This is a genomic window from Litchfieldia alkalitelluris (genome assembly GCF_002153425.1).
Taxonomy (GTDB): Bacteria; Bacillota; Bacilli; order Bacillales; family Salisediminibacteriaceae; genus Evansella; species Evansella alkalicola.
Window position 1 is genome coordinate 1,285,103 of sequence record NZ_KZ119600.1, and the last position, 115,343, is coordinate 1,400,445.

A 115,343-nucleotide genomic window follows, 5' to 3' on the forward strand; every position below is an offset into this window, starting at 1 on the left:
ACGGAAAAACGTGGATATCAAATGCCTTTGGCGTTCATGCATGTCGCCAATTTTACAAAGTAAAATATATTAGATTACCAGAATTACTCGATGAATTAGCTATAGCAAAATATGAAGCAGATGGCAGTTTTCGCAAGTTAATTCAAAAATACAAAAAAATTGATTTATTGATACTGGATGAATGGTTATTAACAGAACTCTCAGAGGAGAATGTACTTCATGTGTTAGAAATTATTGAAGCAAGGTTAAAGAAAGCATCGACTATTTTCTGTTCTCAATTTTCGCCAGAAGGATGGCATTCAAAACTTGGACAAGCACAAATAGCAGATGCGATTCTTGACCGAATCGTTCACGATTCATATAAGATTCTAGTTGATGGCGAAGTTTCAATGAGAGAACGTCATGGATTGGCGGTATCTAAATGATTCCAGAAGAAGTTGAAAATCGTATAGCTAGGTATTTTTTGCATATGTATTTACCCGATGAAGTGAGGATGGCAGTAGAAGAAAGACTATTACCCTCCTGCATATGGAATGAGGAAGAGGATTTAGATCAGGATGAGCTCGTTCGTCTGGCAATTGAGATTATTGATAAGCAATTAGAAGATAAAAAATTTAGATAATACAAACAGCCATTGGAACAAGTTTTGTTCCAATGGCTAATCTATACTTTGATAACATTGGCTCTTTCCCCGCACTTACTGGCTCAGATGTCCGCAAACAGTGGATCAAAACTCCGCACTCCTGGCTCATTCTGTCCGCAATAATCAAGAATATTAGAGTACTTTATAGAGAAGGCAGAAGACGAAAAAGCTAAGGATATGATGACCAATTTGCATGATGAGCTAGAGCCATTTGTTGCAAAAATAATTGAAATTTATGAACAAGAAGGTGCTGTTATTCCTGTTGGATACACGGCACAAGATATAAACAAAGGAGTTCCTAATCTCTACGATAATGGTTTTGATATCATGTTTGTTCGTCTATTACAGCAAATCAGTATGGGGCTACATTCACTTAATATCACAATGACTTTTCGAGAAGATATTAATAAACTTTTTGAGGAACTTACAGCTATAACCCAAAAGTATTATAGAATTTCTTCACAATTTTTACTCGAAAAGGGGTTACTTGTTAGATCGCCTTATGTATCTATGCCAAAATCAGTTGAATTTGTCACAGACAATAGCTATTTAGGTGGAGGGGTGATTAATCCCTTTAGTGAGAAAAGGACATTAAATACGGTTGAAGTATCTCACCTTTATAAAGCAATTGAATCGAATCTTACAGGAGTGCAGTTGATTTTAGGGTTTGCCCAGTGCGCAAATGATGCTGAGGTTAAGAAGTATTTTAATGAAGGCGCTGAACTTGCTAAAGGTATTATTAAGGAGTTAAGCGAAATTATGATTCAAGAAAACATACCAATTCCTCAAACAGCAGGTGGAAATACAACTCGTTCAACGGTGGCTCCTTTTTCTGATAAGTTAATGATGTACTGTACAAGTATTTTTTGCAGTTTTTCTATGGGGAGTAACTCCCTCGGGACTGCATTTAGTTTAAGAAATGACTTATCTGCCAAAATGACAATTTTTATGAAAGATATATTTGAGTATGCCCATAAGGGTGCGAAGATCATGATTAAAAATGGTTGGATGGAAGAACCGCCTCAAATGGTAGACCGTAAACAAAATATTTAGGTTTAAAGTGGAGCCCCCCAGTACGGGATATATTTCACGTACTAAGGGTAGGTTCCTTTTTAAGTTTGACATGAAACCAAAAGGTGTTATATTATTGGGTGAAATAAAACCCAATCATTTTATTATATTTTTCGTAAAAAAGGAGTAATGAAAATGGAAACATTACAAGATATTAAGCAAACAGTAATTTTTGAAGCACCTATACAAAAAGTATGGGATAAGGTATCAACTGCTGAAGGTATTGAATCATGGTTTATGCCCAATAATTTTGAACCTAAAGTTGGACATGAATTCCATGTGCAATCACCCTTTGGTCCATCTCCATGTAAAGTTTTAGAAGTGGATGAACCGAACAAAATCTCATTTTCATGGGATACTGATGGTTGGATCGTTTCTTTTCTACTAAAAGACTTGGGTGAAAAAACTGAGTTTACACTTATACATAGTGGCTGGAAAGAGCCAGATACTGTCCTGCCAAAAGCAAACGAGAAGAGTTCTGTTGTTCGTGAGAGAATGGATCATGGTTGGGTTGGGATTGTTAATGAAGGTCTTCGAAAGGTAGTTGAAGAATAAGTGACAGCAGCAAAGCATGATGTTTTCCAAGCTATTGCTGACCCAACAAGAAGAGAGGTCCTGCGCTTACTTGCCAACAACGACTTAGCAATATCGGAAATAACATCACATTTTTCAATAAGCCGTACAGCCGTCGCAAAACACCTTCATATACTTTCTGAAGCAAATCTAGTTAGTGGGAAAAAAGTAGGTAGGGAAAAGATTTATCATTTGCAACCGGAACCGTTAACAGAAGTAAAACAATGGCTTGCTTATTATGAACAGTTTTGGAATAACAAGTTGTCCATACTTAAACATGTCGTTGAAAATGATAATGAGGGTCGTTTTGAAGATAGAAAAACCGATCATCTGAAGTAAGGGAACAGTAATTGTTTTAAAAATAGGAGGTCAGTATTTATGAGTGATTATGGAAGACTCCTTGAAAAAGATGGTAGATCTGTCTTAGTTTTTGAACGCAAATATCCATTTAGTCCTAAAGAAGTTTTTCGTTATATTACCGATCCTCATTATTTCACTCAGTGGTATCCATTCGCAACTGGAGATATGGATATTCGTGTTGGTGGAAAGATAAAGTTCGATGATGGTGAAGGGTCAGTCTATGAGGCGGTTATTACCGAATTAAATCCTCCATATTCCTTTTGTTTTAAGGAAGTTGATGATTTGTTAGAGATAAGGATTCATGAAGCAGAACATGGGTGCACCTTGACGTTTAGCCATACGTTTGACGATCGGGCAATGGTAATATATACAGCTGCAGGCTGGCATAGATGCTTGGATGTCCTTGGTCAATTAATCCATGGTCGCACAACAGAATGGGAAGATAATGCACTTGAATTACGTGAATACTATAAAAACAAGTTTGTTTAAGCACTCTTAAAATGACATGAATGCCTCAAAAGTTTTCCTACATAAATGTTAGCGAGACTGCACAATAACAAATAAACGACCTACTATTGATGGTCGTTTATTTGTTGTTGGTTTCCGCAAGCTTAAGATCAGCAAACTTTTTAATTGTTTACTCTGTGCTTCCTTCCTCCACCTGTTTAATATCTCCAATCCATTTTTTATATACTGGTCCTAAACAGACAACGATAATATCAATAATTATAATTGGGATAGTTGACTTTATTTTTATCAGGTTACCCTTTCTTAAAGCGTAATCGAACACACTTTTACCAATGACCACCAACACTTTGGCTTTTATGCTTCTTGTATAAGTGACCCACGTTTTTAAAATGGACATGAAAGTGGAATAGGAAGTTTCCATTTTATGCTGTTCCATTAGAGAGTGATGTTTTCCTCTACCAAAACTTAATAAGTGTAGCATTTCTAAAGCGACCAAAAAGTTAATACACGTAAACTGCATCATATTATAAAGGGTTAACTTTTGAATAAATGAGTTCCCTTTTTTTAAGAAGCGAAGCCACTGGTCACTTATGTGGAAATAAAGATAAGTTAGTACTAATGTGTACCTTGTTTTCCAGCGACGTTTTTTAAATATCCCCATCATGATAAAAAGTTTCTCAATGAATGCGAAGTAAAACGCAAATCCTAATTTTACAACCCAATTTAGCCTAAAGGCAGTAATAAAGAGAGCGGTAAATGGAACGTAAACCGCTTGAGATAAAATCGCTCCTGAAATTTCATCTAAAAAGTTTTTTTTGAAAAATTTCGGTTTATACCTATATAAATGAAGGAACGACAAGACCATGTATTCAAATAGATAAGCTATTCCCATGTTTGATAGCAATAAAACAATTAGGGACTTTCTATTCTGAGCCTTTGCAAAAGTGAACAGAAGTAGCAGCGTATGAAGAATTAACAATATTATATATGGGTATCTGTTAGATTTTCCAAAAAACATATAAGCCCTCCATAGTTATACTAATGGTTAATATTCGCGAAAAAAGGTTTTGTTATAACACTAATTAAAGGGGCCTGTTCCCCAGTACGCTGAAACTTTATCGTGCTGGGAGTCAGGCTCCTTTTTGGTTATTCTTTCATGGATATACTCTGTGTTTAAAACTAACAATAAAACAAAATGATGGTTGGGGACGGTGGATTTCGAGGAACGAAAATATACAATATAATCCCTCCCATGAATCCCAATTAATGAAGGATTGGTGAGGTTTTATGCGAAAACGAAGAATAAATCGGGTATCATTTATAAGCCTTCTTGGAGTACATGTCCTTCTTGTCCTCATTACTCTCTATAAGAAAAAGGACCGAAGCGGTTTATTAGCGTTGTTAGCATCTAATGTTGGTTTAGCATATCTGCTCGAGTATTTCCTCCTTTATTACAGTGGGTATCGATACAAGCCTAAAATCTTAAAGCATAATTATATGGATAATGTGTTAGGCGGAGTTTTATCTCAATTTATTTACGTCCCCTTTACTGCTGTCTTCATTACGGCTTTCAATATCGGTTGGGTTGGGAAAACTTTATTTGCCAGTTATTTTGTTTTAGTGGAAGAATTGTTTGTAAAGTTAAAGATTTACAAGCAAAAATGGTGGCGAACAACATACACAGGGTTATTGATTCCATTCTTTTTCTATATCAGTGATTATTGGTATGGCTTAATCAAGAGAAAAAAGACTGCTGTACTCCACCTATCTTTTTTCCACATGGTCATGGTTATTTACTTAAACATAATGTTTTATATAGCTGTAGCCAAGAAATTTCGGCTTGGATTTAGCATTTATCATAATTGGAAAAAACATTTCTTTGTCGCTCCTGCCTACGCGGCAGTAGCTACTTGGATATTGTTGCAGCGATTTAAGTTTAATAATATATGGACAGGGACAATGGTGACTAGCCTTCTTCAAACTACACTTGATATCTTTTTGAAAAATATCGGTTTTTTACGAACATCATTTCCGGTTGGGCTTTCGATTCTATTTCACCTTTTCATGCATTATGTTGCTTCTAAATGTAAAAATATATTTGAGAATATATCAAAAACACAGTACAGAAACGATAGAACTATTTTTACAAAAACATCAACCGAGGGAAAATAATCATGAAGCATATCTTGTTGATCCTTATTTTAATTCTCTTCAATCATAAAAGGGGCAGCTTACCAAAATTGAAATATCATTCTCACATCGTAGGATATGTTTCTTTTATGAATGTTGTCTATTACGTATTTTGTCACCGGAAACTCGTGTGGGATTTTCTTGATCCGCATTTTAGCAAAACGTTTATTCGAACGATAAATGTGGCCATCACGACTCCACTCATGGTTCTCGCGTTTGTTTCGAGGATGCCAAGGGATAAAATGAAAGCAGTCACTTATATTGTTAAATGGGCTACACTTTCAACCTTATTAGAATGGGTCGCATTGAAAGTAAACATGATTATTTATCGATATGGTTGGACGATTTATTGGACATGGTTGCTTTATTTAAAAATGTATTTGTACAGCTACCTCTACTCTAAAAACAAAGGTCTCGTCTGGGTACTAACTATTTTTTCAACATTATTTTTTGGGAGTGTATTTAATATACCATTTTTTGAGCGATTGAAAGCGAAGTCCTTACGCTTAGCTGGTAACTTTGCACACGTGCAATATTAAAGAAACGGCTATATATCAACGTTTATTGCAATTGGTGTAGTAGGAAGATGCTCAGTTACCTGGTAACTGACCTGTAACTGACCTGGTAATTGAGCAGGGTAATTTGGACGGTTTGAAATGGGAGTGTAGATAATATGAACGAGGAAGAACGAAAGCAAAAATGGTTAGATAGGGCAGAGAAGTTAGATAAAGTTGGTAGGGGAATGCAGCAAACTGGCGTTAAGATGATGGGTTGTGGCTGCTTATTAACTTTACTTATAACGATACCAATTATTTTAATATTGTTATTCCTATAAGAAGCCCATAAACGGCTTTTTTTATATAAGAAAGGTGTTTCATTGAAGCTGAAGCTGTCACAACAATGCTGGTAAGGTGGGGAACGTGACATAACTGACTAAAGGAATAATGTCCACTTTTTCGGAGAGTATAGGGGAAAAGAGGAGGTTTGGAAAATGAGTACATTGTTTTTCATCTTGTTTCTATTGTCATTAATCGCTATTCCCGTCGCTTTAATTAAACCTGGTTTAGTTAGGGCAAGCTCTAGACCAAAAGCATTACTCGTGACTGTAGTATCTACGCTTGTTTTTTTAATCCTTTTTGCAATTACTGCACCTGAACCTGTAGGAGAACTAGCGGAGGAAGAACAGGAAGAAAATGAAGTAGAAGAAAATGTAGAAATAGAAGATGAGGTTGAGGAAGTAGAAGAAGCTGAAGAAGAAGAGGAAATAGAAGAGCCGGCAGAGGAAGAAGCGCCAGCAGAAGAACAAGAAGAGGTTGTGGAAGAAACAGAAAGTGAAACGTTATCACAACAAAATGCAGTAGCGATGGCTAGAGACTATTTAGCTTATACAGCTTTTTCTAAAAGCGGTCTCATAGATCAGTTAAAGTTTGAAGGTTTTGATGATGATGATGCTACTTATGCAGTCAATCAGATAAATGTTGATTGGCGAGAGCAAGCGGTAATTATGGCTCAAGATTACTTAGACTACACGAGTTTTTCAAGAAGCGGTCTAATCCAGCAGCTAGAATTTGAAGGGTTTAGCACGGAAGACGCTACTTATGCAGTTGATGAAATAGGGCTTTAAATGTAGGCGCGTGATTAACAAAGTCATCCTAATGGATGGCTTTTTTTATTGGAACCGGTCCAGCTTGCCCCAATTCTATCTCTTTTAGATTCGATGAAGGATTATAGATTTAATTAGTCGAAATTTAATACAATATCATTCCAATAACTAAAGCGTTTCTGCTAGTTTTTTTGTAAAAAAACGGTACTTAAATCAAAAAGAAATGAATCTGAAAAGGGAGCGATAGTGATGAATCAAATTAGAATAGGAACATTAGTAGGTGGGAATACAGCAGTACAAGTCATACCGCAGATCGTTTCACATGGATTTGAATCATTTAGTTTAACCTTTTGGCAGACAACGGGGAATGCAGACCTAGAAGAAATAGCAAAAAAAATTAAAGCGTTAAAAGAGGAGCATGGGTTTGTTATCTCTAATCTTGGTATATTTGGGAACCCGTTAACAGGACACGGAGACAATGCAGATACGTTAGCAAGCTGGGAAAGGTTAATTGATCATGCTCATTTATTTGAAACAGATATCGTTTCTGGATTTACTGGAAGAATTACCGATGCCCCGATAGATGAATCCATTCCTAAATTTAAGGAAGTGTTTGGTGAATTATCGAAAAGAGCCGAGGATCGCGGACTAAAAATAGCTTTTGAGAATTGTGATATGGACGGCACTTGGGAAAAAGGGGATTGGAACATCGCACATAATCCAACAGCATGGGAAATGATGTTCAATGCATTGCCTTCAGAAAACATTGGTCTACAATGGGAACCATGCCATCAAATGGTCAGCTTAATTGACCCTATTCCACAGCTTAGAAAATGGGCACCGAAAATATTTAATGTGCATGGAAAAGATGCAACAATAGCCTGGGATATAGTGAAAGAGTATGGGATACATGGCCCGAGGGAATTTGTATGGCACCGTACCCCTGGATTTGGGGATACGAATTGGACCGACATCATCACCATTTTAAGACAGAATAACTATACAGGAACAATTGATATTGAGGGGTGGCATGATCCAGTGTACCATGGGGAATTGGAAATGACTGGTCAGGTGCATGCATTAAACTATTTAAAGCAGTGCAGAGGCGGAGATTTCGTCCCTAACCCTAAGGAGGATTAAGATGGCGAGATATAGAGTATTATTAGCAGGCTGTGGCAGTATGGCAAATACGTGGGTAGATTATGCATTAAAGCATTCTGACATTGACATTGTTGGTTTAGTTGATATCAATGAGGCAAATGCGAAAGCCTTCTCCAATGAGCATCAGCTGAAAGTACCGATATTTAGAGAAGTAAAGGAAGGGGCATCTGCAACGGAAGCAAATGTAGTATTTGATACAACAATCCCTGATGCCCATAAGGAGATTGCCATATCCTCCTTTGAGGCAGGCTGTGACCTAATGGCTGAAAAGCCAATGGCGTCATCAATAGAAGATGCGAGACAGCTCGTAGCAGCTGCGGAGGCATCTAACCGTTTTTATGCTGTGATGCAAAACCGCCGTTACATCAACCAAATACGTGCTCTCCGTCGAGTTATCAGGGATGATGTAATTGGAAAAACTAGTTTTGTAAGCGCTGACTTTTTTATGGCACCTCACTTTGGCGGTTTTAGAGATGCAATGGAAAGTCCATTAATCCTAGATATGGCAATTCATACTTTCGATCAAGCACGTTTTATAATAGGGGCAGATCCAGTATCTGTTTATTGCCATGAATTTAACCCTGAAGGATCATGGTATAAAGGAAATGCTGCTGCCATCTGTATTTTTGAAATGTCTGATGGTTCAGTATTTAATTATAGGGGATCATGGTGTGCGGAAGGGGTGCCAACCTCTTGGGAATCTACCTGGCGGGTGAATGGCACGAAAGGTACGGCTATCTGGGACGGGGTTCACTCACCTTTCTATGAAACTGTAAAACCAACATCAGAAAAAGTATTTTTAAATGAGTTTACTAGAGAACAAATTGAAGTGCCAGAAAAGATACGAGAAGGACACTTCGGCTGTCTAGACGAAATGTTCACGGCCTTGTCTGAGGGACGACAAGCAGAAACGGACTGCAGAGATAATATTAAAAGTATGGAAATGGTATTCGGTGCTTTAGAAAGCGCAGCAAAAGGAGAAAAGATTCTTTTAGGTTAATGATTGTTTATAGTGCCTGACCCCCAGTACGATGAAACTTTACCGTGCTGGGGGTCAGGTATTCTTTTTTAATCGAACGACGCTTGATCAGGTATGAAAAAGAGGAAATTCCAAATCTCATACCAGATCGAGGCTTGATCAGGTATGAAAAAGAGGAAATCGCAAATCTCATACCAGATCGAGGCTTGATCTGGTACCTTTATGCGCTTGACTTCCCTCCCATCGCCACTGATAATGACTTTAGGTGATAAGATGACGAACATGGTGAAAATCTCAGTGAGAAATTTAGTAGAATATGTGTATCGAAGTGGCAGTATTGAATCTGGCTTCCGCACTTCTTCGACGATGACAGAAGGAACAAGAATCCATCAGTTAATCCAAAAAGGCTATCGCGAACAGGATGAAAAGGAAGTATATGTAGAAGCAGATATTCCTTATCAAGATTTTGTTGTTCGAGTGGACGGTCGGTGTGATGGATTGCTGAAAGATGAGGATTCTGTGACCATTGATGAAATCAAGTCTACGGTACATTCTTTAGATGATGTTGAGGAAGACACACATCCAGTCCACTGGGCACAGGCTATTTTTTACGGATATATTTATGCTGGTGACCATCAATTATCAGAGATGACGATTCAACTTACATATGTGCAGGGGAAAACGATGGAGCGGAAGCAATTTCGTCGTGTGATGACTTATGAAGAAATGAAATCATTCGTTAATGATGTAATGGAGGAATATGCTAGTTTTTTAAAAGTGAAGATTAATCATAAAAATGAGCGGAATAAGACAAGTAAAGCGCTGGCGTTTCCGTTTGAAACATATCGCGAAGGGCAACGTAAACTTGCAGGTGCTGTATATAAAACAATTGATGACAAAAAAACAATCTTCGCAAGTGCTGCGACTGGGATAGGGAAAACAATATCTACTATCTTTCCAGCTGTCAAAGCGATTGGTGAAGGAAAACTGGAGAAAATGTTTTATTTAACTGCGAAAACAATTACAAGAACAGCGGCAGAAGAAGCATTCCAGTTATTGATTGATCACGGTCTCGATTTGAAAGTGCTGACAATTACCGCCAAAGACAAAATTTGTTTTCAAGAGGAAACGATTTGTACGAGTGAAAAATGTCCATTTGCAGCTGGCTTTTATGACCGTATAAACGAGGCGATTATTGATATCTTAAAGCAGGAAAATCTTATAAATCGAGGCATTATTGAACAGTACGCTCGAAAGCATCAGGTTTGTCCATTTGAATTTTCCATCGAACTTGCTTATGCAGTAGATGCCGTCATTTGTGACTATAATTATATTTTTGACCCAAGAGTTTCATTAAAGCGGTTGATGGAAGATCAGAAAAAGAAAACGGCCATCCTAGTAGATGAAGCGCATAACTTAGTGGATCGTGGGAGGGAAATGTATTCTGCTACAATTCAAAAATCCAACTTTTTGCAGCTGAAAAGGGATTTCAATAAAAGCCCCCTTGCTGCAGAGGCTAAAGCGATCAATGACTATTTATTGCAAGTGAAGAAGTCTGAGGACTATTTACGAAAGGATTTAGATGAAGATCTTGTAGCATTACTGGAAGCATTCGTTATGGAAGCGGAGCTAGAGCTAGTAAAGAATGATCATGAATTGTTGCTAGAGACGTATTTTGCCGCACAAAACTTTGTGAAAATTGCTAAACTCTACAATGAGCAATTCATTACTTATATTGACGTTCATAAAAGTGAAGTGAAACTGAAATTATTTTGCCTTGATCCATCCCAACAAATTTTTAAAATGGGGAAAGGGTTTCGGGCGAGGGTGTTCTTTTCAGCAACGTTAATACCTGCCGATTATTATCGAGAGTTACTTGGTGGACAATCGGAGGATTATGTTATCTCGATTCCCTCCCCTTTTGCGAGAGAAAACTCGGAGGTCATCATTCAACCATTATCGACGAGATATCGGGATAGGGAAAAAACAATGGCGCCGATGGTACACTTTATCAAAGATGTGATAGATAAGAAGGAAGGAAATTTCTTAATCTTTTTCCCGTCCTATCAATATATGAGAGACGCATATGAGCAATTTACGGAGTATTATCCAAGTGTGTCTACGATTATTCAAGATGTGGGAATGGCCGAAGTAGAAAGGGAAGATTTTTTGGCACAGTTTACATCTGAACGTGCCGAGAGATTGGTAGGTTTTGCTGTACTAGGAGGAATCTTTTCTGAAGGAGTGGACTTAAAAGGTGACCGACTGAAAGGTGTGATCGTCGTTGGGGTCGGCATGCCACAGATTGGTTTTGAACGGGATATAATCAAGGACCATTTCCAATCGGTTGGAAAGAATGGCTTTGATTACGCATATGTTTATCCTGGAATGAATAAAGTACTGCAAGCAGGCGGACGTCTGATTCGCTCTGATTCGGATACTGGTGTGATTGCCTTAATTGATGATCGATTTTTACAGAAGAAGTACCAGGCGTTACTCCCTTATGAATGGCAGGATTATAGGGTGGGAGGCGGAGAAGGGTGTCAATGGGGACGGTTCTGATTTGCGAGGATTTAAAGTGCAAGACCCCCAGTGCGGTGAAAATTTACAGTAGTGAGGGACAGGCATCTTTTTCAAAACTATCGGAGAGCTTTACCACTACACCAATGGTTTGAAGTAATCCAAAATGGTATAATTAGATAAAATATTCATGAAAGAGGTGATGAACATCATGAATACTGCTAAAGAACGATTACTAAAGATTATTGATGAAATTCCAGAGCAAGAAGTCGATAAAATTTTGGACTTTGCTGAGTATTTAAAGGTGAAAAGAGAAAAAAAATTATCAGAGGATTTAACAAAAGCGAGCGAAAGTAGCATTGATTTTTGGGAAAATGATATAGATGATGAGGTTTGGAATGATGTATGAACAAGGTGACATTGTTTTAATTCCAGTACCGTTCAGTGACTTATCAAATAGAAAACAACGCCCTGTTCTGATCATATCAAACGATGATTATAATCAGATGACTGATGATGTTCTTGTAGTTGCTATTACATCACAATTAAAAGAACTTGATTATTCGGTCGTGATTGAGCAAGAAGACTTAAGTGAAGGTGCTCTTAAAGTTACATCAGCAGTGAGAGCAGACAAAGTTTATACACTTTCAAAAGAAATTATTAGAAAAAGATTTGGCAAAGTAAACACAGAAGTATTAAATAGTGTACGAATTAAGATAGAACACTTAATAAAATAGTAGTTAAAACTTGTTTATAACTTAAAAAAATGGTACGAAGAATCAATTCTTCGTGCCATTTTAATTTGCAAATTATACGGTCAATGGAGACGGTTCTGATTTGCGAGGGATATTGCCGAACTATTTCTCGCGATTCAGGATATGACCAATTACAATACATATCAATATTAACCCAATAAATAAACCAGAATCAGTAGGGTTTACATTAAAAAATGTAGGCATTACAAAATAATTTATTATAAAAATAATGATTGCCATATATAACAATATCCTATAAATCATTCAAAATCTCCCTTCTTGAAAGACTTGTTTTCGCTTTTAAAATAAACCATTGATAAAACGTAAAAATTTCATTTTTTCATTAAATTGGCCATCTCTAGTTAAAAGTTATTTAGTTATTTGCTTTTATAAAAGATAATTAACATATATAATCGTATACGATAAAAATACGAAAATCAGGCACCCATAAAATATCAGTCTTAATTCTTTATTCTGTTCCTTTTTAAATTGCTGCCTCCCTAAAATAAATAAGGTTAGTAGAAATAATGAAACTATTAACAATTCTAGCGTTTTATTATTATTCCCCAAAAAAATTAAGTAGAGAAGTAATATTGGAGATAAAAATGCCGATGTTATACGAATGATTCTATTCAAATATGTCTCCCCCTTCGTGCTAAAATATTTCTAGTTATATATCTATTATTGAATAAAAACTGGAAAATGAACAGTTAATTGGTAAAAATAAGAATAAAATACTATTTTTAAGGAAGGGGGTTTGGTATGCATGAATAGATCAGGGAATGAAATGCAGCTTATCATTCCAAAAGGATGTGATAATGCTCCAAGGAAACAAATAGTAATTGACTTCACATTAGCTTTATTAGGGCAACCGAATGATATAAACGAGTATGTACACGAATCTATCGTCTGGCATCAATTGAAAGAGAATATAAAAATAGAAGGGGAATGTTCATTCATTACTACTTTGCAGAATGGAAACAAAGATATCGTAGACTGTCTGGAAATATACCAGGTTATAACACACGGTAAATTTGCCTCAATAAATGGTGTGATTTCATTAGAAAATGGATCAAAAATTGATTTCTGTGATGTATACATGTTTAGTAACTCTTCAAAGTCTGGAAAGGTAAAGGAAATAAAATCATATGTAATTTAAAGCACCTGACCCCCAGTGCGGTGAAACTTCACTGGGCTGGGGGTCAGGATTTTTTTCAGAAGTTCTTGACATTATAGAGCATAGTGTGTAACCTTGTTTTAACAAAAACTGTAATATTTCAAATTTGATGACGAGATCGAGTAGGTATGTAATCTGATCTACAGAGAGTTGACGTTTGGTGCAAGTCAATGTTCAGACCATATTGAATATCCTCTCCGAAAAGCAAAGCTGAAAGTATTTTTAAGCTTTGACGGGATTCCGCCGTTAAAAGGAACGCGTATGTTTGTACGTTGAATGAGTGCTATGAATGTAACCGATGAAGTTTATTTATAGAATCAGGGTGGTATCGCGGGTTAAAACTCGTCCCTAACTAACATTAGTTAGGGACGAGTTTTTTATTTTATTAAAACAAAGGAGTGATGAAAATGCGAAAGGTTAATGTAAACGAAAGGGCAATAGAAAGGGAAAAGCGAATTCAAGGTTATTGGGAATCGGATAATATTTTTCAAAGATCTATAGCAAATCGTGAAGGGAAAAAAACATTTGTATTTTATGAAGGACCACCAACTGCGAATGGGTTGCCTCATGCTGGGCATGTATTAGGTCGTGTGATAAAAGACTTTGTAGCAAGATATCAAACAATGCGTGGTCATCAAGTACTAAGGAAAGCAGGCTGGGATACACATGGCCTACCAGTTGAATTAGGTGTCGAAAAGAAAATTGGGGTTTCTGGTAAACAACAAATTGAGGAGTATGGGGTTGAAAAGTTTATAGCTGAATGTAAAAAAAGTGTCTTCGATTATGAGAAACAGTGGCGCAAGTTTACAGAGGCTATTGGATACTGGGTGGACATGGATGACCCATATGTGACACTCAATAATGATTATATTGAAAGTGTTTGGTATATTCTTTCCAAGATTCATGAGAAAGGATTATTGTATCGTGGGCACCGTGTTACTCCTTATTGCCCTAGCTGTCAAACTTCCCTTAGTTCCCATGAGGTAGCACAAGGGTATAAAGATGTGAAAGATTTATCTGCAACAGTAAAATTTAGGGTTGCAGGAAAAGAAAATGAATACTTTTTAGGTTGGACGACAACACCGTGGACACTTCCGTCAAATGTTGCTCTGGCTGTACATGATGAGTTAGATTATGTGAAAGCGGAGCATGATGGCGAGATTTATATCCTTGCTAAAAACCTTGTAAAAGATACTTTAGGAGAGAATTGTAAAGTAATAAGTGAACATAAAGGACCCGAGTTAGTTGGGATTACGTATCAACCGCCTTTTAACTACCTTTCTTTAGAACGTGGCCATGAAGTTATCTCAGCTAAATTCGTAACAAAAGATAGTGGGACTGGTATTGTTCATCTAGCTCCAGCACATGGGGAGGATGATTACAATTCGATTAAAGAAAATGGATTGGATTTTGTAAATGTTGTAGATGAAAAAGGGTGTTACATGGATGATATAAAGCCTCTTGCGGGGGAGTTTACGAAAGATTGCGATGTTAAAATCATAAAGTTACTTGCAGACCAAGGCCTTCTTTTTTCAAAAAAGAAGTATGAACATAGCTATCCACACTGCTGGCGTTGTGATTCACCACTTATTTACTATGCAATGGAAGGCTGGTTTATAAAAACGACGGAAATCAAAGAGACTATCTTAAAAAACAACCAAACAGTAGAATGGTATCCAGATCATATGAAAGATGGACGTTTTGGTAAGTTTCTAGAAAATATGGTTGATTGGAACTTAGGAAGAAATCGTTACTGGGGGACACCATTAAATGTATGGATCTGCGAGGAATGTAATCATCAGTATGTACCTGGGAGTATTCAAGAGTTGAAAGGAAAGGCAAAGCGTGGAATGGTGGAGAATCTTGAACTACACAAGCCATATGTTGATGAAGTTATCGTGGAATGTCCTTCTTGTTCAAATGAAATGAGAAGGACGAAAGAAGTGATTGATGTTTGGTTTGATAGTGGTTCAATGCCATTCGCACAGTATCATTACCCTTTTAAAAATAAAGAGTTGTTTAATAAACAATTCCCAGCAGATGTCATTGCTGAAGGAGTAGATCAAACGAGAGGGTGGTTCTATAGTTTGTTAACAGTATCCTCTCTTTTCACAAGTAAAGCACCTTATAAACGGGTCTTATCACTAGGGCACATCCTAGATGAAAATGGGCGTAAAATGTCTAAAAGTAAAGGAAATGTCATAGACCCAATAGACTTGGTTGAAAAATACGGTGCGGATGCTTTACGTTGGGCATTGCTTTCAGATAGTGCACCGTGGAATAATAAACGCTTTTCCGAAAACATAGTCAGTCAGGCAAAATCAAAGTTAGTCGATACTTTGAATCATGTGCATTCCTTTTACACGCTTTATGCAGAGATAGATGGCTTTGACCCTACAAAGCACGAACAAGGAGAACGGTCACTCCTGGATAAGTGGGTGTTATCTCGATTAAATACTGTAACAAAAAACGTTGTTGAGCATTTAGATAACTACGATTTTACAGCTGGAGCAAGAGAAATAGGTGTATTAGTTGATCAAGTTAGTAATTGGTATATCCGCAGATCCCGTGACCGTTTCTGGAGTGAAGGGCTACATGAGGATAAATTAGCAGCTTACCATACTTTATTTAAGGTGCTAGTAAGAATGAGCCGATTACTTGCTCCTTTTACGCCATTTATCGCAGAGGATATTCATTTGAATTTAACCAGTGAGAGTGTACACCTATCTGATTACACGAATGCAAATGAAGAAGAGATTAATCCAATATTAGAACTGGAGATGGATAGGGTATTACAAGTTATAGAACTCGCTCGTTCCATTCGTAATATGGCAAATATAAAGACAAAGCAACCACTATCTCTGCTTACTGTAGTAGGAACTAAAAGTGATACGGAACTACTTCAAAAGTATGAATATATCATTAAAGATGAAATTAATGTAAAAAGTGTACAGTTGAAAGACCATGCCGGAGATTCTGTACAATATGAATTGAAGTTGAACTTTCCAACTGCAGGTCCAAAGCTCGGCAAGCTAGTGAGTATTGTGCAAAAGGAGCTACAAACTCTAACAGCTGAAGAAGCAAGAAAGGTTGTTGAACGAGGTTATTTTGAAACTGATACTCCTAATGGTGAAAAGGTTCAGGTGGAAAAAGCTGATTTAATTGTTAATCAAAAAACACATCAAGGGTTAGAAATGGCTTCAAATTCAACTTTTAGTGTTTTCTTAAATACAACGATTACGGACGACTTACGTAAAGAAGGGATAGTAAGAGAACTGATTCGTTCCTTTCAACAATATAGAAAAGAATTGAATCTCCCAGTAGAACAACGAGTGAACCTTGTCTTTGATACTGATGAATCAATGAAAGAAGTAATAGAAGATTTTAAAGAGCTCTTACAAAGCAACCTCCTTTTAAAAAGTTTGGAGTACAATAAAAAAGATGATATGAAGGTAATCGAACTTGATGGAGGCAAAGTAGGAATTCATGTGGATTAAAAGAGGGATGGGATGTTTTTGATTTAAAGCACCTGACCCCCAGTGTGGTGAAACATTACCGTGCTGGGGGTCAGGTGCTTTTTTGGTGCTATTTTTTGCACAACTTTTTAAGGTGTTTCCTACATTGGTGAGGGACAGTTGTACTTGTTTTTGTCGATAGTGACGGTTGTACGTCTATATTTTTCATAATAAACTAAATATTAATATAAATAAGGTAGATATGAAGGAGAGACTAATATCATGGGAACGAAACCGTTTGACGATCCTAGATTAACGAATGACTTTGTTGCAGATAAGCCAGAAACTTTTTATACGGCACATGAGGAATTCAAGGAGTTAAGGGGGAAGTGCCCTGTGGCTCATAGTCATTCCTATAATGGATTTTGGTCAGTACTTAAATATGATGATGTTGTAAATACCGTTAAAAACCATGAACTTTTTACCACATCGGTTCAGAATACAGTACCTAAATTTGCTTTTACAGGACGTAGGCCACCTTTACACTTTGATCCACCAGAGCATACTGCTTATCGAAGAGTAATCAACCAATTTTTCAGCAAAGAAAAGATGGATGCTATGGAAGCAGGCATTCGAAGGGATGCTATTTCATTACTAGACCCTCTAATAGCAAGTGGGGAAGGGGATTTTGCAGACGAATACGCGTTTAAATTCCCACCATTTGTGTTCGCAGATTTTTTCAATGTCCCAAAAGAACTTTCTTTGCAAATTAAAGATGTTAGTGCTAGATATGTGCGGGAAATCCAATTTATGAATCATCCAGAGGTAAAAAGGCTAAGTTTGAAGTTATATGATATCGCAAGAGACATTATTCAAGAGCGGAAGGAAAGGCCAATGGATGTGAAGGAGGATTTAACTAGTGCCTTATTAGTTACAGAGTATGAAGGAGAACCATTACCAGATGAATATGTTTTAGGGTGTGTCCGACAACTATTGGTGACAGGAATGGTCGCACCGAGCGTGATGCTAAGTAGCATTTTTGCCTATATGGCTATGCATAAAGATATTCAACAGCAGTTAAGACAGAGTCCGACGCTCATTCCAGCAGGGGTGGAGGAGTTTTTGCGCCTCTTAGTACCGTATCGTGGAATGGCAAGGACACCGAAGAAAGACGTAGTTATTCGTGGCAGATTAATTAAAAAAGATGAACCTATTGCTGTCGCGTATGCTTCTGCGAACCGTGATGAGGATGTATTCCCAGAGGGGGATAAATTCATTTTGAATCGTCCAAACATCGACCAACATATTGGTTTTGGTGAGGGGCCGCATAAATGTCCAGGCTCTCCCCTTGCTCGACGCCTCCTGCGTATAACCTTAGAAGAGGCATTGAAGCGAACGAAGGATTTTGAATTGAACGGAGAAATTAAGATGACACCTGGTGCAGAATGGGGTGCACTAACCGTTCCGCTGAAATATACGCCTGCCTAAATATGATATAGAATAGGAAGACTAAAATCATATAATTTTTATAGAAACACTATCAAAAGAAGGAGGGTGTCCATATAGGAGTTCCCCCTTCTTTTTTCCATCAAAAGGAACGATTAACGCACCATATTTTCCTACGTGGTGACTGTGATTTAATTAATTTCTGACTTTTATAATGAATGTAAAGATGAAAGTGTTAGGTGAAGATATTGGGTGGACAAGGAACAAAGCAATATGAGATTATCCAAATAACTTTGAAAAGGAGTTTATATTTTTATGGAGAAACTATTAAATAAATTATCGTTTTTAAGAGGTTCATGGTCAGGCGAAGGATTTGTGATCGATTTTACGGAACCTGTTTATAACATGATGTTTGGAAGCATGCAAAAAGCAAATGAGGTGGGAGAAGTTGTCCATTGGGAAACCTACCGATTTGAAGAAAGGGATAACCATGTGTTTCTGTACCCTTCTCAAATGGGGGAAGAAAGCGGAGTCTATGTTATGACCCAATCAGATTCGACTGATACTGGCTTTGTTTTCGAGGCATTTATTAATAAGCAAACCCCCATACAAGCGATTTACTTCCAACCAATAGACAGCAACAATGGAGAATTACTGTTCGGATTAAAAGGGGAGATGGAAGGGCGTACCTTTGAGAAAGAGTGGTCTCTTCATAGAAGGACAGCATCTTTCCATATCGGATGATTTACTAGTTTTTTCTTATATAAGTGAATTAAATTGGCTATGTAAAGGCTCATGGTCTTCTACACCATGAATGGTTAGAAGTTTAGTAATTCCTTCTTAGTGAACGTTTATTCGAGTTAATACTATTAATATAATGGTTATAAGATAAACGTTCTGAAGAAGAAGGGGTTGATAGGGATATTGTTCCAATGCTGGCCTGGATCGGCCAAACAATCAAATGGTAGTTTGAAAAATAGGTGAGTTTTATTTTGACTGAAAATGGTGGTAGGAATTATCCACTTTAAGTATTTTTAATATTCAAAATGTAAGCGTTGTCAGATTGTAAATTGACCTTTTCTTGGTTAGGACGAGATTTACGAAATTACTAGAATGCGGCTGGATCGTTGTTTTCTGGTTAATTACAGATAAGGGGTGAAAAGTATGGTTAGTAAATTGAACAAGAAGAGATTTTTAATTGTAGGAATCTTAATAGCTACGTTAGTGGTTTTCAGTGCTTGTAATGGTGAAAATGAAGACATTGTTTTCGGCTCATCAACAGAAGGCTCTTATGGATATATTGTTTTTGAAGCATTTAGTAGTGTATTAAATGATCATGTGGAGGATGCTAGGTATTCAGCTGTTGCGACGGATGGAAATGTTGAGAACATTGTACTCATGTTCAACGGAGACATTGACGGAGGGCATACGAGTAACATTGCCATGATGGATGCTTGGGAAGGGAAAGGACCATTTGGGGAAGGTGAATATAATCCTGTACAGCTATTGTCTTATGGTTCGTTGACTCAAGCCATTGTTGTACCTGAGGATTCAGATATTCAAACTATACAAGATCTGGAAGGGAAAGATGTACAGTTTGGTACACCAGGTAGTGGGTTAGATTTATTCTGGTCGTTATACTTTGAACTTGCAGATATTGAAGTAAATCCTGTCTACTTGGATATTAGTGAACAAGGGGACGCATTTATTGGAGGAAGAACAGACACTGGAACACTCTTGTTTAGAAATGGAGAGCCATATCCATTAAACATGGAAGTGGAAGCAGCGATGGATATTAGATACATTCCATTAGATCCTGAAGTAAACAAGATGATGGAAGATGCTGGATTCCCAGCCGTAACGATTTCACCAGATGTATCAGAATACATGCACGATCCACTAGAACTAAATGGTGCTCCAATGGTTTTTGCAGTGAAGCCTGATATGTCAGAGGATCTGGCTTATACGATTACGAAAACATTGGTTGAAAACGTGGATGATCTCATGGCGATTACTCCTCACTTGGAAACTGTTTCTCCAGAGAATGTTACAAGTGGACTTATTGAAACTCTTCCTGTACACCCTGGTGCAGTCAAATATTTCAAAGAAGCGGGAATTTGGGAAGATCGCTTAATGGAATTAGAGTAATAGATTCAGGAGGGACACCGTCAACTATCGGTAATCGAGTAGCTGACGGTGCCTAAATAAACAGGAAAGGTAGGTGTGGATATCATGAACGACTTAACAAAGCAACAACGACATATTTCATTAGAGAAGGTAATATCTGTCGTAGCAGTAATCATGGCTGTCTCTCATTTATACATTGTCTTTTTTATGCCGATTGCCCAGGACATGTTCAAAAACCTTCATATAATGTTTGCTCTCGTCCTATTCTACCTGCTTCAGCTATTAAAAAAAGACTTAACTCTTTTATCAAAGGTTATCACAGTCATTCTATTAGTAATGTCGCTTGTCGTAACCGTTTATGTTCACTTTAATTTCCAGCAATTATATGGATTGATGGGCGTTATGACACTCCCGTTGACGATTATGGGTGCAATGTTGATGCTAGTTGTCTGGGAAGCGTCCCGAAGGTATTGGGGATGGATCATACCTATCTTTGTTTTATTAATGTTGTTGTATGCATATTTCGGCAATTATTTCCCTGGAGCACTTTATCATCGTGGTATTTCTGTGGAACGAATCATTGGATATTCCACGATGTTTATGGGAGGAATCTATGGTAGGTTAACGGCACTGAGTGCTACTCTCATTTTCCCTTTATTTATTTTTGCTGGGTTATTGTCTGTATTAGGTGGAAAGGATATGTTTTTGCGTTTAGGTTGGTTGCTTGCAGATAAATTCCGCTCAGGTCCTGCCCAAGCTGCAGTTTTAACGAGTATGTTTATGGGGTCTATCGTAGGAAGCACAACAGCAAATGTGGCTACTACAGGTTCCTTTACTATCCCTATGATGAAGTCAGCAGGATATCGACCACACTATGCAGCTGGAGTGGAGAGTGTCGCCTCCACAGGTGCGCAGATTATGCCACCGATTATGGGATCTGTTGCCTTTGTCATGGTTGGATTGACTAGCATACCGTACTTTTCCATTGCAATAGCAGCCCTTATTCCTGCCCTATTATTCTACTTTTATTTATCCGTATCGGTAGAGTTGAGAGCGAATAAGGAGAAGGTAACACCTATTGATAAAAAAGAGGATGAAAAAGAGGATTCCATCTGGAAGATACTAAAAGATCATTTTCATCTTTTAGTAGCTATCGGTATTCTTGTTTACTTGTTATCAACTGGGTATCCAGCAGGAATGTCAGTCGTCTGGACAATTATCTCCATGGTAGGATTTTCTTTTATTCGATATCTCATCAAGTATTCCTTCAAGTGGGAGGGAATGAAGCTTTTGGTGAAGGATATTTATACTGGCCTAGATCAATCAGGTAGAACAGGAGCTCCACTTTTCATATTTATGGCGTTAGTCGGAATTGCCATAGAGATGATGGTTACAACAGGACTCGCCCAAAAGTTCTCAAATATGTTAATTCAAATTTCCGGTGGACATTTCTTACCACTACTTCTATTAACTGCATTAGCATGTCTTATCTTCGGAATGGGTATGCCTAGTGTAAGTGCATATATACTCGTTGCACTATTAGGTGCTCCAGCATTGGTCGACGCTGGTTCTTCCCTCTTAAGTGCACATATGTTTGTCTTTTATGTTTCGATTCTAGCAGCGATTACTCCGCCGCTAGCAATTAACCCTATGGTAGCTTCGGGAATTGCCAAATGTGATTTCTGGCCGGCTGCAATGGCTTCCGTTCGTTTAGGGTTACCTGCGTTCATCTTACCTTTCTATTTTATGTATCGACCAGAATTGTTGATTCACGATTATAGTGTAACTTCTATTCTACTAGCCGTGTTCTTTGCTGTCATTGCTTTACTCGCCCTTTCCATTGCGTCAGAAGGGTATTTGTTTAGGAATTTGTCACGGGTGGAGAGAGTTGTTTTGGTTGCTTTAGGGATCTTACTCTTGCTGCCTAATACACTAACTTCTGTGGTAGGTGTTTTATTATTCGTTCCTGTTATTGCTTATATCTACAATTCTAATAAAAAGGTAGCTATGATGAAAGCATCCTAGTTTAATTGATGTATTCATTCCCCTATAAAAAGCAGGTTCTAGTTTGTGCTAGAATGCTGCTTTTTTTTTGCGGACAAGGGGAGAGGTATGGTCAATGGGGACGGTTCTGATTTGCGAGGGGTTTTCGCAAGTCAAGGAAATTAAAACCGCCCCACCTTGCTTAGTATTATAGGAAGCATAGGAACCAACTCTATGCTTCACCTTTCGTCCTTTTTTGAGTTATTAATCGTAGGCCATATTTTGGGCGGAGTGTAATCAAGGGTTGGGCTTTCATTTTCTGGGGCTCTTTTGGTGGGCTGAACTTAAACTGCTTGACTAAACAGGCAAGCACAAGAACTGCTTCCATAAAGGCAAAGTGGTTCCCGATACATACTCTTGGACCACCCCCAAATGGGAAATAAGCAAATTCAGGTATCGTTTTGATAAAGTTATTGTTAAATCGTTCAGGAATAAATGTATTAGGATCTTCATAGTATTTTGGATTTCTTTGCATCACATATTGGCTTATTAAAATCATGTCGCCTTTTTTAATGTGATATCCACTAATGTCTGTATCTTCGTCCGCCTGTCTGCCTATCACGTATGCAGGAGGATAAAGGCGTAATGATTCTGATATTACATTTTGTGTGTAGGTCATTTTGCTGAAATGTTCAGGTTTTACAGGGCCCTCCCCAGTAATGGAAGCAATTTCTTCGAATAGTGTATCTTGAATTTCTAGATGCTGAGAAAGGAGGTACAGTGTCCATGTTAATGCATTTGCTGTCGTTTCATGGCCAGCAAGGAAAATGGTCATCAATTCATCCCTCAGTTGATCATCCTCCATCCCCAATCCATTCGTTTCATCTTTAGCTCTCATTAAAACGCCGAGTAAATCTTCATGCTCCATTGCTGTTTCTTTTCTTTCCCCGATCAGACCAAAAAGGACTTTATCTAGCTCCTTAACAGCCTGCTTGTATTTGCGGTTTTTTTTCACGGGAATCCAAAGTGGAAGGGGGAAAATAGATCGCATTCTTCGGACTGCAGATTTCATAACTTCCTCCATGGGACCACCGATTACTGTGGCACCTTTATCAAATTCCATACTAAACATTGTTTTACTAATTATTCCGAGTGCAATATCCATCATATCGTCTGATACAAGGCGTTCTGTATTACTGCTCCAACTAGAAATATACTTGTCGGTTGTATCAATCATATCCTGAGCATACATGGTGATGTGTGTTTTTTTAAACGCTGGTTGTATGATTCTTCTTTGTTTGAGATGGAAACCTTTTTCACTGGTTAAAAGGCCATTTCCAACAATAGATTTTAAGGATTGAATATCTCTTGATTTTATAAAAGATTGTTGTTTAGTAACCAGTATTTCCTTTATTAAGTCTGTGTCGTTTACGAGGTAAACCCTTTGAAAAGGTCCTAATCGAAATTTGGAAACACTGCCGCATTTTTCTGTAAGTGAAGTAAGAAACTTGAGAGGATTAGATTGGAATGCGTGAAGGCTCCCAGTAAGGAATTTTTCTTTTGGACCCGGTGCTTGTTTGGAGTTATTGTGAATTGATTGCCTTGTGTTATGCAAGGGGATTTGCCTCCTTTTTAATGGTGCATGAGATTTAAAACTCCTAACAGGGAGTTCTAATGGTAGGACGTAGCGCTTTTCTTTTCTTAGTGTCAAGCTGTTTATATCCTATGGTGTTTTTGCCAATAAGCTTGTACTGTAGCGGAAGAGAAATGAAAAGAGGCGGCAGTATATACGGTGAGGGAAGAATCTCTTGTTCATACTGCCGCCTAGGAGGATTGATATGAAAGCTAGTTTATTGGTGAAGACCTTTCGTGGAGCCAGGTGATCAGAAATTGTGGAAGACTGCCCTTTACGGCAATTGTAACGTGACCGCCTCGGACTGTTTTGAACAGTTTGTCCTTACTGCTTGATTTCTCTATTAAGGGTTTGCTCATTTTAGGAGGAACTAATTCATCATCTAAAGCTGAGATGATGAGAAGGTTGGCGTGTATATTTGAAAGTTGTACTCTTTCACCTTCTATAAACAGCTGATCGTTGATTAATTTGTTATTAATATATAGGTCATAAATTATCTTTTTTAATACTGCCCCTGAGAAAGGGACATGATCATTTGACCAGTTGTTTATACTAGACCACTTTTTCACGTAAGTTTCATCGTCGGCACGTTTTAGTAGTGACAAGTAGGAGGAGGCTGTTACTGGTGCAGTAAATAGTTTCATGCATGACCTCACAGCACTTGTAGGGAAGAATTCATAGGCTTCAATAAATTCATCAACTTGCAACGTTTTATTTTGTAATGCTAGCTTCCACTCCTTCATGACAATACTATCTTCAAAATCTAATGGTGGAGCAAAAAGTACAACATTTTTCACTGGTTCTTCAGCAATAGCAGCATAAATTGTGGCTAATGTTCCACCTAAACAATAACCGAGAATGGTGATCTGGTCCGCTTTTGAGTGAAGTAAAGCTCTCCGAACCCCTTTTTGAATATGTTTCTTAATGTAATCATCAAGGGTGAGTTCTTTATCCTCATATCCTAGTACGCCAAAGTCTAGTAAATAAACATCATAGCCTTCTCTTGTAAAGGCATTTATCATACTCATTTCTTGAGAGAGATCGAGTATATACGGTTTATTTATTAGTGAGTAGATTAAGAACAAAGGGGTCTTATATTTCCTGTGTTTTGGCTGATAATGCCAGAGCGTAGATTTATTTTTTTTCCAAACGGGTTGTCTTTGTATTGTTTCTGTTTGATTCATGGTCTGAAAGGATCGTGGATGATTGTTTTTCAAGTGGTATTTCTTTGCCCTATCGCTCAATGTTATTCACCTTTCTGATGATTGATTTCGTCATGTCAGAAAGTTCAACCTCATGAAGATTAGCCGACTTTAGCATTGAATCCCTTTGGAGCTGTTTAAGGAGATCATTTAGTATCATTTGTTTTCTTTCCACTGATGTGGTGTTGCTAGTGGTACTATCTTGTGTAGCGTCTTCTGTTAGTTCATCCATTTCGGCTGTTTGATTTGGAACTTCAGGAGAATCTTGAAGTCTATCAGCAAGTATGGAGAATTTTTCTTCCAGTGAATCGATCTTTTCTTCTATCTGGATGTTTAATTTTGCTATATTGGCAACGTCATCTTTCGTTGGTAGGTTCAGGCGGAGAGCAATTATTTCACTGAAGTCTTTCATAAGTCTCATTCCTTGTGTTTGGTTTGACATCAATTTCTTCACAAGTGAGATCATTTTTTTGTCTTCTAAAATAGTATTCAATTTTTCTTTCATATTATTATCTAGTTCAAATTTTGGGAGGTTCATTGGATTCTTTAGACGAACCGATTTTTTTGCAGGCATCATTGTCACCCTTTCCTTTCTTCTTTGTGAAGGTTGTCTTGCTACAGTATATACTTTGTACAAGTTACAGTGATGAAAATGATTGTTTTGCCTTATCGGGGGACAATAGGGACGGGCAATGGGTCCACTCTTTTGTGGATGGTTGGGGGCGAATCATGCATAAGGAGTGGTTTATTATCAAACGGGAGAGTGTTAATGAAACAGTCCCCAATTGCCTGGAAAGGAAAATGGAGTATCATATTGACAACTTGATTTTGACTGAGTAAACTAAATGTGAAATAAGATATTTGTTGATCCTTATTGAAAAGTGGAACCGGCTAGCAGCTGGTGAAACTGGATTTTATTAAGAGGAGTATGTTTTATGAGTGCGAGTGTTCTTAACTAACCGTAGTTAAATACGGTCTTGAAATGCATGTGGAAAAATTAGCCTTTTTGGAGGCTTATTTCGTGTTGTTTCAAGATTTGTTAAGAACAAAAGCATCATAGCATATAAAGATACGATTTTGGCTATGGCATGTTTTGTCATAGCTTTTTTTTGGTCTTTTCAGGAGAAGTCTAATGTATTGGATTAGATTTGCACCATCCTGTTTTTGACTAATTAATAGGGGATCAACAAAATCCTTCAAATCTTTATGGCTGCAATGGCATTTGTTCATTGCGGCTTTTTGTGTATTCAAAAACCATTGACTAAATACTAAGGAGGATTATTAATCCAATGAAGAACCATACAATGAAGGTCCTGCAATACGATATGATTTTACAGGACGTTGCAAACCATGCCCTTACTAACCGTGGGAAAGAGACTATAAAACAATTAAGCCCGACAACAAATAAACAAATGATTGAAAGGTTGCTGAATGAAGTTACAGAGGCGGTAGGTGTATTAAATATTAGCGGAAGTGTTCCCATTCATAGTTTGGATGAGATAATTACTTACCTGGAACAGGCTAATAAAGGACTATTTTTGCGCCCAGATCAGTTAACCAGCATCATATCCTTTTTAGACCATTGTACTAAGCTAAAGCGATTTATGAAGGACAAAAGCTATGTAGCACCAACTATTAGCTTATACACGGAATCTATTGGAGAATTAAGTGACCTAGAGAGTGAAATTCAGCGATGTTTGAGGCATGGTAAAGTGGACGACTACGCCAGCCAGGAGTTAGCCCGTGTTCGAAAACAGATTAATATACTTGTAGGTCGATTGAAGGATAAGGCCAACCAAATGACCAAATCCAGGAAGTACAACCCGTATCTACAAGAACACCATATTTTTGAAAAAAATGGACATCTTGTTTTGGCAATAAAAAGGGAATTCCGCAATAAGGTAAATGGAACTGTAATTGAATCATCTGCGAGTGGTGCAACATTGTTTATAGAACCTAATGAGCTTAGTGAGCTCCAAGAGGAAATCCAGATGCTACGATATACAGAAGAGTATGAAGTGGAACAAGTTTTATATACGCTAACTGGAATGATCTTAGAAAAAGAAAGTGAGATTAAAGTTGCGGTGGACGTGATGCATCAATACGATGTTATTTTTGCAAAAGGGAAGTATAGCAGGCAGATTAACGGTTGTGCTCCAGAGTTAAATGAAGAGTATATGATCGATTTAAGGGAGGCTCGTCATCCAATGCTCGGGATGGAGGCTGTACCCCTAACACTTTGCTTTGGAGAGACAGACCGTGCACTAATTATTACTGGGCCTAATACAGGGGGAAAAACGGTCACATTAAAAACAATTGGGCTTCTCACGATGATGGCACAAACGGGTCTTCACATTCCAGCAGAAAAAGGGACAAATCTGCAAATTTTTCATCATATCTTTGTTGATATTGGGGATGGGCAAAGCATTGAACAGAATTTGAGTACGTTTAGCTCAAGGCTTGTAAATATTATTGAAATTCTTCAAGAAACAAATGAACAAAGTCTCGTTCTATTGGATGAACTTGGATCTGGAACGGATCCTGGGGAAGGGATGGGGCTGGCCATTGCGCTAATGGAACAGCTCTTCGAGAAGGGAGCAACCATGTTTGCTACAACTCACTACAGTGAAATGAAGGATTTTGCGAACGAGCGGGAAGGTTTCATGATTGGATCGATGGAATTCGATTTAGAAACATTGCGGCCAACTTATCGTCTTTTGTTGGGGGAGGGTGGTAAAAGTCAGGCTTTTGATATTGCATTAAAGCTTGGGCTTCATCCTAAGATTATTGAAAAAGCACATCAGATAACGTACAAACAGGATAAAAAGTTCGAGATTGAGCGTCCCGAGGTACTTAAGCAGTCCCGGTTTGAAAGGCAGATAGAAAGGAACAAGTATGCACGAAATGCTACAAAGAGCGTCATCAACAAGGTGGAGGATAAAGTAACGTTGTTTTCCCAAGGGGATAATGTCAGGCTTCCAGCAACGGGAGAGATGGGGATTGTCTACAAAGGACCTGATGAGATGGGGAATTATGTGGTGCAGGTCAAGGGGGAGAAACGGAAGGTAAATCATAAGCGTCTTTCGCTGTATGTCGCGGCTAGTCAGTTATACCCGGAAGATTATGATTTTGATATTGTGTTCAAATCCAAGGAGTACCGGAAGAAGAAGCATATGATGGATCGAAAGTTTGTAGAAGGACTTGTGATTGAGGAGGAATAAAGAGGAGTTAACAGGAAGCTATGTGTGATGTGGTGTAAACTTAAATGCTGAAATGCTGCCCCCTGTGAGGTAATTCCTACTCTACTTGGGGGCAGGTGCTTTTCTCAGTAAAAAACCCAGAAACTGAACCTGTACTGGTCCAATTAACGGGTTTACTTCAGAGGTGTAAACAAGCCATTCACAAGCAAAATCACATGTGATTTCACTGTGATTTGCTATGTGTATTCCATTGTGAAAAGGAAGGTTTTGTATATTTATGTTAAAATAAATGAAATGAATATATAGACTTTGTGAAGCAATGTACTTAAAGTAACGGGGGAGTTTACTAAATATGGTAATGTGAATAAACTATTATTAGGAGTAAGGTGGAAAAATGTATTAGGTATTATTACTTTAAAGGAAAGTACGTGTAGGTAAATAATTATATGGAGAGTATTATGTCTATAAATTTTGATGAATTTTTCAGAGACGAATTAACAATAAATGATATACAGGTTGCTATGGAGAATGAAGTAGTGACTACAAAAGAAATGGTTAAGTATTATTTACACAGGATTGCAAAGTATGACCAAGATGGTCCTAAAGTAAATTCTATACTGGAAATAAACCCTGATGCTATTTTCATAGCTGAAGCACTTGACTATGAAAGAAAGGTTTCGGGTGCTAGAGGACCTTTGCATGGTATTCCCGTATTTTTGAAAGACAATATCGAAACACATGATTCCATGCATACAAGTGCTGGCACTATTGCATTAGAAAATCATATTGCTAGCCAAGATGCGTTTCTTGTTGAAAGGCTGCGTGAAGCAGGTGCAGTCATTTTAGGAAAAACTAATATGACAGAATTAGCAAATGGAATGGCAAGTGAAATGTGGGCAGGTTATAGTTCAAGAGGTGGACAAGTTTTAAACCCGTATGGGGACCCTGACCTTTTTGTTGGTGGTTCTAGTTCAGGTTCGGCTGTTGCGGTTGCAACAAATTTCACTGTTATTTCTATTGGTACAGAGACTGATGCGTCTATACTTAGCCCGGCAATTCAAAATTCAGTAGTAGGTATTAAACCAACTGTTGGTTTAATAAGTCGTAGAGGAATTATTCCTTTTACTTATTCTCAAGATACGGCAGGACCGTTAGCAAGAACTGTAACAGATGCTACCTTGTTGTTAGAAGTTCTAACAGGTATTGATAAATGTGACCCAGCTACTTATAAACGTAAAGATATACCCCATCAAGAATATTCCAATTATTTAGATGCTGCGGGACTAAAAGGGGCAAGAATTGGAATTTTTATGGGTGCCTCAGAAGGCTTTCTTCAATCAGATGAGTACGATGATGGATTATATAAAAATGTCATTCAAACATTAAGTAATAAAGGTGCTATTCTCATAGAAGATGTTGATATTCCTTCTTTTAATAGAGAGTGGAGCTGGGGAGTATCTTTATACGAATTCAAACACAGTTTAGAAAACTATCTTTCACAGTTACCAGCGCAATTACCTGTTCATTCAATTACAGAGTTAATTAAGTTTAATAATGATATTGGAGATAGAGCATTAAAGTATGGACAGAATAAATTGGAGCTTAGAGCAGAGTTGCCGAATACATTAAGAAGTGCAGAATATTTGAACTCAAAGTTGGATGATTTGTATTTTTCTCAGGAACAGGGAATTGACTTTACTTTAAAAAAGTATAACCTTGATGCCATTCTTTTTCCTTCATATGTGGGTTCAACTATTTGTGCAAAAGCTGGATACCCAAGTATTGCAGTACCAGCTGGATATAAGAAAAATGGAAGACCTTTTGGAGTAACGTTTGCAGGGACAGCTTTCTCTGAAGGGGGTTTGATAAAAATAGCTTATGCGTATGAACAAGCTACTAATCATAGACGAACTCCAAAACTTAGAGTATAAAATCCCCCTCTAATTAAAGGAGGATTGATTTAGATTGTGAAAAAATACACTTAAACAAACGGAGGCGTCAGCATAAGATGCTGTCGCAACTCTTGTTCAAAAAACGGGAGCATGCTTTAAGTAAAATGAGACGGAGGGGGTTGTTTGTGTGACTGTCAATAATAATTTTACTAAAGTAACTGCATACATAACACGAATAAAAGAAGGAGAAATTCAATTACTTACAATGGTAGAGGAAGGTATGGAAGCGTATGGACATCAAGTTCCAGGTGGTACTTTGGAGTTAGGGGAAGAGTTAGAAGAATGCCTACTCAGAGAAGTTTATGAAGAAGCTGAACTCACCGAAGTAAAAATAAATACGTATCTTGGGGAACATAAATATTTTCTAGCCAAGAAAAATGCAGATATTACACGCCACTACTTTCATTTAACAATAGAAGATTGCGAGGATAGATTCACAGTTGTTGTTCGTAGTCAGGATGAAGATAATGGATGGATTTATCATTATAGATGGCTTAACTTAGATAACACAACCATCCCTAAACTCGGTGGCCATCTAGGATTGGGGCTAGAAAAATTGTATAAATCTATATTTAATTGAGTTAAAACTTCGTAATACTTTACACGTAACGGCGTGCAATACTTTAAGAAACTGCCAGGACTTTTATGGTGCTAACGGGGAGTTTACTTAAAGAACAGGAGCAGTCATCTTGGCTGCTCCTGTTCCTTTTATTTACCAGTAATGCAGTAATAAAACTTCAAGATTCTAGGGTGATAATGTGGAGTATTCTTGGAAAAGGTAATATGTATTATTTTTTGGTTAATAAGACATTCTAATACTGAAAGGTGGAATGTTTTGTGAAGGGAAAGCATTTTGGAGTAAGTTTTTTAATACTATCGATAATGATTGTTATTGGGGGTTTACCCATTATTCTTAGAAGGGGGCAAATAAGAGATTGGGCTTTAGTGTATTTATTTAATGCAGCTACGAACGTTTTTATTGACAAAATCGTTACAAAATATAAAGTAGTAAAATATCCAGTCCGTTTGCTTCCAAAAATTTTTAAAACAAATATTGCATTTGATTACTTTGTATATCCATTTATTACAATTTTGTATAATCAATTAACATATAAAGATAATTTATTGATGATTATTTACAAAGTTTTTTTAGTAGCATTTCCTATGTTACTTATCGAATTATGGGCAGAGAAAAAAACTTCTTTAATTAAGTGGGGGAAGGGTTGGAATTGGTACCACACTTATTTCAGTATTATAATAAAATCTCTTATTACAAGGTGGGTTATTAGAGAGATAAGAGAAATGGCAAAACGAGAGGATAAGGACCAGAAATATAATGAGAAGGTATCATTTGCACTTTAAATTGAGGGATTTCATATGAATAACTTTCAACCCACAAATAAAGAACGGAGATTCAAAGCCTATGTTAGTCCAATCGGTACAACACAACTGCATCTTCGAAATCCATACATCGTCGCTTGGTGGTCAGCTGCATTTCCTGGCTTTGGTCACCTTCTTTTATCAAAATATCTTAGGGGGTATGCCCTATTTCTTTGGGAAATTCTCGTTAATAACATGGCAAATATCAATCTTGCTATTGTTCATTCTTTTACTGGTAATATTGATATGGCAAAGGAAGTATTAGAACCCAGGTGGATGCTCCTCTATCTCCCCGTCTACTTTTTCGGGATATGGGATAGTTATCGCACTTCTGTTGATATGAACAAAGTGTTTATATTAGCAGAACGAGAAAATGCAGATTTTACCTCCTATACCATCGGTGCGTTGGAAATAAATTACCTAGACAAAAGAAGACCTATTATGGCAGTATTATGGTCACTCTTTACACCAGGGTTGGGGCAACTATATATTCATCGTGTTTTAACAGCAGCTTTCACTATGGCTTTTATGATTGCATTTGTGTACTTTTCAAATGTACTTGTTGCCATCCATTATCTTTTCATTGGAGAAATTGGACAAGCAACAGCAGCATTAGACCCTCAATGGTTTTTATTTATTCCTTCGCACTTCGGCTTTGCAGTTTATGATTCATATGTAAATACCGTTGAAAATAATAAACTGTATGAAAGTGAACAAAGGAAATTTCTAAGAAAAAAGTACCAGCACTATCGTGTAAAAATTCCTGTTAAAGTAGATGAGGTGAAATAATTTGCAAATTTTTTCAACGTTCGAACACTCATCGTATCTTGAATTAGCCATTACATCTTTAGAAAAAATCGGAGTAAAAAAAGAGCAGATTCTCGCAGTTCCACTTATAAACCGAGTAGAAGAAAGAAGATTGTTTGATACTCTCCATCGAGCAGATGGTATTAGCTTATTTGATAAGGGTGCTGCGATTGGAACTGCATTTTCTGTTATTGGAGCAAGTATTGGCTTTGTATTGGATTGGGGACCAATTTTTTGGGGGTTAATTGGTGGAGCAATTGGATTTCTTATAGGGTTTATAATCGATTACATCATTTTTAAAATAGTACATAAAAGAAAACGAGAAGCAAAAGGAAAGAAATCAGAAGTTGTATTAGTCATCGAGTGCCCAAGTGAACTTTTAGAGAAAGTAGAAGAGGTACTTTGGGAACACTTAGCATTAGGTGTTGCTAAAGTGGAGGGATAGTCTTTTGTTGTACAAACGGCGTGCGTTAGTACGATAAGCAAATATGAAAACAAAGGCACGAAGAACTTTCATGCCTTTTTAATCTGTGATGATACTGTGATTTCGGTTGTGAAAGTTGTGTGATTTATCTTGTGAATTTATCTGTGATTTGACGTTTTACACCTCGCAAAGAAAACCCAGAAACCGAACCTGTACTGGTCCGGTCTCTGGGTTTTACAATGGGCTTGCTAGATGTATCTTTGAGGTCACAATAAATATTGAACTGGTTATCGCAACCTTAGGTTATAACAGAAAGGCTTCTTCAAAAACTTAGCGGCTATGGTTTGCAAGCCATTCGAAGATAGTCTCGCCGTTTTCATCTTCTACAAGGTTGTTGTAAATATAGTTCCATGAGTCGTGCGCACCAAAATAATGTTCTCCGTCGAAAACAGGTCCCTCAGGATACATCTTCAGCTTGGCGTCAACTCCAGCGGCCACTAAGTTTTCATAAGAGGCAGGAAGGTTGTTGGCGGCTCCGTCCGATGTGTTACCAACTAGATACATAGGTATATCCTTGTCGGCTATTATCTCTGCCTGTGACGCACTGATGTTACCTGCTGCGGTGAGGATCGCTGCAGCGTAGTCGATCTTATTTTCGGTGGTAGACGTTATTAGCGGTGTTGTCATGGCAGTACCCATGGATAGTCCGCCAACATAAATTCTGTCGGTGTCCACATTATTTTCAGCCACAATTCTATTAATCAGTTCTTCCATATCATCTAGTCTATTTGCGCTCCACCCGTCAGTAGTTGATTGCGGTGCTAAAACATAGGCGCCGTCAAGTGCTTCTTGGAATTCCTCGTCTGCAAAGGAAAGTGCTCTATTGCCAATGAGGTTGCCACCAGGGTTATCACCATGATAACGCTCGCCTGTTCCATGGAACCAAATTAAAATAGGTCTTTTATTATCCTCGCTCGCATTTTCAGGTGAGTATAACGCGTATGTGCCACCACCAGGGGCATCTGAAATCTCAAATTGATCGAATAGAGGGTCATGCTTTGTTTCCCCCTGGACATAGGTCGCATATGCTATTCCTGGGATTTCCTTTTCCTGCGTAATGTCTAGTTCAATGTCCGCATAGGCAATGAATGTAGCCCATGGTGTATCGCCTGCAGTGTACCACGCTGCGCGAGTAGCAGGAACGTCGTATCGATCAGCGTTGCTTCCGCTTGGCTCAGTTCTAGTATTCCATTCAATATCGAATTTCACATAGTTACCCTTCTCAACCCTATTCCCATCTGCATCTGTAACATAGGCGTCAACAATATTCCACTTTGCCCAGCCATCTCCAAGTGCGTAACTCTCTTTTTCAGGATCCCAACCGAAATTTCCAAAGCTGCCCTGAACATCTCCGTTATGTTCGGTTACTCTAGCTTTTGCGAAGAAGGTGTCTTTATCTACGGATTCGGCGGTCAACGTAACGCCCATATCAATTAGCGCGCCGGAGAAGTAATATCCAGGGTTATTCGCAGTTCTCAACACGTCGAAGGAAATTGGACCTTCGTACAAAGCAGGAACAACAACCGTGGTGTTAAGCTCTTGGCCATTTACCTTTGTCAGTGTAAATACTACAGCTTGTTCCTCATTGGTCTGTTTAATGTTGATATCGAGCGCGCCTGCTCTCTGTTTGTTGTTCTCTACAGTGTACGGAGTGACCATGACTTCGCCCTCATTACCTGACCAGGACACATCGACTGAATTATTTCCGTTCCCGTTCCAGCCGACATTGATTTCTCCGCTATACCAGCCGTCTACTGCTTCAAAAGATCCTGCCTCAAAGACGTTTACGTTATTGCTGACAGAAATGTTTAATGCCATTGCCGGTACTGCTAAGCCAAAGGTTATGACCAACGCCATTGCAATAGTTAAGTATTTTTTCATAGTGAATCCCTCCCTAAATAAAATTTTTGCAGCCCCTTTTATTCTGAGGCTGAGATTCCTCAGTTACAGTTTTGTACTGAGGCGCAACATAGTTATGTGCCTTGATACAGGTGAGGTCCTTCATTATATGTCCCTTCAAAGACCACCTCCTTTCAGATGAGAGATCAATGAAACTATTACATTTTGAGGCTAACTAACAATCGAAACGCAGTTAGTGTTAGTAAAGCTCCCTCCTTCCATCAATTTGTAAGACTATAAGCTTATGAAAGGGCTTACATTCTGTTTTAAAAAAATTGTACGTACCTATCGCTTGAATTTAAAGTAATTATATCAACTGAAAATACAAGTTGAATACTGGACTAACTATGGATTTTTAGAGTAGTCTGAAAGTTATGATTTCGCGCTCTTTTACGTACAGGGTGGCAGATTTAATTATTCATAGTTCATTGCAACTACAAAACAACCAAAATATCACAGCGGAGTATTTAAAAATAAAGTATGATGTTCAATTTAATAGTGTTGTTTTTAAACGGAAGGAATTACTCTTGTGGATGTGGAATTAACTTTAATATATAGACAAAATTTTCCTAATTGGAGAGTATCTTGCCAAACAAGTAGTTGGGGGATATAGCCATGGTCTTATAGATAACTTAAGGGGAAAACTTCATTCGTCATATATGGGGAAATTGTACACGTGCGTTTTAAGCGTACTGGGAGGGAAAGTAATGGGAAAAGAAAAGCTAATTAAAAAGTATGATAATCAGGTAAAGATGTACGAAAGACATCGAAGAAATAAAGTGCTTGCTGACTGGAGAAATAAACTGATTAAACATGCGTCTGGAAGAGTACTGGAGGTTGGTGTCGGTGTTGGTGCCAATTTTCCTTACTATGATAGAGAACAAGTTGAGGTAACTGGTGTTGACTTCAGCCCTAATATGATTAAGAGTGCAAAGGAAGCTGCTTCCTTTTATCAAGTAAAAGCAAAGTTTATAGAAGAAGATGTTGAAGACTTGATATTTGAAGATAACTCTTTTGATACCATTGTTTCTACCCTTTCCCTCTGTAGCTATCCAAATCCCATTGCCATATTAAATCAATTTAATCGTTGGTGCCGAAAAGATGGTCTCGTATTGCTTATGGAACACGGACTCAGTTCCAATCGATTACTTTCTGTTACGCAAAAAATAATTGATCCCCTATACTCAAAGATTTCTGGGTGTCATTGTGATAGAGATGTAAGTATGATTTTGGATAAATCAAATCTTCAAGTGGTACATATAGAACGCTACCGGTCAGATATTTTCTATCTCATTCGAGCAAAGCCGAGCGGGACAAAGACGGGACATAGGGACAGGTAAGGTGTCCGAGTGATTTTTTATGATAAGGGAGGGGGGGAGAAATGTGGACCTATTAAAGCATCTAAATATCGGAATTCGTTTTCTATTAGAAATAATTGTTTTATTAGCATTTGTTAATTGGGGATTCACCATTGGTAAGAGTCTCATAATGAAACTGTTAGTAGGACTAGGATTTCCCTTATTCATAATCTTCATTTGGGGAATGTTCGGGTCTCCAGCTGCCCCTCACCAATTATCAGGTATATATCGACTGATACTAGAGGTTTCTATTTACGCATTAGCGTTTATGGCTATTTACTTTTCAGGCCATAGTAGGTTAGCTTGGTTGTTTTTGTGTGTTGTCTTAATAAATACTAGTTTCATGCATGTTTGGAAACAGTAGTACGGACATAGGGACAGGTAAGGTGTCCCAGTGATTTTTATCAATGGTGCCGGTATCAATAGGGACGGTTCTGATTTGCGTTCGTGATATCAATTTTATTGGAAATGTGTGTTATGATTATAGGGGTTTAATTATCTGATTTTTCTGTAAAAATCTAATGGGGATTCTACGACAAGATTGATTAAAATTTACTGGCACAAGAAAAATAGAACAACATTTAAGTTAAAAGGTGGTAGAAAAATTGGACTTATTGCTTTGGTTAACTATTGGTTTCATAATAATCGGATTTGTTGCTCTCATCTCTAAGAAAAAAAGTATGGAAAGTAAGGTTGATTTTATAAAAGCAAATATAGAATGCGAAGAAAGTTCAACTATAGCTAGATCCGTAGCTTGGTGGGTATGGTGTACGACCGTTTGGGCAATAGTAGGTATTTTTCTTGTTGTTTGGTGTTTTCATAATTACTTTGGATAACTGTTGGTTTCAAATGTATTTAAACACACGGAAAGCGTTATTTGAATGAAATTAACTTACTCTATTTGAACAGGGGAGAATCGTTCAAAAAGAAATAGCATTTCAAACCAGAGAAATGCTGGAATGACAGGATAAGGAAGTGATAAATTGGTGATTTTAAAAGCTGGATATGGTCTCGACCCTAATGGATTTATTGTAAGTGATGTTAGTGAAGATAAAATCGATGATGTCTATGTTCCTTGCATTAGACAATCTGTCGACAGTCTTAGAAAATTGTTTCCAAAAAAATTACACAGTGTTTATGTGTACGGTAGCGTAGCCAGAGGTGAAGCCATAGCTTTAAAATCAGATTTAGACCTAATTGCTCTGTTTGATGGCAAACTGAGTGCGGCTAATATGACTGAATTAAAGAACCAGGCTGGGGAAATGTCACAAAAGTATCGTTCTCTGGTTCGTGATGTTGGTATTGCTGTTGCATATTATGAATATATAGTAGACCCCTCAAATTACTACGAAAATGCATTTCTAAAGGAACTCTGTGTTTGTGTGTACGGAGAGGATTTAGGGGAACGATTTGGTCCTTACAAACTTACATCAGAAATAGCCGTTCGATTCAATGGAGATATTTGTGAGAGTCTTACTCGAACGTTAAATAAGTTAAAATCTGCTTCAAACGAGGATGTGAAAAAAATCTCACAAAGCTTTGCTCGTAAACTCATTCGAACATTCTATTCAATGGTGATGGTGCGTTCTCAGGTATGGTCGACACGACTTCACGAGCAATCAGAAGTCTTTATCTACCATTTTCCAGATAAAAAATCTATTATACTTACCCTGCTAGAGTGGATAGAGGAACCACCAACTGACCGTGAGACTGTATATGAATTGTTTAAAAAAGAGGGGGAATGGGCTTGTGTGAACTTTGCACATGAAGCAAATATTTCTTATTGAGATAACGGGAAGCGTTACTAAGATAGGGTTTACGACTTCATATGAGTAACTGAAAGTATAATAGATCAAGAACCTAAATATTATGGAGGTAAAATTGATGAACTTTATACTATCGAATGCGAATAGAATACTCATCATAACGATAAGTATTTTGCTAATTCTTTCGATTATATCGTTGGTAAAGGAACAATCTATTTGGAATATGGTATCTGTAATTATGCTAAGTATATCGTGGATTAGCTTTTTGCTATTTATTCTTATAGCACCAAAAAAGCTGAAAACCAGTAACTTAATATTTAACTAACGGTTGCGAATGCTGAAGAGAGCCTTCGCTTATTTTCGTTATAGGGCAGAAGAGTGCAACAAGAAGTCTTTTTATCTGGTAAACTAAAATAAATACAATAATTTGGAAAAGGGTGATGAGTTGAAATATAAATTGTTTAGCTTTAGACCTTGATGGCACATTATTAGATAGTAAAGGGAAATTTCCACCAAAACACATTGAAGGATTAAAGAAAGCCCAAGATGCTGGTGTTATTTTAGTTATAGCTACAGGTAGATATTTCATGCAAACAGAATGGATTATGAAGGAATTAGGATTTGAAGGGATATTAGTTTCTAATGATGGTGCGGTTACACTTAAATCAAATACAAAAGAGATTATCCACGAGTTTTCTTATTCTATTGAAGATATAGAACCTTTTATTTCTTTTTGTAGAAAAAATGATATTCATTTTTCTGTGTGTACGGCATTTGACTACTATGTAGAAATAATGGATAAACATCAATATGAAAATCATAAAAAATACGAAATTATTCATACTTTTCATGAAGATGTAATGCAATTAAAAGACAGAGTTATGAAGTTTACGGTTCAAGATGAGAAAAGAAAAGGTGGTTGGCAAAACATTGAAGTACCACCGTATTTAAAGAAAAAAGCAGATGGTGATTTTTTTAAAGAAATTGTTCATTCGGAATCAAGTAAAACAAGTGGGTTAATTAAAGTCCTTGAAATATTAAATAGATAAATCACAAATGATAGCTATTGGTGATTTTTATAATGATTTAGATATGCTTGAATATGCTGGATTAGGAATAGCAATGGGGAATGCACCAGAAGATGTTAAAAAGAAAGCAGACGTAGTAACATCATCTAACGACGAAAATGGTGTTTATCACGCAATTGAAAAATATATTTTAAGTTCCTAAGAAAATTATTATTCAAACGGGAGCGTTTGTAAAATTGTGAGTTGCAACGTTGTAGCTCTTTTTTTGTACCCAGTTCCACTGGAAACATCCCATTTTTTTATTAAACTATCGAGTTGATTTGCAAAAAAATGATAGATGGAGGAATGATGAATGGACGTACTTAGACAAAGGATTTTGCAAGCATTGTGTTTAACAGACGATTTTTACAATCATATAAATGACGGTTATTTAAGATTAAGAATATCAGACGTACCCTCAAATACAATTGGAGAACAAGCATATTGTATTATTGGAGCAAGAGAAAGCTACTTAAGTGCTTTGAAAATTGGCCAATGGGATGGGTTCAATTGTAGTCTAAAAGATAGTAATAATAAAACTTTAATAATTAGTAAATTGGAAGAAACTCATACAAACATAGAGATATTTTTACAACATGTTAGCATTGATGAAATTAACAGTAATTTACTATTTGATTTATTAGAACATGAAGTTCAACATCATGGTCAGTTAATACGCTATGCCTATGCTAATAAAATTAAGTTTCCAAAAAGCTGGAATACTCGTTATACCGTTTAGTTTATTTGTTCAACAAACGGAAGAGTTTAATAAGAAATTTTATTATTTGGAAATTCGGTTATTTTAGAGGGGGTGTTATTTATGCAGAAATGTGGCAAATGCGATACATCATTTAGTTGGAAAAAAATTATTAAATCATTTTTCTGGAGTTCTGATAAACCATTTCATTGTGATAACTGTGAAATGCAACATCGGATAAGTATAATAGGGAGATTCGCTTTTGTAGCTCTAACACTTGGACCTTTTATGGGATTTAGTGTGTTCCTTGCGCCATTCGATAACAGTTTTTTAAATTTGCTTGTAGGATTTTTAATTATGCAAATAGGCTTTATGATGACACCTTTTTTTGTGAAATATGAAGCAAATATGAGAGATTAAGTTGAGTTTACGGAGAGGATTCTTGAATAAGAAATTGAGGTGAAGTTATGGGAAATAATATGGAGGTTTGGAAACCTCTTACTGTAAATGAAGTAAAAGAATTATTTAATAAAATTCCTATCAACTGGTGGATTGCTGGAGGCTGGGCACTAGACATTTATTTAGGGAGAAAAACCAGAGAACATGATGATATAGACATTGTTATTTTAAGGGAAGACTACTTGATTCTACAAAGATATTTATATAATAACTGGGAAATGTATATTGCAACTAAAGGACAGTTAATTAAATGGGAAAAGGATGACAACTTAGACAGTCAATATGATAATATTTGGATTAAAAAGAAAGGTTCTTCAACATGGGATTTCCAAGTAATGCTTTTAGATACAGAAGATAATGTATGGTTGTATAAACGGAAAAATACTGTTAGAAAAACAATAAAAGATATTGGATATAAATCTTCTATGGGAGTTCCTTATTTAAGACCAGAGATTCAATTACTTTATAAAGGTGGTAGTTCACTGTTAAGGGATAAAGATAGTATTGATTTAGAAAACGTGATTCCAAAACTTAAGATGGACGATTTAAAGTGGTTAAGGGACTCTCTAGCTGAACAATTCCCAAATGGGCACCGATGGATTACATATCTTAATAGAATGATTATCAGTAAGAAGACATCAAAAACATTATAAAACCAATTTTTTCACTAACGGGTAGCGAAACAAGCTGGTGCTGCTGTTGTGGTGCTAACGGGGAGGATTCTTTAATAAGCGATGTTGTGTTATGCTTTTTAAGGACTAACTATTATAGAGGAGATTTGGATTATGATAGACCAACAGTTTTTTCACGGTTATGCAACTTTAATTCTTATTATTTATGTAATCTACGACCTCATTCGTAATAGAAAGAAGGAACGTTCGCTACTACGGCGGTTTGTATTTTACAGCTTTATTTATTACATGATTAACGTAATAAAATTAACATTACTTCCCATAATGTTTATACCATTTACAGTTTCAGTTCAATTAGTTCCCTTTTATTTTGTTATTGATTCACTTAATAGTGGCTATATCGCGACGGCTTATTTGCAAAATATCATATTACTCTTACCCCTAGGAGTGTATTTACCTTTATTATTTCAACGTTTACGTAATCTGAAATTAACAATTTTTGTAGCATTTTTAACAAGCACTTCAATAGAGACTATACAATTAATAAAAGGTTTAACTATTGGTTCACATAGAACTTTTAACGTAGATGACATTATATTAAATACATTTGGAGCTATATTAGGCTATTTTATTTTCAAAATAATATTTGTTATTTTAAAGAAGTTTAACCTTTCTAGTTTAGACAAGTTTGATGTTAGAACATAGGGAATTATTATTCAAGTAACTGAGTGCGATAGATTTATAGTCTGTTGCCGCCAATTGTGATGCTGCTGGGGAGTTTAGTTTAGAAGTAACATTATAAAAAAATAGAAAGAGGTGAGGTGTTAATGAAACGACTATTCCTTTTGTTATTATTTTCAATTCTTTTCACAGGTTGTCAAAGCAATGAAACACTGTCCTGGGGTGAAACTTATACAACTGAGAATTTAAAAATCACCCCAATAGACCTTCAGGTGATTACTGACAGTGAGTTTCTCACCGAATATGGACAAGAAGTCGTGGTGGATATTGAACTAAAGAACACATCCGATACAGATTTAACTATAGACAGAGGTTTTTACTACAACTCGTTAGGTGTGTTACATACAGAAGAAATGGATGGAGAAAAAGAAATTATCAGCAGAATGGATTTGGAAGCATTCCCATTTGATGTGTATACATGTGAGCTTGAGGAAGGACAATCAGTTGAAACTCAATTAATAATGATCACTGGTCTTGGCGAAGTTTTAGAATTAGTATTTGACGGAGATGGCGGTCTGGAAAAGGATAATTATGAAGTAAGCTGGCAGCTAAACTAATATGTTACTGTACTAACGGGTGTAATAGTACAACAAGAAATAACTACGTTTCTGTGGTAAATGAGGTCATTTGTATTACAAAAAAAGGACAGGTAAAGCAGTTGCAGCCATTAATGCTTTTCTATCCTTTTTGTTTCAACCTTTATAATGGTGACATTTTATGAAAAAACTACAAAACAATTTTTTTAGTAATCCACTTGACGTTTAGTAAAATAATAGCTACCTGATTTTTGAATAAATACAAGTATTTCTAAGCTCGTTACCATCTACAGAAACATCATCATGTTCTAAAATAACATCAAGTGTAAACCCTAATCTTTCTGCTACAGCACGACTTTTGATATTCTTTTCATCACAACATATCTCTACACGTCTTGCTTTTAGTTCTTCAAAGGCAAATTCTGCAATACGTCCTGCTGCTTCCGTGATATACCCTTTCCCACTTTGACGAGTATCAATCCAGTAGCCAATTTCAAATTTAGGAACATCCCAATCTATTCTATGTAAACCGGAAGATGCAATATAGTCTCCTGTTTCTTTATGAAAAACTAGTAGTCTTAAATCCTCTCGAGTTAAAAATTTTGCATGTGCCTCGCGAATATTCTGCTCGACTTCTTCTTCAGTTTGCTCTTTTTGGGCAAATGGCATCCATGGTTTTAGTTCCTTCATCGAAGCTATCATTGCTTCATACACTACCTTCCCATCACCTGGTCTCGGCATGCGGATGATTAATCTCTCTGTATAAAACTCGGTTGGAAAATCTAATAAAATCGGCTTCACATCCTTCATCCTCCCTCTAGATATTAAAGAGTATTCTATCATCAAATACTCATAATTGCTTCAGTTTTATAAAAATTATGCAAAGATAACCTAGGGCGGTTCCAGAAAGTGATAGCACAAGAAGTGTAGTTACTGTTGTATCAATACGGGAAGCATTATTTGAAGAAGGAATGTCATTTTGCTTCGTAGAATAAAGTAAAGAATCATTGCAATGGAGGGGAACAGATGGATATTAGAGAAGCTAAAATAAATGATGTTCCTGATTTGGTGTTATTAATGGAACAACTTGGTTATCCAACCTCGGTTGATAATTTTAAAAATAGGTTTAATACTATTGTAGCCAATCCAGGCTATCATACATTAGTAGCTGAATTGGATGGAAAAATCGTAGGAATGGCAGGATTATGTTCAAGTTTGTTTTATGAATACGATGGTTCTTATGTAAGAATTGTAGCATTTATTGTGGACACTAATCATCGTAGAAAAGGGATAGGTAAAAAACTATTACAAGAGGCAGAAAGTTGGGCTAAAGAACAAGGCGCTATGGCGATCGGATTAAATAGTGGGAACCGAGAAGAAAGAAAAAATGCACATCAGTTCTATCTTAAAATGGGTTATAAGATAAAAGGTATTGGATTTTCAAAGAGCGTTGTTTAAGTAAGGGTTGTGATGTTGCACAGCCTTCGCTTTCGATATGGTGCTAACGGGGAGATAAGTGGAAGTAATAAACATATACTAAAAGGATTTGCTTACCTATATATGGAATATTACTATCATAGTTTTTATGAGAAAGGAAGAATACGTTATGTTTATTTCAGTTACTAGGTTGCATTTAAAAGGTAAGCGAAAGTTACATAGCTTTTTTATTCATACATTTAAATCAATTATTCAGTTAAAAAAAGCAGAAGGATTAAAATTTTCTTCTTTTAACAAAGAAGGGTGGGACACATACTGGACTCTGACAGTATGGGAAAGCAAGGAACATATGAAGGACTTTCGAAATAATGGAAATCATTTAAAAGCAATGAAAATATCACGAAATATTGCAGATAAATTAGAATTAATTAATTGGGAAGCAAAAACTATTCCAACTTGGAATGAATGTAAAGACAGATTACATCAGAAGTTTGGCAGAATTGAGTGAAGTTCAATTTTCTTAAACGCATGGGTGTCCCACTTTAAGGTACCATAGCCTGTTCTTAATTGGACTAACGAAGCACACTGTGAAAATTTGTACTTAAAGTAACGGAGAGCGAGAGCTTAATAATCTGTTGCTTCAATTGTGATTCTGAACGGGGAGGAAAATTCAATAAAGAGGTTTAATATCCTTTATTGAAAAAGAAAGAAAATACATATATTGGAGGAGATATTAGTGTTTTTTGAAATGACTACACAAGTTCGTGTATCTAATATTGAAGAAGGGCATAAGTGGTATGAAACATTATTAAATAAAAAAGCAGATTTCCTTCCACATGACGGCTTTGTGGAGTGGGAACTTATACCTGGTTGTTGGTTACAGGTAGCAGAAGGTAATTTAACAGAGGGAAATGGCCCCTTACGATTAGGTGTAACAAACATTGAAGCAGAGAGAGAAAGACTTATTAAAGAACTAACTATTGATAGTTTTGAAATACATTTAAGACCAGAAGTACCCGTTAAATGGGGGACATTTACTGACCCTTGGGGAAATCGTCTTGGATTTTTTGAATACTTAGATAAGACCGAAGAACAAGAGCGAGTAAAAACTATTCTAGGAAAAGATGAAGTTTAATTTAATTGTGCTAGGTAGCGATAGCATAATAATCTGTTGCACAATTGTGATTCTAACGAGGAGATTAGTTAAAAAAAGGAAAACAAATACCTATGCCGAATTAACAATAAATTAGATTAAAAGGAGAGGTTTTAATTATGCTCCAATTACAAAATCGCTTATATGAATTTACCAAAATACATGATGAATTTATCAGTGACTGGAACCATGCAATGAGTTCAGGTGATACCTCCTCACTAGATAGAATGACAGAAGATTATTATGTAGCCTTTTTTAATAGTGGAAATGAAAAACCTACTATTTTTACCAAACAAGAGGCATTAAGTGGTATGGAACAATCGGTTAGACAACTTATAGGTGCCAAGAAGAGGTTTGAAAATAGAGTTATTCGACTAAGGAATACAGAAAGTGCTGTAGTGTTTTATGAACTATTGATTGTAAAAGATGAGGATGTATTAGCAAGGTTATTTACCATTGAAAATTGGAGATTAATTAACGAAAAATGGATGATTATAAGGGAAACAGAAGAACCTATTAGTTAATTTTTTTGTTCAAGAGCGTTAGATTAATAAACTTAGGCTTAATTAATGTTACTCTATCCCACCTAGTATGTAAAACAACAGACAATGGGCATTTAATGCTTACTACAATTTAGAATGCTTATTGACTAACACCTTATGTTGGTCTTTTTTTATAGCTATAGTAGTGTCATCAACGCAACGTATACAAGTTACATAGATAAGAGGTTTGGGGAAGATTGGAAAGTTAAAATCGGACCATTTGATCGGGTATCAGTAAAGGCCAAATTTGCGGACCTATAAACCATTTTATTGGAAAAGTGTGTTAAGGTTATAGTGGGTTTAATTGTCTGAGTTTTCCGCAAATATTTCTAACGAGGAGTTTTGCTCAATAAGAATTTACAAAAAGAGTGTTTATTTACCGTTAAATATAATTTTTGGTGGTTGAGAGGATTTAGTTGCATTAGGAAAAAATGTGAATGGAATTTTTATTATGTGAAGGGGGCTATACATTTTATTTTAGTTATTTACTAGACTTCGAGTAACTGGAAGGCGTTAGTTGAATATTCGTTGCTCCTATTTCGCACAATAGGATAGGTTTCTTGAACAAATTTTTTTCTATCATTCGGAGGTATCATATTGAGTAAAAAAACGAAAACAATTTTCAGAATTTCTATAGTATTAAATATACTATTCGTTGGTATAGTAGCTGGGGGATTTTTCAAAATGAACCATGTAACGGAGCGTGTACTTATATATAATGTTGCTGGAAATTTATTGACATTATACGTTTTAATCACTGAACAAACAGAGAATAATTGGACAAACCCAGGTTTAGTCACAATGAAAATGGAAGATTTGGCAATGGGAGTTTCGTTAAGTGGTAATGTAGGTGCAGAGTCCAAAATTCTTTCAAAGGAAGAACTGAATACGTTAATGGATTTACAGGTTTATTTAGGAGGAAGATTCAACCTGTTTGTGAAGGATTTACCTGAGCGTTATAGCGACATATCTGAGAAAGAAAAAGAAGAGTATGAGAAAATAGCGAAAATCCTTTCAGATATTTTTGAGGATGATACTAATGAGGATATCAGTACAGACTCTGTTATGAAGCTAGTTGAAGATTTGGTAGAGAATCTTGATTGACTGTGATTGAATTAAGAGAGGTTTCGGGGGGAATGCATGTGTTTGAAATTAGATATTTAGCAGAAAATGAAAAGGACTTTTTATTAAAAATGCTATACGAATCCATTCACATAGAGAAGGAAAAAAAGCCTTCAATTAACCAACTTCTTAATACTTATGAATTGAAAAAATATCACAAAAACTGGGGTAGAGAAGGAGATGTAGCGTTTATTGCAGTTGATAATAGTGAAGTTCCAGTAGGTGCAGTATGGCATAGGTTATTTAACGATGAGGAACGTGGGTACGGATATGTGAATGACAATACACCAGAGTTAGGGATTGCTGTTAGTAAAGAAGTAAGAGGAAAAGGCCTTGGAACTAAACTAATGAATAAAATTATTGAAGATTCAATAAAAAATGGCTATCACTCTTTATCACTAAGTGTAGATGTTGATAATACTAATGCCATTCATTTATATCACAAGTTTGGTTTTGCAGAGGTTAATAGAAAAGGAAACTCAATTACTATGCTTCTAAAAAATCGGTTAGATGTGATTGAATGAACTGATTCTTATCAATTCTAAGGGGGATTTAGAATAATTAGAGAAGGGAGATTAAATGTGGAAATTAAAATACTTGAACCAAAAGATGCAGTAATTTATAGAGAAGTAAGATTAGCGGCATTAAAAGCAAATCCTGAAGCATTTAGTTCCAGTTATGAAGAGGAAAAGGAATATACTCTTGAAAACTTTGAAAAACGATTGAAATATAACCATTTCTTTACATTTGGAGCTTTTGTTGAAAACAAACTGCAGGGGTTGTAACTTTGATTTTAGAAACAAAATCAAAGACGAACCATAGAGCAAACATTGTTGCTATGTATGTTTATCCAGAATATCGTAAATCTGGGATTGGAAGAAAGTTAATGACTGCGGCTATCACAAAGGCTAAAGAATTAAAAAATGTTGAACAAATTTATTTAACAGTAACCTCAGGTAATGAGCCCGCTAAAAATTTATATTATTCATTTGGCTTTAAAACCTATGGGATTGATAAAAACGGATTAAAAGTTAAAGGTACATACTTCGACGATGAACTAATGGTTTTAATAATATAATTCTTACAAAAACAAACGGGCAAGTCTGAATCGTCTCTATTTGCACCACGAGATACTAAAGGAACTTAAAAGGATAAATGAGAAACTTGATAAGTTAGAGAATCATGAGGAGGTATTTGATTGGAAACGGAAATCAAGTTTAGAATGGCTACCGAAAATGATTTAGATAGTATTGTTGCAATGCTTGCTGATGACGTTTTAGGAAGTGAGCGTGAGCGTTATGAAAATCCACTTCCTCTTAGTTATATAAAAGCATTTAAGGCTATAACATCTGATCCTAATAATGAGCTAATAGTAGCTTATGCAGGAAATGAAGTTGTTGGAGTACAACAAATTACTTTTACCCCTTATATAACACATCAAGGTGGGTGGAGAGCGACTATCGAAGGAGTAAGAACGTCAACTTCAGTAAGGGGAAAGGGTGTAGGAACGGAACTTATAAAGTGGGCAATTCAACGTGCAGAAGAACGTGGGTGTCATTTAGTGCAATTGACAACTGACAAAAAAAGAACAGATGCATTAAGGTTTTATGAACGGTTAGGCTTTAAAGCCACGCATGAAGGTTTAAAGCTGAAACTATAATAATTTGCATCAACCAGTTAGTGCTATTTATACTTATAACCCCTCCAAAAACTGAAGAAGAGTAGTTAAGTGGTGGGAAGTTCAAGGCTAGTCAGAACCGTCCCTATTTGATGTAAAGAGTTCCCAAAGCTCTCAGAATTTGATGAATTACTTTTCTAATCAAAACAACACCAAAATCGAAATCAAGAATTATTGAAGCTCCCGCAAGTGAGAACGATCCGGGACAAGTGAAACAACTGCTTGAGCCCCAGTGCTGCACAGCTCTATGTATCGGCTGTAAGGAGCCATTTTTAGTAACGTTCGAAAAAAAGACACAAAGTCATTGTTTTTCGGGAGGAAACAACCCTGATAATTGTCGAATTCCCATGAGAATAAATCATGAGAGGTTGGTGCTTATGGGAATGAAGAGAGAAGATGAAAGAGTAGTAGATTTCACCCAAAGGGAAAAGAATGACAAAGTCTTTCGCCACGAATATGCTGTTTCGAAAGAGGTTCAGAAAGTAATGATTAATGAAGTAACAAACAAATTTAGGAATTATGTTTTTGGAGAATTTTATTCTACATTTGTTCCGGTCCTAGAGGAATACTTGGATGGTCATGAGATAAGGGAGGAAAAACATCGCTCTATGCTTTTAAACCTTTTTTGGTGTCGTCTATTGTATGAGTCAAGCTTAAAAGACCCGATAAGTATTGTAGAGGAGTTTATTGATGAAAACTATTTTCTGATGAAAAAGAAGCCCATATTACTGCCCTGGTTAAGGGAATGGGAAAAAGCGGTTCCTAAATTTTATTTTGTAGGTCATATTTTTCACAATGGCTATTTTATGGTAGTAGATATTTTAACGAGAGAGTCAATAGAAGTATTGATGTTAGACCCGGAAGCTACCCCACCTAGAAAAGGGGAAATTGTTTTTGGAACGTTGATTCCCTTAGGTAATGGAGAATACTTTCCAATTGTTGATTTTTATCATTTTGATTATGAAGCAAGAGAAGCAATGGCTTCTTGTATGCTGCATCACTTCGATCGCCACTTAAAACATGAAACCATGCACGAAGCATTTATCCACGTTCTTTCCATCATGCTACAGATAGAAAGAAAAATCTTCTTAGGCAATCACCAAAAATAAATCTTCAAGTAAAACCATTTCATTAGCAAAGGTCCCATAAAATTAGAAATGACAATAAGCGAGAGGAAGGTAACTTTGGAAATTAAGAAAGCAATAGAAGTTGTCACACTTTTAGCAGATGGTATTGATCCGCACACTGGAGAAGTTTTTCCTCATGTTAGTCCATTCCAAGATCCTGATACTGTAAGAGCGTTATTTTTAGCGATAAAAGGGTTAGAGCAATTGGAGAAGAATGAAAAACGGCGGAAACAGTTGCCGGATAATGCAGGAAAAGGGTGGGAGGAACAAGAGGAATATTTACTGGCAAATGGATTTGATAGCGGCAAAACTATCAATGAACTTGCTGAAATACACCAAAGAACCAATGGTGCAATAAGGTCTAGGTTAGTTAAATTAAGAAAAATAGAAGAATAATGGAAGTTGAGGTATAATACCAAAAAGTGCCACTTAAAAAGCAGAGAGAATATTTCTGGTTATTTTAATTTTAAGTAATTGGGAAGAGGTGTTTTTAATTGAAAATATTTATTATTAACGATGACGGTAGAGTATCCGAAGCTTTCCAAACAGATAAAAATACGTTTACTTTTAGTACGGAAGATACGACATTTCAACTTTCTCTTTCAGAAATCAAAAAAGGATTTGAATATAAATCCCTTACAGATAAACAAAAAAAGAGGATGACAGAGGCAATATTCTCTAATGAAGAAGTTATCGATCAATTAAGAGAAGCAAGAAAAAACAGAGATAAGGAATTTTCTTATTATAGTGGGGATGAAACAGAATTTAACAAGTTAGTTGATGAAGTCAATAATTAATAGTTATTATTGGACGGATATGAACAATAGGTACTTTAAATAAGGGAAGTTTTTCCCTTTAATCTGTAGAAGATAGCTTCGTTTTGCATAAATAAGAGGAATTTTTCCCTATAAGGACACACAGAACTCAAATTATCATGGCTATCAAATAAATAACGGGAATTTTTCCATCTATTTTCACGATTTTCTGTGCCATTTCTTAAATAAGGGTAATTTCGAGACTGTCGATTTATTGTAGTTTATTTCACTTCTATCCCTTATTTCACAAACTTCTTGGCTTTTATTGAGTTTTTTCACAAAGTTTCACTATTTTAATGCTTTCTGCCCTTTTTAAGGCCTTCGATATTGTCCTAATTTACCTAATTTGGGCAGACGGGGGCCTTTATCCGATTTTCGCATTTTTTATAACGGTAAAAAGGCTTTATAGGTTCAGCTAATTTCTTCACTATTATTTTCAAGTTGATAACCATTGCCGTCAATTTAGATGTTATCCTTAATGATTCTCTCCCTCTTGTTCTTGGTTTCCTGAGTCCATGATGGTTGGCTGCTTCATTATTCGTTCTTTCCACATCGTACCGATCCCTTAATGCATCTTTTCCAACTTCAGTTAAATTATAGGATTTTCCTTGTTCCATTATTTCATAGTAATCACTGATAAAAACGGTACGACCTTTTTCATTGGTTGTACATTGTTCAAATAGTGGACAAACTTGACAAGTTTTCGCTTCGAATTTGAATTGATTCCCTTGATTTACGTTATTTCGCACTTTCTTAGAAGTCGAATACCCTTGAGGACAGATGACCTCATCCAAATTGGCATCATAAACAAACCAATCGCTTTCTAATAACCCCGTTGGATTTTTATATTTTTGTATAGGAGCTGTCATTAAAATTTTCATTCCTTGTATTTTCTGACGATTTTCACCTGTGCCATAGGCCGTATCACCTATGAGCTGTTTCGGTGCAATTCCGTAACTACCTATCATTTCTTTCACCATTGGACCAAGACGCTCTCCGTCCCACTCATTGCCTGGAATGGGTTCAATATTCAAGACTAATCCGTTCTCCCTCGACTCTAAGACTTGGATTTTATCTCCGGTAAACTTCAAGGATTTCGATTTATATCCACTCCGAATTTCTGGATCATAGGCACTTCGAATTCGATCTTTTGGTTTTTCTTTTTTTGATAATTCTTGGTACTGGGGTTGTCCCTGTTCGGCCCCTTCGTGCTTATCCTGATCAATTGATTTAGTGTTTTCCTGTAAAATTTGATAGAGAATGGCTTGAAGTTCCAAACAACGAAGTTGTTGTTTTGATTTCTTCCATGTCCAGAATATAGGTTTTACTTTTTCATTTTCTAGCCAATGTAACAGGCTATAGGCTTCCACCACCAGGCGACTAAATAATACCAATCGTCGCTTTTCAGGTATTTGATCCGAGAGTGGCTTCATAAAGCTTTTGAGTGCACAATCCTTTTGAAGATAGGTATACAGCTTTGGATATGTACGTTCGATGTGATGAATAATTTGAAGGATTCCTTGTTGGATTAAGCGATACGACCCTACTTTGGCAATGTTAGCATACGTATGAAAGGAATCAATAAGCCAACGATCATCTTCTTTCCCCCACAGCCCTTTGTCTAAAGCTTGGGAAAGAATGTGGTGGTGACACGCATCAAATAGGGCAGAACCCATGCGATCTCGATCGAGCCCTAAGGTACTATGGTCGAAACCGTTAAAAGCAACGGGCACTCCCAAAAAACGTTTTATATGTAGATGATAAAGAATGGCCACTTCCATTTCACGATCAGAGTAATTGTGATAGCGTTGAGCAAAATGAATCTTTAATTTAAGAGAAGGAGCATAAGGACGTTGTCCTTTAGAGGAATACAAGGATGCACAGAGTTCATCTGCAAAGGAAAAGTCAATCACTTGTTCTACTCGGCTCCAGAAAGGATGGGAAGGGACTGAAGAGAAAACTTCATAATCTGCGAAAGACAACTGACCAAATGTTTTATATTGAATATGAGCCATCACGATCACTCCATATATAAGATTTGTCTTAATTTTACCTTAGATATGGAGGAAAGTGATGAGTTAATGAAAAAAGTATGTGAAATAGGAGATTATTATGAGTTAATCGACAGTCTCATTTCTCCCCTTAGTATAACAGCCCATGTTGCTGATTGATTTAGTAGAATAAGCGAATTAACAAGAATCGGACTTCCACAATGTTGGAAGTCCGATTTGCATAAAAAGATTTGAAATTAGCTAACTTTACTATTACTTTGTGTACTTCTTTTTACAAACAGAGCTAGAACTACTGCAACTAAAGCAAAGTAAAAGCCGGTCGAGAAACTTTGTTGGGACCCAAAGGTTAGGGCATCAGCAAGTTGCTCAGCAGTTGGATTAACGATACTATTGTCATTAAGGTAGCTTTGCTGGCCTCTTTCCATGACAGAAATAAACAAAGCTGCACCAATTGCACCAGAGACTTGCATTAACGTATTAAAAATAGCTGTACCGTGCGGATATAGATGTGGTGGCAGTTGATTCAATCCATTCGTATTCGCAGGCATCATGATCATCGCCACTGAAATCATGAGGATGACTAATTGAATCGTGACCATCCAAGTAGGAACTCCTGGAACAGTAAAACGGTACGTAAAAACGATGGAAGCAAGAATGATCGTTCCTGGAATCAATAAAGGACGAGGACCAAATTTATCAAATAAGCGTCCCATCACAGGAGACATTGCACCATTTAGTAAACCGCCTGGAAGCATAATCAAACCTGCTGTTATCGCACTAAATAAAAGTGCTCCTTGCATATAAATCGGCATGACTAGCATCATGGCAAACATCGTCATCATGACGAGCATGACAAGTAAGAGTCCAATTAAAAACATAGGGTAACGGAACACTCGAATATCTAATAGAGGTGTTTCAAGCTTTAATTGGCGCCAACTGAATAAGCCGAGGGAAATAAATCCAACAAGTAAGAAGATAAAGACAGAAGGATCAGCGAAGCTTGCTTCTCCTTTTCCCGCAGCACTAAATCCGTAAACAATCCCCCCGAAACCTAGTGATGAGAATAGAAAAGATACAACATCAAGCTTAGGTTTAGAAGTTTCTGAGACATTCTTCAAGACTTTCATTCCAAAGAAGAGAGAAGCAAGAGAAATCGGTAAAATAAAATAAAAAAGCCAACGCCACGTTAAACTTTCAACTATTAAACCAGACACCGTTGGACCAATAGCTGGAGCAAACATGATGACAAGACCAACCATACCCATAGCGGCACCACGACGTTCTATCGGAATAACGGCTAATATAATGTTAACCAATAAGGGGATCATGATTGCTGTTCCGACAGCTTGTGTTAAACGCCCCACTAATAGAACGGCAAATACGGGGCTAAGGCCAGAAATGATGGTACCTAATGTAAATAAAGACATGGCCGTGATGAACAACTGACGAGTTGTAAAACGTTGCATAAAATAAGCAGATATTGGAATTAACGTACCAATAACTAGCATATATCCAGTGACAAGCCATTGAACGATGCTTGATGCTACACCAAAATCAGCCATAATGGCGTTTAGGGCAACGTTCAATATTGTTTCACTTAATATGGCGACAAACGCACCTGAGAGTAAAACCGCTAATATTGGAATGGGGTTCAAATCAGGTGAACTCGTTTCCTTAGCAGCACTTTGTTCTTGAGCTATAACAGCCATAAGTTTTTCCTCCAATCATACCTTTCATTCGAAACGACAACATTTCGCTAAAACATCATATCACCATCAATTACGAAACGCAATAGTTCCGTATTTGTGAAAAAATGAGTACGATGATAAAATAAAGGCGTCAAGGCTACTCCTAAAGGTGGTGTCAAAAACTTTGGATAATCGAAAAGAACCACAAGAAGAAACCAAGCGAGGTAGACCACTTGATTTGACACGTAATCAAGTCATTTTAACTGCGACTCTAGATTTGTTGGCGGAAAATGGATATGATGCATTAACAATAGATGCTGTCGCTGCAAAGGCCAAAGTAGGAAAAGCGACCATTTATCGACGTTGGCCTTCCAAAGTGGAATTAGTTATCGACTCGATTTCATCAGTAAGTCCGTTTGGAAAGCTAGAAGAAGACTTAAATAGAGATCAAGGGTTAAGGGATCAAATACTAGAGATGTACACGCTTATTTATAAGTGTGAAAATACTAAATTTCAACACGCATTAACTGCGATTTATTCCGTCGCTCCTTCGAATAAAAAACTCGAGAAAGAGTTACAAAAGAGTTTTTGCAAGAATAATAAAAAGACCTTAAAATGGATTATCAAACCATTTATGAAAAATACTGAGGAACTCTTGGAATCTGAGTGGAATCTTATAGCGGATATTGTCCCTGCTTTAATCACGTACCGTCATCTAATGGCAGGAATACCCTTTGATCGTGATTATCTAGAACAAATCGTCGATCGATTGATCATGCCTATAGTGCAACCAGCACTCATAGATGATTAATGGAGAAATACCGTTTTAAATCAATATTCCCCTAATTTGGTGGCTAACCTACCACAGAATCTAGGCCGTATTTTCCTATAATGCGGCCTAGAAATGCCGTCATCGCAGAATTCAGTCCGCATTTCCAAATAATGCGGCCTAGAGACCACCGTAACTCACAATTCAGTCCGCATTTTCCTATAATGCGGCCTAGATTTGGCAGTATCAAAGAATTCAGTCCGCATTTTTCAATAATGCGGCCTAGGTTTGGCAGTATCGTAGAATTCAGTCCGCATTTCTCAATAATGCGGCCTAGGTTTGGCAGTATCGCAGAATACAGTCCGCATTTCTCAATAATGCGGCCTAGAAATGCCGTCATCGCAGAATTCAGTCCGCATTTTGAAATAACAACAAGGGGAGTTTTTCACTAGCGGCCATAAGTGCTTGCCCTTTTTTTGTAAAACTTAATATCATTAACCTAACTTCTCCTTATATCGGAATGATCTTATTATATCTTGTCAATAATATCGAGAGAGTTATTATTCCATTTTTTTTATACAATATATCCGATCATACGAGGAGTTATTTTTTGATGAAGCTAATAGATGTTATTAGAGGCTTAGCGATTAACAATGACGTTGGTAATAATGATAACAATGTTGATGTAAAAGGAATTACAGATAATTCCCTCCATGTAAAAGAAGGGGATTTGTTTGTAGCTATTAAAGGCCATAAAGTAAATGGGCATGATTATATTGACCAAGTCATTGAAGCTGGTGCTGCAGCCATAGTAGGAGAAGAAGAACATACTGAATTACCGATTCCCTATTTACAAGTAAATAATAGCAGGAAAGCCCTTGGTACGCTTGCAAAAAATTATTATATGGACCCTTCCGCTTTTAAAGTAATGATCGGGATTACTGGAACGAATGGAAAAACAACAACGAGTTATATTTTAAAGCATATTTTAGAAGAGAATGGCTTATCTTGTACATTAATTGGTACGATTAATAATATCGTCAATGGAGAAGTGGTTAGTACAACGAACACTACACCTAGCAGCTTGGTCATCAATGAATTGATTTTTAGAAGTAATGATCCTGTAGTAATTATGGAGGTATCTTCCCATGGGATTGACCAGTATCGCGTGGAAGGTATTTCGTTTGATTACTGCTTATTTACTAATTTCACGAGAGATCATCTTGATTATCATTTGACGATAGAGAATTATTTTCAGGCAAAAAGGAAGCTGTTTGATCAATTAAAGCCGAATGGCCTGGCAGTAATCAATACTGATGATGAGTGGGCAAAAAAGTTAAATCAAGATTTAATCTCCAAGGGGAAAAGAACATTTACAGTAGGTCAGTCAAAAAATAACGATATCTCTTTTAATAACGCTATTTCTTCAAATAAAAAATCGATCAATATTACTGAAAAAGAGGAATCCTATACCGTTGATTTTGCGATGCCAGGACTACATAATTTTTATAATATGTTATCAGCATGTGCCACTTCATTACAGATAATAAATAGTACGGAAGCCATTATCGATTCAATAAAAACCTTCTCAGGAGTGAAGGGGAGATTTGAAATCATTCGTAACGATAATGGATCTACATTTGTTGTTGATTATGCTCATACGTCCGATGGATTATTAAATATACTAAATACAGTAAATGAATTTAATCCAAAAGGGATCATTCATATTTTTGGCATGAGGGGAAATAGAGATGTTGCAAAATACAAAGATATGCTGAAAATAAGCGCCTCTATGAGTACTCTCTATATCTTAACGATGGACGATTTAAATTTAGTGTCATATCAGTCCATGTTAAGGGAATTAGAAGTATTAAATGAGCAGTTTGGAAATCAAAAAGGAATCATCATTCCTGATCGAACGTTAGCAATCAAGTATGCAATAGAGAATAGTGCAAAGGATGATTGGATCATTATTACAGGGAAAGGGCATGAAAAGTATCAACAATCGTATTTTGTCCCTACTCAATCAGATATGGAAACAATTGAACATTTTATTTAAACACATATAGGGTGCCTGACCCTTAGTACGGTAACACTTTACTGTACTAGGGGTCAGGCACCTTTTTGTGCATTGACAAGTGAATAAAAATATGGCTTTATTAGATTAGATGTCTAATTAGATATCTAATTAATGTTTTTTAAGGAGAAAAATATGAAAAAGAGATTCCATAAGTTGATAGTTGGAACATCTAATTCCCATTATAAAAAAAGCACAAGCCAATTTAGCGCACTTGGTTTATCACCGGGGCAACCTAAAATATTGGAGACTCTTATACAATTAGAGGGTTGTATGCAAAAGGAATTAGCCGAGGCATGTGAAGTAGAACCGGCTACAATCACAAGTATATTACCAGGTATGGAAAAAAAGGATTTAATTAAGCGAGAAACAATAGTGAATGGACCAGGAAAAAGGGCATTGAGCGTGCGTTTAACGGAGAAGGGAAAAGCAATGGAACGGGAAGTAGCAAGAGTTTTTCAAGAAGTAGAAGAATTAAGCTTCAAAGGATTTACAGACGTGGAGAAGGAAACTTTCTTATCGTTGCTGGAGAGAGTTCACACAAATATGAAGGAAACGTGAGAATTGCCAGGTATAGAAATGGCCGTGCCAAGGATAGTGAGCAAATGTATCCTTTCACTTAATAGAGAAGAGAGAGCAAAAAGGTTTCCAGTAATCGGATTTCTTTAGCACCAAAGGAGAAGACAATGGGGGAAAAAAGTATCATAGCAGAAGATCAGGGAGAAGAAAGTGTTAAGTCACTATGGAACACACCCTTTATCTTCTTAGTCCTGATCAGTTTCATAACAGCAATGAGCTTCAATATGATTTATGTCATTATTTCAAAGTATGCGATGGGGGTTACTTCTTCCTTAACTATTGCAGGTTTTGTAGCAGGGGTTTTTTCAATTGCCGCTCTGATTATCCGTCCCTTTGCTGGAATGACGGTGGATATGGTTAATAAGAAGACGTTATGTATTATTGCCAATGTTGTCATTGGCGTTTCTGTTTTAGGCTATGCCATATTTCAAAATATCCCCATGTTATTTTTTTTCAGGATCGTGCATGGGTTTGCCTTTGGTGTCAGCAGCACCGTCAACATTGCCCTTGTGGCAAAATACATACCCAGAAATCGAATTGGGGAAGGCCTAGGTTATTTTGGCCTCGGTCAGGTTGTGGCACAAGTCATCAGTCCACCTATGGGTGTATATATTGTAGATGCATATGGATTTCAATTGCTATTTATAGTCATTGCATTATTGTCATTCATTGGAGCGGCATTGCTCACGTTGCTTCGTTATCCAAAGAGCGAGAAAACGGAGCCTAAAGGAAAAACGAAGGTGACGATACATTCACTTTTTGCCAAAGAGGTAATGGTATTTGCCGCTATAGGGGGCATGTTTTCATTTGGCAACGGGATTGTCAGTTCATTCCTTCTTTTGTTAGGGCAGGAAAGGAGTATAGCTAATATCAGCTTGTTTTTCTCCGTAGGTGCCCTCGTTCTGTTCATACTGAGATTGTTTGTTGGACGAATTGTGGACAGAAAAGGATTGACTTTAGTAGTGAATGTTTCCCTTGTCGTTACAGCAGTATCCATGTTTCTTATAGGAGTAGCTCCAGTTCTGAGCTTATTGCTTGTGGCAGCTGTGCTGAAGTCTATAGGTCAGGGTGCCGGGCAAATATCGTTGCAAACTGCATGTATAAAAAGGGTGGATCCGAGTAGAGTAGGGGTGGCTACAAGTACTTTTTACATTGGTGCAGACATTGGGCAAGGCGTGGGCCCCATGATTGGTGGTGCTATTTCCGCCAGCTTTGGCTATACGGCGCTATTTGTTGTATGCGCAGCACTTATGTTAATTTCAATGATTTTCTTTAATCTACATCAAAGGAAAGAAAATACTATTAATAAAAAATCAGCATCAATTTTTAACAATGCCTAATATAAACAGATTATTTTCTTACATTATGAGGAGGAGAATTCAAATGGGAAATGAAAATGTGAAAAACACAGAGTCGCCAGCAAAGCATAAGGAGTTTATAGCTGTTCCGGACGAATACAGAATGGAGAGTGACAAACAAGGAATGATTGAAAGCTTACACTATCCCGTCCCGCATTTAGAAAATGGTAATACGAAGCATTTGAATGTGTATCTGCCATTTGGCTATGACGATACTGATACGAATAGAAAGTATAATGTATTATATTTGTTGCATGGCGGTGGTGAGGATGAAAACCTCTTATTTGGCGGTCCAGGGGAAAACAGAGAATTAAAGAATATCATTGATAATATGATAGCAAATGGTGATATTGACCCTTTGATTGTTGTTACGCCTACCTTCTATGGTGTAAAAAATAAGTTGAAGAATGATCCTGTACTCTCCCATGTTGAAAACGTTGACCACCCACTTCCAATAGTGGAAACTGAGTTTTTCCATGACGAATTGATCAATGACTTAATTCCTTTTGTGGAAACTAAATATCATACGTATGCCGGAGCGGCAACTATAGAGGATTTGAAGGCAACTCGTGGGCATAGAGCCTTTGGAGGGTTTTCTATGGGGTCAGTTACAACTTGGTACACATACATAAACTGCCTTGATTATTTCAAATACTTTATGCCTTTAAGTGGTGATTGTTGGGCTTTAGCTCAGAAGGCAGAAGGAAGCAAGGCAAAGGAAACTGCGGAATACCTAGCAAAGGTTGCAAAAGATGCTGGCTATACGCCAAAGGATTTCTACTTGCTTTGTGCTACAGGAAAACAGGATATTGCTTACCCTAATATGAAGCCACAGATGGATGCGATGAAAGAATTAACGGATAGTTTCATCTATTGTTCGGATACAAAGGAAGGAAATTTTTATTTCATTGAATGCGATGGTGCTGTACACACTTGGCATTGGGTGAACCAGTTTATATACGATATATTGCCTGATTTATTTAGAAGCTAGAATATTAGATATAAAGGCTCCTTCTTCTTACACATGGTCTAACAAGGGTGGGTGTCCTAGTTATGAAAGCCTAGAAAAATAGGGCGAGGGATCTCTTTGTAATCCCGTTTTGAGGGAGAATACTAAAAAATACAGGAAAACGAGACCTTATCACATAGTGGATTGTCTCGTTTTTTAACATATTAAAATATAATCGAACCATTTGTCTGACTAAATGTTTAAAAGTACTTAAGGCAACTCTACTTTTGTGCCTGCTATCAGATCTCCCAAATGCCGTTTATCTTTTCTGAATACCCCCATAAACATTAATATTAATCCAAGTAGGATACCGCTGTTCATGATGACAATAGCAGTAATGGAAAAATTACTATACATCCCATGAATAACCCCAATATGTCCTAACTGCCAAGGTAAGAACTTGATGATGTTTCTAGTTAAACTTGAACTGAATCTACGCCTTTTGTATATCAGCTTTAGCCCAGAGACCCTCTTTCCGACAGATCCATTTTTGAAGTAATCTAAATATGAATATAAGAGGATAATTGGAATTACAGATGTAAATGTGGCTATCAGTTGTGTTTGCATTTCTGTATATTCTGGGATTCCTTCTAAAATAAAGAAATAAATTCCAAGGTTGACAATCAACAATAGGAGTAAATAAGCAAGTATGACCAGATAATCAATGAGCAATTCCTTTAATCTTATTCCAAATGGTATAGTATTCATGGGACACCTCGCATAGTTTTTAGCTGACATAAACACTCATATGGATACCTTTTTAACTCTTGTATCATGCAAAAGATTCAAGGAATAAGATCAAAATAGTAGCCGCCCAGATAGTCGAAGTGATTTTCTACAATAAAATTTCTATTATACCCTCTTTAATATTAACATAATTATCCAATCTGTTATCTATCACATTAGAATTGTTTTAATGATAAAACTCTGGTTCATAATAATAATCACATGTAATTTCGATGAGAAATCACATGTGATTTGCTTGTTTATAGCACGGAAATAAACAAGTTACACCGTATTCGCTACTATCACTCTATTATAATTTGTTGTCGTCTTTATTTTTTTTAGCTTCCTTATTATCTTTTTTATTAAATTTGAAAAGTTTCCATTTAACTTCTTTATCTTCTTTACCTACTTCATTTTTTTCAGTGTCCAAGTCCTTATCTTTCATTTCCTTCTTTATTTCTTTTTTAATATCTTTCACTTTCACTTTTTTGTTATAGAAGAAGTATGCTTCCGCAGACTTACCAATGGAATAGGTCGCAGCACCAGCAATACTTCCAGATATGACAAGACCACCAACTGGAATCAGCTTTGATAGTTGACGGGCACCTTCCCTTATCCCAATTGCAGCACCAACATTTACACCAGCGGCAGCTAAATACTCATGGGCTGTTTCCTTCGAAATCTCTCTTCCAGACAAACCGCCAATGATCGTTATTAGTAAAAGCTGCAAAGGGGTCAGAATAGCAATATCTGCTATTGGAATCGGAGTACTGCCAATCCCACTAGCTATACCAGTAAATCTCTTGATTAGGGATGAAGAGACTTTCCTTAGTTGTTCCTTTCTTTTTAGCGCTTGGAAAAAATCGAATTTTGCCTCTTCACTAAGGTTATTTCCAATAAGGTCGGATAAACTTTCAATGTTCCACAAGTCATCCTCAAGTGAACAAACTGGAATAATACCAACATAATTACTGTCATTAAAAGTAAATCCGCGATAATGGAAATTATTATTTAATGGAGTTCGTTCTACATTTAACACATCTTTCGTCATATAATTAATCACATCTAATAATAGACCAGCCTTCTTCGCATTTTCTTCAGGTGGCCATTCTCTTGGATTTCCTATTGTATCTGCCTTATTCAATACAAGTATTGTAGGTATACTTACTGAATGCTCTTTCTTAACTTCAGCCATAATTTCATTGTACACATCAAAGTCATTGGAGAGGTTTCTCGTTGAAGGGGTACTAACGACATGCATAATGACATCTGGGGAATACTTAAGGATACTATTTTTTAAAACAGACACGGCATCCTCTTTTGAGGAGTCTGTTGGCTTTGTCGTTTCAAAAATCCCCCTAGTATCAATGATTTGCCATGTGGAAAATGATTCTTCAAAGGTGACAAGATAAGGAATCGTTTCTGGAGTTTCTGGCTTCACATCATTAACAGTTGCAACATGTTTTCCTGCTAATGCATTTATAATAGAAGACTTTCCATGTCCACTTCTCCCCATGACCAACAGGACCGGTGGCCTGGCATCTTCTACTAACTTTCTTATCTCTTCTATTGCAGGTCCCATAACTGCTTTCTTTAAAAAATTCTTTGTTTCTTCATTAAGCCCCTTCGCAAAAAGGTCAAATATCTCATCAATTGATTCTAACAGATCCTTTGCCTTTTCTTTGTCAATTGCCATTGCTCACAACTCCTTTTCAATCTAATTGTCACCATATTTTTTGGGAAATAATCAGTCGATGATCTCTTATAACTAATACATTATTTCGACAAGTGAACAGAAAACCCTTCACTATTTCACATATAGCTCATGGCGGTCAAGTGCCGTAGACTTTAGTAGGGGGAGGGGAGACTTCTTTTCGCCTACCAAACCAAATAAATTAGGATATTACTTATTACTCATAAAAAAAAGACGCTAAACTAAATTTTGAAATGTAGTTTAGGCATCTTAGTAATTTTCTATTTTAATAAGGGAATCTTTATTATTAGCTTAAACCTTTGTATTACAAGTAGGGTGACTAACAATGGAAGATGAATAGTCATGATACCAGCAAAAATTCGTAACCATGGATTCGCTGTTATTTGTTCGAATGGTATCACTTGTGTTAGGGGGAGAAGTAATATAATTTCAAAAAACACTAACAAAATAAACCCAATGATTGCAAAAATAAACCCATGGAGTATTTTAAATTTGAAAATAACCACCACTAATAACGCGAACAGTGTTAAGTTAATGATTGGTTTGACTGAATTCATCATAAACATACTTAAGGTAAAAGTTACGCCACCATACAGTAGTGAAAATATAATCATAGATTTTAAGTTCTTTTTGATTGAAACCCCTAGAAGAGCAAAAGAAACTGCGAGCATTAAAAATGCTTCTGGAAACGAAAGTAAAAAGAAACTAAACCACTCCATAATAACTCCTTCTGAATGATACTTTATTTTATTTTTTGTTAGGGCTCGACTTAAAAAATATAGTCACATTTAATTTATAGTTGGAACGGAGAATGTATAATCATTTTCCGTCGCTTTTGAAAATGAGATTTCTATGCACACCACATTTTCTATGATATCGACTTTCAAAGAACCACTATATTTATCGATAACTTCTTGGATAATTGCTAGGCCGTATCCCCTATCTGCTTCTCGTTTAGAAGAAAAACCAATTTTGAAATGATCATCACATATCTCTTTTACAGAAGAAGTATTTCTTACAATTAAGGTTACTGTTTCACCCACCTTAATGATCTCTAATTCTATCCTTCGTTGTGAATCAGGCATTTCCATTGTTGCATCATAGGCATTATCTAGTAAGTTACTAATCAATCGTATTAAATCGGTGGAAGACAAAATCTTTTCAATTTCTTCATTTGCAATTATCACATGAAAGGGTATACCTGCTTTTTGGTATTTTTCCATTTTAGAATATAGCATGGAAGAGAGTATAGGACTTTTTATCGTCAGAGCCTTATTTGTAATGTTAATATTCCCTATCATTTCTTGCATGTATTTATCAGCCGCATCGAAGTTTTTTAATTTCATTAGTCCAGAAATAACCGTTAAGTGATTATTTAGATCATGGCGGTCTGATCGCACGGAAGTAACTAAAGAACGGAACTCTTCAACATGAGTAGTTTCAGTATTATAAATTTTTCGTTTCTCCTCGCGTTTAAAGATTTTCCCCAATACATAAAGAGATAGAATGTTTAATAATATGACGAAAATTAAGTGAATGGGGACCCCAATCACATGTAGTGCATCGTCCTTTAAACCTGCGATGGAGATAATACTGAAGAAAACTAACAACAGCTGAACTAAAATGATAAGTACTAAAGTGACATGATTCATAACAGTATATATGTGGCAAGTATTAAATCTTCAAAATAAGAGCCACTTACTCCTTAATAGTTAGTTTCATATATAGAATTATACCACAAAAAATGATGAATTTTGTCGTAAAAAATAAATTGTGAAAAATCATCCTTTAGTATAATAGGAGAAAAAGTTACTTTAAAAAATCTAAAAATGCTATGAGATAGAAATTATTTTTGATGAATGATAAATATATCAATCTGCTACTGTATTTAATAGTTTCACAATATAACTAGTGTATAATGTTCTTATCAACTATCTGTTGGAAAGGATTATATCAATATGCATAATAAGGAATCATTAATGGAGCAATTAGAAGCGATGGATATTAATAGGGAAGGAACTGTTTTAGTTCACTCCTCTTATAAAAGTATTGGGGAAGTAGAGAATAGGGCAGAAACTGTGTTAGATGCTTTCTCTGAATATATGAAAGACGGCCTACTAGTTTTTCCAACCCACACGTGGTCATTTATCAATCAAAAGAATCCGAAGTTTGATGTAGAAGAATCTCCTTCGTGTGTAGGGATCCTTCCAGAGTTATTCAGAAAACGACCTGGAGTAGTCCGTTCCTTACATCCTACGCATTCTGTTGCAGCACTTGGAAAGGATGCAGTGCCTTTTACTTCGGGGGATGAGAAATGTGATACTCCTTGTGCAAGGGAATCAGCATGGGGGAAATTATTAGATCGACAAGCAACCATCTTATTAGTAGGAGTAGACTTAACTCGTAATACATATATGCATGGGGTTGAAGAATGGCTTGATATCCCTGGCAGATTAACCACAACACAAGAGATGCTTTATACTGTTTTACCTGATGGAACAGAAATATCCGTTCCGTCCTATCGACATACAGGAACGCCTTGGTCTGACTATTTCTGGAAGGTGGAGGAGCCTTTCAAGGAGTTGGGAGCCGTAAAAATGGGGACATTCGGCGATGCGAAGGTAATGGTATGTGATACAGTAAAAATCTATGAGATCTTAACTGTAATGTTGGGAATGGATCAAGACGTATTTTCCGATAATACTCCTCTTGAAGATACTTTTTTACAAGATTTTTATGAAGAGTGGGAGAGGGTTAGGTTTGTTGGGTAGCTTAGGCTGAGCGAATGAAGGAAAGGGTCTGGAGTAGATATCATTTAAAACATCATTTTTCTAAAGAATCTCACATAAGTAATTGACTGTTCCCTTGGGGCACGTGGTAAAAAGAGAGCAAGGGAGGGCTAGAAGATGCAGATAAAAGATGTAGAAAAGCGTACAGGATTAACTAAAAAAGCGATTCGGTATTACGAGGAAGCAGGTCTTATCCAGACAGAAAGAAAGGAAAATCGTTACAAGGAGTATAGTGAAGATACCGTTGATACCTTGTTGCATGTTAAGCAGCTCCGACTGCTGGATTTTTCAATTGAAGAGATCAAACTAATTTTTTCCGAAGAGAATCATGAAGACATCATCTACGAGAAAATGAAGCAAAACGAAGAGAAACTGAAACAGGCATATGGGGTCAAGAAGGTGCTTGAAAAGGTATTGGATGGGGAATCGGTTCGTGCCCTAGATGTGGAACAATTACTCCTTGACGAAAAAAAGCAAACGTACACCTATATACGGAATAATAATTTATTATTTGGACTAATAAATGTGTTGGCGTTCGTAGCTATTTACATGTTTTTCTTTTCTCGAATGGAGACAGTAGGAGGCGCAACTGGGAATTTAATGGTCCTTTTGTTTGTGCAAGTGACAACGGCAGCAGTGTGGATGGGGGTACAAGAAAAACGTAAGAAGAGGGCAAGGGCAGAAGGAATATTGATGAAGGAGATAAAACCGCTGGAAAGAATTGTCCAATTTGCAGTCCATACCTTTACGTATATCTTATCCGCCCGAATGTGTGTAGAAGGCTTTTACTATGCCGGTAAATATCTGGAGTGGGGAGAATCAATGTCTTTGGTGATTGGTAATGTGGCATTAGGACTGTTCATGTCTACCATCGGTCTCTTTATGCTAATTGCGAGTTTCCTAGATACGAACAAAGAAGTAGAAGACTATCTTCCAACCACTAATTGAATGTATTCTTACGTTACTTTAGTGGTGGTCGACGAAGGGTGTGTAATGATTTGTTGATCATTACACACTCCTATATTTATGTCTGTTGTAAAACTACTTAGTTGCCCCAAATATATTAGAAAAAAGAAACCATTACTACTATGACTCTATGCTTTAAGAGTAAAATGGAAAAATTTATGTTGTTATGATTAGATAGGTAATGAGTTCTCAGAAAAATCACTAAGTTATTTAGCCAGTAATTTCTAGGCTAGTTTCTATTGTCTCATGTGAGTAGGGGAGGTTAGGTGAATTACATGGATATATTATTTAATGTATTGTCTTCAATCTTAATTGTAATTTTTCCATTGTTACTTATATTCGGTTTTATTCTTTACTTAAAACGTTCCTTTATATATCTCAGTCTACTAGGTGTCCTAATAATAATATTTGAAGTTCTTATCTTCTCTATGACTAGTAATTGGTCTAACATTCTACTTGGTATCATAGCTATTTCAAAACTATTGTTTGCTATTTATTTTTTTATCCTTATCATTCCATGGATTCGTCCTTCAACTTAAGGAGTTTTAATGCATCTAACCCTTTACTTGTAGAATACATGTTTAAGCATACTCATCCTTAAACGATTAACGAATTTACTATTTCTTAATCTATCTTGTCTAAAAATACCCACCCTCTTCTACATACCCCTTATGAATATATGATTTGATTGCCTGTTTATTATCTACTTCGACTCTTAGCCACATCTTGTTTAAATCTAATTCGCCAAATCCAAATATCATCATTTCTTTCATGGCAGCAATTCCTAAAACCTTTACCCCAAGGGTTCTTACCAATATGGGCTCTGAAGTGGGACGTGGAACCTGTCCCTCCGTCCCCAATTCAAATTTTATTTCTTGTTTTATTTTGTTACAATATCTACATCGAAATTTTATATTACATATTTCCTGAGCAAGGAGCAACACGATGAAGCATACAGGTAGAATTGTAGGAGTATTATTGCCTTTTACATTTAATCTATTTTTTTTCCTAAATTCTAATGACATCCCAATATCTAGTGCAAGTATTTATTTATTGTTTATCTTAAATGGTGTTGTAGGCTATTTTTTTGGTTTGCAATTTGATAAGTATATGTTTTCTAAAAGGGAATTGAATGATAGCAAGCTAAGCTTAAAAGAATATGCTGATGCCATTAAGTCTACGATGGATGGTGTAGCAATCTTAAATGAAGTTGGAGAATATCAATTTTTTAACCAATCATTCTTAAATATTTATAGATATGAAGATGGTGAGTTATTAGGGAAAGCATGGCAAGTAGTATATAAAGAAGAAGAATTACCTTGGATCGAACAAAATATCCTTGTGGCACTAAACACGAATGATTTTTGGCAAGGGGAGTTAATAGGATTGAGGAAGGATGGCACCACCTTCCCGCAAGAAGCAACCTTATCCAAAATCAAAGAAACGAATGGTTTTGTCGTTGTTGTTCGGGACATTTCAGAGAAGAAAGCGGCTGAGGAATATATTAAGCAAATGGCAACACAAAATGAACTGACGAATTTACCTAATCGAAGACTGTTGCTTGATCAATTAAATACATACATTGATAACGATAAGAAGTTTGCAGTTTTGTTTATGGATTTGGATCGGTTCAAGATGACGAATGATACACTCGGTCATTCTGTTGGTGATCAACTGCTGAAAGAGGTTGCTAGTAGACTTTTATCTTTTAAAAACGATAGGACATCCATTTATCATCTTGGTGGGGATGAGTTTATCGTTGTATTGTTAGATTATTTAAATGATGAAGTAAATAATTTGGCAGAAAAAGTAATTCAGGCAATCGATAAGGTTTATGTTATTGATGAATTTGAAGTGTATATAACTACTAGCATAGGTATCAGTTTACATCCAGATAGTACGAATAACGCTGAAAAGATCATTTCCCTTGCTGATACGGCTATGTACAATGCAAAGCTAAAAGGGAAAAACACGTATCAGTTGTATAATGCAGAAATAAATGAGCAGCTCCATAGAAGGGTGAATATCGAAAGAGAACTTAGGTATGCTGTCGAAAAAAATGAGTTGAGTCTAAACTATCAGCCAAAATTTAATCTACAAAATAATAAAGTCATTGGTATGGAAGCCCTACTGCGTTGGGACAATTCTACGCTTGGTCGTGTTTCTCCAATTGAGTTTATCCCGATTGCAGAGGAGACAGGAATGATCAACTCGATTGGATTATGGGTAATTAAACAAGCTATTACGCAGATGAAATTATGGGAGAAACAAGGATTTACAAATTTAAAGGTGTCAGTAAATTTATCCCTCATTCAACTTCGTCATCGTCATTTTGTTGATTCTATTTCTACTACATTGCGCCAATCTGGAATAGATCCAGCCTTATTTGAATTAGAAATAACGGAAAGCATGATGGAAAGTGTAGAAGAGATTCTTCCTACACTTGAAAAGATAAAGCAACTCGGGGTTGGCATCTCCATTGATGACTTTGGAACTGGCTTCTCATCCCTCAGTTATTTAAAGCGTCTTCCAATTGATACTATTAAAATTGATAGAAGCTTTATATTCGATCTGGTTCAAGATTCTAGTGATGTAGCTATTGTAAAAAGTATTTTAGACATCGGAACTAATTTACAGCTTTCAGTAGTAGCAGAAGGAATTGAAACAGAGGAGCATTTACGGTTATTGAAGGATTTAGGCTGTCCCATTGGGCAAGGATATTACTTTAGTCCACCAGTACCAGTAGAAAAAATTGAAGAGTTATATTTAAAATAAAAAGGGAAGGCTGGTGTGAAATCGGTATGGAGCCGATTTCACCCAGCTTTTTTTGATAAGTGCATTGTTAACTAAAATAACCTATATGAATTAATTGATATGTAATGGATCGGTGGAGTATTTTTATGTATGCATATGAAGGAGAGGCTTCGGGTAATGATAATAGGAATTTCGTGACATACTGTGTAGGTATACGAACATTATTTATATAAAAACAAATTGGCTTTACACAACATGTAACTTACTAGTAGATCAGGGGGATTACACACCTATGAAATATTTTCTCCTGCAAATTAAACAAACCATTTGGCTTTTACCGAGCCTATATTGTTTATTTGCCTCGCTTTTGGCCTTTGGCGTGATTTATTTAGATACGGTCCATGGGGAGGCAGTTACGCAAACGATCCCTCCTCTATTTTTGATAAGCGTTGACTTAGCCCAAACGATTTTGGGGACGATTGCAGCAGCCCTTTTAACAATGATCACCATCACGTTTTCCACAATCATGGTCGTGTTAACAACGTATTCCTCCCAGTTTTCCCCACGAACCCTGTCTGACTTCATTACGAACAAAGTCACGATGCGGGTCCTTGGCGTTTATATGGGGGGCATTATGTATTCGATTCTTACCCTTCTGTTCATGAGGGAGGATCTGAAGCATGAGGTGATTGCTGGACCGATTGGCGTGTTGATTGCCATCATTTGTCTCGCTTTCTTTGCGTATTTCATCCATCACGTGGCCAACTCAATTCAAGTGAGCAATCTCATTAATAAGGTAACAACTTCGACTTTAAAGGCAATGGAACATAGACTTACTCCGAATAAAGATGAAGTGATTAAGATAACTTGGGACAAGCCATCATTGCCCCAAAGTGCGAATCGTTTCGAGGTGAAAAGCGATACGCTAGGATATATCCAACTACACGAAACGCACCGTTTGTTAGAAACGGCTTTGGATAAAAAGCTTGTGTTTGAGTTAACCAAGCCTGTTGGGGCATTTGTCAAACCAGGAGATACGTTGATGATCATTTATTATCAAAACCATGGGTCTCATCCAAAACTCGATTTTAGGAAGTATATTAAAATCGGAAATGACAGGACGATGTTTCAGGACGTGGAGTTTGGGATTCGAAAAATTGTTGAAGTAACATTGCGAGCAATTTCCCCGGGAATAAATGATCCGAATACAGCAGTTGACTGTATCCTTCATCTAGGAAAGCTGCTGGCTGAAGTGAGTAAATACGATGGAAGCTATCTCAACTATTACCATGACGGCGAGATTAAGGTTACTACGATGCAAACTCCCTTTAAAGATATTTTATATGGGGCGTTTTTTCAGATATGTCATTACGGAAGAGAGGATATCTCCATTCTTTTAGCCATGTACGATGCCCTCATCACCATTGTGGAAGAAGGAGATCCGTCGGTGGAAGAAGTAGTTAGGCAGTTTAGTGAATATATCAATGCCAATTTTAACAAAGAGGCCATTCATGAAATGGATATGCCCTATTTAAATAGGAAGAAGGAGCGGCTTGGGTACTAGCAAGAGTATAGGATTAGGAAATAGTTTCGTAAAAATTACACTTCCAACTGAAGTCTCTTAGAGTTTAGCTATAAATCGACCTAAACAACACAGTGCTAGTCTATATCATGCTGAAATATTAATCTATAAAAAGAATGATAATTCTGATATTATTATTTTACATGAAAGAGGCCTATTGGAGTATTGGAGTTATTATGATGTAATGTCTCATGATGTAGAGATTATTGTAGAGGAGCACACTGTGTGAGTGAATTAACGAATAAACTTAGAAAATATATAAAAGGCAACCCGGATATCATGATCGAAAAGGACGATTATGATACTACTATTGTTGATGCGAAGACAGGTGATTTGTATGCAAATATTTATTTCAGTGACGACGGGTCATTCAGTGGATTTGAAATAGATCCATATAACGAAGAAGAGGGACAAGAGGAGGAAGAGTCTCCCCCTCATACTCCCTTATCTGAAAGAGAGATAGCTGATTTTTTACAAAAAGGAGATCAGTTTGTTGCTGACTTTCTAACAGCACCTGTAGAATTTGGCATGTTTTCGGAATGGTTAGAGAACAGCTACATCATGATTTATGAAGAGATCGATCAAAAGCTGGATATTCCAATTCCACATACTGGTTGTACTCTGTATTTTAATCGAAAAGGCGAGATTACCTCTGCGAACCTTGGTCATCAAAGATACATGCTAGAATATCCTAATGTTACTATTACGAATGAAGAAGCGAAAGCTATTTTCCTACATGCATCGGTGATAGAGTTAGTCATCCAGGCAGAGGGAGATGGAAACGTAGAGTTAATTTATCGAATGAACCCTGCTTATATCGGTGTTAAAGTTAATGGAGAAATTGATAATGTGTTGGAGTTTATGGGAGCAGAAGAAATTCCGGTTTATCCACTAAAGGAAACGGTTGTGAAGGAAAGTATAGAAACAATGCTAGGTATTACCAATGATTTTGTCATGTTCAAAGATGATGGAGAATCAAAGCTTTGGGTGGAAAAAGATATTTTTGATGCTGCAGAGGATACAGAAGAAATTGTGCATAAGGTTTCCACTTTTGAAGATGAAACAGGATTTTTCATCGAGTCAAACGTTGTGTGGGAAAAATCAGATACACCGCTCTCACTTGAAGTTTTACAAGAACAGGCCATTTCGTTTTTAGAGAGTGTTGTTGGTGATGTACATACGAAATATTGTCTAGAGGAGCCTCAACACAACGAAGATGAATTAACAGAAGAGGACAGTGAAATAATTCTAGAGGTAGAAGACCTAGATGATTTAGAAATGGACGACGATTTTTTTCCAAGTGAACCTACTCAAATGTTTACCTTTCAACGCTATCATAAAGGCATGAAGATCGAAAGTTATGATATCTATATCCACGTAGGTTTGTTTACCGGAATTATTCGGGAATGTAGTGGCTCTAAATTAAATGAATCTCAGCTACAAGCTCTTAATATTAAGCCAAGTATTCCTTTGGAAGAAGTAGAGGAACGTTTTTTCCAAGAAATCGACTTGAAACTAACGAGATGTGTGAAAGATTTTGATGATACCTCCGTATATACTCTATCATTTACTGTAGACTATCCAGGGGAAATGGGGGCTATTGAAAAAATTAATGCACATACAGGACGCGTGACCTATGTGGATACAGGGATTATTAGGGAAACTCTTTAAATCATGCACATTATCTAGCGGGGAAGTGGGACGAGGTACCTGTCCCCTTGTCCCCCTTCCTCACTTTTTAAATAATGCTAGTGTCTCATTTGCCCCCTCAATCGCTTCTTCTAATGATTTTACTAGTCGGTCCGTAACAGTAACGATGTCTTCATTCTCTGTTGGACTATTCAGGATCTCTATAATATTTGGAGAGGGTCGATGGATTTGTGAGAGTAATCGATGTATTGAATTGATGGAATAATGAGCGCTTCTTAAACTCCGAATAACTCTTAACTGCTCCACCTCTTTCTCACCGTAAATACGAAAACCATTCTCCAACCTTGGGACATCGATGAGACCATTACGCTCCCAGTTTCGTACTGCTTCTGGAGTAATATCTAACAGCCTCGCAACCTCTTTCCGTGTATATTGCCTTACATCGTTAATCGGATTTTTATGGAGCCAGTTTTCGACTACCTTCACAGCGACCAAGGCGTACTCATATTCCTTTTTTAGATGACTAAGATAGTCTTGGGTTAGCTCTTCTGCTTTTCCAAACTGCTCTTTTCCACAAGTATAAACAATGTCGCGGGCCATTTTTCGAATATTCCCTTGCACGATTTCGCATTGAAACAAGGTGCGTGCAACCTTTAATTGGAATAAATGGATATCGGAATATACTCGATACCAATTATTCTTTCTTGGGACAGGCGATATAAACCCCCACTCTTCGTATATTCGAACAGTGTTAGGGTGTACCCCAACGATCTGTGCGATTTCTTTTGTTTTGTACACCCTAAAACACCTACTTCCATTTGAAAAATTTGGTTGCTCCACCTAAACCAATTAGTATACATAATGTTAACACTCCGAAATGAATGAAACCATCTGACATCGGTTCTCCAACACTAGTTTGCTTCAAAAGATGTATTCCATGAGAAAGTGGAAGAATGTCCATACCCCATTGAACAAATCTTGGCATGACTTCGTATGGGATTGTCGCCCCTGAAAAAAGTAGCATGGTAAAATAGGCAACCGAGGACCATAAATTTGCAGACTTTTGGTCTTTTACTAAACTTCCTATGAAAATACCAATACTATACATGGCCAAAGTTACGTATGCAAAAATCAATAAAAATAAGGGCCAACTACCACTCAAGGTGTAGTCAAATACTAATTGATAGACGAGAGTGACCCCAATAAAAGATATAATTGCAGCAATAAGCTGGATAACTCCTTGTGCAAAAAGAATGGTCAGGGGCGATACTGGAGTTACTTGGAATCTTTTTAGTATCCCACGGTGACGGTAGTCCGCAATAGTCAATGGCAATCCCATTACTCCAGTTGCTAAAATACCAATTGTTACTACAGCTGCATATGACAAATCAAATGTAGAAAAGCCCATGGAAGCATCATTGTTCAGCAAATAGCCAAATAGGAGAGATAATAGAATCGGAAAGCAAATTCCAAATATGAAAATATCCATTCCTTTCCATACCAATTTACCTTCTATTTTTAAAAATGTAGTAAATGTACTCATCACCACTTATCCTCCTCACCAGAATAATATAAATATGCTTCTTCAAGGGACGTCTTCTTACTAGACTCCAGGGCAGCGCTAACCGTACCTTTGAAAACAGTTACCCCATCTCGTAGAATGATAATTTCATCGCATAAAGCATCTACTTCATCCATGTAATGGGAAGTAAGGACGATGGATAGACCGTTCTTCTTCATATTTTGGAGATGCTGCCATAGAATTCTGCGGGCTTTCGTATCAAGCCCTGTTGTAAGCTCGTCCAAAAAGACTAGTTTTGGATTAGGAAGTAAAGCAAGTAATACAGCTAAACGCTGCCGTTCTCCTCCTGATAGGGATTTTACTAGTTGATTTTCTTTCCCCTCCAAACCGAATGTTTGTATCAGTTGGGATAAGTCACCCGTTTTCTTATATAATGATTGCCACTGTTCACAAGCTTCTTTTACAGTGATTTTATCCTGGAAATTTGTTTCTTGAAACTGAACACCGACTTGTTCAAATACTTCTTTTCTATTTCGTATTGGAGACTTTCCTAAAATGGAAAGCTCTTCAAACTTACTTTTTTGCACACCAAGTACTGCAGCAATCGTCGAAGATTTTCCAGCTCCATTTGCCCCTAGCAATCCAATGACATTCCCTTTTTTTAGGGTAAAACTGATGTTGTCGACTGCCTTTTTTGAGCCATATGATACAGTCATATTTTTTACAGATAAAACCATATTAATCCTCCTTAACAGGTAATAGGACATTACTATATCAAAGAGATATAGGGGTGGTGTAATATTGGAGGGTTTTAGTATTCATAAACAAAAAAACTTTATTTTTCTAGTATTGAGAAGAAAGGCCAGCGTAGCAAAAAATAAATAGCCTATGTATGTTGAGGGTGATCATTTTATTTTTTGTTGAGGAGTGTGGTCGTTATGAAACGATGTAAAGTGTGTAGAAGGAAGCCGAAGCTAGGAAGACGGGTAAACTGTGAGGGGATTTTATTTTGCTCGGATGATTGTTATGAAGACTATGAGAATTCCCCTAATGATTTCAGTCACCCTTATATTGATGATTATGAAGCGGTTCGGTTTGAGTACATGGAGTGGATGAAAGATTACGAGGACGATCTTTATAAGTATTGGTTATTTGGATCGCCGAGGAAGGCAGATTTAATAGCAGATATTGATAGTGTAATAGGGGAATTTCATGACTATTATCGTTTAGAAAGAACTGATGGCATTTTTTCACAAGAAATCTATCAATATTTACTTCAACTTGAAGAGTTACAAATAGTGATTGCTGAGTGGGAAGTAGACGGGAATGAATTGAAGAAACGGCGTAAACAACTTGAACGAAAGAGAAGGGAGGCTATGATCGATGAAGAAAGGGAGAATATATTATGATAATGGAAATTTGAAATATGATGGTGAGTTAAAAAATAATGAACCTCATGGTGAAGGCATAGGATATTGGGAGAATGGTATTGATGTTTGGTTTAAAGGTACTTTCAAAAATGGGAAGCCATTTGGAAAAGGGAAGTTTTATTACAATACGGGTCAACTTCGCTATGAGGGAGAATTTGAAGGGCTGGAATACGTAGGACAAGGAACGGAATACTACGAAAATGGACATGTGAAATTTACTGGTCGCTTCCGAAAATGTCATTACTTTTTTTACGGTGCAAGACTATACGTAGAAGGAAAACTTTATTATAAAACTGGAAAGCTTCGTTATGAAGGAACGTTTAAGGGATTTAAAAACTACGAATTTGATACAGGGACGGAATACTTAGAAGATGATAGGATCATTGTTCATGGTAGGGATTAAGATGGAGCGATGTTAAGTCCTGCCTATTTCTTGTATTGTACATATAAAAAAGCATGAATAAAAATTGCTCAGTTCCATTTGAACCGAGCAATTTTTACTTTTTTTTGTTTTGGTAACTCGCGTCCGTTAGTTTTACTTCACAGAAAATTATCACGTTAATATAGCATCGGACATTTCTTCTATTTTTTCCTCGATTTCCTCCTCGGTCATCTTAGAAGTAATTTCTACATAAACTCGGTAATACGTTCCATCGTTTTCAACCTCAAAAATAAAGTATGCAAACCTGCCATCACCTGTCATAGCATCGAATGTGTAATCATAAACAACTTCTTTACCTACTATTTCAACCGTATATAGCTCATCTCTATCCTTATCTGGACTGACAACATCAAATGGACTCCTCTTTATAATTAAATTAATGGGCTGAATAGTCTCACCTGATTTGTAATACGGACCATAGATGGAATATCCCCCACTTTCAACAATCTCGACTTCTTTTAGATTCTCCATCGCTTCTTCCATTTCTTCTGTTACAAATACATCCGCATTATATGTGATATGAAGTTCTTCTTCTGTATCGAAGTCTTCATCATGAGGTACGTAATACATACTCACGATCGTATAATCTTCAAAATGAGGAAGGTGATAAGGGAATGTGACATGACTTTCTGCGGCCTCATATACATGTTCTAGATGTTCTCCCTCATGGTTATTCTGACTGCCTAGTTCAGTACACCCCATAAGATTGAATGAAGCCAAAAATAAAGTTACGAATAATAACTTTTTTTTCAAGAGTATCACCTCCTCTTTTATGGAATTTATGTCTTATTTAATTTCATTTCCTAGATTTCTTCGGTAATGTGATATGTGCAGGATCAGTATCGCTTTTTCCCATTAAGGCCTCTCTGTGTTGATCTCAAAATTCTATATAAAATGGGTGGGTACTTTCATCTAAACAGTATTCAATTCTTTGTCTGAAATTGTGCCACTCTACCATCTCTAATGCTTGCTGGATAGGGAAGAAGCCGACTTCCAAACTCTCTGAAGATGTAGTTAATTTACCCCCAATCGGCTTGGCTAGAAATAATGTATTGCAGATGGATTGGTTCACATTTTGGAATACGCCACAAAATTTTAATACCTCAACCTCAATCCCAGATTCCTCTTTAGTTTCCCTTATTGCGGCTGCTTTTAGAGATTCTCCTTCTTCAACTTGTCCACCAGGCATTTCCCAACCCCTTCTAGGACCCTTGATTAATAATATTTCTCTTTGTTCATTGATTACAATTGTTGCTGCCGAAACAATATGTTTTGGTGGTGAATAAATTGTTTGTGGTTTTTGTTCCATTTGACATCCCCATTTCATAAAAATTATGTATATACTTTTTTACTTTAATAATGATGTTAGTAGAAAATGTAGGTGAAATCTCCTTATTTAACGTGTTTTTCCCGATAGGGGCATAAGTGAAGTAATAGCTTTTTCCCACTACCCATCCGTTTGTTAAATTAATTTTGATTTTTCACTAGTGAGTTACGCTTTTTTGTATAGATAAAAGAGATAATCGTCCCTATAAAACTTATTGCCGTAAGGTTTATCCAAATATACGTAGCCCGGTCTCTTTCTCTCCACGCCTCAACCATGAATCCAGAACGCGCATGTTTATTATGGTCTTGCATTACATGGGAATAAGAACTGTGCCTATCTTCCTCAGTTACTAAGGGGGTTTCCTTGAGCCTGCTACACATTCCGACTCCTCCGCAATGTGCAACCCATGGTTGTCCCACCCAATTATCTTGCTTATAGTAAAGGGTTGTATTTCTTGGTAAAACATCGGTAGTTTCTATTTCAGACCAACGAAAAAAACTAGAAGATATTAATAAAGCGGTTACAACCAATAAAATATAAAAAGTCCATTTCAATTAAATCACTCCAAACGCCATGATTACCTCTTGCTATTAAACTCCTTTCCACCCTTGAGTAAGTTGCTCCGTTCACATACTATATACATATTTTAACATAGGTAGTTTGATATTTATTGAATTACTCAAATTTTTCCAACTTTACTTTTGTCCTATCCTCTATATTTAGGGTAAGGAAAGGAACCCGTTAGTATGCTAATAACGGGTTAGTTCAGAGTTGCAAACAAGCTTTTCAAAACAAATTGGATATTTATGTTAAAATGAATGGGAGGAATAGATAGACTTTGTGAAGTGATGTACTTAAAGGACGAGGTGATTAATACAAGTATATGGCCAAAAATAGTATTTGGAGGGTCAGGTAATGAAGAAAATTATCGAAACAGAGAGACTGTATCTTAGGGAACTAATAATGGAGGATATACAAGATTTATCAAAAGTTCTTTCAGACCCAGAATCTATGCAATACTATGCCGAGCCGTTTAATCAGGAGAAAGTGGAACAATGGATCCAATGGAGTATTAATAATTATAAAAAATATACCCATGGTTTATGGGCAGTTATTCTAAAAGATGGGGAGAAATTCATTGGAGACTGTGGTATTACAATGCAAGAAATAGAGAATGAAGTAGTACCGGAAATTGGTTATCACATTATAAAGGATTATTGGAATAAAGGTTATGCAACAGAAGCCGCAATTGCCTGTAAGGATTATGCATTTAATGTTTTGAAATACCCCAAGATATTTTCCTATACAACGCTTGAAAATATATCTTCACAGAAGGTTGCAGAAAAAATAGGAATGCAGACATATAAGATATTTAAGAAAAATGGTGAAAGACAAATTGCACAAGTGATATGTAATAAATAAGGGATAAGATTTTCCTTAGCTTTTAAATTCTTAGGGGTTGTGAAAAATCAGGTGTTGTTTAACTCCAACGACGCGTATTCTTTTATAGTCAGCAATCCAATCGCCCTCACTATATAGGGTTTCCTTTAGATTTTCTTCGACGTTACTCACGATTTGGTTGGTGGTGTTCTCAGGGATACCAACAAACAACTGATTGCAGAACAAATCAATCCAATTTTTTAAACCATTATCGCCAGCCAAAATCGTTGGTCTATCATAGTGCTGAGCAAAGGTCACTCTGAAGCCCACTTCTTCCATTAACTTCGCATACTCAGCAATACTTGGATAAAACCAAGGGAATTGCTCCTGCTTAAATTCTAATCCATATGCCTTTATTTGCTTAATGATTTCATCTGTTATCGTTTGAACGTTGCCTTTTCCTCCAAATTCAGCTACAAATCTTCCGTCTACTTTAAGACTATTGTAAATCCCCTGCAGTGCCTCTTTAGGGGAGGTTACCCAGTGAAGTGCTGCGTTTGAGAATACGGCATCGAATTCGCAATCATAATCTAGAGCTGTGGCATCTTGAATCTTAAACTGTATATGAGGGTATTTCCTATTTGCTTGTTTAACCATATTTTCCGATTTATCTACTCCGATAATGTCTACGCCAGACTCATATAATGTATTGGCTAAATCCCCCGTCCCGCAGCCAAGGTCAAGAATACTTTCTCCCTGCTTTGGAGCTAGCAATGTTACCAAACTCTCCCCAAAATTTGAAACAAAAGCATGTTGATCATCATATAAATTAGCATCCCAATTGTCTTTTCCAGCTTCACGTGATCCCATATATCCCCACTCTCCTATGTATATATTTGTTAATTAATTATAATACACTTTACTGTAGTGGAGGGCATGTAATTTCTGATAAGGAATAATTTTCACCAAAAACTCGGGAGTGTTATTCCCAGCACTTTTTCTCATAATTACTTTCTAATATATTCCTAATTAGAAAATTCTGTGTTATGTTAAAAGTACTTTTATGAAGTTGGGAGATGCACATGGAAAATTTACTTATTAATATACTTTTTGTTTTATTACCGATTCTTTTTTTCCAAATCTTTTATATTAATACTGATTCGAAGTATAAAAGAGTTTCCCTAGCTGCCGTATTTAGTATCTCTATTATAATATGTATGAATTTTCCAATTACAAACTATGAAGGACACTACTTTGATTTTAGATATGTTCCATATGTATTAGGAGCCCTTTATGGCGGGAAAAAAGTGGCTATTACTCTGTATTTTGTCATTTTAGCTTATCGATTTTATTTGGGGGGCGTAGGGTTTTATATTGCCGTCTTCGATAGTACTATATTATTATTTATTCTACTATTGGTTTTACTACCAAAATATCAAGCATATTCTCTCAAAACTAAAATTAGTAGTATGATGGTTCTGCTTGCACTTGTTAATATTATTAGCTTATTTTTATGTCATTCCTTATTTGGCTTTATCCTTCACGCTCCAACTGTCTTATTAGTTTCCTTTGTGATTGCACAAGCTGTTACAATCGGGCTTTCTGTTTATTTTATTGAATACTTAAAAGCAATGGATACCATGAAAAAGCAACTATATCATAATGAAAAATTAAAAAGCCTTAGTGAAATGGCGGCTAGCATCTCGCACGAAGTTCGTAATCCGTTAACCGTCACAAGGGGGTTTATCCAGCTACTTAAGAGCCCTGATATTGATGAGGAGAAAAAGAACAACTATTTAGATTTGTCTCTTAGGGAATTGGACCGTGCTGAGTCGATCATTACTGATTATCTAACGTTCGCAAAACCACATGAGGACGTTGAACTTGAATTAATAAATGTTATTGATGAAATGAATTATGTTGCGAATGTGATGCAGCCTTATGCATTAATGCAGAGTGTCTCAATTACCAAAGAGTTCTTCACTAGTGAGAGTTATATTTTAGGAACGAAAAAACATTTCCACCAATGTTTTATTAATCTAGCTAAAAATGCGATTGAGGCGATGCCAAACGGTGGAAAACTAGTGTTTAAAATAGATCAAGAAAATAGAATGACAACGATAGAGTTGATTGATACTGGGATAGGAATGACCACAGAGCAAATTGAAAGATTAGGGGTTCCTTTTTTCACAAACAAAGAAAAGGGTACTGGGCTAGGTACTATGGTAGCATTCAGTATTGTGAAAGCAATGAAGGGAGAAATAAATGTGAATAGTAAATTGAACGAAGGAACGACATTTACTATTTCGATTCCAGAGTGCGTCAAGAATGATGCGACGTGAACATAAATGCTAAATGGAAGGTGGAGTGTTTATGATTGTAACACCTAATTTTCACTTTAATGGAGAATGTTTGGAGGCTTTACGTCTTTACGAGAAGGCCTTTGGTGGTCAGTTGTTGATGTGCCTCCATTACAATGAGGCGAATCCAGAGGATATGTCTACTGAGAACCTTTCAGAAGAGCAAAAGCAGTATGTCTACCATGCAGAGATGATGATTGGGTCTCAACGATTTATGTTTTCTGATTCCCTTACTACCGTGCCAACAGGGCAGCATATCTCCATTGTCATTACTTTCAACAAACCAGACGAAGTAAGAGGAGCTTACAACGTACTAAAGTTTGGAAGTACCATCATCCACCCATTACATGAGACAACCTACAGTAACTTAATGGTTTCGTTGATTGATAAGTTCGGGATGAGATGGGAGCTGATGACGGAAAGAGCATAGTTTTGAATATGAACTATGGAGATGAGAGACACTGTCGTCACTGTCTAAATTCTGAGACGATGTACTTTAATGCGTAATATACTAAAATGAATATTGGTACAACAAATAAGAAATGGTTGAATAGAGTCAATAAAAGGGTATGAATTTTACTCAATCCAGGTCTAAAATTTATCGCAGCATAATAGTTAGGTACGAGTAATAGAGCACTTGACAATAGTGTGAAGATAAGCGCGCTCATTATATGTGCATAGGTATAGGACCCAGATACAGAAACAAAATATCTAATGACAACAACAAATGTTACGATTAATGAGAAGAATGCAAAAATAATCGAAAGCAAATAAATATACCAATACTTAAGGTGCGTCGTGAATAATTCGCTAAAATAGTTTTCCATAGCACAGCCTTCCTTAATTTATAACTCTCATAATTATGTTTTCAATTATATAGAACAAAAGCCTACAGTACCCTCGTCAAACTCAATGATATAACTACGAGTAAATAGGTTTAATTACTTTCTATATCTACTAACTTCAACTGATAAGTTATTCGCATCTTGGGTGTGGCGCCCATAATATACATTATATTACAGATAGCGAGCTTTTTGCTATTGTATTTTAATATGATGAGATTTTTAATGTAATGGTTATTTGATATCGGAATGAAAATAAGTAGTATGTTAAATTGGAAATCAAAATCGGTAGGAGTGTTCATATGAAAACAGAAAATAAAATGAGAGTGTGTGCTAAAGGGCATAAGTATTATAAAAGTAGTGATTGCCCAAGTTGTCCTACTTGTGAAATAGAGAATAAACCTGAAAGTGGCTTTCTATCAAAACTAAGTTCACCTGCTAGAAGTGCCTTAATTCACGAAGGGATAGATACATTATCTAAACTCTCAAACTACACAGAAAAAGAAATTCTAAAAATCCATGGCATTGGGCCAGCCTCCTTACCAACTATGAGAACTTTACTAGAAGATGCTGATTTATCATTTAAGAAACAATAACACTTTTGTGCCTGTTCACTGATGTGGTAAGAACTTTACTACATCAGTGATCAGGCATTTTTAGTAGCACACTAACATCAAGAAATAGTTCCCGAACCGGCCGAGTGCCAGAATCTCCGGGCACTATCACCAAGAAATAGTTCCCGAACCGCACTAGTCCCAGCTGCTCCGGGCACTAACATCAGAAATAGTTCCCGAACCTCACTAATCCCTGCTGCTCCGGGCACTATCACCGAACACTTCATTTATATAGTTGCCTCACTTTCCCCCTCCCACCCCTTAAAATGTCGAATTTGTGAAACTGTGAACAATAATTCTCTAGATGTGATGAATATCACACACAAAAGAATAAATAAAATTTAATATAAGTATATAAAGAGTATTCATACATCACGAATATTAATCTATCAAAATAGTACTTAATTCGAACACACCCATAACTGGAGGGAGTAGTAATGAAACACTTAGTGATGATCGGAAATGGAATGGCTGGAATCAGGGTGATAGAAGAGATCTTACAACAAAATAGAGAGATGTATCAAATTACTATTTTCGGAGCTGAGCCTCACCCGAACTACAATCGAATCAAATTATCCAATGTACTACAAGGTGATACAACAATTGATGACATAATCATGAACGAGTGGGATTGGTATAGAGAAAACAATATAGATCTACATGTAAATGAAGCAATCGTTCAAATTGACACCAATAACAAACAAGTAATCTCTGAAAAAGGTACAATCGTTTCCTACGACGAGCTATTAATTGCAACAGGTTCCTCTTCTTTTATCTTACCGATACCAGGTGCGGATAAAGATGGTGTAACCGGGTTTCGTGATATAAAAGATTGTGAAACGATGATCAAGGTTGCGGAGAAATATAAAAAGGCCGTAGTCATTGGTGGTGGTCTACTAGGGTTAGAAGCTGCGAGAGGGTTACTAAACCTTGGAATGGAAGCTAGCGTAGTTCATTTGGCACCACATCTAATGGAAAGACAACTAGATTCAACTGCTGGTGCGATGCTGAAAAACGAGTTGGAAGCACAAGGAATGAAGTTTTTCATGGAAAAGCAGACAGCAGAAATTCTCGGTGAGGAGCGCGTAACTGGTCTTCGCTTCACAGACGGAAGCGAAATCGAGGCAGATCTCATTGTCATGGCCGTTGGAATAAAGGCGAATACTCAGGTTGCACAAAACACTGACATCATTGTGAATCGCGGAATTGTTGTGAACGACTTTATGGAGACGAACATTCCAAACGTTTACGCTGTCGGAGAATGTGCCGAGCACCGTGAAGTGACGTATGGATTGGTGGCACCACTTTATGAGCAGGCGAAAGTGCTTGCAGCGAAGTTAACTGGAAACGAAGTCGATGGATATGAAGGGTCTATTGTAGGAACACAATTAAAAGTTGCAGGTGTTGACTTGTTCTCTGCAGGAGAAATTGATGAAGATGATCGTACAAAATCAATTAAAATACACAATGATTTTGACGGTGTGTATAAGAAGATTCTAATCCGTGATAACCGCATTGCTGGTATCGTCCTCTATGGCGATACGTCAGATGGTCAAAAGCTATTCCGAATGCTATTGAAAAGAGAAGATTTGACTGGAATGACAAGTACGCAAATTCTTCACACTCCATGTGGTGGAGGAGGCGGTGGTGAAGACGTTGCTTCCATGCCAGATGATGAACTTGTTTGTGGCTGTAATGGTGTTACGAAGAAAACGATCGTTGATGCTATCACAACAAACGAGTTAACGACCGTTGACGAAGTAGGCGGTTGTACAAACGCCGGTCGTTCATGTGGAAGATGTAAAGATTTAGTCGGTGATATTCTTGCATATACGCTAGGAGATTCTTTTGATAAAAATGCTGCAACGAAGAAAACACTTTGTGGGTGTACCACATTAGATCGAGAAGAAGTTGTAGCTGAAATTCAAGAGAAGGGTCTCAACTCCACAAAAGAAGTAATGTATGTTCTCGGTTGGAAGAATGAAGAAGGCTGCTCTAAGTGTCGCCCGGCCCTCAACTATCTACTGGGCATGCTGAATCCTACGGAATATATCGATGAGAGCAATTCACGCTTAGTGAATGAAAAGATGCATGCGAACATTCAGAAGGACGGAACATACTCCGTTATTCCGAGAATGTACGGTGGTGTGACAACAGCGGAGGATTTGAAAAAAATCGGTGAGGTTGCTGAGAAATATGATGTTCCTCTTGTTAAGTTGACAGGTGGACAAAGAATCGGTTTATTCGGAGTTAAAAAAGATGATTTGCTTCCAATTTGGGAAGAGCTCGATATGCCTTCTGGATATGCGTACGGCAAAACACTTCGTACGGTGAAAACATGTGTAGGTAAGACCTTCTGCCGTTACGGTACACAAGATTCCATGAGTCTCGGAATCGAATTGGAGAAGAAGTTTGAGCGGTTGGATACTCCTCACAAATTTAAAATGGGCGTATCTGCTTGTCCACGTAACTGCGCAGAATCTGGAATTAAAGATATTGGATTTGTTGGTGTAGACGGAGGCTGGGAAATATATGTAGCTGGGAATGGTGGTACAGATTTACGCGCTGGTGACCTCCTATGTACTGTCAAAACAGAGGAAGAAGCGCTGGAAATGACTAGTGTGTTCCTTCAATATTACCGTGAAACTGCGAATTACTTGGAGCGTACTTCCCATTGGGTAGAACGTATAGGATTGGAAAACATTAAAGAAGCTATCGCTGATCCTGAGACTAGAAAGCAACTAGTAGAAAGATTAGAAGTGACATTAACACGTTATACTGAGCCTTGGAAAGAAGCACTTGAGAATAAAGAAATTCAAGAAAAGTTTTATAAAAATCGTCAAATTAAAGTAGAGGTGAACTAATATGAACGCTTTAAAAATCCCAGTAAAAGTTGCAACCTATGAGGAATTGGTACCACAAGTTGGACAGCCAGTCTTAATCAATGATAAGCCCATTGCTCTCTTTAAAGTAACGAGTGGTGAAGTGTATGCGATAGAGGACAAGAGCCCGCACCCAAAGGGCGGCGTTCTATCAGAAGGGTTAGTTAGTGGTCACTATGTGTTTTGTCCCGTATATGATTGGAAAATCTCACTAGCAGACGGCCTAGTCCAAGCACCTGATGAAGGAAAGGTACAAACCTATAAAGTAGAAGTTCGCGATGGAGATGTGTATGTCAGCTTGTAAGCACAGCTTTAATAAATAGAGGGAAAAGCGCCGCTAGATCGCTGTCTCCCTCTTCACAGGGGGAGAACAGCATGAAACAAACAGGAAGCGTCTATTTAGTTGGAGCAGGACCTGGTGATATCGGACTTATTACAGTGAAAGGTTTAGAAGCGATAAAAAAAGCAGATGTTATTTTATATGACCGACTTGCAAACCCTAAACTTCTTGATTTTGCAAAACCGGATTGTGAGCTCATTTACTGTGGTAAACTCCCACAACGCCATTTTTTACGACAAGAATCAATTAATGATTTATTAATTGTGAAGGCACTTGAAGGGAAAACTGTGACACGACTTAAAGGTGGAGATCCGAGCGTCTTTGGTCGTGTTGGGGAAGAAGCTGAGGGACTAGCAGAACATGGTATTCGATTTGAAATTGTGCCTGGTATCACGTCAGGAATCGCTGCACCCATTTATGCTGGAATTCCTGTCACTCATCGGGAGTATGGCACGTCGTTTGCGGTTGTTACTGCTCACGATAAATCGAACAATGGCCAACCAAACATTGATTGGGAAGGACTTGTCAAAGGGGTCGACACGATCGCCTTTTATATGGGAGTAGCAAACCTGCCGTTCATCTGTGAGAACATGATAAAACACGGCAAGGCATCATCTACTCCTGTGATCTTGATTCAATGGGGGACTTTCGGTCGCCAGAAAACATTGGAAGGAACGCTTGAAACGATTGCTGAAAAAGTCCGTTCATCAGGTTTTACCAATCCAGCCATTACCCTTGTTGGAGATATCGTTAATGTCCGTGAAAAATGTAAGTGGTTTGAAAACCAACCTCTTTTTGGCAGCCAAATTCTGTTGGCACGTACAAGTGAAGGGGAAAGTGATCTTGCTCGTCAACTAAGGGAGCAAGGAGCGGACGTTATAGAATATCCAAAGTGGAAAAGTACGCCTGCCATCATGGAGGAAGACATCCTATCCAACCTTTGTACCTATGATAAAGTGCTGTTTACATCTCCTGAAAGTGTAGCACAATTTTTTACTATCCTTGCAGAACGGGAGATTGATATTCGCCACCTTCATGCGGAAATCTATGTTCCTTCAGTAAAGTCTAAAAAAGCCCTTTCCTCTCGAGGAATTGTAGCAAAATTAGCAACTACTATGGAAGAGGCTGGTACCCTTTTAATCATCGGCGACAGTACAATACGCTCTCAAACGCTTGAAAATACGGTGAACTACGGTTCCCATGATGTACTTATCACTTCTGAAAAAACGATAGATGAACAATTTTTACCGATTGTGGAGCGCATGTTGGAAGAAGCGGACATTGATACAATCATCTTCCCAAGCAGCTTGTCCATACAGCCAATCGTGGAAAGTAGCAGTGCGGCGATTCATACGTTACTAGGAACTTCCAAGATCGTTGCTATGGGGGAAAAAACGGAAATAATGGCTGCAACTCATGGTTTGAACGTTAATATAAGACCTACTAAGCCAACGGTAGAAGAGTTGATAAAATCCTTAACCATAGATGAGGAAAAAGTGTTGATATAGACATCAGCAAGGATGAAGTGATTGATGAAAGAATTGGATTTTGACAGGAGGGATCGTTGTGGAAGCAGTCGTGTATGCCGGACACGGAAGCCGGACAGAATCAGGTAACAGGACATTTACTAGCTTTGTGAACCGTGTAACGGAAAAGGTCGACGTGCCTATACAAGAGATAGGATTTCTGGAATCGGCAACGCCCAGCATCCCTGACGCCATAGAAACGGCAGTGAGGAGAGGGGCCACTTCCATTACTGTGATGCCTGTGCTTCTGATGCCAGGGGTTCATGTGAATGAAGATATTCCGGACATCATCTCCGTGTCAAAAAAGCAGTATGAAAATGTTCAGTTTCATTATGGTAGTCCATTAGGAGCAGATGAGCTGGCGATTCAAACAATGCAAAGTAAACTGCCTGATGATGCGGATGGCACTATTGTTTTAGTCGGGCACGGCAGTAGGGATTCTGAGGCAAAAACAGCATTTACGGAGTTAACAAACTTATTTGCTGAACAGACTGGCTTCCAATCAGATCAAGCCTTCATAAAAAGTACAGCACCGTCGATTTCAGAGAAGCTCCAACAATTGCTGGAAGAAGGGCATCAAACGATTTACCTCCTTCCATACCTCCTGTTCACTGGAGGTTTCATGAATAAGATCGCAAGGGAGATTGCCCCCTTTCAAGCGAGTTATGGCGACTGTCGTATCATACTTTGTGAACCGGCAGGCTTTGATAATCGAATGGAATCTTTGTTGGAAAAACGAGTAGAAGAAGCTAGAACGAGAAGGTCGTAATGAAAAGCAAGTAAAACAACTTTTTAATATAACAATTGTATTTTTTTAAGAAAGGCGAGATAACGATGTATCCAGTGATGCTTCATCTCTGCAGTAAGCCTATCGTCGTCATCGGTGGAGGCGCTGTCGCAGAGCGCAAAGTAGTAGGTCTGCTAGATGGCGGCGCAACGGCGATCACGTTGGTTAGTCCTGAAATAACCGATACCTTAAGGGAGCTTGTTCGTGAGGGAATCGTTGTTTGGCAGCAGAAGCAGTATGAGAAAAATGATTTAGAAGGTGCATTCTTAATTATTGCTGCCACGGATTGTGCTAGCGTTAATACTGAAGTTTTGCAAGGGAAGGCTCCAAATCAACTGGTCAACATCGCCGATAACCCTGGGCAATCTGACTTTCAAGTTCCTGCAGTTTATCGAAATGGTGACTTAAGCATTGCCATTTCCACAGGGGGAGCAAGTCCCATGCTTGCTAAAAAAATTAAGCGGGATATCGCTCATCTATTTGATGAGGAATACAACGAGTTTATTAAATTTTTATCCATGGCACGCCAAAGGATCCTTGCAGAAATATCAGATCCTGGAAAAAAGCGGGTGCTGTTACGAGAAGTGATGAGTGACCGTTTCTTATCAAGTGGGTCGAGGGCGGAACTATTTGAAGAGTTGCTTCGGCGGAGATAAATATTAGTTTTTTGTAGAAATTTAAATGTAATTGAGATTATTAATTTGGGATATTGGGGGAGTACTGGATGGCAAAGATAAAGGAATGGCAACCAGAAGATGAGCAATTTTGGAATAGAACAGGAAAGAAAGTTGCAAATAAGAACTTAAAACTATCGGTTTTTGCTCTAATACTTGCGTTTATCATTTGGCAATTATGGTCTGTAACGGCAGTAAAATTGAATGATGTTGGTTTTGAATTCACGAATAGTCAATTATTCACCTTGGCAGCATTACCTGGTTTAACGGGAGCGACGTTTCGTTTGTTATATACTTTTTTACCGGGAATTCTTGGTGGGAAAAAGACAACACTACTTACAACCGGGGTTCTTTTAATTCCTGCAATAGGGATCGGGATTGCCGTCCAAAATCCAGATACTAGTTTTATCACAATGGCAATCTTAGCAGCTTTATGTGGATTAGGTGGAGGAAATTTAGCTTCTTCCACAGCATCTTTAAATCCTTTTTACCCAAAAAGGGCAAAGGGAACTGCAAACGGTATAAATGTAGGTATCGGTAATTTAGGTGTTAGTGCTGTACAATTCCTAACGCCAATTGTGATTAGTTTAGGATTTATTGGAGCATTAACAGGTGGTGGACAAGTATTACCAGACGGCACGGAAATATATATCCAAAATGCCGCGTTCATATGGGTCATTCCTATTATTATATCGTTTATCTTGACGCTATTCTTTATGGATGAATTACCAAACACGAAACAAAGTGTAAAAAGCCAATTAGCTGTATTAAAGTTAAAGCACACATGGGTTATGGCGTGGTTGTATATTATGTGCTTCGGTTCCTTTATCGGATTTGCAGCAGCTTTCCCATTGCTTATAAATAGTGAGTTTGCAGAACTAAATGGGGTTCAATTTGCATTTTTAGGGCCTTTAATTGGGGCTTCGATCCGTCCTATTGGTGGTTGGTTAGCCGATAAAGTGGACAGTGGATCGAAGGTAACGTTTTGGACGATTGTTAGTATGATTTTAGCTACATTAGGCATTATTTTCTTCTTATCTGTTGGGAATTTTGTTGGGTTTCTCATTATGTTTATCATTTTATTTGCAGGAACGGGTATTGCCAATGGTGCAACGTTCAGAATGGTGCCATTTATATTCGACGCAAAACAATCTGCACCAGTTCTTGGATTGATCGCTGCATTTGCAGCATACGGAGCATTTTTCATTCCTAAAATCTTCGGCTGGTCCATTGATACAACTGGCAGCGCAATATTCGCTCTATATGCCTTTGTTTTATATTATGTAGTCAGCTTATTTGTTTGCTGGTTCTGGTATTCGAGGAAAAACTCAGGTATTGCTTGTTGATTTGGAGTAGCGGTATTGAGTGTAGGTGGGGCAGGTGGAGCAGTGACGGGATTGGGGGTTGACAACGGGTATCGTGCGGCTAACAGGGAGTGGGACTTGACAACCTCTCACTGGATAGTTCTCGAAAGTTGAGTTGGTCGAATGCTCCGGGCACTAATGTGGCCTGATAGTTCCCGGAGCCTGATCAGGTCGAGAGCTTCGGGCACTAATGTGGTCTGATAGTTCCCGAAAGCTGATCAGGTAGAGTACTTCGGGCACTAATGTCGTTTGATAGTTCCCGGAGCCTGATCAAGTCGAGTGCTCCGGGCACTAAAGTCGTCTGATAGTTCCCGAAGCCTGATCAAGTCGAGAGCTTCGGGCACTAATGTGGTCTGATAGTTCCCGGAGCCTGATCAAGTCGAGAGCTTCGGGCACTAAAGTCGTCTGATAGTTCCCGAAAGTTGATCTGGTCGAGAGCTTCGGGCACTAATGTGGTCTGATAGTTCCCGGAGCTTTATCAGGTCGAGAGCTTCGGGCACTAATGTCGTCTGATAGTTCCCGAAGCCTGATCAGGTCGAGAGCTTCGGGCACTAATGTGGTCTGATAGTTCCCGGATCCTGATCAAGTCGAGTGGTTCGGGCAAATAAACTAGATTTAATTTACCTTTATCCGATCCCCCCAAGAGCTTCGGGCAAATAAATGGACTTATGTCAAGAAAGTAGAGTCCCTTTTTCTCTGGAAAACAGTCAGTAATCCTTGTCTAATGCTAGTGTATTTCAACTTTTAAGTCCTTGTAAAATTTGGTTATTCATAGTTTGTCATCTTACTGTCCGACTTATGACGCTTTTAATTGCTGGCCTGCGAGAAAATTAAATTCGTATTGATCTGGGCTTACATACCCTAAAGTTGAATGCCTACGGCGCTTGTTGTAACGTGCACTTATGTAATAATTAACAGCCTTCATCGCCTCTGCTTTTGTGTTGAAGCGTCTTCTGTAAATCAATTCTTTCTTGATTGTGGCATGAAAAGATTCAATACAAGCATTATCGTAAGGGTTTCCTTTGCGACTCATACTAATCTGGCAGCCTTCTTCCTTTAGGAGATCTATATATTCCTTCGAACAATATTGAGACCCCCTATCTGAATGATGAATTAGCTTTTCTGACGGCGACCTGTTAACCAGAGCCATCTTTAAAGCAGTACTACACAATTCTACACGCATGTGGTCAGCCATATACCAACCCACAATTTTACGTGAGAAGAGGTCCATGACCGTCGCTAAATAAACCCAGCCTTGTACTGTGCGGATGTAAGTTATATCAGTAACCCATAACCTGTCTGGTTCATCGACAGTAAAATTTCGTTTGACTAAGTCTGTATATAACGGCAATTCGTGATTAGAGTCTGTTGTCACGACATACGCTTGTTCCTGGGTTGCTTTTAATCCCATTTCTTTCATCAAGCGTGCAACTGTCTTCTGAGAAACCGTATATCCCCATTCAATGAGGTCAGCGTGGATACGTGGACTACCGTATGTTCCAAAGCTCTCATGAAACGATTTATTGATCTTTTGACATAGCTCTTGCCTATAAATCTCTTTCTCAGTGGGACCCTGTCGTTGACGCCCCACCCACTTGTAATAACCACTAACTGAAACCTTTAATACCTTGCACATCTTCACAACCGTATGTTCATCACGATGCGTATCTATGAATTGATACTTTATTCTTGGTTTCGCGTGAAGATGTGCATTGCCTTTTTTAAGATTTCGTTCTCCTCTTCTTTCTCACGAAGCTGCTTTTCATACTCAGCTTTTATCTTTTTAAGTTCCTTCGGTGTAACATACTCTTCTCCTTCTGATTTGCTTCTTAACTCTTCACGAGCCTCCCTTACCCACCGCGATACAGACTTTGGCGAGATCTCAAGTTCATAAGCCAATTCTGTTGTTTTTCGTCCTTCCTCTAACACTAACTTGACTACATATTCTTTATATTCTTGTGAATAACGTTTCTGAGACACTGGGCCACATCCCTCTCCTATTAGTTAATTTAATTATAGACTGTGTCCCATTACTAAGTCTCTACTTTTTAGACTAACTCAATAAAACCGATTTATTTTACCTTTATGCGATTCTCCCAAGAGCTTCGGGCAAATAAACTAGATTTATTTTACCTTTTCGTGATACCTCCGAGTGCTTCGGGCAAATAAACTAGATTTGTTTTACCTTTATGCGATTCCCCCAAGAGCTCCGGGCAAATAAAACCGATTTATTTTACCTTTACGCGATTCCTCCACGTGCTTCGGGCAAATAAACTAGATTTGTTTTACCTTTATGCGATTCCCCCAAGAGCTCCGGGCAAATAAAACCGATTTATTTTACCTTTATAAGATCGAGCCAAGTACTTCGGGCAAATAAAACCGATTTATTTTACCTTTACGCGATTCCTCCACGTGCTTCGGGCAAATAAACTAGATTTGTTTTACCTTTATAAGATCCAGCCAAGTACTTCGGGCAAATAAACCAGATTTATTTTACCTTTACACGATTCCTCCAAGATCTTCGGGCAAATAAAACCGATTTATTTTACCTTTATAAGATCCAGCCAAGAGCTTCGGGCAAATAAACTAGATTTATTTTACCTTAATGCGATTCCAACAAGAGCTTCGGGCAAATAAACCCAGTTTATTTTACCTTTATGCGATTCTCCCGAGTGCTCCGGGCAAATAAAACCGATTTATTTTACCTTTACGCGATACCTCCAAGAGCTTCGGGCAAATAAACTAGATTTATTTTACCTTTATGAACTCCCCTCAAGAGCTTCGGGTAAATAAACCCATTATATTTTACCTTTACACAATTCCCCCATGAGCTTCAGGCAATTAAACCAAATTTTTCCTAGACACTAAATCCGATATATCAAAGAATGAGGCCAGAATTTCAACAAAAAAATACTGTCCCTCATTATCAAAAAAAGAGTGCAAGAAATACAACTAACCACCTATATTCATTTTCACAGAATGAAGACTGAACCGAAGTTTTAGGTAACCCGGACCCCGTTCCCCGATACTAATAACTATAAATTTGTTATCACCAAGATGATTCCGAGCAGGATAAGTATGACACTCTGATTCGATTCATCTGTAATGGAAACTAGAATAACAGAATAAATAAGAGCAGATATAACGTCTGCGTCGAGTAATAACGATATGATAATGGTCAAAACGATTAAAGAAGTAGTAATTACTAACTGATTTGACTGTTTTTTTTCTGTCTCCTTTTCCTTTTCCTTCTCCTCCAATTTGCTCACCTCTTTCACTTTAATATATGAAGTCGAGAAAAAGAAGGGTATCGAAAAAGGAGCAAATAAGAATACGGCCTATGAAGGGGGAGCAGGGAAAAAAAGGTGCTCGCCCCCTCCCCACAATTAGATGCAACATCATCCAGTTAGCGGGCCGAGCTGCTTACGAAGTAAAACGATATTAGAAACCAGACAACACTCTAGATAGACGACTGTGTTCAAAGTGTCCGTCTTTCGTAGTTGTTTTGCTGTCGGTGACCAAATTACTTTTCCTTTCTATTTTGATACAGTTCTTAAGTCATTTAATGTGGAATAAGATAATTATGGTCGAAAAAACAAGAGAAAAAACGAACAGATAGGGAGAAGATTATTTGATTGACACTAGATTGACGCTAATCAAAAGGCTTCATTGATTTTTAGCAAAGCAGTTGGAGGTTTAAACATGACGAAAAATCAGCTTATTAATAAAACATATTATAGAGTATTCGTAACGGAATACGAGAATCAGCAACCATCGGAAACTGTAGAACGAGTGCAAAACCAGCAAGCCGTGGAGCGAGTTTCCCTAACTGAACTGGGGGGACGGGGTGAACTTGTAGAGCGAGCGCAAAGGATGCAAAACCAGCACCCTGGTCAACACACAGATTCTGTTCAACGGACGAAACATACTCAAAGAGTGGAATCATCGCACCCTATTCATCTACTCGGCCATATATTTTTTACCGAACAATCCATGGAGCAGGCAGACTTATCACCTATTCGGTTCGCCCAAGGAGAGTACTATTATCATGTGAAAGATTACGAAGCTGCGATTTATAAGTGGTCGAATGTGGAGGGAGAGCTTGGAGATTGGGCCAAGAAAAACATTGGTGATGCTTATTATGAGCTTGGCTGGTTGAGGGATGCGGAAAAAACATATCAGTCTATCAGATCGAAAGATGAGGTTCTTTCAATTGAAATAGCGTTACAATTAGCTTCCCTTTACGCTGAGAAAAATGATGTGGAACGACTCTATCTGTCTATTAATAAAGCCATATCCATCAACCCCGATTATCCAAATGTGACGGAGTTAGGGCGCACCATCTATGAGCAGCATCAAGATTGGCAAAACGCAGTCGTCCTCGTTGTAAATGAAGCCGTACGAACGGAGGATACATCTTGGTTTGACTTGTTAAAAACGTATGTTGATAAAGGGTACACCAGAGATTTCGTACCTGATTATTTTCAAGATTCCCTTCAAGTTTTAGCCAAAGTGGATGAAAGTAGATTTGCACAACTTCTTAAATCCCTGAACAACAGCTATATAGGTCAAGCCGCCTTTGTGGATTGGGTAAAAACGTTAAATGATCTATTATTAGGGGTGGAAGAAATAGAGGAACGGGGTCCAAAACAGGACATTTCCACCGTTCTTCATCACTCGTATCTTGAATTAATGACTGGAGAGTATTTACTTAATGAATTAAAAACAGTTATGCCTGACTTGTTAACGAACTGGCTAAACGCCATGAGTGGAGAACAGGCACTTGTCCCAGCAACTGCCGTGATGGCTTGGAATGAGATTTTTCCATCTACATTAACGATCGATACATTAAGGGAATCGGAGCACCATCTTTTTAACAATGATATTAGTTTTTATGACAGCACTGAAGAAGTCCTTACCTTACTAGAGGCAATCATGGCATGGGCTGACAAACATACGATTGGGGAAAAAATTAAGTGGCTATCAAGGAAACTGTTAAAGGCTTCTGAAAGAGGGAACAAACATTTACTTGTTACGGGTCGAAAAGGTAGTGGGGCAGCTGAAACTATTAATGCTATCCTCGGTGAGAACTTACTAGGCGATGAGAATATTACGATGTTTATTGAAAAAGCAACAGGTACAAACACTCTGACTGAAATAAAAAATGACGGTGTTCAGCCTGTAACCGATATGGTAACCCTTCAGAATAATGATCTAGTAGAATTAAGATGGTCAACACCATCCCCATTGCAGAAACTCGATTTTTCACTCATCAGTATTCCTGAAATGAGTGGGGGGCATGGGCAGGAAAATGATATCTTCAATTACTCGAACGTTTCTGATGGCATACTTTATGTGTTGGACGATCATGAGGTTTTGCGAGAAGGTGGAATTCCTGAACTGGATCAAGTGAATCATCAACATGTTCCTGTTCATTTCCTCATTCGTGGTGAGAGGGAATCTAAGGCAACTCGAGAAAGAATACAAGAATTCTATCCGAATGCAGAGGTATTCACCCTCTCCAATATAACTTCGGACATGTCAACAGGTAACAATCTCGTCCACTTTATTAATCGGAACTACCATATAGACAGAGAAAATTCTACTCAGCATCTCATTTCTAAAGTATTGTATCTTATTCGATCAGCTTTAGTGGAGCTACTGAAAGGTAGAACAACTGCTGAAAATTCGTTTAACTTTAATCTGTCCTTCATTGAAGAGCTCACGGGAAAACTTCAAGGTTTGGAATCCTCTCTGCAGGATAAGCTAAAGGAAAACACGCTTTCGATTACAGAAGCGTATCGGGTATTAAAAGATAACACAAGGCGAAACATAGAGGTTAGACTTCCTAAAATTTTACAAGAATGCACACAATATATTAAAGAAGATAGTAACTTCCGAGAAATTCATATAGAGTTAGATAATAAAATGAATGAAGCCATTCAGACATATGTGCAGGACAGTTTAATTCCAAAGTTTAAGAGTGATATTCAAAATTGGATGAATGAAGCGGAAAGAGAACTCAATGAAACACAGTGTTATTTAGAAGAAATGAGTGAAACGATAAATACGTCGATGGAGGAGAAGAAGGTAGCACTTGCAGGTGATCTACAGATTCTCTTAGATTGGAAACGAGATATTAATAGGTTAACTTATCGAATAGAGATAGATAAGGTTAACATTATGACTCGTAATAAGCCGGCGCAGATGCTATTAAAAAGCGCTGGAAAAATTTTTGGTAACCTTCAACAAAATAAACAGATTCTTTATAACCAGTATAAGAAGAAGGTTGAAAATGATAGCTATGAAGATGTGACGACAAGTCTCATAGAAAAGTTCTTCTTTGAGTTTAATTTATTTGAGAAAACGATGAAATCGGATATAGCTTTATTTTTTGAAGAGCCGTTAGTGCGAGTGCATGAGCTTATTACTAATGTTCAGGCAGAGAAGGAATCAGTCAAGGAGCAACTACTACATTTAAAAGAAAATCCTGAACTGTTTTACGATCCATTAAAGGTGTTTGAAGTAAGAGCTCTTCAGTGCGACATGTTAAAAAAAGTTAATGAAGACATCACGATCTCATACTACCCCATGGAAGGGAAATAAAATTTGGTGTCTGCCTCAGTGTGAGAATGCTTTCGTGCACTATGGGGCAGGCACCTTTTTATTGAGACAATTTCAAAACAATATATAGAATACACATTGACTTTGTAGGAGTAAATATCTAAAGTTTAGAAATAGGGGAATGATAACAAATGGGGAGGACCACATAGTAATCTTCATTGTTAATTCCCATCAAATAACAACAAACAAACTTTAGAAGAGAGAGGTAGTAAGTTATATGATTTGGGCTATTTTAAGTGGAGTCGTTTTGTACATGGTAAGTGGTATGATTTATTATTCTGTATTAGGAAACCGTTGGGTAGATCTACTAAACATTAAGCCCGAACAGCCTAATTATGGGTTGCTGACCCTTGTTACGGTAATAACTTCAACGATGTTGTATGGTGTCCTTCAACTATCTCAGGCGAAAACTTTAGTAGATGGAGCATTAATCGGTGGGGGCGTTGGAATAATTGTAGCTCTAGCGTATGCAAAGGATTTTATCTTTGGGCTAGGAACAAATAGTAAAAAACCAGCCTCTGTTTATTTTATAGCTGTCGGTTACCATGTGATTGCACTGACATTGATAGGAACTGTAATGATGTTTTTTATATAGTAGTTGATCTATTCAACTCTCAATAATCAAAAATAGAGTAGGAAAATGGACAAGGGGGCAGCCACTTGTCCTTTTGTATATAATTTTTTCGACGTGCAGGCTCCAACAGTTCTCTCGTTAATGGTATGTATTAATATACAGTGAGTCACCTTCAAGCCACTCTGCATAGAATACCCTTTTAACATTAACGATTCCTTGTTTATTAAGTTCATTATGGAGCCACTCCTCGCTGTAACCGGCCTCTATCAAGTTATCAAATACAATTTTTCCATCTGAGATAACGGTAGTAGGTAAATAGACAGACTTCGGACTCATATTAATGTCTTGTTTTGTTGGTGTATCGTAATTCGATTTTTTTAAGATACTAATCGATCCATTTGGCTCTAGAATAGCATAGGATACCTCCCGGATAGAAAAAACGTTTTTACTTCTTAATAGACTTTGTAGTTGATTAATATCAAGACGATTTTTCTTTAGCTGCTGATAATCAATCTTTCCGTTTTGAACGATAATTGCCGGATTTCCTTCTAGGAAACTTCTCGTTTTCTTTATTTTTTGAGTAAGCATTTCAATTAAGTATATAAGAAGCCCCCACAAAGCTACAGCGTAAAGAACGAAGTGTGCCCCTATTTCCTTATCATAAATGGCGTTTCCTACTAATTCTCCAAGTACTAGGGCAGAAATAAAGTCAAAGGGAGTCAGTTGTGTTATTTGTGTCTTTCCAAGCACCTTCGTTATAAGAAGCAATGCGAAAAAACCAATGATAAGCTCAATAGTAAGTTGAATGAAATTCGTATTCACAGTAAAACTCCCCTAACTGCAGGATTTGTTATTTATAGTCCGCTATAATGAAAGAGACTATACAGTAAAGAGGTTAAGTGACTGATGAAAAAGGAGATTACTGATGGAGATTCGTAGATTGAGAGGACCAGAATATAAGCAAGCGATTGAGTTGGCTGATTGTACATTTCGTGAGAAGGGGCAAGTTTCCATGGCTGAAGCTTTTCCTCATGTATTTTCCGAAGAACTAGGGCTTTCTATTGGAGCATTTGATGGAGAGAAGCTTGTAAGTTTCATGGGAATTGTTCCTTCAACGATAAAGGTCGGCCCAGCAAGGTTGAACGTGTTTTCGTTAGGTGCTGTGTGCACGAATGAAAGCTATCGAAAGCAAGGTATTGCTAGCGCTTTACTAAAAGAAGTGTATCGCTTTATTGATGAGGCGCAGGCATCACTTCTGTTTATTTCCGGCGATCGTGGACTTTATACAAGGAACAACTGTTACCATTTTGGGCAGGTAACGAAATACATGCTTGAGGACGCTAGTCGAGTAAATAGAAATGAAGATTGGGACGTAAGACTTGGAAAAAAAGAAGATGTTTTTCAAGTTCAACATTTGCGAGTAAAGGAACAGGTTCAGTTTGAATACAGTGCTGCTGAATGGCTGCTGTTACTTGCGTCAAGTGGATATACGAGAGTTTTTAATAATATGGATCAAGCGTTGTTTGTTGCGGAAAAAAGTGGTGTTGTAGAGGGGTACGTTGTGGTTGGTATGCCATCGGAAAAAAGTACAACGAAATATGGTGTCGTAACAGATTGGGGCGGTAGCAGAAAATCGGTGGTGCATATACTTTTGACTTTATTAAGGGACCGGGTAGTCCCAATGCTAGAAGTGAAGGTGCCTTGGCAGGATCTTTTAAATGATGAGTTAAAGGAGCTTTCTAGTTCGGTGGAAGTAGAGAAAAATGGTGGTACAGTGCATATCGTTAATCCTAACCGATTAATCGCACAGCTAATGCCTTACCTAGGTTCCAAAGGATTGAAGAATGATATACAATTTCAGCAGACTGGCGAAAATAACTATACCATTAATTATGGTGATAATGAGGTTATGTTGTCAAAAGAGGAAATTGTATCGTTAATTTTTAACTTTGAACACGATCTTGATTATCAATTTGAAGGAGTGTTCCCCATACCACTGCCAAGCACGGAAGGCTTATTCTATGTATGACTTAAAATTCCTCGATCTCCAAAATTTCCTGCCCTCTAGTACGACAATTACTAAGTGGACAAGGGGCAGGAACCATTTTTACTATTATATCTTTATTTAGTAATAGTAATATGGGTATGCTGGATAAGCGGGATAATATGGGTATGGTCGGTAATATCCGTACCCAGGTCTTGGGGCTAAAAGTGCACCTGTAGCAAGGCCTCCTAAAAAGCCTAACCCTAAGCCAACGCCAGGGCCTACAAAACCATAACCAGGCCTTCCATATCCCACCCCAGGCCTCCCAAAGCCATAGCCAGGTCCACCATATCCAAACCCAGGTCTCCCCACTCCAATTCCAGGACTTAAAATCCGTTGATCATTGTCATCAATCATTTCCTGATTCCTCACTTCTGGTACTAGGTGATATGAATAGTCATTTGACAAAACAATTCCCTCCTAAAGATGTTATACACTAAAGGGTATGCTTAAATAGCCTATTTGGGTTGGGTATGTGCCTTTTGTGAACAAAATGTGATATCACTTCCTTAATATTTCCAGATTGGGTGGAGAAGACTTCTTAATTTAATTGAAAGAAACGGAAATAGCTGAGGCGCATAAAATGATTGAAAACCTTAAGCGTAACTTTGAGGAAGATATTACATTTTCATATTATGAAAAACGTTTAATATTTCGATGACCAATGGTTTATTTGAATACAATGAGTCAAAGCGAGATGTCCTCAATTGTATTAAAAACGCGGACAAAGCACTACTAGAAGATAAAAACCTCATGTCGTAAGTGCGACATGAGGTCCAAAGAAAGATGCCTGCCTCCAAGTGGTAAAAATGACTTCATTGGGGGCAGGCGTTTTATGATTTATCACTAGCCTTATAGCACTTTTCTTAAGTTTGCAAACACAATTAGTATTACTTATAATGTTGGTAATACAAAAAAACTTGTAAGAGGTGAATTGAGTTGGAATTAGTTAGTGGGAAAATGACAAGTAAAGGTCAAATAACTATCCCAAAAGAACTTAGGGAAAAGTTAGGCTTAAGTGAGGGTGACCAACTTAATTTTTTTATAGAAAATGATGAAGTAAGAATAAAGCCAGTTAAGAAAAAATTATTAAGTCATGCCATTGGAAGATTTGAATCTAAAGAGAATATTGATGTTGAAAAAATGAGAGAGGTTGCTCAAAAGGAAGCATCTAAACATATCTTGTCAGAGGGATTTGAGCATGAATAAATTCCTGGTTGATACAAATGTTCTAATACGACTGATAGTAAAAGATGATCAAAAAAAATTTTCTACTATTGTAAAACTAGTAGAGAAGGTTGAAAGAAATGAGTTAACATTAGTTATCCCTACAATTGTAATAGCTGAATGTTGTTGGTTACTACGGTCATTCTATAAATTGGATAAAACCTTAATAACGGAATATTTAATAGATGTAATTGAGTCTGAAAATGTGGAAGTAGAGGAAGATAACGTAATCAATGTACTTAAGAGATATGCGGAAAAAAATGTTGATTTTGCTGATGCTTTATTAGGGTGCAAATCCAACAGCAATCTTCCTGTTTTAACATGGGATAATAAGGATTTTAAAAAGTTGGACTGTGAATATTATATTCCAGAAGAAATATTATAAATGTTTCAAAAAGGGACATGAGATCCAAAGAAAGATGCCTGCCTCCAATGTGGTAAAAAATACTTCATTGGGGGCAGGCATTTTAATTTTTTTTTGGCCAATGAGAACCGTCCCCATTAGGTTTTTATGAGAAGGTTTTTACATTCATTGTAAGACTGAAGACACATGCTAAACGAGAGGAAGAAGGATTGTTCACATTAATGAAACAGTGTGAAGGGGAACATCACAAAACAATCGAAGTAATGGAAGTCGAACATGACAAGGCAGAACAGCATCTAGACGATTTTCTTACGGAAACGGAGAAAATTACGGGAAAACTTGATGAGTATGCTGCTCAATCTATTACTGTAAACGTCGTCCAAGCTTATGCAACGTTAATCCAACACTTTGCTAACGAAGAAAAAGTTCTTTTTCCTTTGGCGGAGGAAATTCTAACTGGACAGTAGGGATAGATCCCACACATACTGTCCCAAAAGAAGTGATGTCTGAGCCCAAATGCGGAAACATAAGCCGATTTACCTCTTCTAGTTTCAACAGTTTTTTTCTAAAACTTGACTTACATCAATTTCATTCATTTTTCTTCGTGTGATAATAAAAGTAATCAAACGAAAGAAAAGGTGATTGCTATGTCATTTCAATATGAAGATATGAAGAAGATTGATCGAAAGACATTAGGGAAAGAGGTACCACTAGAGTTATTCCGCTCAATACGTTTGATTGGTATGTACCAAGGCCTGCCGTTAAACGGAAAAAGTACAACAGCGACTATAGGGAGAAAGATTGGCGAGAGTTTACCAGTTCATTCAGTAGAGGGGGCTTTAAACTTATTTGAAGAATTAAAGATTGGGATTCCAAGAATCATAGAAAAGAAGGATAACGAATTTCATATTGCAATTGATGAGTGTTTTTGTAAAGGACTTCCTAAACAACCTGGCAATAAAGTCTGTGATCTAGAAGGTGCAATCTTAGAGGGGGCGCTAGAAGGGATTATTAAAAAAAGGGTTCGAGCTCGGGAAGTGAAGTGTAATGTGAATGGTGATGAATGTTGTGAGTATAAGGTGAAAACCTATGAAGTATAAGGAAGTAGAAGTATGTCATTATAACAAAAAAGGGATCTGATTTTTCCCCGAATAACAGCGATTCAAGTATAACCGAAGCGTGTGAGCTATTTGGAACGGGAAGTGGCTGCTTCCCGTTCTTTGCGTTTAAGCTAATATAAAACAATAGGATGCCGCTAGCTAATTTCCCTCCCCCTCTAAAACTTTGTATTAAATTCATTCCTACATTTACTCCAAATGACGTTATGTGCCGAAAGGTTATTAATCAATCAATACGATAAACTTTAATATTTAAGAAAATTGCTAATACGAAAACAAAAACATAAAAAGCTATCCCAGTAAACGAAGTTGCAGCAAAGTATTCGAGGAATCCCATGATTTACCTCCTTTATTAAGTCTTTTTTAATTTGTTTACAGTCATTTATATCGTTATACGATATAAATGACTGTAATTATACTTAATATCTATTATGATTATATCGTAATGTGATATAATTTTTCAATAACAAAGCTAAGTTTCAGTAATACTTATTTCTACATATATTTATGTATATTAAGTAATTATTAACTGCATTTTTTCCCATGTGGCTATAATGGTAGTGTTAGTTGAAATACGTAAATTAGGAGAATGTATATGAATAATCATTTAGATAAAGAAGTTTATGAATCACTCGCTGAGTTTCGGTATCAGTTAAAGAAGTTTCTTCATTTTAGTGATTTAGAAGCACGGAAGGTGGGAATTACCCCGCAACAGCATCAATTACTTCTCGCAATAAAAGGGTATCCAGGGCGCGACTACGTAACACCAAGGGAGTTAGGAGAACGGTTATTTATTACGCATCATGCTTGTGTAGGACTCATTGATAGGTGTGAACAACAAAATCTTGTCACTCGAAAAAGAAATCCTAATGATGGCCGAAGTGTACTGATTTATGTTACAGAAAAGGGGGAGGAGTTTCTAGAAAAGTTGTCTGAGATCCACCTAAATGAAATAAAACGAATACACGTGTTCCATGACGTTTTTGATTTATAGTATCAATTATTGAAGTTTTATCATAACCTTAGAATCTTATATGAAATTGTAAATATTAGAGCATAGTTATAGTAAGTTTTTTTTAAGCCCCTCCAAATCAATTGAGGGGCCTTTTATAAAAATTTAAAAGTATGAGGCGGAACCCTCCCCCCTAGTAGGTGGAGCAAATATTTGGTTAAAAATTCAAGTTGCAGTCTTGTAGTTTTTTAACCCATGTAGGTGTGTGAATATAAATGTATTTTTAATAAAAATATTCAAAATTTTCATTTACATACGAACGTACGTTTTGTATAATGGGCGGTAGAGGGAGTTGGGAAATTATTCAAGGCAAACTAAAACGATAGTATTTAAAAAATGAGGAGGGATTTATGATGAGTGGTATTCCAGAATTAAAAGGAGCAAAAGTGAACCTAGAATTTGCAGATATATCTAAGTCAGAATATAAATCAGTGATGGCCAGTGAGTTAGTATTTGATAATGTTGATTTAAGCGGTACTACCATAAACAATGCGAATATGAGCGGAGTGAAAATTACTGATGCAAATTTAAGTGATTTGGAGATTTGTGGCGCTCAGCTTGGTGGGGCATATATCCACAATATTGGACTACCTACAGAGGGACATCCGAACCATGAGCCTGGTGTAAAACAAAGACCAATAAAGTTCAAACATTGTAATCTCAACGATAGTATTTTCACAGATTGTAACTTAACAAATGTGGAGATTAATGCAAGCGATATAAAGGGCATGAAAATAAATGGTATTTTAGTTGAGGAACTACTTGCATCTTATGTGAAAAATAAGGGATAACTGCTGGAAATACAGTATAAAGTAATTCTGGAAAAATAGATTCTATAGGTATTTTTCAGAAAAGATTGTTATTGATTGATACAGGCATTAAATTTCAATGAGATGGGGAATTAAATATGAGTGAAGAAAGAAACATTATTCATAGTTTCGGTGAATTCTCAACATGGCTAAGCACATTAGAAGATTTGGATGAAACTTTATGGTCGAAGCCGATAAGCGAGGGTAAATGGTCCGTCAGTGAGATAGTAGCCCATATTATGAATTGGGATCATCACCTATTATTTGAAGTTATCCCATCAGTACGAGAAGGAAAGGGAATGGAGTTTCCTGAATGTGATCCTTTTAATAAGAAAGCGTCTGATTACGCAAAATCAGGTGTATCTCAGGCAAAATTATTAAAAGAAGTAAGGTATAAAAGGGAATTACTTGTAAAGGAACTACATACAGTACCTACCGTCATGTTGAACAAACCATTAACTGTAAATGGCGAAACCCATTGTCCACATACGGGATTGCCATATTCCTTAATCGTTATTACTCATCATTTTATCTACCACGATCAGCACCATCAAAAACAAATAACAGAATTCCTAGAGGCAAACACGGTTGTCTGATCGAGTTGTTCAGGGTGCCCCCCAAAAAAGTCCGAAGAAAATACACATATGATTTCTGCAGTAGAAATCATATGTGTATATTTTTGTTATTATAGCTTTTTAACATTAAATCGGGATGGTCTAAAGAAGCTCATGATCCTGGTTTATACAATGGGGAAAAATGTATGTAAATGAAGCAATTGTTTTTTTATGTTAAAATGATAAGAGAGAATATTCTGAATTTACTTTCAAGAAGCTAAGTACCTGATGAAACAAGGAGAATTTATATATTTAAAAACTAAGAAGGATAACTTTAGTTTTCAAGGGGGAGGGATTCCGGTGAGAAACTTCATGATATCTTTGTTTAGTGGCATAATCTTAGGTAGTATTATTGCATTTTTTGTAACTGATGGCCCCATTTTTTTCCGCATTCAAGCTGCACCACACTATGTAGAAAATGCAGCACTAGAAATTAACCCAGACGTTTTCTTTATGTATTTTACTATCATTATTGTTGCAGTCATAATCATATATGCTAGTTTATTTTTATTAGGTAGATTAAGGCATAAAATACGAATGGTATCAAACAAATAATGAATCAAATATAAGTTTAGTGCACTTCTTTGCGCTCTACAAGGTACTGTAGGATAAAGTTCAAATTTGGATTGTTAGTAAACTAGTTTTTATGGTGCTCGCTTATGGATATTGGGTGAAATAGTGAGGGGGGAGACTTCCATTATGCAAAAATTAATAAAGCTGCTATTTTTATGGAGTGTTATTTTTCCCTTGGTAATTACTACTGCATTAATAATTAGGGATGCTCAAAATGATATAAGTATTGCTTTTCATAGGGCTGGAACTTACTTTATTGTTACTTTTCTTTTAGGTTTCCTTTTTTTCCATATTCATAGGTTATACGATTTTTTTCATGAGAATAAATAGCTTTTATTAGGTAAGCATAATGAGTGCCTGTCCCTAGTGCGGTATGCTTTTACTGCAGGGGCGGGCATTTTCATTATTAGTTACCGTCATTTGTACTAATAAATTCTGTTTTGTACATGGTGACGTAGAAGGATAGTTTGATAGAATAGGTGTTAATCGTTACGTCTATGTACCAATGCTTTGGAAAACCTTAATGTAAACCCAATTAACTTAGAGTGTAGTGTTGTTGGTTAGTTCACGTCGTTTCAAATGAGAGGGGTTAAGTGATGACAACAGAAGTGAGAAATATTACAGTAAATCAACTTGGTTACTTGAAAGAGGCTAATAAGGTAGCGATTTTCACCGAGGTTGGTGGGAAATTTGAGGTAATCAATAATGAAAACGGTATCATCGTTTTTGAAGGGGAAACAGGAGAGCCGATCAATGATGAATTAAGTGGCAAGACGGTGTATTATGGTGATTTTTCTGTAGTGACAGAAGAAGGTACATATTATATCAGACAATCTCATTCGACTTCAGCTTCATTTAAGATCGCAGCTCAACCGTATGATGAGTTACATACTAGTCTATTAAAAGGACTATATTTTTTACGATGCGGAATGGATTTAGAAGAAAAATATGCTGGCCCGTGGAAACATGGGAAGTGTCATCTCAAGGAAGCAATTGTGTATGGGGAAGAAGACCATCGCATCGAAACAAGCGGTGGTTGGCATGATGCTGGTGATTACGGAAAGTACATCGTTCCTGGAGCAAAAACATTGGCAGATCTATTCCTTGCCTATGAGTTGTATCCTGACGCATTTAAAACGGTGATCCCTCTTCCGGAGACTGATCATCAAGTTCCTGATGTCCTTCACGAGTGCAGATATGAACTAGAGTGGATGCTGAAAATGCAGGACGAAAGGACCGGTGGAGTATTCCATAAATTGACTACTCTCGAGTTTCCAGAATTAGATGTCATGCCTGAAGATGATCTGGCAGATTTATATTTATCACCTATTTCAGCAACGGCCACGGCAACTTTTTGTGCCGTGATGGCGATGGCAAGTCGAATCTATGAAAAGCTAGACGGTCAGTTTTCTGAAGTGTGTTTAAAGGCTGCCGTTTACGCATGGGAATGGCTTCAGAAGAATCCAGATATACCTGGTTTTAAGAATCCACCTTCCATAAAAACCGGAGAATATGGAGATGCAACAGATACGGACGAACGCTATTGGGCAGCTGCTGAATTATACCGAACAACTGGAGAGAAAGTGTACCATGATGCGTTTCAATCTTTTGCACGTATGGAGTTTCCCAAGTATTCGTTTGGCTGGGTAGACAATGGGGGTTACGGAACGGTCTCGTATTTGTTGAATCGAGAGCATGATGTAGACGATGCCCTCTATAATGATTTAAATAGTGGATTTTTGAAAGAGGCAGAAAGACTTGCGTCCCAGAGCAAGAGGGATGGTTACAAGATCTCTTTAGATGAAAGTGGATACATATGGGGGAGTAACATGGTCCTGATGAATAATGCCATGATATTAGTGCTTGCAACCCACTTTTCTGAAAAAGAAGATTGGTCCTCTATCGCATTGGATCATGTCCATTATTTGCTTGGGAGGAACGTGATGGATATATGCTATGTCACTGGTTTTGGCGATCGTCCAGTACGTAATCCTCATCACCGTCCGTCAGTAGGAGATAACGTGGAAGAACCTGTTCCAGGATATGTTTCTGGAGGCCCAAATAAACATGTGCAAGATGAGGCGGTACAGCATCTAAAGGGTCAGCCTCCAGCACAATGCTTCCGTGATCATATCGATAGTTATTCAACAAATGAGATAACGATCTATTGGAATTCACCGGCGATCTTTGTCCTGTCCGGGACGTAGGGACAGGTACACTGTCCCCAAAAAAGAGTCGTAATCCCCCAATGTGGTAACTTTACTACATTGGGGGAATCTTTTTTTGTGAGGGTGTATGTACACTCTCAATAGTGTTTCTATATATAATTTGTTAAGAAATGTTCTTCAGTGGTGTGAAAGGGGGAGTGTATAAGCATGAAAGGTATAACATTTGAAATTCCAAATGGTTATGGAAAATAACTATTAGACATTTTCCTTTTTTGTGGTGATGAGCATGCTATATCTTTCTACTTTAAATGTAGTTAATTTTCCCTTTGCAAAAGTAGTAAGATGCCTTCGGTAAAAAAAACGAATTTAATTTCCCTTTGCGGAGGGTGAGAGATGGTTACGGTAAAATAAACCGAATTTAATTTCCCTTTGCGGAGGGTGAGAGATGGTTACGGTAAAATAAACTGAGTTTAATTTCCCTTTGCAGAGGGTGAGAAATGGTTACGGTAAAATAAACTGAATTTATTTTCCCTTTGCGGAGGGTGAGAGATGGTTACGGTAAAATAAATCGAGTTTAATTTCCCTTTGCAGAGGGTGAGAGATGGTTTCGGTAAAATAAATCGAATTTAATTTCCCTTTGCGAAGTGTTGGAGGTGCGTTCGGTAAAATAAATCGAGTTTAATTTCCCTTTGCGGAGGGTGAGAGACGGTTACGGTAAAATAAACTGAATTTATTTTCCCTTTTCAAAGGACGAGAGGTGTGTTCGGTAAAATAAACCGGATTTATTTTCCCTTTACTTAGAGAACGAGAAGATTTCAGTCAAATAAACCAAAACAACTCCCTGGCACCATTGTAGAAACACGCGCTGTATAGAGGATAGGCACTTTTATCGTAATACTTATGAAACTTTAGATCGGCATGAATCGTAAAACAAATGAAAGAGTACATTACATTTTTACTAGAAGGGACGGTTATATGCCTATTCAAGCAATAATTGTCATTTTAATTGGGGTAGCTTTTATTTTTTTGGCTACTTAATTTTTACCGGGAAAGCACCAACTTTACTAGATTATTTCTTAAAACAAGGTGTTACATATAATGATAATATATCTTTAAAGTCTTTTGGTACGATCATAGTCATCATAGGTATTATTGTGATCCTACTACCATTTATACTCGGTATTGGAAATATGAACCTATAAACAAGAGTGAAGCTGATGGGAAAGGGCGTTCATGGACTGTTTTTGATGAACATGCAAATGTGACATTGAAAGGGGCGAAGAGCATATTCTTCGCCTAATTCGTTATTACTCTTACTCCAACCAAAAATTCTACTTTAAAATTCTTCTTGCCTGTTCCGTTACGTAACAGACTACAATACAATTATGCGAATGTTAAAGGATGTGGAGGGGAGCTTTATTGGGCGAAACAATTGGTGTGTTTGCAAAAAGAATGAATGTGACTGTTCGTACGTTGCGCTACTATGAAGAAATTGGTTTATTAATGCCTGTAGAGACGAATGAGCAAGGTCACAAACTTTATGGATCTAAGGAAGAAAGTGTTTTACAACGAATACAAGCTTGGAAATTTCTCGGCGTTCCACTAGAAGATATTAAGAGACTACTAGATGAATCGGCAAATGATTTATCTACGACACTTTCATTGCAGAAAAAACTATTGTTGGAGCAAAAACAGCTCATTGAAGGGATGATTGATGCCGTTGAAGATGCAGAAGTCATTTTGAAGTTGAGTGAAGGCAAGGCAAAAGAGTACATGGAGGTCCTTTACATGGTGCTTAACACGTACCGATTAGAAAAGGAACAGAGAAAATTCCTCCTACACCATTTTTCAGAAGAGTGGGTTAATCAGCTGTACCAGCCTGAAGGGATAGATCGTAATGAATTGATAAAGCTTAATACGAGTTATTTATTTCAGTTACTAGAATTTATGAAAAATAAAGTGGATCCAACGAGCCAGCAGGTACAAAATGTCATTGAAGAGATGTTACAGAAGGTTAATAGTTTGATTGATCCTGTAGTAGTAGGAGAGATTGCGAAACAAATTGAACTCTTTGAAGCGAATGAACACTTATTTTACACAGTCATGCCAGAACCGTTTAAATTATTTACAGAAAAAGCTGTAGAATATTATTATGCAAATTCAGAGGACGAGAGGGGCGGTTGATTTGGAAAAAATACTAGCTGTTAATAGTATAGGAAAGTTTTTTAAAGACAAGAAGGTGCTAGATCAAATATCCTTTGATGTTCACAAAGGGGAAATCATGGCGATTCTAGGCCCAAACGGTGCTGGGAAATCGACAACCATACGTAATATTATGGGGATTATGTATCCTGATGAGGGGAGTATTTCCTTTCATGGCAGGAAGGAAGTGCCACGAAATAAAATAGGCTATCTCCCAGAGGAGCGGGGGTTATATAAGAATGTTAAAGTAATGGATATTCTGCTTTACTTGGCGGATCTAAAGGACTATCCCCTTAAAAAAGCAAAGGAGCGTGCCCTTGATTATTTGGAGAAGTTCGACTTGAAAGGAAAAGAAAATGTGTCGGTGGAAGAGTTGTCCAAGGGGATGGGGCAGAAAGTTCAATTCATTGCCTCTATCCTCCACGAGCCAGAGATGCTTATTCTAGACGAGCCCTTTTCTGGTCTTGATCCAGTGAGTCAGGAGTTGTTTAAGGAGGAGATTAGAAATTTAGCGAACCAAGGGACAGCCATTCTCCTATCCTCGCACCAAATGAACCTCGTGGAAGAAATGGCTGACAGACTATTTATGATTCATAAGGGGAAAAAAGTCATTTATGGAACGATGGACGAGGTGAAAGAGCAGTACGCGAATTTTAAATGCACAATAAAGGGTGTAAATGATCGTTCCTTACTAGATGACCTCCCTAACGTCCAACGGGTGGAGCAGAATGAGGGAGGAACCACTTCTGTTCTCTATTTGGACAATGAAGTTCATCCTTCTGCTTGGTTGAAGAATCTACCAGAAGGTGTAAACATTCAAGAACTAATTTTTGATAGGATCACCTTGCATGAGATCTTTATCCAAATTGCAACAGGAAAAAATTTAGCTGTGGAAGCAGGTGATCTAGATGCGTAATACATGGAAGGTAGCTAGGTGGGAAATCAAGCGGAACATGAAAAACAAAACATTTTTGATTGGTATGTTATCAACACCAGTTATTTTTATAGGGTTCATGTTGCTAGGAAGTTTATTCGGCGGATCTGACTCGGAAAATATTGATCCGACACAGGTTTTCGTTAACGATGAAGTTGGGGTTATTGCAGATATCGAACGTATAGTGGAAGAATCGGCTCTCGACTGGGATATCTATTCGACTGATTTGTCGAGGGAGGAGATGGAGGCAGAACTGGACGATCGGGAAAACACAGCTTTTCTATTGTTAGATCATCTAGCGGTACAAGAAGGGACTGTTTCTGTTTATTTGAGTGAGGGTGTGGGCCCATTTTTTCAAAGTGAGCTTCGCGTCATTTCCCCAGTCATTCAAGCGTTGCAACTTGAAGAGCTTGGATTGTCTGAAGATGAAATGGCCGTTGTAGCCCGTGGTATAACGTTTGTTGATGTCACACCAAGGGGTTCAGATATTGGTGAAGGTGCCGCAGGTGATGGGGAAGGCGCAGGTGCTGGGGAGTCCGATTTCATGGAACGATTAGTACCTGGTGCATTTGCTGGCTTCATCATGGTGTCCATTGTTTTTACTGGAATGGCGATTTTTCAGAGTGCTTCACAAGAAAAGAAAGATAAGCTGGCGGAGATCATCTTGTCTTCATTAACCCCTTCGGAATTGATGCAAGGAAAAATTATTGGATATTTCGCACTTGGGATTATTCAGTCGCTTGTTTCCATTGTGTTCATTGTACCGTTTTTAATATGGCGTTACGACTTTCCGATTTTAGAATATTTATTCGTGCCTGAATTGGCGGTACTTCTTTTAATAGCTGTCTTAGGATTTTTGTTATTCGCAGCTATTTTCGTTGGCATCGGTGCCACGATGGAGGACATCACTACAGCAGGGAACTTCCAAGGGATTGTCATGATGTTACCATTTTCACCAGCGATTTTCATTGGACCAGTTCTTAGTGATCCAAATGGTCTCATGGCGCAAATTGGGACGTATATTCCTTTCACAAGCCCAGGCGTGATGATCCTCAGGTTAACCATGCTAGAAGAATGGCCTTGGATCGAAGTGATTATCGGCACGGCTATATTAGCTGTGAGTGTCTGGTTATTTATGAAACTTGCAGGAAAGATCTTTCACGTCGGTATACTCATGTACGGCAAAAATGCAACGCCAGGTGAAATCTGGAAATGGCTTCGCGGGTCGTGATCATCATGGGAGAGAAGGACAGGTATTTATGCCTGTCCTTTTTGTGTTGTTGCAACATTACGAGGTAATTTCCCCAATTTTCCCAAAAGGTATTGACAAAAACAACTACACCTATTATGGTTATATACATAACTATATAACCACTCAACGCGGTAGCAGTTAGGTGGATTACACTATAGAATAGTGGGCGATAAGATGAGCAAACCATTTGATCAAGACAAACCGATATATATCCAGATTCGAGAAAGAATTGAGGATCAAATTATTAACAATCAACTACAGGAAGGGGATCAGGCACCTTCTACTAATCAGTTGGTTAATTTTTATAAGATTAATCATGTTACGGTTTCGAAGGGGATAAACCAGTTAGTTGATGAAGGGATTCTGTACAAGAAACGAGGGATTGGTATGTTTGTAGCTGAAGGTGCAAGAGCTAAACTGATTCAACAGCGGAAAGAAGCGTTCATGGAAGACTATGTCGTTAAACTTGTCCGTGAGGCGGATAAGCTTGAGATTACGGAGGGTGAAATTATCCAGTTCATCAAAAAGGTAAAAGGGAGTGACGCGGAGTGAAGATTGCTGTGAACCAACTCAGCTTAAAATATGGGAATGAATTAGCATTAAGTGAGGTGAGTTTTGATATAGATAGTCCGAAGATTTATGGACTTTTAGGAAAAAATGGGGCTGGGAAAACATCATTCCTCTCTATTTTAGCTTCCTATCGTGAACCGACATCTGGGTCCGTTACTGTTAATGGAGAAACACCTTTTGAAAATGCCACGGTGATGCAGCAGGTGGCCTTTTTATACAATAAAGATTACAAAGAGGAAACAGACAATGTTCTCGGGATATTGCAAGATACTGAGCGATACCGTCCTCATTTTGATAGGGAATACGCCGAATACCTCGTCAATAGGTTTAACCTTGATGTAAAAAAACCAGTTAAACAGTTTTCGAAAGGAATGCAATCAGCACTTAATGTCATTATTGGATTAGCAAGTAGAGCACCAATTACTATTTTCGATGAAGTATACCTAGGTATGGATGTGCCATCACGTGATATTTTTTATAAAGAATTATTAGAGGATCAGGAGAAGCATCCAAGGGTTATTATTCTCTCAACACATCTCGTTTCTGAAATGGAGTACTTGTTTGATGAGGTCATCATTTTAGATAAGGGGAAAGTTATTATTCATGAGGAATTTGATTCCTTGATTAATAAAGGTGTGAAAATTATTGGAAACGGAGAAGCAGTCGATCGTTTTGTACAATCAAAGAATCAAATTCATGTGGAGCAATTAGGTCAGACAAAGGCTGTGATGATTTATGGTGAACTTAGTGACCATGATCGAATGGTGGCGAGGGAGCAGGGGCTGGAATTAGAACCCATCTCACTCCATGAGCTATTTTTACACGTAACGAAGGAAGGTGCTTAATATGAAACAACCTCGGATTTTTCAAAAAGTAGCATTAGATATGTTCTGGGCTCAGTTTCAATGGGCACTTGGTTTTTTAGGGATCATGTTGGGGATACACATCTTCAGAATCGTTACATCATTCATGAGGGGAACCGATGTTGATACTTATTTCAATATGGTTTTTGTTGCTGCAAATATTTTCATCTTTATCTTAGGGATCATATGTATGAACTTCCTTAAGCATTATGTTGGAAATGGTGTCACTAGGAAGGACTACTTTAAAGGTGGGCTAATCGCATCACTTGGTTTATCGATTGTCCTTCCAATCATCACTTTACTTGTATCTGCAGTAAGTCAGTTAGTGATTGGTCAGATTGATAGAGTGACGATTAATGAGCCTAATATTAATTCCGTTGTACTAGATATTGAGTTAGATGGAAATATTATTGGCAATATCATTAGTAGTGTCGTCCAATCTTTCGTTGTTCCTCCGTATGTTGATCCGAATGGTGCTTTGATACTAGCTTTAGGCATCGTCAGTCTTAATGTTTTTATTTATTATTTAATAGGTTGGATGATTCATGCAGGTTTTTATCGATTAGGTACATTAGGTGGATTAGGCTTCGTTCTTGTTGGAGTAGTGACTTTAATTTTAAAAGACACGCTTTTACGAATCATACTAGACTTACCAATAGCTGAAATGGTTCAGTTTCTAGATTTTGTCCCACAAAGTGTTGCGGGGATTACCGTGTTTTTACTAATGATGATGTTGATTGGCATCATTCGTACCTTAACAAAGAGGGCTATGATAAAAATCTAAATTGCATTTAAAGTGCGTATGAACCCAATTAAGACATTTTTCAATGTATAAAGAAGCAGAGGACCTTTGTTACTTGGTTCTTTGCTTTTTTATTTCATAAATAAAATTAAACATGTTTTGAGTTTATTGACTAATTTTAGAATAAAGGAGAAAGCTATAGATACCCCTAACACAGCTTCAAAACCACATAAAAGGATGATACCATGCATCTTATCACTACAATCATTGTCATTATTGCTGTTATATTAAAAGGTGATTGGAAAAACTGGGAAAAGTTTCATACTACAATGCTTTACATTGCATTATGCAATTTAGCTTATAACTTTTTGACGGCTAACTACTTTTTGTGGCGCTTAGATGCTGATTTTTTATCTAATCATTCTCTAACGGAGATGTTGTATACATTTATCGTATTCCCAGCAACAGTGTTAATGTTTTTAACGCATTATCCAAAGAGTATAAAAAAGCAAGTCCTTCACAATGGAATGTGGATCACGATTTATATTTTATGGGAAGCTTTTTTCCTGTTAACAGGTAGGATTCAATATCAGTACGGCTGGAACATTTGGTGGTCATTATTTATATTATGCTTAATGTTTCCATTTATAAGGCTTCATCATACGAAACCATTGTTAACATATGTTTTATCATTTATATTTACAGTTTTATTTATTTTATTTTTTGATGTTCCTGTACATATTCCAGTTGAATTGCGGTAAAAAATGGTTAACGGTTTTTGAGGTACATTCCAGTCGAACGAATAGTAATGCATGTTCATGTTTACGATAGGTAACAGAACCTGTTTTTCTGATGACATCTTCTTTTTCACATGAGGGTTCATTTGTCATGTAACCCGTATGAATGCGATACTACTCAACACTAAAGGAGAAGGAATGAATGAAAAAACCTGCAGAATTTGCTGATCTAGGGGAAGTTATCGTCGTTTCAGAGGTTTTTCAATTAAATACATTTCAAACAGTATCCTATTTGGAAAAGGGGATAATGGAGGTATTTAAGGATAGAGAAGCTTTTTTTGAAAAATACGGGGATAAGGACGATTATGAAGAATTAGAGGATTGGTGTGAGTTGAGTACGGGGAAAATTTTTACAAAGGTTAAGCAATAAGTATTACGGGGCAGACCCCAATTCAGTATTGTTTTACTGTTCTAGGGAGGTCCCCATTATAGTTATGTTTATGTTTACATTAATGGGGAAAGGTATCGCATATATACAGGGGGCCATGGAAGTCACTTGGGAAAAAGGGGCTTCGGCAGGCTCTATAAACGATAATACTTTACAAGTTCGGGGTACTCCTTTATCTCCTGCTTACCTTTTTCACTGAGGGCATAGACGCCTCTTTTGACTCTAACAAACCAACCGTAATAATTTTTGCTAAGGATGGATTGTGTTTTCTTCCCAGTTCCCATTTGGAGAAGTCCCTTGGGAGATAATTCACCGTGTTTTTCCAAGTAACAAGCTATTTGAATGCAGCTTTCTCGATAGGCGGTCATAATTTGCTTTCTGCTGGAACCACCGATATTGTAATCGCCACTTCGCCCATCGATTTCCTTTATTATCTTCTGCCTGAGGTATTTGGCTTTCCCCATGCTGATGGATCGATGAAAAGGGGTAGGTTGAATGATAACTTCCACTCTTTTTCGCTTCTCTGTATAGGAAACGAGGATAAGACCTAATTCTAATCTACGCAGTAAATGGCAAGTATCTCTCCATTTTTTTGAGCGAGGATTGTGTTTTTTCGGTTTTGGTATTGCGATATATACGTGTTCTGACATTCGTTGCCTTTTTGTTCCTTGAATGAGCAAATCCACGCTTAAGTTTAATTTCAATTCTACAATGATTAAGACGTCATCTTTCATGACTGCCATATCACAATCTTTCACTTCTCCGTACACGTCGTACCCTTTACGCTTAAAGTACTTTTGAATTGGTTCATATAAATCAGATTCTCTTAATTTCCGTTTTTCATTCACTACCAGCACCGTCCAGTTAAAAAATACTAGACTTTATTTTATCATATAATATAAAAAATTGGGTTTCTGGGATATTCTGCTGTTTTGGGACGGTTTAACCATATCGTGCCTGAAGCTCTAGTTGTTTTTCAAAAAAATCGAGTGTTTTTCTTAAAATGAACGTGGTGCTTATAGTTTGGTGACTGGACTGACTTCCGTGCGTTAATGCTTTATTATACTGGGGATCAGGTGCTTTTTCGAATGGGCATTACGATTTAGT

The 115,343-nt window shown here is 37.2% G+C and carries 119 protein-coding genes, 1 pseudogene and 1 other annotated feature; of the genes and pseudogenes, 94 read left to right on the forward strand and 26 right to left on the reverse strand.

What is annotated here, in order from left to right:
- The 6 genes from BW724_RS05960 to BW724_RS05985 form a co-directional block, all read left to right on the forward strand.
- On the forward strand, positions 1-425 hold a 425-nt coding region (locus BW724_RS05960; RefSeq protein ID WP_176371548.1), incomplete at its 5' end, for an ATP-binding protein.
- Positions 422-622, forward strand: a complete 201-nt coding sequence (locus BW724_RS05965; RefSeq protein ID WP_088073469.1) for a hypothetical protein — start codon at positions 422-424, stop codon at positions 620-622. The genes BW724_RS05960 and BW724_RS05965, both read left to right, overlap by 4 nt.
- 198 nt (positions 623-820) lie before the next feature.
- Positions 821-1,696 carry a DUF3231 family protein gene (locus BW724_RS05970; RefSeq protein WP_235848907.1) on the forward strand — a complete coding sequence of 292 codons (876 nt, stop codon included), beginning with the start codon at positions 821-823 and terminating at the stop codon, positions 1,694-1,696.
- A gap of 147 nt (positions 1,697-1,843) precedes the next feature.
- A complete protein-coding gene (locus BW724_RS05975; RefSeq protein ID WP_417891433.1) occupies positions 1,844-2,269 on the forward strand; it encodes an SRPBCC family protein in 426 nt (141 codons plus the stop codon).
- The gene (locus BW724_RS05980; protein WP_088074360.1) at positions 2,270-2,626 is read left to right on the forward strand and encodes an ArsR/SmtB family transcription factor; all 357 of its coding nucleotides are present in this window, start codon (positions 2,270-2,272) and stop codon (positions 2,624-2,626) included.
- 39 nt (positions 2,627-2,665) lie between these two features.
- Positions 2,666-3,136: an SRPBCC family protein gene (locus tag BW724_RS05985; RefSeq protein WP_088074361.1), complete on the forward strand. Its 471-nt coding sequence runs from the start codon at positions 2,666-2,668 to the stop codon at positions 3,134-3,136.
- Between the two features lie 148 nt (positions 3,137-3,284).
- On the opposite strand, the gene BW724_RS05990 is transcribed toward BW724_RS05985, so the two are convergent.
- On the reverse strand, positions 3,285-4,133 hold the full coding sequence (locus BW724_RS05990) for a hypothetical protein (protein WP_088074362.1): 849 nt from the start codon (positions 4,131-4,133) through the stop codon (positions 3,285-3,287).
- A 269-nt stretch (positions 4,134-4,402) separates the two neighbouring features.
- On the opposite strand from BW724_RS05990, the gene BW724_RS05995 reads away from it, so the two are divergent.
- The 15 genes from BW724_RS05995 (at position 4,403) to BW724_RS06065 (ending at position 22,553) form a co-directional block, all read left to right on the forward strand.
- Entirely contained in the window at positions 4,403-5,287 is an 885-nt protein-coding gene (locus tag BW724_RS05995; protein ID WP_088074363.1) for a hypothetical protein, read from the forward strand.
- A gap of 2 nt (positions 5,288-5,289) precedes the next feature.
- A complete protein-coding gene (locus BW724_RS06000) occupies positions 5,290-5,844 on the forward strand; it encodes a hypothetical protein (protein ID WP_088074364.1) in 555 nt (184 codons plus the stop codon).
- 134 nt (positions 5,845-5,978) lie between these two features.
- Positions 5,979-6,140, forward strand: coding sequence for a hypothetical protein (locus BW724_RS23530; protein WP_176371314.1), 162 nt, complete (start codon positions 5,979-5,981; stop codon positions 6,138-6,140).
- A 156-nt stretch (positions 6,141-6,296) separates the two neighbouring features.
- Complete coding sequence (locus BW724_RS06005; protein WP_088074365.1) at positions 6,297-6,929, forward strand: Ltp family lipoprotein; 633 nt, start codon at positions 6,297-6,299, stop codon at positions 6,927-6,929.
- A gap of 228 nt (positions 6,930-7,157) precedes the next feature.
- Positions 7,158-8,048 (forward strand): sugar phosphate isomerase/epimerase family protein, encoded by an 891-nt coding sequence (locus BW724_RS06010; protein ID WP_088074366.1) that lies wholly within the window; start codon positions 7,158-7,160, stop codon positions 8,046-8,048.
- Between the two features lies 1 nt (position 8,049).
- Positions 8,050-9,069, forward strand: coding sequence for a Gfo/Idh/MocA family protein (locus BW724_RS06015; RefSeq protein WP_088074367.1), 1,020 nt, complete (start codon positions 8,050-8,052; stop codon positions 9,067-9,069).
- A gap of 252 nt (positions 9,070-9,321) precedes the next feature.
- Positions 9,322-11,610 (forward strand): ATP-dependent DNA helicase, encoded by a 2,289-nt coding sequence (locus BW724_RS06020; RefSeq protein ID WP_088074368.1) that lies wholly within the window; start codon positions 9,322-9,324, stop codon positions 11,608-11,610.
- 169 nt (positions 11,611-11,779) lie between these two features.
- Complete coding sequence (locus BW724_RS06025) at positions 11,780-11,977, forward strand: DUF2281 domain-containing protein (RefSeq protein WP_088074369.1); 198 nt, start codon at positions 11,780-11,782, stop codon at positions 11,975-11,977.
- The gene (locus BW724_RS06030) at positions 11,967-12,305 is read left to right on the forward strand and encodes a type II toxin-antitoxin system PemK/MazF family toxin (RefSeq protein ID WP_235848908.1); all 339 of its coding nucleotides are present in this window, start codon (positions 11,967-11,969) and stop codon (positions 12,303-12,305) included. The genes BW724_RS06025 and BW724_RS06030 overlap by 11 nt, the downstream gene beginning before the upstream one ends.
- 784 nt (positions 12,306-13,089) lie before the next feature.
- Positions 13,090-13,482: a hypothetical protein gene (locus BW724_RS06040; protein WP_088074372.1), complete on the forward strand. Its 393-nt coding sequence runs from the start codon at positions 13,090-13,092 to the stop codon at positions 13,480-13,482.
- A gap of 118 nt (positions 13,483-13,600) precedes the next feature.
- Positions 13,601-13,853, forward strand: a binding site (T-box leader).
- Between the two features lie 54 nt (positions 13,854-13,907).
- On the forward strand, positions 13,908-16,997 hold the full coding sequence (ileS, locus tag BW724_RS06045; protein ID WP_088074373.1) for an isoleucine--tRNA ligase: 3,090 nt from the start codon (positions 13,908-13,910) through the stop codon (positions 16,995-16,997).
- A 240-nt stretch (positions 16,998-17,237) separates the two neighbouring features.
- Positions 17,238-18,443: a cytochrome P450 gene (locus tag BW724_RS06050; RefSeq protein WP_088074374.1), complete on the forward strand. Its 1,206-nt coding sequence runs from the start codon at positions 17,238-17,240 to the stop codon at positions 18,441-18,443.
- Positions 18,444-18,716: 273 nt separating this feature from the next.
- A complete protein-coding gene (locus tag BW724_RS06055; RefSeq protein ID WP_088074375.1) occupies positions 18,717-19,145 on the forward strand; it encodes a hypothetical protein in 429 nt (142 codons plus the stop codon).
- Positions 19,146-19,565: 420 nt separating this feature from the next.
- Positions 19,566-20,549 (forward strand): TAXI family TRAP transporter solute-binding subunit, encoded by a 984-nt coding sequence (locus tag BW724_RS06060; RefSeq protein WP_088074376.1) that lies wholly within the window; start codon positions 19,566-19,568, stop codon positions 20,547-20,549.
- A gap of 84 nt (positions 20,550-20,633) precedes the next feature.
- Complete coding sequence (locus tag BW724_RS06065) at positions 20,634-22,553, forward strand: TRAP transporter permease (RefSeq protein ID WP_088074377.1); 1,920 nt, start codon at positions 20,634-20,636, stop codon at positions 22,551-22,553.
- 190 nt (positions 22,554-22,743) lie between these two features.
- Here the strand turns inward: BW724_RS06065 and BW724_RS06070 are convergent, their stop codons facing one another.
- The 3 genes from BW724_RS06070 to BW724_RS06080 all read right to left on the reverse strand — a co-directional run bounded on the left by BW724_RS06070 (position 22,744) and on the right by BW724_RS06080 (position 25,920).
- A complete protein-coding gene (locus tag BW724_RS06070; RefSeq protein WP_235848909.1) occupies positions 22,744-24,126 on the reverse strand; it encodes a cytochrome P450 in 1,383 nt (460 codons plus the stop codon).
- Positions 24,127-24,356: 230 nt separating this feature from the next.
- A complete protein-coding gene (locus tag BW724_RS06075) occupies positions 24,357-25,388 on the reverse strand; it encodes an alpha/beta fold hydrolase (RefSeq protein ID WP_235848910.1) in 1,032 nt (343 codons plus the stop codon).
- The gene (locus BW724_RS06080) at positions 25,378-25,920 is read right to left on the reverse strand and encodes a hypothetical protein (protein WP_088074378.1); all 543 of its coding nucleotides are present in this window, start codon (positions 25,918-25,920) and stop codon (positions 25,378-25,380) included. Before BW724_RS06080 ends, BW724_RS06075 begins: the two co-directional genes overlap by 11 nt.
- 715 nt (positions 25,921-26,635) lie before the next feature.
- Between BW724_RS06080 and BW724_RS06085 the strand changes: the two genes are divergently transcribed.
- The 6 genes from BW724_RS06085 to BW724_RS06110 all read left to right on the forward strand — a co-directional run bounded on the left by BW724_RS06085 (position 26,636) and on the right by BW724_RS06110 (position 33,130).
- Positions 26,636-28,567: an endonuclease MutS2 gene (locus BW724_RS06085; RefSeq protein ID WP_088074379.1), complete on the forward strand. Its 1,932-nt coding sequence runs from the start codon at positions 26,636-26,638 to the stop codon at positions 28,565-28,567.
- 437 nt (positions 28,568-29,004) lie between these two features.
- Positions 29,005-30,477, forward strand: coding sequence for an amidase family protein (locus BW724_RS06090; RefSeq protein WP_088074380.1), 1,473 nt, complete (start codon positions 29,005-29,007; stop codon positions 30,475-30,477).
- Between the two features lie 148 nt (positions 30,478-30,625).
- Positions 30,626-31,078, forward strand: a complete 453-nt coding sequence (locus tag BW724_RS06095; protein ID WP_088074381.1) for an NUDIX domain-containing protein — start codon at positions 30,626-30,628, stop codon at positions 31,076-31,078.
- 257 nt (positions 31,079-31,335) lie between these two features.
- The gene (locus BW724_RS06100; RefSeq protein ID WP_235848911.1) at positions 31,336-31,860 is read left to right on the forward strand and encodes a CBO0543 family protein; all 525 of its coding nucleotides are present in this window, start codon (positions 31,336-31,338) and stop codon (positions 31,858-31,860) included.
- Between the two features lie 15 nt (positions 31,861-31,875).
- Positions 31,876-32,667, forward strand: coding sequence for a hypothetical protein (locus tag BW724_RS06105; protein ID WP_088074382.1), 792 nt, complete (start codon positions 31,876-31,878; stop codon positions 32,665-32,667).
- Position 32,668: 1 nt separating this feature from the next.
- Positions 32,669-33,130 (forward strand): inorganic phosphate transporter, encoded by a 462-nt coding sequence (locus BW724_RS06110; RefSeq protein WP_088074383.1) that lies wholly within the window; start codon positions 32,669-32,671, stop codon positions 33,128-33,130.
- Positions 33,131-33,439: 309 nt separating this feature from the next.
- Here BW724_RS06110 and BW724_RS06115 read toward each other — a convergent pair whose 3' ends face one another.
- Positions 33,440-35,050 (reverse strand): carboxylesterase family protein, encoded by a 1,611-nt coding sequence (locus BW724_RS06115; protein ID WP_088074384.1) that lies wholly within the window; start codon positions 35,048-35,050, stop codon positions 33,440-33,442.
- 725 nt (positions 35,051-35,775) lie between these two features.
- Between BW724_RS06115 and BW724_RS06120 the strand changes: the two genes are divergently transcribed.
- From BW724_RS06120 to BW724_RS06175, 10 genes and pseudogenes are all read left to right on the forward strand, one after another.
- Positions 35,776-36,408: a class I SAM-dependent methyltransferase gene (locus tag BW724_RS06120; RefSeq protein WP_088074385.1), complete on the forward strand. Its 633-nt coding sequence runs from the start codon at positions 35,776-35,778 to the stop codon at positions 36,406-36,408.
- 43 nt (positions 36,409-36,451) lie between these two features.
- Positions 36,452-36,790: a YrdB family protein gene (locus tag BW724_RS06125; protein ID WP_176371315.1), complete on the forward strand. Its 339-nt coding sequence runs from the start codon at positions 36,452-36,454 to the stop codon at positions 36,788-36,790.
- 241 nt (positions 36,791-37,031) lie between these two features.
- Entirely contained in the window at positions 37,032-37,262 is a 231-nt protein-coding gene (locus BW724_RS06130) for a hypothetical protein (protein ID WP_088074387.1), read from the forward strand.
- A gap of 150 nt (positions 37,263-37,412) precedes the next feature.
- Positions 37,413-38,213, forward strand: a complete 801-nt coding sequence (locus tag BW724_RS06135; protein WP_235849066.1) for a nucleotidyltransferase domain-containing protein — start codon at positions 37,413-37,415, stop codon at positions 38,211-38,213.
- Positions 38,214-38,644: 431 nt separating this feature from the next.
- Positions 38,645-39,422, forward strand: a pseudogene (locus tag BW724_RS06145) (Cof-type HAD-IIB family hydrolase).
- Between the two features lie 150 nt (positions 39,423-39,572).
- On the forward strand, positions 39,573-39,998 hold the full coding sequence (locus tag BW724_RS06155) for a hypothetical protein (RefSeq protein WP_088074392.1): 426 nt from the start codon (positions 39,573-39,575) through the stop codon (positions 39,996-39,998).
- Positions 39,999-40,079: 81 nt separating this feature from the next.
- Positions 40,080-40,376: a TIGR04104 family putative zinc finger protein gene (locus BW724_RS06160; protein ID WP_088074393.1), complete on the forward strand. Its 297-nt coding sequence runs from the start codon at positions 40,080-40,082 to the stop codon at positions 40,374-40,376.
- 47 nt (positions 40,377-40,423) lie between these two features.
- Positions 40,424-41,068 carry a nucleotidyltransferase domain-containing protein gene (locus BW724_RS06165; RefSeq protein ID WP_088074394.1) on the forward strand — a complete coding sequence of 215 codons (645 nt, stop codon included), beginning with the start codon at positions 40,424-40,426 and terminating at the stop codon, positions 41,066-41,068.
- A gap of 132 nt (positions 41,069-41,200) precedes the next feature.
- Positions 41,201-41,752 carry a VanZ family protein gene (locus tag BW724_RS06170; RefSeq protein WP_088074395.1) on the forward strand — a complete coding sequence of 184 codons (552 nt, stop codon included), beginning with the start codon at positions 41,201-41,203 and terminating at the stop codon, positions 41,750-41,752.
- A 122-nt stretch (positions 41,753-41,874) separates the two neighbouring features.
- Positions 41,875-42,345 (forward strand): ligand-gated ion channel, encoded by a 471-nt coding sequence (locus BW724_RS06175; RefSeq protein ID WP_088074396.1) that lies wholly within the window; start codon positions 41,875-41,877, stop codon positions 42,343-42,345.
- Positions 42,346-42,564: 219 nt separating this feature from the next.
- Here BW724_RS06175 and BW724_RS06180 read toward each other — a convergent pair whose 3' ends face one another.
- Positions 42,565-43,125, reverse strand: coding sequence for a GNAT family N-acetyltransferase (locus tag BW724_RS06180; protein ID WP_088074397.1), 561 nt, complete (start codon positions 43,123-43,125; stop codon positions 42,565-42,567).
- Between the two features lie 225 nt (positions 43,126-43,350).
- Here BW724_RS06180 and BW724_RS06185 point away from each other — a divergent pair, with 225 nt between their 5' ends.
- The 12 genes from BW724_RS06185 to BW724_RS06235 all read left to right on the forward strand — a co-directional run bounded on the left by BW724_RS06185 (position 43,351) and on the right by BW724_RS06235 (position 50,180).
- Entirely contained in the window at positions 43,351-43,782 is a 432-nt protein-coding gene (locus BW724_RS06185) for a GNAT family N-acetyltransferase (RefSeq protein WP_088074398.1), read from the forward strand.
- Positions 43,783-43,930: 148 nt separating this feature from the next.
- Positions 43,931-44,269: a DUF3291 domain-containing protein gene (locus BW724_RS06190; protein ID WP_088074399.1), complete on the forward strand. Its 339-nt coding sequence runs from the start codon at positions 43,931-43,933 to the stop codon at positions 44,267-44,269.
- A gap of 228 nt (positions 44,270-44,497) precedes the next feature.
- Positions 44,498-44,896: a VOC family protein gene (locus BW724_RS06195; RefSeq protein ID WP_088074400.1), complete on the forward strand. Its 399-nt coding sequence runs from the start codon at positions 44,498-44,500 to the stop codon at positions 44,894-44,896.
- Positions 44,897-45,033: 137 nt separating this feature from the next.
- Positions 45,034-45,438, forward strand: a complete 405-nt coding sequence (locus BW724_RS06200; protein WP_176371316.1) for a hypothetical protein — start codon at positions 45,034-45,036, stop codon at positions 45,436-45,438.
- 615 nt (positions 45,439-46,053) lie between these two features.
- Complete coding sequence (locus BW724_RS06205) at positions 46,054-46,560, forward strand: hypothetical protein (RefSeq protein ID WP_088074402.1); 507 nt, start codon at positions 46,054-46,056, stop codon at positions 46,558-46,560.
- 38 nt (positions 46,561-46,598) lie between these two features.
- Complete coding sequence (locus BW724_RS06210) at positions 46,599-47,102, forward strand: GNAT family N-acetyltransferase (protein WP_088074403.1); 504 nt, start codon at positions 46,599-46,601, stop codon at positions 47,100-47,102.
- 57 nt (positions 47,103-47,159) lie between these two features.
- Entirely contained in the window at positions 47,160-47,363 is a 204-nt protein-coding gene (locus BW724_RS24355; RefSeq protein WP_328588699.1) for a hypothetical protein, read from the forward strand.
- Between the two features lie 2 nt (positions 47,364-47,365).
- Complete coding sequence (locus tag BW724_RS24360) at positions 47,366-47,656, forward strand: GNAT family N-acetyltransferase (RefSeq protein WP_328588700.1); 291 nt, start codon at positions 47,366-47,368, stop codon at positions 47,654-47,656.
- A 144-nt stretch (positions 47,657-47,800) separates the two neighbouring features.
- On the forward strand, positions 47,801-48,238 hold the full coding sequence (locus BW724_RS06220; protein ID WP_417891431.1) for a GNAT family N-acetyltransferase: 438 nt from the start codon (positions 47,801-47,803) through the stop codon (positions 48,236-48,238).
- A 395-nt stretch (positions 48,239-48,633) separates the two neighbouring features.
- Positions 48,634-49,365, forward strand: a complete 732-nt coding sequence (locus BW724_RS06225; RefSeq protein WP_088074405.1) for a hypothetical protein — start codon at positions 48,634-48,636, stop codon at positions 49,363-49,365.
- 75 nt (positions 49,366-49,440) lie between these two features.
- A complete protein-coding gene (locus tag BW724_RS06230; RefSeq protein ID WP_088074406.1) occupies positions 49,441-49,779 on the forward strand; it encodes a hypothetical protein in 339 nt (112 codons plus the stop codon).
- A 98-nt stretch (positions 49,780-49,877) separates the two neighbouring features.
- A complete protein-coding gene (locus BW724_RS06235) occupies positions 49,878-50,180 on the forward strand; it encodes a hypothetical protein (RefSeq protein ID WP_088074407.1) in 303 nt (100 codons plus the stop codon).
- Between the two features lie 359 nt (positions 50,181-50,539).
- Here BW724_RS06235 and BW724_RS06240 read toward each other — a convergent pair whose 3' ends face one another.
- Together BW724_RS06240 and BW724_RS06245 are read right to left on the reverse strand one after the other, a co-directional pair.
- Positions 50,540-52,213: a transposase gene (locus tag BW724_RS06240; protein WP_088074408.1), complete on the reverse strand. Its 1,674-nt coding sequence runs from the start codon at positions 52,211-52,213 to the stop codon at positions 50,540-50,542.
- Positions 52,214-52,446: 233 nt separating this feature from the next.
- A complete protein-coding gene (locus BW724_RS06245; protein ID WP_088074409.1) occupies positions 52,447-53,919 on the reverse strand; it encodes an MDR family MFS transporter in 1,473 nt (490 codons plus the stop codon).
- 163 nt (positions 53,920-54,082) lie between these two features.
- Here BW724_RS06245 and BW724_RS06250 point away from each other — a divergent pair, with 163 nt between their 5' ends.
- The 6 genes from BW724_RS06250 (at position 54,083) to BW724_RS06270 (ending at position 59,672) form a co-directional block, all read left to right on the forward strand.
- Positions 54,083-54,709, forward strand: a complete 627-nt coding sequence (locus BW724_RS06250; protein ID WP_176371317.1) for a TetR/AcrR family transcriptional regulator — start codon at positions 54,083-54,085, stop codon at positions 54,707-54,709.
- A gap of 80 nt (positions 54,710-54,789) precedes the next feature.
- Positions 54,790-55,119, forward strand: coding sequence for a hypothetical protein (locus tag BW724_RS23175; protein ID WP_140354917.1), 330 nt, complete (start codon positions 54,790-54,792; stop codon positions 55,117-55,119).
- A 161-nt stretch (positions 55,120-55,280) separates the two neighbouring features.
- Entirely contained in the window at positions 55,281-56,726 is a 1,446-nt protein-coding gene (locus BW724_RS06255; RefSeq protein WP_088074411.1) for a UDP-N-acetylmuramoyl-L-alanyl-D-glutamate--2,6-diaminopimelate ligase, read from the forward strand.
- Between the two features lie 153 nt (positions 56,727-56,879).
- Positions 56,880-57,305 carry a MarR family winged helix-turn-helix transcriptional regulator gene (locus BW724_RS06260; RefSeq protein WP_176371318.1) on the forward strand — a complete coding sequence of 142 codons (426 nt, stop codon included), beginning with the start codon at positions 56,880-56,882 and terminating at the stop codon, positions 57,303-57,305.
- A gap of 125 nt (positions 57,306-57,430) precedes the next feature.
- Positions 57,431-58,663, forward strand: a complete 1,233-nt coding sequence (locus BW724_RS06265) for an MFS transporter (protein ID WP_088074413.1) — start codon at positions 57,431-57,433, stop codon at positions 58,661-58,663.
- A gap of 43 nt (positions 58,664-58,706) precedes the next feature.
- Positions 58,707-59,672, forward strand: coding sequence for an alpha/beta hydrolase (locus BW724_RS06270; protein ID WP_235848912.1), 966 nt, complete (start codon positions 58,707-58,709; stop codon positions 59,670-59,672).
- A 228-nt stretch (positions 59,673-59,900) separates the two neighbouring features.
- Here the strand turns inward: BW724_RS06270 and BW724_RS06275 are convergent, their stop codons facing one another.
- Positions 59,901-60,398, reverse strand: a complete 498-nt coding sequence (locus tag BW724_RS06275) for an RDD family protein (protein ID WP_088074415.1) — start codon at positions 60,396-60,398, stop codon at positions 59,901-59,903.
- Between the two features lie 328 nt (positions 60,399-60,726).
- Positions 60,727-62,112: a GTPase family protein gene (locus tag BW724_RS06280; RefSeq protein WP_088074416.1), complete on the reverse strand. Its 1,386-nt coding sequence runs from the start codon at positions 62,110-62,112 to the stop codon at positions 60,727-60,729.
- A 360-nt stretch (positions 62,113-62,472) separates the two neighbouring features.
- Between BW724_RS06280 and BW724_RS23180 the strand changes: the two genes are divergently transcribed.
- Positions 62,473-62,868: a hypothetical protein gene (locus BW724_RS23180; RefSeq protein ID WP_140354918.1), complete on the forward strand. Its 396-nt coding sequence runs from the start codon at positions 62,473-62,475 to the stop codon at positions 62,866-62,868.
- A 50-nt stretch (positions 62,869-62,918) separates the two neighbouring features.
- On the opposite strand, the gene BW724_RS06290 is transcribed toward BW724_RS23180, so the two are convergent.
- The gene (locus tag BW724_RS06290) at positions 62,919-63,782 is read right to left on the reverse strand and encodes a sensor histidine kinase (RefSeq protein ID WP_088074418.1); all 864 of its coding nucleotides are present in this window, start codon (positions 63,780-63,782) and stop codon (positions 62,919-62,921) included.
- A gap of 306 nt (positions 63,783-64,088) precedes the next feature.
- Between BW724_RS06290 and BW724_RS06295 the strand changes: the two genes are divergently transcribed.
- From BW724_RS06295 to BW724_RS06305, 3 genes are all read left to right on the forward strand, one after another.
- Positions 64,089-64,901 (forward strand): AAC(3) family N-acetyltransferase, encoded by an 813-nt coding sequence (locus BW724_RS06295; RefSeq protein WP_088074419.1) that lies wholly within the window; start codon positions 64,089-64,091, stop codon positions 64,899-64,901.
- Positions 64,902-65,036: 135 nt separating this feature from the next.
- Positions 65,037-65,867, forward strand: coding sequence for a MerR family transcriptional regulator (locus BW724_RS06300; protein ID WP_088074420.1), 831 nt, complete (start codon positions 65,037-65,039; stop codon positions 65,865-65,867).
- Positions 65,868-66,160: 293 nt separating this feature from the next.
- Positions 66,161-66,424 (forward strand): hypothetical protein, encoded by a 264-nt coding sequence (locus tag BW724_RS06305; RefSeq protein WP_088074421.1) that lies wholly within the window; start codon positions 66,161-66,163, stop codon positions 66,422-66,424.
- Between the two features lie 99 nt (positions 66,425-66,523).
- On the opposite strand, the gene BW724_RS06310 is transcribed toward BW724_RS06305, so the two are convergent.
- Positions 66,524-66,700: a GNAT family N-acetyltransferase gene (locus BW724_RS06310; protein WP_176371320.1), complete on the reverse strand. Its 177-nt coding sequence runs from the start codon at positions 66,698-66,700 to the stop codon at positions 66,524-66,526.
- 130 nt (positions 66,701-66,830) lie between these two features.
- Between BW724_RS06310 and BW724_RS06315 the strand changes: the two genes are divergently transcribed.
- From BW724_RS06315 to BW724_RS06325, 3 genes are all read left to right on the forward strand, one after another.
- A complete protein-coding gene (locus BW724_RS06315; protein ID WP_088074423.1) occupies positions 66,831-68,660 on the forward strand; it encodes a putative bifunctional diguanylate cyclase/phosphodiesterase in 1,830 nt (609 codons plus the stop codon).
- A 271-nt stretch (positions 68,661-68,931) separates the two neighbouring features.
- The gene (locus tag BW724_RS06320; protein ID WP_088074424.1) at positions 68,932-70,203 is read left to right on the forward strand and encodes a DUF2254 domain-containing protein; all 1,272 of its coding nucleotides are present in this window, start codon (positions 68,932-68,934) and stop codon (positions 70,201-70,203) included.
- Between the two features lie 243 nt (positions 70,204-70,446).
- Positions 70,447-71,892, forward strand: coding sequence for a hypothetical protein (locus tag BW724_RS06325; protein WP_088074425.1), 1,446 nt, complete (start codon positions 70,447-70,449; stop codon positions 71,890-71,892).
- Between the two features lie 60 nt (positions 71,893-71,952).
- On the opposite strand, the gene BW724_RS06330 is transcribed toward BW724_RS06325, so the two are convergent.
- Genes BW724_RS06330 through BW724_RS06340 form a run of 3 tightly spaced genes read right to left on the reverse strand, consistent with a single transcriptional unit; the run spans position 71,953 to position 74,130 of the window.
- The gene (locus tag BW724_RS06330) at positions 71,953-72,669 is read right to left on the reverse strand and encodes a MerR family transcriptional regulator (protein WP_088074426.1); all 717 of its coding nucleotides are present in this window, start codon (positions 72,667-72,669) and stop codon (positions 71,953-71,955) included.
- A gap of 10 nt (positions 72,670-72,679) precedes the next feature.
- Positions 72,680-73,414 (reverse strand): ABC transporter permease, encoded by a 735-nt coding sequence (locus BW724_RS06335; protein ID WP_088074427.1) that lies wholly within the window; start codon positions 73,412-73,414, stop codon positions 72,680-72,682.
- Positions 73,414-74,130: an ABC transporter ATP-binding protein gene (locus BW724_RS06340; protein ID WP_088074428.1), complete on the reverse strand. Its 717-nt coding sequence runs from the start codon at positions 74,128-74,130 to the stop codon at positions 73,414-73,416. Before BW724_RS06340 ends, BW724_RS06335 begins: the two co-directional genes overlap by 1 nt.
- Before the next feature lie 201 nt (positions 74,131-74,331).
- Here BW724_RS06340 and BW724_RS06345 point away from each other — a divergent pair, with 201 nt between their 5' ends.
- Both BW724_RS06345 and BW724_RS06350 read left to right on the forward strand, forming a co-directional pair.
- The gene (locus BW724_RS06345; RefSeq protein WP_088074429.1) at positions 74,332-74,802 is read left to right on the forward strand and encodes a hypothetical protein; all 471 of its coding nucleotides are present in this window, start codon (positions 74,332-74,334) and stop codon (positions 74,800-74,802) included.
- The gene (locus BW724_RS06350; RefSeq protein WP_088074430.1) at positions 74,777-75,226 is read left to right on the forward strand and encodes an MORN repeat-containing protein; all 450 of its coding nucleotides are present in this window, start codon (positions 74,777-74,779) and stop codon (positions 75,224-75,226) included. Before BW724_RS06345 ends, BW724_RS06350 begins: the two co-directional genes overlap by 26 nt.
- Positions 75,227-75,376: 150 nt before the next feature.
- Here the strand turns inward: BW724_RS06350 and BW724_RS06355 are convergent, their stop codons facing one another.
- From BW724_RS06355 to BW724_RS06365, 3 genes are all read right to left on the reverse strand, one after another.
- On the reverse strand, positions 75,377-76,018 hold the full coding sequence (locus BW724_RS06355) for a hypothetical protein (protein WP_088074431.1): 642 nt from the start codon (positions 76,016-76,018) through the stop codon (positions 75,377-75,379).
- A gap of 124 nt (positions 76,019-76,142) precedes the next feature.
- Positions 76,143-76,574 (reverse strand): NUDIX hydrolase, encoded by a 432-nt coding sequence (locus BW724_RS06360; protein ID WP_088074432.1) that lies wholly within the window; start codon positions 76,572-76,574, stop codon positions 76,143-76,145.
- Positions 76,575-76,732: 158 nt separating this feature from the next.
- Positions 76,733-77,146, reverse strand: a complete 414-nt coding sequence (locus BW724_RS06365) for a hypothetical protein (RefSeq protein WP_088074433.1) — start codon at positions 77,144-77,146, stop codon at positions 76,733-76,735.
- A 361-nt stretch (positions 77,147-77,507) separates the two neighbouring features.
- On the opposite strand from BW724_RS06365, the gene BW724_RS06370 reads away from it, so the two are divergent.
- Positions 77,508-78,014 carry a GNAT family N-acetyltransferase gene (locus tag BW724_RS06370; protein WP_088074434.1) on the forward strand — a complete coding sequence of 169 codons (507 nt, stop codon included), beginning with the start codon at positions 77,508-77,510 and terminating at the stop codon, positions 78,012-78,014.
- 30 nt (positions 78,015-78,044) lie between these two features.
- Here BW724_RS06370 and BW724_RS06375 read toward each other — a convergent pair whose 3' ends face one another.
- On the reverse strand, positions 78,045-78,842 hold the full coding sequence (locus BW724_RS06375) for a class I SAM-dependent methyltransferase (protein ID WP_088074435.1): 798 nt from the start codon (positions 78,840-78,842) through the stop codon (positions 78,045-78,047).
- 212 nt (positions 78,843-79,054) lie between these two features.
- Here BW724_RS06375 and BW724_RS06380 point away from each other — a divergent pair, with 212 nt between their 5' ends.
- Together BW724_RS06380 and BW724_RS06385 are read left to right on the forward strand one after the other, a co-directional pair.
- Positions 79,055-80,314: an ATP-binding protein gene (locus BW724_RS06380; RefSeq protein ID WP_176371321.1), complete on the forward strand. Its 1,260-nt coding sequence runs from the start codon at positions 79,055-79,057 to the stop codon at positions 80,312-80,314.
- A gap of 31 nt (positions 80,315-80,345) precedes the next feature.
- Entirely contained in the window at positions 80,346-80,762 is a 417-nt protein-coding gene (locus BW724_RS06385; protein WP_088074437.1) for a VOC family protein, read from the forward strand.
- Positions 80,763-80,799: 37 nt separating this feature from the next.
- On the opposite strand, the gene BW724_RS06390 is transcribed toward BW724_RS06385, so the two are convergent.
- A complete protein-coding gene (locus tag BW724_RS06390; protein ID WP_088074438.1) occupies positions 80,800-81,159 on the reverse strand; it encodes a hypothetical protein in 360 nt (119 codons plus the stop codon).
- A gap of 317 nt (positions 81,160-81,476) precedes the next feature.
- Here BW724_RS06390 and BW724_RS06395 point away from each other — a divergent pair, with 317 nt between their 5' ends.
- The 7 genes from BW724_RS06395 (at position 81,477) to BW724_RS06425 (ending at position 89,343) form a co-directional block, all read left to right on the forward strand.
- A complete protein-coding gene (locus tag BW724_RS06395; protein WP_088074439.1) occupies positions 81,477-81,770 on the forward strand; it encodes an RNA polymerase alpha subunit C-terminal domain-containing protein in 294 nt (97 codons plus the stop codon).
- 455 nt (positions 81,771-82,225) lie between these two features.
- Positions 82,226-84,652 (forward strand): nitrite reductase large subunit NirB, encoded by a 2,427-nt coding sequence (gene nirB, locus BW724_RS06400; RefSeq protein ID WP_088074440.1) that lies wholly within the window; start codon positions 82,226-82,228, stop codon positions 84,650-84,652.
- A 1-nt stretch (position 84,653) separates the two neighbouring features.
- The gene (nirD, locus tag BW724_RS06405; RefSeq protein WP_088074441.1) at positions 84,654-84,974 is read left to right on the forward strand and encodes a nitrite reductase small subunit NirD; all 321 of its coding nucleotides are present in this window, start codon (positions 84,654-84,656) and stop codon (positions 84,972-84,974) included.
- 71 nt (positions 84,975-85,045) lie between these two features.
- On the forward strand, positions 85,046-86,518 hold the full coding sequence (cobA, locus tag BW724_RS06410; RefSeq protein ID WP_088074442.1) for a uroporphyrinogen-III C-methyltransferase: 1,473 nt from the start codon (positions 85,046-85,048) through the stop codon (positions 86,516-86,518).
- A 58-nt stretch (positions 86,519-86,576) separates the two neighbouring features.
- The gene (locus BW724_RS06415; protein WP_140354921.1) at positions 86,577-87,305 is read left to right on the forward strand and encodes a sirohydrochlorin chelatase; all 729 of its coding nucleotides are present in this window, start codon (positions 86,577-86,579) and stop codon (positions 87,303-87,305) included.
- A gap of 65 nt (positions 87,306-87,370) precedes the next feature.
- A complete protein-coding gene (locus BW724_RS06420; protein WP_088074444.1) occupies positions 87,371-87,979 on the forward strand; it encodes a precorrin-2 dehydrogenase/sirohydrochlorin ferrochelatase family protein in 609 nt (202 codons plus the stop codon).
- Between the two features lie 68 nt (positions 87,980-88,047).
- Positions 88,048-89,343 carry an MFS transporter gene (locus BW724_RS06425; protein WP_088074445.1) on the forward strand — a complete coding sequence of 432 codons (1,296 nt, stop codon included), beginning with the start codon at positions 88,048-88,050 and terminating at the stop codon, positions 89,341-89,343.
- A gap of 814 nt (positions 89,344-90,157) precedes the next feature.
- On the opposite strand, the gene BW724_RS06430 is transcribed toward BW724_RS06425, so the two are convergent.
- From BW724_RS06430 to BW724_RS06440, 3 genes are all read right to left on the reverse strand, one after another.
- A complete protein-coding gene (locus BW724_RS06430; protein ID WP_140354900.1) occupies positions 90,158-91,048 on the reverse strand; it encodes an IS3 family transposase in 891 nt (296 codons plus the stop codon).
- Positions 91,045-91,341 carry a transposase gene (locus BW724_RS06435; protein WP_235848887.1) on the reverse strand — a complete coding sequence of 99 codons (297 nt, stop codon included), beginning with the start codon at positions 91,339-91,341 and terminating at the stop codon, positions 91,045-91,047. Before BW724_RS06435 ends, BW724_RS06430 begins: the two co-directional genes overlap by 4 nt.
- Positions 91,342-92,396: 1,055 nt before the next feature.
- Entirely contained in the window at positions 92,397-92,621 is a 225-nt protein-coding gene (locus tag BW724_RS06440; RefSeq protein ID WP_088074446.1) for a hypothetical protein, read from the reverse strand.
- A gap of 442 nt (positions 92,622-93,063) precedes the next feature.
- Between BW724_RS06440 and BW724_RS06445 the strand changes: the two genes are divergently transcribed.
- Entirely contained in the window at positions 93,064-95,967 is a 2,904-nt protein-coding gene (locus BW724_RS06445) for a tetratricopeptide repeat protein (protein WP_088074447.1), read from the forward strand.
- A gap of 235 nt (positions 95,968-96,202) precedes the next feature.
- Positions 96,203-96,580, forward strand: a complete 378-nt coding sequence (locus tag BW724_RS06450) for a DUF1761 domain-containing protein (protein WP_088074448.1) — start codon at positions 96,203-96,205, stop codon at positions 96,578-96,580.
- A gap of 117 nt (positions 96,581-96,697) precedes the next feature.
- On the opposite strand, the gene BW724_RS06455 is transcribed toward BW724_RS06450, so the two are convergent.
- Positions 96,698-97,381 carry a YetF domain-containing protein gene (locus BW724_RS06455; protein ID WP_088074449.1) on the reverse strand — a complete coding sequence of 228 codons (684 nt, stop codon included), beginning with the start codon at positions 97,379-97,381 and terminating at the stop codon, positions 96,698-96,700.
- Positions 97,382-97,484: 103 nt separating this feature from the next.
- Here BW724_RS06455 and BW724_RS06460 point away from each other — a divergent pair, with 103 nt between their 5' ends.
- The gene (locus BW724_RS06460) at positions 97,485-98,588 is read left to right on the forward strand and encodes a GNAT family N-acetyltransferase (protein ID WP_088074450.1); all 1,104 of its coding nucleotides are present in this window, start codon (positions 97,485-97,487) and stop codon (positions 98,586-98,588) included.
- Positions 98,589-98,684: 96 nt separating this feature from the next.
- Here the strand turns inward: BW724_RS06460 and BW724_RS06465 are convergent, their stop codons facing one another.
- Positions 98,685-98,960 carry a spore coat protein gene (locus BW724_RS06465; RefSeq protein ID WP_088077728.1) on the reverse strand — a complete coding sequence of 92 codons (276 nt, stop codon included), beginning with the start codon at positions 98,958-98,960 and terminating at the stop codon, positions 98,685-98,687.
- Between the two features lie 582 nt (positions 98,961-99,542).
- On the opposite strand from BW724_RS06465, the gene BW724_RS06470 reads away from it, so the two are divergent.
- From BW724_RS06470 to BW724_RS06555, 17 genes are all read left to right on the forward strand, one after another.
- A complete protein-coding gene (locus BW724_RS06470; protein ID WP_088074451.1) occupies positions 99,543-99,812 on the forward strand; it encodes an AbrB/MazE/SpoVT family DNA-binding domain-containing protein in 270 nt (89 codons plus the stop codon).
- Complete coding sequence (locus BW724_RS06475; protein ID WP_088074452.1) at positions 99,805-100,215, forward strand: PIN domain-containing protein; 411 nt, start codon at positions 99,805-99,807, stop codon at positions 100,213-100,215. The genes BW724_RS06470 and BW724_RS06475 overlap by 8 nt, the downstream gene beginning before the upstream one ends.
- Positions 100,216-100,361: 146 nt before the next feature.
- On the forward strand, positions 100,362-100,661 hold the full coding sequence (locus BW724_RS06480) for a hemerythrin domain-containing protein (protein WP_088074453.1): 300 nt from the start codon (positions 100,362-100,364) through the stop codon (positions 100,659-100,661).
- Between the two features lie 180 nt (positions 100,662-100,841).
- Positions 100,842-101,294 carry a V4R domain-containing protein gene (locus BW724_RS06485; protein ID WP_088074454.1) on the forward strand — a complete coding sequence of 151 codons (453 nt, stop codon included), beginning with the start codon at positions 100,842-100,844 and terminating at the stop codon, positions 101,292-101,294.
- Between the two features lie 613 nt (positions 101,295-101,907).
- On the forward strand, positions 101,908-102,306 hold the full coding sequence (locus tag BW724_RS06490; protein ID WP_088074455.1) for a MarR family winged helix-turn-helix transcriptional regulator: 399 nt from the start codon (positions 101,908-101,910) through the stop codon (positions 102,304-102,306).
- A 371-nt stretch (positions 102,307-102,677) separates the two neighbouring features.
- Positions 102,678-103,115 carry a pentapeptide repeat-containing protein gene (locus BW724_RS06495; protein ID WP_088074456.1) on the forward strand — a complete coding sequence of 146 codons (438 nt, stop codon included), beginning with the start codon at positions 102,678-102,680 and terminating at the stop codon, positions 103,113-103,115.
- Between the two features lie 116 nt (positions 103,116-103,231).
- Positions 103,232-103,729: a DinB family protein gene (locus tag BW724_RS06500; protein WP_088074457.1), complete on the forward strand. Its 498-nt coding sequence runs from the start codon at positions 103,232-103,234 to the stop codon at positions 103,727-103,729.
- Positions 103,730-104,047: 318 nt separating this feature from the next.
- Entirely contained in the window at positions 104,048-104,302 is a 255-nt protein-coding gene (locus BW724_RS06505) for a hypothetical protein (RefSeq protein WP_140354922.1), read from the forward strand.
- A gap of 614 nt (positions 104,303-104,916) precedes the next feature.
- Entirely contained in the window at positions 104,917-106,527 is a 1,611-nt protein-coding gene (locus BW724_RS06515; RefSeq protein ID WP_088074460.1) for a glycoside hydrolase family 9 protein, read from the forward strand.
- 1,380 nt (positions 106,528-107,907) lie between these two features.
- Positions 107,908-108,672 carry a MerR family transcriptional regulator gene (locus tag BW724_RS06520; protein ID WP_176371322.1) on the forward strand — a complete coding sequence of 255 codons (765 nt, stop codon included), beginning with the start codon at positions 107,908-107,910 and terminating at the stop codon, positions 108,670-108,672.
- Between the two features lies 1 nt (position 108,673).
- Positions 108,674-109,606 carry an ABC transporter ATP-binding protein gene (locus BW724_RS06525; protein WP_088074462.1) on the forward strand — a complete coding sequence of 311 codons (933 nt, stop codon included), beginning with the start codon at positions 108,674-108,676 and terminating at the stop codon, positions 109,604-109,606.
- Positions 109,599-110,855: an ABC transporter permease gene (locus tag BW724_RS06530; protein ID WP_088074463.1), complete on the forward strand. Its 1,257-nt coding sequence runs from the start codon at positions 109,599-109,601 to the stop codon at positions 110,853-110,855. The genes BW724_RS06525 and BW724_RS06530 overlap by 8 nt, the downstream gene beginning before the upstream one ends.
- Positions 110,856-111,050: 195 nt before the next feature.
- On the forward strand, positions 111,051-111,428 hold the full coding sequence (locus tag BW724_RS06535; protein ID WP_088077730.1) for a GntR family transcriptional regulator: 378 nt from the start codon (positions 111,051-111,053) through the stop codon (positions 111,426-111,428).
- Positions 111,425-112,291 (forward strand): ATP-binding cassette domain-containing protein, encoded by an 867-nt coding sequence (locus BW724_RS06540; protein WP_088074464.1) that lies wholly within the window; start codon positions 111,425-111,427, stop codon positions 112,289-112,291. The genes BW724_RS06535 and BW724_RS06540 overlap by 4 nt, the downstream gene beginning before the upstream one ends.
- A 1-nt stretch (position 112,292) precedes the next feature.
- Complete coding sequence (locus tag BW724_RS06545) at positions 112,293-113,093, forward strand: hypothetical protein (protein WP_088074465.1); 801 nt, start codon at positions 112,293-112,295, stop codon at positions 113,091-113,093.
- Between the two features lie 203 nt (positions 113,094-113,296).
- The gene (locus BW724_RS06550; RefSeq protein ID WP_088074466.1) at positions 113,297-113,812 is read left to right on the forward strand and encodes a CBO0543 family protein; all 516 of its coding nucleotides are present in this window, start codon (positions 113,297-113,299) and stop codon (positions 113,810-113,812) included.
- 178 nt (positions 113,813-113,990) lie between these two features.
- Positions 113,991-114,218: a hypothetical protein gene (locus BW724_RS06555; RefSeq protein ID WP_088074467.1), complete on the forward strand. Its 228-nt coding sequence runs from the start codon at positions 113,991-113,993 to the stop codon at positions 114,216-114,218.
- Positions 114,219-114,370: 152 nt separating this feature from the next.
- On the opposite strand, the gene BW724_RS06560 is transcribed toward BW724_RS06555, so the two are convergent.
- Complete coding sequence (locus BW724_RS06560; RefSeq protein WP_088074468.1) at positions 114,371-115,084, reverse strand: DUF2161 domain-containing phosphodiesterase; 714 nt, start codon at positions 115,082-115,084, stop codon at positions 114,371-114,373.
- Positions 115,085-115,343 lie beyond the last annotated feature (259 nt).

Coding starts and splice junctions, on each gene's coding strand:
- BW724_RS05965 (WP_088073469.1), top strand. CDS start 422: ATGATTCCAGAAGAAGTTGAAAATCGTATAGCTAGGTATTTTTTGCAT.
- BW724_RS05970 (WP_235848907.1), top strand. CDS start 821: ATGATGACCAATTTGCATGATGAGCTAGAGCCATTTGTTGCAAAAATA.
- BW724_RS05975 (WP_417891433.1), top strand. CDS start 1,844: ATGAAAATGGAAACATTACAAGATATTAAGCAAACAGTAATTTTTGAA.
- BW724_RS05985 (WP_088074361.1), top strand. CDS start 2,666: ATGAGTGATTATGGAAGACTCCTTGAAAAAGATGGTAGATCTGTCTTA.
- BW724_RS05990 (WP_088074362.1), bottom strand. CDS start 4,133: ATGTTTTTTGGAAAATCTAACAGATACCCATATATAATATTGTTAATT.
- BW724_RS05995 (WP_088074363.1), top strand. CDS start 4,403: ATGCGAAAACGAAGAATAAATCGGGTATCATTTATAAGCCTTCTTGGA.
- BW724_RS06000 (WP_088074364.1), top strand. CDS start 5,290: ATGAAGCATATCTTGTTGATCCTTATTTTAATTCTCTTCAATCATAAA.
- BW724_RS23530 (WP_176371314.1), top strand. CDS start 5,979: ATGAACGAGGAAGAACGAAAGCAAAAATGGTTAGATAGGGCAGAGAAG.
- BW724_RS06005 (WP_088074365.1), top strand. CDS start 6,297: ATGAGTACATTGTTTTTCATCTTGTTTCTATTGTCATTAATCGCTATT.
- BW724_RS06010 (WP_088074366.1), top strand. CDS start 7,158: ATGAATCAAATTAGAATAGGAACATTAGTAGGTGGGAATACAGCAGTA.
- BW724_RS06015 (WP_088074367.1), top strand. CDS start 8,050: ATGGCGAGATATAGAGTATTATTAGCAGGCTGTGGCAGTATGGCAAAT.
- BW724_RS06020 (WP_088074368.1), top strand. CDS start 9,322: ATGACGAACATGGTGAAAATCTCAGTGAGAAATTTAGTAGAATATGTG.
- BW724_RS06025 (WP_088074369.1), top strand. CDS start 11,780: ATGAATACTGCTAAAGAACGATTACTAAAGATTATTGATGAAATTCCA.
- BW724_RS06030 (WP_235848908.1), top strand. CDS start 11,967: ATGATGTATGAACAAGGTGACATTGTTTTAATTCCAGTACCGTTCAGT.
- BW724_RS06040 (WP_088074372.1), top strand. CDS start 13,090: ATGAATAGATCAGGGAATGAAATGCAGCTTATCATTCCAAAAGGATGT.
- ileS (WP_088074373.1), top strand. CDS start 13,908: ATGCGAAAGGTTAATGTAAACGAAAGGGCAATAGAAAGGGAAAAGCGA.
- BW724_RS06050 (WP_088074374.1), top strand. CDS start 17,238: ATGGGAACGAAACCGTTTGACGATCCTAGATTAACGAATGACTTTGTT.
- BW724_RS06055 (WP_088074375.1), top strand. CDS start 18,717: ATGGAGAAACTATTAAATAAATTATCGTTTTTAAGAGGTTCATGGTCA.
- BW724_RS06060 (WP_088074376.1), top strand. CDS start 19,566: ATGGTTAGTAAATTGAACAAGAAGAGATTTTTAATTGTAGGAATCTTA.
- BW724_RS06065 (WP_088074377.1), top strand. CDS start 20,634: ATGAACGACTTAACAAAGCAACAACGACATATTTCATTAGAGAAGGTA.
- BW724_RS06080 (WP_088074378.1), bottom strand. CDS start 25,920: ATGCCTGCAAAAAAATCGGTTCGTCTAAAGAATCCAATGAACCTCCCA.
- BW724_RS06085 (WP_088074379.1), top strand. CDS start 26,636: ATGAAGAACCATACAATGAAGGTCCTGCAATACGATATGATTTTACAG.
- BW724_RS06090 (WP_088074380.1), top strand. CDS start 29,005: ATGTCTATAAATTTTGATGAATTTTTCAGAGACGAATTAACAATAAAT.
- BW724_RS06105 (WP_088074382.1), top strand. CDS start 31,876: ATGAATAACTTTCAACCCACAAATAAAGAACGGAGATTCAAAGCCTAT.
- BW724_RS06115 (WP_088074384.1), bottom strand. CDS start 35,050: ATGAAAAAATACTTAACTATTGCAATGGCGTTGGTCATAACCTTTGGC.
- BW724_RS06120 (WP_088074385.1), top strand. CDS start 35,776: ATGGGAAAAGAAAAGCTAATTAAAAAGTATGATAATCAGGTAAAGATG.
- BW724_RS06155 (WP_088074392.1), top strand. CDS start 39,573: ATGGACGTACTTAGACAAAGGATTTTGCAAGCATTGTGTTTAACAGAC.
- BW724_RS06160 (WP_088074393.1), top strand. CDS start 40,080: ATGCAGAAATGTGGCAAATGCGATACATCATTTAGTTGGAAAAAAATT.
- BW724_RS06165 (WP_088074394.1), top strand. CDS start 40,424: ATGGGAAATAATATGGAGGTTTGGAAACCTCTTACTGTAAATGAAGTA.
- BW724_RS06170 (WP_088074395.1), top strand. CDS start 41,201: ATGATAGACCAACAGTTTTTTCACGGTTATGCAACTTTAATTCTTATT.
- BW724_RS06175 (WP_088074396.1), top strand. CDS start 41,875: ATGAAACGACTATTCCTTTTGTTATTATTTTCAATTCTTTTCACAGGT.
- BW724_RS06185 (WP_088074398.1), top strand. CDS start 43,351: ATGGATATTAGAGAAGCTAAAATAAATGATGTTCCTGATTTGGTGTTA.
- BW724_RS06190 (WP_088074399.1), top strand. CDS start 43,931: ATGTTTATTTCAGTTACTAGGTTGCATTTAAAAGGTAAGCGAAAGTTA.
- BW724_RS06200 (WP_176371316.1), top strand. CDS start 45,034: ATGCTCCAATTACAAAATCGCTTATATGAATTTACCAAAATACATGAT.
- BW724_RS06220 (WP_417891431.1), top strand. CDS start 47,801: ATGGCTACCGAAAATGATTTAGATAGTATTGTTGCAATGCTTGCTGAT.
- BW724_RS06225 (WP_088074405.1), top strand. CDS start 48,634: ATGGGAATGAAGAGAGAAGATGAAAGAGTAGTAGATTTCACCCAAAGG.
- BW724_RS06240 (WP_088074408.1), bottom strand. CDS start 52,213: ATGGCTCATATTCAATATAAAACATTTGGTCAGTTGTCTTTCGCAGAT.
- BW724_RS06245 (WP_088074409.1), bottom strand. CDS start 53,919: ATGGCTGTTATAGCTCAAGAACAAAGTGCTGCTAAGGAAACGAGTTCA.
- BW724_RS23175 (WP_140354917.1), top strand. CDS start 54,790: ATGCGGCCTAGAAATGCCGTCATCGCAGAATTCAGTCCGCATTTCCAA.
- BW724_RS06255 (WP_088074411.1), top strand. CDS start 55,281: ATGAAGCTAATAGATGTTATTAGAGGCTTAGCGATTAACAATGACGTT.
- BW724_RS06260 (WP_176371318.1), top strand. CDS start 56,880: ATGAAAAAGAGATTCCATAAGTTGATAGTTGGAACATCTAATTCCCAT.
- BW724_RS06265 (WP_088074413.1), top strand. CDS start 57,431: ATGGGGGAAAAAAGTATCATAGCAGAAGATCAGGGAGAAGAAAGTGTT.
- BW724_RS06270 (WP_235848912.1), top strand. CDS start 58,707: ATGGGAAATGAAAATGTGAAAAACACAGAGTCGCCAGCAAAGCATAAG.
- BW724_RS06275 (WP_088074415.1), bottom strand. CDS start 60,398: ATGAATACTATACCATTTGGAATAAGATTAAAGGAATTGCTCATTGAT.
- BW724_RS06280 (WP_088074416.1), bottom strand. CDS start 62,112: ATGGCAATTGACAAAGAAAAGGCAAAGGATCTGTTAGAATCAATTGAT.
- BW724_RS23180 (WP_140354918.1), top strand. CDS start 62,473: ATGATACCAGCAAAAATTCGTAACCATGGATTCGCTGTTATTTGTTCG.
- BW724_RS06290 (WP_088074418.1), bottom strand. CDS start 63,782: ATGAATCATGTCACTTTAGTACTTATCATTTTAGTTCAGCTGTTGTTA.
- BW724_RS06295 (WP_088074419.1), top strand. CDS start 64,089: ATGCATAATAAGGAATCATTAATGGAGCAATTAGAAGCGATGGATATT.
- BW724_RS06300 (WP_088074420.1), top strand. CDS start 65,037: ATGCAGATAAAAGATGTAGAAAAGCGTACAGGATTAACTAAAAAAGCG.
- BW724_RS06305 (WP_088074421.1), top strand. CDS start 66,161: ATGGATATATTATTTAATGTATTGTCTTCAATCTTAATTGTAATTTTT.
- BW724_RS06315 (WP_088074423.1), top strand. CDS start 66,831: ATGAAGCATACAGGTAGAATTGTAGGAGTATTATTGCCTTTTACATTT.
- BW724_RS06320 (WP_088074424.1), top strand. CDS start 68,932: ATGAAATATTTTCTCCTGCAAATTAAACAAACCATTTGGCTTTTACCG.
- BW724_RS06335 (WP_088074427.1), bottom strand. CDS start 73,414: ATGAGTACATTTACTACATTTTTAAAAATAGAAGGTAAATTGGTATGG.
- BW724_RS06340 (WP_088074428.1), bottom strand. CDS start 74,130: ATGGTTTTATCTGTAAAAAATATGACTGTATCATATGGCTCAAAAAAG.
- BW724_RS06345 (WP_088074429.1), top strand. CDS start 74,332: ATGAAACGATGTAAAGTGTGTAGAAGGAAGCCGAAGCTAGGAAGACGG.
- BW724_RS06350 (WP_088074430.1), top strand. CDS start 74,777: ATGAAGAAAGGGAGAATATATTATGATAATGGAAATTTGAAATATGAT.
- BW724_RS06360 (WP_088074432.1), bottom strand. CDS start 76,574: ATGGAACAAAAACCACAAACAATTTATTCACCACCAAAACATATTGTT.
- BW724_RS06370 (WP_088074434.1), top strand. CDS start 77,508: ATGAAGAAAATTATCGAAACAGAGAGACTGTATCTTAGGGAACTAATA.
- BW724_RS06375 (WP_088074435.1), bottom strand. CDS start 78,842: ATGGGATCACGTGAAGCTGGAAAAGACAATTGGGATGCTAATTTATAT.
- BW724_RS06380 (WP_176371321.1), top strand. CDS start 79,055: ATGGAAAATTTACTTATTAATATACTTTTTGTTTTATTACCGATTCTT.
- BW724_RS06385 (WP_088074437.1), top strand. CDS start 80,346: ATGATTGTAACACCTAATTTTCACTTTAATGGAGAATGTTTGGAGGCT.
- BW724_RS06390 (WP_088074438.1), bottom strand. CDS start 81,159: ATGGAAAACTATTTTAGCGAATTATTCACGACGCACCTTAAGTATTGG.
- BW724_RS06395 (WP_088074439.1), top strand. CDS start 81,477: ATGAAAACAGAAAATAAAATGAGAGTGTGTGCTAAAGGGCATAAGTAT.
- nirB (WP_088074440.1), top strand. CDS start 82,226: ATGAAACACTTAGTGATGATCGGAAATGGAATGGCTGGAATCAGGGTG.
- nirD (WP_088074441.1), top strand. CDS start 84,654: ATGAACGCTTTAAAAATCCCAGTAAAAGTTGCAACCTATGAGGAATTG.
- cobA (WP_088074442.1), top strand. CDS start 85,046: ATGAAACAAACAGGAAGCGTCTATTTAGTTGGAGCAGGACCTGGTGAT.
- BW724_RS06420 (WP_088074444.1), top strand. CDS start 87,371: ATGTATCCAGTGATGCTTCATCTCTGCAGTAAGCCTATCGTCGTCATC.
- BW724_RS06425 (WP_088074445.1), top strand. CDS start 88,048: ATGGCAAAGATAAAGGAATGGCAACCAGAAGATGAGCAATTTTGGAAT.
- BW724_RS06445 (WP_088074447.1), top strand. CDS start 93,064: ATGACGAAAAATCAGCTTATTAATAAAACATATTATAGAGTATTCGTA.
- BW724_RS06450 (WP_088074448.1), top strand. CDS start 96,203: ATGATTTGGGCTATTTTAAGTGGAGTCGTTTTGTACATGGTAAGTGGT.
- BW724_RS06460 (WP_088074450.1), top strand. CDS start 97,485: ATGGAGATTCGTAGATTGAGAGGACCAGAATATAAGCAAGCGATTGAG.
- BW724_RS06465 (WP_088077728.1), bottom strand. CDS start 98,960: ATGATTGATGACAATGATCAACGGATTTTAAGTCCTGGAATTGGAGTG.
- BW724_RS06475 (WP_088074452.1), top strand. CDS start 99,805: ATGAATAAATTCCTGGTTGATACAAATGTTCTAATACGACTGATAGTA.
- BW724_RS06485 (WP_088074454.1), top strand. CDS start 100,842: ATGTCATTTCAATATGAAGATATGAAGAAGATTGATCGAAAGACATTA.
- BW724_RS06490 (WP_088074455.1), top strand. CDS start 101,908: ATGAATAATCATTTAGATAAAGAAGTTTATGAATCACTCGCTGAGTTT.
- BW724_RS06495 (WP_088074456.1), top strand. CDS start 102,678: ATGAGTGGTATTCCAGAATTAAAAGGAGCAAAAGTGAACCTAGAATTT.
- BW724_RS06500 (WP_088074457.1), top strand. CDS start 103,232: ATGAGTGAAGAAAGAAACATTATTCATAGTTTCGGTGAATTCTCAACA.
- BW724_RS06515 (WP_088074460.1), top strand. CDS start 104,917: ATGACAACAGAAGTGAGAAATATTACAGTAAATCAACTTGGTTACTTG.
- BW724_RS06530 (WP_088074463.1), top strand. CDS start 109,599: ATGCGTAATACATGGAAGGTAGCTAGGTGGGAAATCAAGCGGAACATG.
- BW724_RS06535 (WP_088077730.1), top strand. CDS start 111,051: ATGAGCAAACCATTTGATCAAGACAAACCGATATATATCCAGATTCGA.
- BW724_RS06545 (WP_088074465.1), top strand. CDS start 112,293: ATGAAACAACCTCGGATTTTTCAAAAAGTAGCATTAGATATGTTCTGG.
- BW724_RS06550 (WP_088074466.1), top strand. CDS start 113,297: ATGCATCTTATCACTACAATCATTGTCATTATTGCTGTTATATTAAAA.
- BW724_RS06555 (WP_088074467.1), top strand. CDS start 113,991: ATGAAAAAACCTGCAGAATTTGCTGATCTAGGGGAAGTTATCGTCGTT.